General features: G+C 72.1%; 117 protein-coding genes and 1 tRNA gene (2 of these 118 only partly in view). 76 read left to right on the forward strand and 42 right to left on the reverse strand.

Going from position 1 to position 111,877, the window contains the following annotated elements:
- The 7 genes from I8920_RS01445 to I8920_RS01475 form a co-directional block, all read left to right on the forward strand.
- Window positions 1-470 carry the 3' portion of a TetR/AcrR family transcriptional regulator gene (locus I8920_RS01445; protein WP_198657436.1) on the forward strand. Its footprint begins 136 nt before the window's first position, so 470 of the gene's 606 nt are visible here — the last part of the coding sequence; the start codon falls outside the window, past its left edge; the stop codon is at window positions 468-470.
- Window positions 471-669: 199 nt separating this feature from the next.
- Entirely contained in the window at window positions 670-1,860 is a 1,191-nt protein-coding gene (locus tag I8920_RS01450; RefSeq protein ID WP_198657437.1) for a zinc-dependent alcohol dehydrogenase, read from the forward strand.
- Window positions 1,860-2,960 (forward strand): NAD-dependent epimerase/dehydratase family protein, encoded by a 1,101-nt coding sequence (locus I8920_RS01455; protein WP_198657438.1) that lies wholly within the window; start codon window positions 1,860-1,862, stop codon window positions 2,958-2,960. Before I8920_RS01450 ends, I8920_RS01455 begins: the two co-directional genes overlap by 1 nt.
- 105 nt (window positions 2,961-3,065) lie before the next feature.
- The gene (locus I8920_RS01460) at window positions 3,066-3,422 is read left to right on the forward strand and encodes an SHOCT domain-containing protein (protein WP_198657439.1); all 357 of its coding nucleotides are present in this window, start codon (window positions 3,066-3,068) and stop codon (window positions 3,420-3,422) included.
- A 38-nt stretch (window positions 3,423-3,460) separates the two neighbouring features.
- Window positions 3,461-3,868: a hypothetical protein gene (locus tag I8920_RS01465; RefSeq protein ID WP_198657440.1), complete on the forward strand. Its 408-nt coding sequence runs from the start codon at window positions 3,461-3,463 to the stop codon at window positions 3,866-3,868.
- A complete protein-coding gene (locus I8920_RS01470) occupies window positions 3,865-4,287 on the forward strand; it encodes a DUF6314 family protein (protein WP_198657441.1) in 423 nt (140 codons plus the stop codon). The genes I8920_RS01465 and I8920_RS01470 overlap by 4 nt, the downstream gene beginning before the upstream one ends.
- A 66-nt stretch (window positions 4,288-4,353) precedes the next feature.
- Window positions 4,354-5,019 carry a pentapeptide repeat-containing protein gene (locus tag I8920_RS01475; protein WP_198657442.1) on the forward strand — a complete coding sequence of 222 codons (666 nt, stop codon included), beginning with the start codon at window positions 4,354-4,356 and terminating at the stop codon, window positions 5,017-5,019.
- Between the two features lie 60 nt (window positions 5,020-5,079).
- Here I8920_RS01475 and I8920_RS01480 read toward each other — a convergent pair whose 3' ends face one another.
- Complete coding sequence (locus I8920_RS01480; protein ID WP_198657443.1) at window positions 5,080-6,081, reverse strand: NAD(P)/FAD-dependent oxidoreductase; 1,002 nt, start codon at window positions 6,079-6,081, stop codon at window positions 5,080-5,082.
- 66 nt (window positions 6,082-6,147) lie between these two features.
- Here I8920_RS01480 and I8920_RS01485 point away from each other — a divergent pair, with 66 nt between their 5' ends.
- Window positions 6,148-6,771, forward strand: a complete 624-nt coding sequence (locus I8920_RS01485; RefSeq protein WP_198657444.1) for a helix-turn-helix domain-containing protein — start codon at window positions 6,148-6,150, stop codon at window positions 6,769-6,771.
- Between the two features lie 13 nt (window positions 6,772-6,784).
- Here the strand turns inward: I8920_RS01485 and I8920_RS01490 are convergent, their stop codons facing one another.
- Both I8920_RS01490 and I8920_RS01495 read right to left on the reverse strand, forming a co-directional pair.
- Complete coding sequence (locus I8920_RS01490; RefSeq protein ID WP_198657445.1) at window positions 6,785-7,450, reverse strand: hypothetical protein; 666 nt, start codon at window positions 7,448-7,450, stop codon at window positions 6,785-6,787.
- Window positions 7,451-7,582: 132 nt separating this feature from the next.
- Window positions 7,583-8,338 carry a glycosyltransferase family 2 protein gene (locus I8920_RS01495; RefSeq protein WP_198657446.1) on the reverse strand — a complete coding sequence of 252 codons (756 nt, stop codon included), beginning with the start codon at window positions 8,336-8,338 and terminating at the stop codon, window positions 7,583-7,585.
- A 147-nt stretch (window positions 8,339-8,485) separates the two neighbouring features.
- Between I8920_RS01495 and I8920_RS01500 the strand changes: the two genes are divergently transcribed.
- From I8920_RS01500 to I8920_RS01530, 7 genes are all read left to right on the forward strand, one after another.
- A complete protein-coding gene (locus I8920_RS01500) occupies window positions 8,486-9,310 on the forward strand; it encodes a hypothetical protein (RefSeq protein ID WP_198657447.1) in 825 nt (274 codons plus the stop codon).
- Window positions 9,307-9,750 (forward strand): phage holin family protein, encoded by a 444-nt coding sequence (locus I8920_RS01505; RefSeq protein ID WP_198657448.1) that lies wholly within the window; start codon window positions 9,307-9,309, stop codon window positions 9,748-9,750. Before I8920_RS01500 ends, I8920_RS01505 begins: the two co-directional genes overlap by 4 nt.
- Window positions 9,747-10,319 (forward strand): DUF3618 domain-containing protein, encoded by a 573-nt coding sequence (locus tag I8920_RS01510; RefSeq protein ID WP_198657449.1) that lies wholly within the window; start codon window positions 9,747-9,749, stop codon window positions 10,317-10,319. Before I8920_RS01505 ends, I8920_RS01510 begins: the two co-directional genes overlap by 4 nt.
- A 123-nt stretch (window positions 10,320-10,442) precedes the next feature.
- Window positions 10,443-11,132, forward strand: coding sequence for an HAD family hydrolase (locus tag I8920_RS01515; protein ID WP_198657450.1), 690 nt, complete (start codon window positions 10,443-10,445; stop codon window positions 11,130-11,132).
- A gap of 49 nt (window positions 11,133-11,181) precedes the next feature.
- The gene (locus I8920_RS01520; protein ID WP_232832782.1) at window positions 11,182-11,664 is read left to right on the forward strand and encodes a GNAT family N-acetyltransferase; all 483 of its coding nucleotides are present in this window, start codon (window positions 11,182-11,184) and stop codon (window positions 11,662-11,664) included.
- A 50-nt stretch (window positions 11,665-11,714) separates the two neighbouring features.
- Window positions 11,715-12,335: a TetR/AcrR family transcriptional regulator gene (locus I8920_RS01525; RefSeq protein ID WP_198657451.1), complete on the forward strand. Its 621-nt coding sequence runs from the start codon at window positions 11,715-11,717 to the stop codon at window positions 12,333-12,335.
- On the forward strand, window positions 12,332-14,032 hold the full coding sequence (locus I8920_RS01530; RefSeq protein WP_198657452.1) for an MDR family MFS transporter: 1,701 nt from the start codon (window positions 12,332-12,334) through the stop codon (window positions 14,030-14,032). The genes I8920_RS01525 and I8920_RS01530 overlap by 4 nt, the downstream gene beginning before the upstream one ends.
- A gap of 154 nt (window positions 14,033-14,186) precedes the next feature.
- On the opposite strand, the gene I8920_RS01535 is transcribed toward I8920_RS01530, so the two are convergent.
- Window positions 14,187-15,185 (reverse strand): LacI family DNA-binding transcriptional regulator, encoded by a 999-nt coding sequence (locus I8920_RS01535; protein WP_232832783.1) that lies wholly within the window; start codon window positions 15,183-15,185, stop codon window positions 14,187-14,189.
- A 163-nt stretch (window positions 15,186-15,348) separates the two neighbouring features.
- On the opposite strand from I8920_RS01535, the gene uriH reads away from it, so the two are divergent.
- The 4 genes from uriH to I8920_RS01555 are packed head-to-tail and all read left to right on the forward strand — an operon-like array spanning window position 15,349 to window position 19,682.
- Entirely contained in the window at window positions 15,349-16,407 is a 1,059-nt protein-coding gene (uriH, locus tag I8920_RS01540; RefSeq protein ID WP_198657453.1) for a uridine-preferring nucleoside hydrolase UriH, read from the forward strand.
- A 5-nt stretch (window positions 16,408-16,412) separates the two neighbouring features.
- The gene (uriT, locus tag I8920_RS01545; RefSeq protein WP_198657454.1) at window positions 16,413-17,843 is read left to right on the forward strand and encodes a uridine transporter UriT; all 1,431 of its coding nucleotides are present in this window, start codon (window positions 16,413-16,415) and stop codon (window positions 17,841-17,843) included.
- A complete protein-coding gene (locus tag I8920_RS01550; protein ID WP_198657455.1) occupies window positions 17,840-18,700 on the forward strand; it encodes a ribokinase in 861 nt (286 codons plus the stop codon). Before uriT ends, I8920_RS01550 begins: the two co-directional genes overlap by 4 nt.
- A gap of 40 nt (window positions 18,701-18,740) precedes the next feature.
- Complete coding sequence (locus tag I8920_RS01555) at window positions 18,741-19,682, forward strand: Ppx/GppA phosphatase family protein (RefSeq protein ID WP_198657456.1); 942 nt, start codon at window positions 18,741-18,743, stop codon at window positions 19,680-19,682.
- A 21-nt stretch (window positions 19,683-19,703) separates the two neighbouring features.
- Here I8920_RS01555 and I8920_RS01560 read toward each other — a convergent pair whose 3' ends face one another.
- The gene (locus I8920_RS01560; RefSeq protein ID WP_198657457.1) at window positions 19,704-20,333 is read right to left on the reverse strand and encodes an antibiotic biosynthesis monooxygenase; all 630 of its coding nucleotides are present in this window, start codon (window positions 20,331-20,333) and stop codon (window positions 19,704-19,706) included.
- A gap of 81 nt (window positions 20,334-20,414) precedes the next feature.
- Here I8920_RS01560 and I8920_RS01565 point away from each other — a divergent pair, with 81 nt between their 5' ends.
- The gene (locus I8920_RS01565) at window positions 20,415-20,924 is read left to right on the forward strand and encodes a DUF6328 family protein (RefSeq protein WP_198657458.1); all 510 of its coding nucleotides are present in this window, start codon (window positions 20,415-20,417) and stop codon (window positions 20,922-20,924) included.
- 21 nt (window positions 20,925-20,945) lie between these two features.
- Here I8920_RS01565 and ku read toward each other — a convergent pair whose 3' ends face one another.
- Window positions 20,946-21,938 carry a non-homologous end joining protein Ku gene (ku, locus tag I8920_RS01570; RefSeq protein WP_198657459.1) on the reverse strand — a complete coding sequence of 331 codons (993 nt, stop codon included), beginning with the start codon at window positions 21,936-21,938 and terminating at the stop codon, window positions 20,946-20,948.
- Between the two features lie 134 nt (window positions 21,939-22,072).
- Here ku and I8920_RS01575 point away from each other — a divergent pair, with 134 nt between their 5' ends.
- The 3 genes from I8920_RS01575 (at window position 22,073) to I8920_RS01585 (ending at window position 25,857) form a co-directional block, all read left to right on the forward strand.
- Window positions 22,073-22,963: an SDR family oxidoreductase gene (locus tag I8920_RS01575; protein ID WP_198657460.1), complete on the forward strand. Its 891-nt coding sequence runs from the start codon at window positions 22,073-22,075 to the stop codon at window positions 22,961-22,963.
- Window positions 22,960-25,497 carry an ATP-dependent DNA ligase gene (locus I8920_RS01580; protein ID WP_198657461.1) on the forward strand — a complete coding sequence of 846 codons (2,538 nt, stop codon included), beginning with the start codon at window positions 22,960-22,962 and terminating at the stop codon, window positions 25,495-25,497. Before I8920_RS01575 ends, I8920_RS01580 begins: the two co-directional genes overlap by 4 nt.
- A 150-nt stretch (window positions 25,498-25,647) precedes the next feature.
- Window positions 25,648-25,857 (forward strand): hypothetical protein, encoded by a 210-nt coding sequence (locus I8920_RS01585; RefSeq protein WP_198657462.1) that lies wholly within the window; start codon window positions 25,648-25,650, stop codon window positions 25,855-25,857.
- 152 nt (window positions 25,858-26,009) lie between these two features.
- Here I8920_RS01585 and I8920_RS01590 read toward each other — a convergent pair whose 3' ends face one another.
- The 6 genes from I8920_RS01590 to I8920_RS01615 form a co-directional block, all read right to left on the reverse strand.
- Entirely contained in the window at window positions 26,010-26,186 is a 177-nt protein-coding gene (locus tag I8920_RS01590) for a hypothetical protein (protein ID WP_198657463.1), read from the reverse strand.
- 10 nt (window positions 26,187-26,196) lie between these two features.
- Window positions 26,197-27,192: a sugar phosphate isomerase/epimerase family protein gene (locus I8920_RS01595; protein ID WP_198657464.1), complete on the reverse strand. Its 996-nt coding sequence runs from the start codon at window positions 27,190-27,192 to the stop codon at window positions 26,197-26,199.
- A 160-nt stretch (window positions 27,193-27,352) separates the two neighbouring features.
- A complete protein-coding gene (locus tag I8920_RS01600) occupies window positions 27,353-28,036 on the reverse strand; it encodes a fumarylacetoacetate hydrolase family protein (protein WP_198657465.1) in 684 nt (227 codons plus the stop codon).
- 112 nt (window positions 28,037-28,148) lie between these two features.
- On the reverse strand, window positions 28,149-30,605 hold the full coding sequence (locus I8920_RS01605; RefSeq protein WP_198657466.1) for a phosphoketolase family protein: 2,457 nt from the start codon (window positions 30,603-30,605) through the stop codon (window positions 28,149-28,151).
- Between the two features lie 90 nt (window positions 30,606-30,695).
- Entirely contained in the window at window positions 30,696-31,289 is a 594-nt protein-coding gene (locus I8920_RS01610) for a J-domain-containing protein (protein WP_198657467.1), read from the reverse strand.
- A gap of 46 nt (window positions 31,290-31,335) precedes the next feature.
- A complete protein-coding gene (locus I8920_RS01615; protein ID WP_198657468.1) occupies window positions 31,336-33,156 on the reverse strand; it encodes a glycoside hydrolase family 15 protein in 1,821 nt (606 codons plus the stop codon).
- 481 nt (window positions 33,157-33,637) lie between these two features.
- On the opposite strand from I8920_RS01615, the gene I8920_RS01620 reads away from it, so the two are divergent.
- From I8920_RS01620 to I8920_RS01635, 4 genes are all read left to right on the forward strand, one after another.
- On the forward strand, window positions 33,638-34,804 hold the full coding sequence (locus I8920_RS01620) for an RtcB family protein (protein WP_198657469.1): 1,167 nt from the start codon (window positions 33,638-33,640) through the stop codon (window positions 34,802-34,804).
- A gap of 120 nt (window positions 34,805-34,924) precedes the next feature.
- Window positions 34,925-35,758: a DUF1206 domain-containing protein gene (locus I8920_RS01625; protein ID WP_198657470.1), complete on the forward strand. Its 834-nt coding sequence runs from the start codon at window positions 34,925-34,927 to the stop codon at window positions 35,756-35,758.
- Between the two features lie 163 nt (window positions 35,759-35,921).
- Window positions 35,922-36,797, forward strand: a complete 876-nt coding sequence (locus I8920_RS01630; RefSeq protein WP_198657471.1) for an SMP-30/gluconolactonase/LRE family protein — start codon at window positions 35,922-35,924, stop codon at window positions 36,795-36,797.
- 70 nt (window positions 36,798-36,867) lie between these two features.
- Window positions 36,868-37,953 (forward strand): alpha/beta fold hydrolase, encoded by a 1,086-nt coding sequence (locus I8920_RS01635; protein ID WP_198657472.1) that lies wholly within the window; start codon window positions 36,868-36,870, stop codon window positions 37,951-37,953.
- A gap of 58 nt (window positions 37,954-38,011) precedes the next feature.
- On the opposite strand, the gene I8920_RS01640 is transcribed toward I8920_RS01635, so the two are convergent.
- The 5 genes from I8920_RS01640 to I8920_RS01660 form a co-directional block, all read right to left on the reverse strand.
- A complete protein-coding gene (locus I8920_RS01640) occupies window positions 38,012-39,205 on the reverse strand; it encodes an NAD(P)/FAD-dependent oxidoreductase (protein ID WP_198657473.1) in 1,194 nt (397 codons plus the stop codon).
- Window positions 39,206-39,212: 7 nt separating this feature from the next.
- A complete protein-coding gene (locus I8920_RS01645; RefSeq protein ID WP_198657474.1) occupies window positions 39,213-40,013 on the reverse strand; it encodes an SDR family NAD(P)-dependent oxidoreductase in 801 nt (266 codons plus the stop codon).
- A gap of 8 nt (window positions 40,014-40,021) precedes the next feature.
- The gene (locus I8920_RS01650; protein WP_198657475.1) at window positions 40,022-40,528 is read right to left on the reverse strand and encodes a Dps family protein; all 507 of its coding nucleotides are present in this window, start codon (window positions 40,526-40,528) and stop codon (window positions 40,022-40,024) included.
- 96 nt (window positions 40,529-40,624) lie between these two features.
- Window positions 40,625-41,137 (reverse strand): MarR family winged helix-turn-helix transcriptional regulator, encoded by a 513-nt coding sequence (locus I8920_RS01655; RefSeq protein WP_198657476.1) that lies wholly within the window; start codon window positions 41,135-41,137, stop codon window positions 40,625-40,627.
- Window positions 41,138-41,294: 157 nt separating this feature from the next.
- Complete coding sequence (locus I8920_RS01660; RefSeq protein ID WP_198657477.1) at window positions 41,295-41,861, reverse strand: NADPH-dependent FMN reductase; 567 nt, start codon at window positions 41,859-41,861, stop codon at window positions 41,295-41,297.
- A gap of 99 nt (window positions 41,862-41,960) precedes the next feature.
- On the opposite strand from I8920_RS01660, the gene I8920_RS01665 reads away from it, so the two are divergent.
- From I8920_RS01665 to I8920_RS01690, 6 genes are all read left to right on the forward strand, one after another.
- Window positions 41,961-43,607, forward strand: coding sequence for a glycoside hydrolase family 13 protein (locus I8920_RS01665; RefSeq protein ID WP_198657478.1), 1,647 nt, complete (start codon window positions 41,961-41,963; stop codon window positions 43,605-43,607).
- 137 nt (window positions 43,608-43,744) lie between these two features.
- Window positions 43,745-45,670, forward strand: a complete 1,926-nt coding sequence (locus I8920_RS01670) for a lectin-like domain-containing protein (protein WP_198657479.1) — start codon at window positions 43,745-43,747, stop codon at window positions 45,668-45,670.
- Window positions 45,671-45,814: 144 nt separating this feature from the next.
- The gene (locus I8920_RS01675) at window positions 45,815-46,468 is read left to right on the forward strand and encodes a DUF308 domain-containing protein (RefSeq protein ID WP_232832784.1); all 654 of its coding nucleotides are present in this window, start codon (window positions 45,815-45,817) and stop codon (window positions 46,466-46,468) included.
- Window positions 46,465-46,728 carry a hypothetical protein gene (locus I8920_RS01680; RefSeq protein WP_198657481.1) on the forward strand — a complete coding sequence of 88 codons (264 nt, stop codon included), beginning with the start codon at window positions 46,465-46,467 and terminating at the stop codon, window positions 46,726-46,728. The genes I8920_RS01675 and I8920_RS01680 overlap by 4 nt, the downstream gene beginning before the upstream one ends.
- A 113-nt stretch (window positions 46,729-46,841) precedes the next feature.
- Entirely contained in the window at window positions 46,842-47,381 is a 540-nt protein-coding gene (locus tag I8920_RS01685; RefSeq protein ID WP_198657482.1) for an RNA polymerase sigma factor, read from the forward strand.
- Entirely contained in the window at window positions 47,371-48,147 is a 777-nt protein-coding gene (locus I8920_RS01690; protein ID WP_198657483.1) for a hypothetical protein, read from the forward strand. Before I8920_RS01685 ends, I8920_RS01690 begins: the two co-directional genes overlap by 11 nt.
- Before the next feature lie 63 nt (window positions 48,148-48,210).
- Here the strand turns inward: I8920_RS01690 and I8920_RS01695 are convergent, their stop codons facing one another.
- Window positions 48,211-49,089 (reverse strand): LysR family transcriptional regulator, encoded by an 879-nt coding sequence (locus tag I8920_RS01695; protein ID WP_198657484.1) that lies wholly within the window; start codon window positions 49,087-49,089, stop codon window positions 48,211-48,213.
- Window positions 49,090-49,170: 81 nt separating this feature from the next.
- Between I8920_RS01695 and I8920_RS01700 the strand changes: the two genes are divergently transcribed.
- Window positions 49,171-50,460, forward strand: a complete 1,290-nt coding sequence (locus I8920_RS01700) for an MFS transporter (protein WP_198657485.1) — start codon at window positions 49,171-49,173, stop codon at window positions 50,458-50,460.
- 71 nt (window positions 50,461-50,531) lie between these two features.
- Window positions 50,532-51,134 carry a hypothetical protein gene (locus I8920_RS01705; RefSeq protein ID WP_198657486.1) on the forward strand — a complete coding sequence of 201 codons (603 nt, stop codon included), beginning with the start codon at window positions 50,532-50,534 and terminating at the stop codon, window positions 51,132-51,134.
- A 211-nt stretch (window positions 51,135-51,345) separates the two neighbouring features.
- Here I8920_RS01705 and I8920_RS01710 read toward each other — a convergent pair whose 3' ends face one another.
- Window positions 51,346-52,260, reverse strand: a complete 915-nt coding sequence (locus I8920_RS01710) for a cation diffusion facilitator family transporter (protein WP_198657487.1) — start codon at window positions 52,258-52,260, stop codon at window positions 51,346-51,348.
- Between the two features lie 48 nt (window positions 52,261-52,308).
- On the opposite strand from I8920_RS01710, the gene I8920_RS01715 reads away from it, so the two are divergent.
- Together I8920_RS01715 and I8920_RS01720 are read left to right on the forward strand one after the other, a co-directional pair.
- Window positions 52,309-52,986, forward strand: coding sequence for a DUF4166 domain-containing protein (locus tag I8920_RS01715; protein ID WP_198657488.1), 678 nt, complete (start codon window positions 52,309-52,311; stop codon window positions 52,984-52,986).
- Window positions 52,986-53,963 (forward strand): epimerase, encoded by a 978-nt coding sequence (locus tag I8920_RS01720; RefSeq protein WP_198657489.1) that lies wholly within the window; start codon window positions 52,986-52,988, stop codon window positions 53,961-53,963. The genes I8920_RS01715 and I8920_RS01720 overlap by 1 nt, the downstream gene beginning before the upstream one ends.
- On the opposite strand, the gene I8920_RS01725 is transcribed toward I8920_RS01720, so the two are convergent.
- The gene (locus I8920_RS01725; RefSeq protein WP_198657490.1) at window positions 53,932-54,891 is read right to left on the reverse strand and encodes an EamA family transporter; all 960 of its coding nucleotides are present in this window, start codon (window positions 54,889-54,891) and stop codon (window positions 53,932-53,934) included. The genes I8920_RS01720 and I8920_RS01725 overlap by 32 nt on opposite strands.
- Window positions 54,892-54,962: 71 nt before the next feature.
- Here I8920_RS01725 and I8920_RS01730 point away from each other — a divergent pair, with 71 nt between their 5' ends.
- Window positions 54,963-55,877: a LysR family transcriptional regulator gene (locus I8920_RS01730; protein ID WP_198657491.1), complete on the forward strand. Its 915-nt coding sequence runs from the start codon at window positions 54,963-54,965 to the stop codon at window positions 55,875-55,877.
- A gap of 99 nt (window positions 55,878-55,976) precedes the next feature.
- Here the strand turns inward: I8920_RS01730 and I8920_RS01735 are convergent, their stop codons facing one another.
- From I8920_RS01735 to I8920_RS01755, 5 genes are all read right to left on the reverse strand, one after another.
- A complete protein-coding gene (locus I8920_RS01735) occupies window positions 55,977-56,780 on the reverse strand; it encodes a L,D-transpeptidase (protein WP_232832785.1) in 804 nt (267 codons plus the stop codon).
- A gap of 2 nt (window positions 56,781-56,782) precedes the next feature.
- On the reverse strand, window positions 56,783-57,991 hold the full coding sequence (locus I8920_RS01740) for a hypothetical protein (RefSeq protein WP_198657492.1): 1,209 nt from the start codon (window positions 57,989-57,991) through the stop codon (window positions 56,783-56,785).
- Between the two features lie 183 nt (window positions 57,992-58,174).
- Window positions 58,175-59,560: an adenylosuccinate lyase gene (purB, locus tag I8920_RS01745; RefSeq protein WP_198657493.1), complete on the reverse strand. Its 1,386-nt coding sequence runs from the start codon at window positions 59,558-59,560 to the stop codon at window positions 58,175-58,177.
- Window positions 59,557-60,069 carry a low molecular weight protein-tyrosine-phosphatase gene (locus I8920_RS01750; protein ID WP_111110721.1) on the reverse strand — a complete coding sequence of 171 codons (513 nt, stop codon included), beginning with the start codon at window positions 60,067-60,069 and terminating at the stop codon, window positions 59,557-59,559. The genes purB and I8920_RS01750 overlap by 4 nt, the downstream gene beginning before the upstream one ends.
- Before the next feature lie 47 nt (window positions 60,070-60,116).
- Window positions 60,117-60,515 carry a phage holin family protein gene (locus I8920_RS01755; protein WP_198657494.1) on the reverse strand — a complete coding sequence of 133 codons (399 nt, stop codon included), beginning with the start codon at window positions 60,513-60,515 and terminating at the stop codon, window positions 60,117-60,119.
- A gap of 49 nt (window positions 60,516-60,564) precedes the next feature.
- On the opposite strand from I8920_RS01755, the gene I8920_RS01760 reads away from it, so the two are divergent.
- The 6 genes from I8920_RS01760 (at window position 60,565) to I8920_RS01785 (ending at window position 67,068) form a co-directional block, all read left to right on the forward strand.
- On the forward strand, window positions 60,565-61,644 hold the full coding sequence (locus tag I8920_RS01760) for a histidinol-phosphate transaminase (RefSeq protein WP_198657495.1): 1,080 nt from the start codon (window positions 60,565-60,567) through the stop codon (window positions 61,642-61,644).
- Between the two features lie 23 nt (window positions 61,645-61,667).
- Window positions 61,668-62,804 carry a thiamine pyrophosphate-dependent enzyme gene (locus I8920_RS01765; RefSeq protein WP_198657496.1) on the forward strand — a complete coding sequence of 379 codons (1,137 nt, stop codon included), beginning with the start codon at window positions 61,668-61,670 and terminating at the stop codon, window positions 62,802-62,804.
- Between the two features lie 86 nt (window positions 62,805-62,890).
- On the forward strand, window positions 62,891-63,850 hold the full coding sequence (locus I8920_RS01770) for an alpha-ketoacid dehydrogenase subunit beta (RefSeq protein ID WP_225558219.1): 960 nt from the start codon (window positions 62,891-62,893) through the stop codon (window positions 63,848-63,850).
- 31 nt (window positions 63,851-63,881) lie between these two features.
- Window positions 63,882-65,471, forward strand: a complete 1,590-nt coding sequence (locus I8920_RS01775) for a dihydrolipoamide acetyltransferase family protein (RefSeq protein ID WP_198657497.1) — start codon at window positions 63,882-63,884, stop codon at window positions 65,469-65,471.
- A 160-nt stretch (window positions 65,472-65,631) separates the two neighbouring features.
- A complete protein-coding gene (locus I8920_RS01780) occupies window positions 65,632-66,213 on the forward strand; it encodes a GNAT family N-acetyltransferase (RefSeq protein WP_198657498.1) in 582 nt (193 codons plus the stop codon).
- Between the two features lie 81 nt (window positions 66,214-66,294).
- On the forward strand, window positions 66,295-67,068 hold the full coding sequence (locus I8920_RS01785) for a GntR family transcriptional regulator (RefSeq protein WP_232832786.1): 774 nt from the start codon (window positions 66,295-66,297) through the stop codon (window positions 67,066-67,068).
- A gap of 86 nt (window positions 67,069-67,154) precedes the next feature.
- Here I8920_RS01785 and I8920_RS01790 read toward each other — a convergent pair whose 3' ends face one another.
- Window positions 67,155-67,607, reverse strand: a complete 453-nt coding sequence (locus I8920_RS01790; RefSeq protein ID WP_198657499.1) for a PTS sugar transporter subunit IIA — start codon at window positions 67,605-67,607, stop codon at window positions 67,155-67,157.
- The gene (locus I8920_RS01795) at window positions 67,604-67,840 is read right to left on the reverse strand and encodes a PTS transporter subunit EIIB (RefSeq protein WP_071279534.1); all 237 of its coding nucleotides are present in this window, start codon (window positions 67,838-67,840) and stop codon (window positions 67,604-67,606) included. Before I8920_RS01795 ends, I8920_RS01790 begins: the two co-directional genes overlap by 4 nt.
- A 180-nt stretch (window positions 67,841-68,020) precedes the next feature.
- Between I8920_RS01795 and I8920_RS01800 the strand changes: the two genes are divergently transcribed.
- The 12 genes from I8920_RS01800 to I8920_RS01855 all read left to right on the forward strand — a co-directional run bounded on the left by I8920_RS01800 (window position 68,021) and on the right by I8920_RS01855 (window position 78,603).
- On the forward strand, window positions 68,021-69,286 hold the full coding sequence (locus I8920_RS01800; protein WP_198657500.1) for a PTS transporter subunit EIIC: 1,266 nt from the start codon (window positions 68,021-68,023) through the stop codon (window positions 69,284-69,286).
- Window positions 69,287-69,420: 134 nt separating this feature from the next.
- On the forward strand, window positions 69,421-70,326 hold the full coding sequence (locus I8920_RS01805) for a metal ABC transporter solute-binding protein, Zn/Mn family (protein ID WP_198657501.1): 906 nt from the start codon (window positions 69,421-69,423) through the stop codon (window positions 70,324-70,326).
- 47 nt (window positions 70,327-70,373) lie between these two features.
- Entirely contained in the window at window positions 70,374-71,219 is an 846-nt protein-coding gene (locus tag I8920_RS01810) for a metal ABC transporter ATP-binding protein (RefSeq protein ID WP_198658574.1), read from the forward strand.
- Complete coding sequence (locus tag I8920_RS01815; protein ID WP_198657502.1) at window positions 71,219-72,193, forward strand: metal ABC transporter permease; 975 nt, start codon at window positions 71,219-71,221, stop codon at window positions 72,191-72,193. The genes I8920_RS01810 and I8920_RS01815 overlap by 1 nt, the downstream gene beginning before the upstream one ends.
- Entirely contained in the window at window positions 72,190-72,615 is a 426-nt protein-coding gene (locus tag I8920_RS01820; RefSeq protein ID WP_198657503.1) for a Fur family transcriptional regulator, read from the forward strand. The genes I8920_RS01815 and I8920_RS01820 overlap by 4 nt, the downstream gene beginning before the upstream one ends.
- Window positions 72,616-72,624: 9 nt before the next feature.
- On the forward strand, window positions 72,625-73,320 hold the full coding sequence (locus I8920_RS01825; RefSeq protein ID WP_198657504.1) for an alpha/beta fold hydrolase: 696 nt from the start codon (window positions 72,625-72,627) through the stop codon (window positions 73,318-73,320).
- Window positions 73,321-73,784: 464 nt separating this feature from the next.
- On the forward strand, window positions 73,785-74,021 hold the full coding sequence (gene rpmB, locus I8920_RS01830) for a 50S ribosomal protein L28 (protein ID WP_027464952.1): 237 nt from the start codon (window positions 73,785-73,787) through the stop codon (window positions 74,019-74,021).
- Entirely contained in the window at window positions 74,021-74,191 is a 171-nt protein-coding gene (rpmG, locus tag I8920_RS01835) for a 50S ribosomal protein L33 (RefSeq protein WP_017886456.1), read from the forward strand. The genes rpmB and rpmG overlap by 1 nt, the downstream gene beginning before the upstream one ends.
- 2 nt (window positions 74,192-74,193) lie before the next feature.
- Window positions 74,194-74,499 (forward strand): 30S ribosomal protein S14, encoded by a 306-nt coding sequence (gene rpsN, locus I8920_RS01840; protein ID WP_017886455.1) that lies wholly within the window; start codon window positions 74,194-74,196, stop codon window positions 74,497-74,499.
- A gap of 290 nt (window positions 74,500-74,789) precedes the next feature.
- On the forward strand, window positions 74,790-75,077 hold the full coding sequence (locus tag I8920_RS01845) for an HU family DNA-binding protein (RefSeq protein ID WP_017886454.1): 288 nt from the start codon (window positions 74,790-74,792) through the stop codon (window positions 75,075-75,077).
- Between the two features lie 128 nt (window positions 75,078-75,205).
- Window positions 75,206-77,290, forward strand: a complete 2,085-nt coding sequence (locus tag I8920_RS01850) for a cytochrome c oxidase assembly protein (RefSeq protein WP_198657505.1) — start codon at window positions 75,206-75,208, stop codon at window positions 77,288-77,290.
- A complete protein-coding gene (locus I8920_RS01855) occupies window positions 77,287-78,603 on the forward strand; it encodes an ATP-dependent DNA helicase (protein WP_198657506.1) in 1,317 nt (438 codons plus the stop codon). The genes I8920_RS01850 and I8920_RS01855 overlap by 4 nt, the downstream gene beginning before the upstream one ends.
- A gap of 190 nt (window positions 78,604-78,793) precedes the next feature.
- Here the strand turns inward: I8920_RS01855 and I8920_RS01860 are convergent, their stop codons facing one another.
- The gene (locus I8920_RS01860; protein WP_198657507.1) at window positions 78,794-79,240 is read right to left on the reverse strand and encodes a DUF4383 domain-containing protein; all 447 of its coding nucleotides are present in this window, start codon (window positions 79,238-79,240) and stop codon (window positions 78,794-78,796) included.
- 340 nt (window positions 79,241-79,580) lie between these two features.
- On the opposite strand from I8920_RS01860, the gene I8920_RS01865 reads away from it, so the two are divergent.
- A complete protein-coding gene (locus tag I8920_RS01865) occupies window positions 79,581-80,381 on the forward strand; it encodes a phosphatase PAP2 family protein (protein WP_198657508.1) in 801 nt (266 codons plus the stop codon).
- Window positions 80,382-80,589: 208 nt separating this feature from the next.
- Window positions 80,590-81,729, forward strand: a complete 1,140-nt coding sequence (locus I8920_RS01870) for a CE1758 family FMN-dependent luciferase-like monooxygenase (protein ID WP_198657509.1) — start codon at window positions 80,590-80,592, stop codon at window positions 81,727-81,729.
- 73 nt (window positions 81,730-81,802) lie between these two features.
- Here I8920_RS01870 and I8920_RS01875 read toward each other — a convergent pair whose 3' ends face one another.
- Both I8920_RS01875 and I8920_RS01880 read right to left on the reverse strand, forming a co-directional pair.
- Window positions 81,803-82,156: a DMT family transporter gene (locus I8920_RS01875; RefSeq protein WP_198657510.1), complete on the reverse strand. Its 354-nt coding sequence runs from the start codon at window positions 82,154-82,156 to the stop codon at window positions 81,803-81,805.
- 1 nt (window position 82,157) lies between these two features.
- Complete coding sequence (locus tag I8920_RS01880) at window positions 82,158-82,472, reverse strand: DMT family transporter (protein WP_198657511.1); 315 nt, start codon at window positions 82,470-82,472, stop codon at window positions 82,158-82,160.
- Between the two features lie 93 nt (window positions 82,473-82,565).
- Between I8920_RS01880 and I8920_RS01885 the strand changes: the two genes are divergently transcribed.
- The 4 genes from I8920_RS01885 to I8920_RS01900 all read left to right on the forward strand — a co-directional run bounded on the left by I8920_RS01885 (window position 82,566) and on the right by I8920_RS01900 (window position 86,465).
- Entirely contained in the window at window positions 82,566-83,144 is a 579-nt protein-coding gene (locus tag I8920_RS01885) for a TetR/AcrR family transcriptional regulator (protein ID WP_232832787.1), read from the forward strand.
- A 94-nt stretch (window positions 83,145-83,238) separates the two neighbouring features.
- A complete protein-coding gene (locus tag I8920_RS01890) occupies window positions 83,239-84,252 on the forward strand; it encodes a permease (protein WP_198657512.1) in 1,014 nt (337 codons plus the stop codon).
- Window positions 84,239-85,051 carry a TIGR03943 family putative permease subunit gene (locus tag I8920_RS01895; protein ID WP_198657513.1) on the forward strand — a complete coding sequence of 271 codons (813 nt, stop codon included), beginning with the start codon at window positions 84,239-84,241 and terminating at the stop codon, window positions 85,049-85,051. The genes I8920_RS01890 and I8920_RS01895 overlap by 14 nt, the downstream gene beginning before the upstream one ends.
- The gene (locus tag I8920_RS01900; protein ID WP_198657514.1) at window positions 85,041-86,465 is read left to right on the forward strand and encodes a hypothetical protein; all 1,425 of its coding nucleotides are present in this window, start codon (window positions 85,041-85,043) and stop codon (window positions 86,463-86,465) included. The genes I8920_RS01895 and I8920_RS01900 overlap by 11 nt, the downstream gene beginning before the upstream one ends.
- A gap of 82 nt (window positions 86,466-86,547) precedes the next feature.
- Here I8920_RS01900 and I8920_RS01905 read toward each other — a convergent pair whose 3' ends face one another.
- From I8920_RS01905 to I8920_RS01920, 4 genes are all read right to left on the reverse strand, one after another.
- Window positions 86,548-87,594, reverse strand: a complete 1,047-nt coding sequence (locus I8920_RS01905) for an NAD(P)-dependent alcohol dehydrogenase (RefSeq protein WP_198657515.1) — start codon at window positions 87,592-87,594, stop codon at window positions 86,548-86,550.
- Window positions 87,595-87,713: 119 nt separating this feature from the next.
- Window positions 87,714-88,829 (reverse strand): glycerate kinase, encoded by a 1,116-nt coding sequence (locus I8920_RS01910; protein WP_198657516.1) that lies wholly within the window; start codon window positions 88,827-88,829, stop codon window positions 87,714-87,716.
- A 216-nt stretch (window positions 88,830-89,045) separates the two neighbouring features.
- The gene (locus I8920_RS01915; protein ID WP_198657517.1) at window positions 89,046-90,179 is read right to left on the reverse strand and encodes an FAD-dependent oxidoreductase; all 1,134 of its coding nucleotides are present in this window, start codon (window positions 90,177-90,179) and stop codon (window positions 89,046-89,048) included.
- Between the two features lie 23 nt (window positions 90,180-90,202).
- Window positions 90,203-90,273, reverse strand: a tRNA-Gly gene (locus I8920_RS01920).
- A 195-nt stretch (window positions 90,274-90,468) separates the two neighbouring features.
- Here I8920_RS01920 and I8920_RS01925 point away from each other — a divergent pair.
- Both I8920_RS01925 and I8920_RS01930 read left to right on the forward strand, forming a co-directional pair.
- A complete protein-coding gene (locus tag I8920_RS01925) occupies window positions 90,469-91,563 on the forward strand; it encodes a DUF6177 family protein (RefSeq protein WP_198657518.1) in 1,095 nt (364 codons plus the stop codon).
- Complete coding sequence (locus I8920_RS01930; RefSeq protein WP_198657519.1) at window positions 91,553-91,900, forward strand: hypothetical protein; 348 nt, start codon at window positions 91,553-91,555, stop codon at window positions 91,898-91,900. The genes I8920_RS01925 and I8920_RS01930 overlap by 11 nt, the downstream gene beginning before the upstream one ends.
- 31 nt (window positions 91,901-91,931) lie before the next feature.
- Here the strand turns inward: I8920_RS01930 and I8920_RS01935 are convergent, their stop codons facing one another.
- Window positions 91,932-93,977 carry a cytochrome c oxidase assembly protein gene (locus tag I8920_RS01935; protein ID WP_198657520.1) on the reverse strand — a complete coding sequence of 682 codons (2,046 nt, stop codon included), beginning with the start codon at window positions 93,975-93,977 and terminating at the stop codon, window positions 91,932-91,934.
- Between the two features lie 52 nt (window positions 93,978-94,029).
- Window positions 94,030-95,121 (reverse strand): GNAT family N-acetyltransferase, encoded by a 1,092-nt coding sequence (locus tag I8920_RS01940; protein ID WP_198657521.1) that lies wholly within the window; start codon window positions 95,119-95,121, stop codon window positions 94,030-94,032.
- A gap of 85 nt (window positions 95,122-95,206) precedes the next feature.
- Between I8920_RS01940 and dcd the strand changes: the two genes are divergently transcribed.
- Genes dcd through I8920_RS01955 form a run of 3 tightly spaced genes read left to right on the forward strand, consistent with a single transcriptional unit; the run spans window position 95,207 to window position 96,708 of the window.
- Entirely contained in the window at window positions 95,207-95,794 is a 588-nt protein-coding gene (dcd, locus tag I8920_RS01945) for a dCTP deaminase (protein WP_198657522.1), read from the forward strand.
- Between the two features lie 54 nt (window positions 95,795-95,848).
- Complete coding sequence (locus I8920_RS01950; protein ID WP_198657523.1) at window positions 95,849-96,364, forward strand: helix-turn-helix domain-containing protein; 516 nt, start codon at window positions 95,849-95,851, stop codon at window positions 96,362-96,364.
- Window positions 96,361-96,708 (forward strand): HepT-like ribonuclease domain-containing protein, encoded by a 348-nt coding sequence (locus I8920_RS01955; protein WP_198657524.1) that lies wholly within the window; start codon window positions 96,361-96,363, stop codon window positions 96,706-96,708. Before I8920_RS01950 ends, I8920_RS01955 begins: the two co-directional genes overlap by 4 nt.
- 132 nt (window positions 96,709-96,840) lie before the next feature.
- On the opposite strand, the gene I8920_RS01960 is transcribed toward I8920_RS01955, so the two are convergent.
- From I8920_RS01960 to idi, 5 genes are all read right to left on the reverse strand, one after another.
- Window positions 96,841-97,950 carry a substrate-binding domain-containing protein gene (locus tag I8920_RS01960; RefSeq protein WP_198657525.1) on the reverse strand — a complete coding sequence of 370 codons (1,110 nt, stop codon included), beginning with the start codon at window positions 97,948-97,950 and terminating at the stop codon, window positions 96,841-96,843.
- Between the two features lie 58 nt (window positions 97,951-98,008).
- Window positions 98,009-99,301 carry a multiple monosaccharide ABC transporter permease gene (gene mmsB / locus I8920_RS01965; protein ID WP_198657526.1) on the reverse strand — a complete coding sequence of 431 codons (1,293 nt, stop codon included), beginning with the start codon at window positions 99,299-99,301 and terminating at the stop codon, window positions 98,009-98,011.
- Window positions 99,298-100,821, reverse strand: coding sequence for a multiple monosaccharide ABC transporter ATP-binding protein (mmsA, locus tag I8920_RS01970; protein ID WP_198658576.1), 1,524 nt, complete (start codon window positions 100,819-100,821; stop codon window positions 99,298-99,300). The genes mmsB and mmsA overlap by 4 nt, the downstream gene beginning before the upstream one ends.
- A gap of 450 nt (window positions 100,822-101,271) precedes the next feature.
- A complete protein-coding gene (locus tag I8920_RS01975) occupies window positions 101,272-102,291 on the reverse strand; it encodes a LacI family DNA-binding transcriptional regulator (RefSeq protein ID WP_198657527.1) in 1,020 nt (339 codons plus the stop codon).
- Window positions 102,292-102,461: 170 nt separating this feature from the next.
- Complete coding sequence (idi, locus tag I8920_RS01980; protein ID WP_198657528.1) at window positions 102,462-103,004, reverse strand: isopentenyl-diphosphate Delta-isomerase; 543 nt, start codon at window positions 103,002-103,004, stop codon at window positions 102,462-102,464.
- A gap of 21 nt (window positions 103,005-103,025) precedes the next feature.
- On the opposite strand from idi, the gene I8920_RS01985 reads away from it, so the two are divergent.
- From I8920_RS01985 to I8920_RS02015, 7 genes are all read left to right on the forward strand, one after another.
- Window positions 103,026-104,084, forward strand: a complete 1,059-nt coding sequence (locus I8920_RS01985; protein WP_232832788.1) for a polyprenyl synthetase family protein — start codon at window positions 103,026-103,028, stop codon at window positions 104,082-104,084.
- Entirely contained in the window at window positions 104,081-105,019 is a 939-nt protein-coding gene (locus I8920_RS01990; RefSeq protein ID WP_198657529.1) for a phytoene/squalene synthase family protein, read from the forward strand. Before I8920_RS01985 ends, I8920_RS01990 begins: the two co-directional genes overlap by 4 nt.
- On the forward strand, window positions 105,016-106,656 hold the full coding sequence (crtI, locus tag I8920_RS01995) for a phytoene desaturase family protein (RefSeq protein ID WP_198657530.1): 1,641 nt from the start codon (window positions 105,016-105,018) through the stop codon (window positions 106,654-106,656). The genes I8920_RS01990 and crtI overlap by 4 nt, the downstream gene beginning before the upstream one ends.
- Window positions 106,656-106,988, forward strand: a complete 333-nt coding sequence (locus I8920_RS02000) for a lycopene cyclase domain-containing protein (RefSeq protein ID WP_198657531.1) — start codon at window positions 106,656-106,658, stop codon at window positions 106,986-106,988. The genes crtI and I8920_RS02000 overlap by 1 nt, the downstream gene beginning before the upstream one ends.
- The gene (locus tag I8920_RS02005; RefSeq protein WP_198657532.1) at window positions 106,985-107,419 is read left to right on the forward strand and encodes a lycopene cyclase domain-containing protein; all 435 of its coding nucleotides are present in this window, start codon (window positions 106,985-106,987) and stop codon (window positions 107,417-107,419) included. Before I8920_RS02000 ends, I8920_RS02005 begins: the two co-directional genes overlap by 4 nt.
- Window positions 107,416-108,342: a prenyltransferase gene (locus tag I8920_RS02010; RefSeq protein ID WP_198657533.1), complete on the forward strand. Its 927-nt coding sequence runs from the start codon at window positions 107,416-107,418 to the stop codon at window positions 108,340-108,342. Before I8920_RS02005 ends, I8920_RS02010 begins: the two co-directional genes overlap by 4 nt.
- Window positions 108,343-108,571: 229 nt before the next feature.
- Window positions 108,572-109,615, forward strand: a complete 1,044-nt coding sequence (locus I8920_RS02015; RefSeq protein ID WP_198657534.1) for a Gfo/Idh/MocA family protein — start codon at window positions 108,572-108,574, stop codon at window positions 109,613-109,615.
- Window positions 109,616-109,773: 158 nt separating this feature from the next.
- Here I8920_RS02015 and I8920_RS02020 read toward each other — a convergent pair whose 3' ends face one another.
- Window positions 109,774-110,514, reverse strand: a complete 741-nt coding sequence (locus I8920_RS02020) for an MBL fold metallo-hydrolase (RefSeq protein WP_198657535.1) — start codon at window positions 110,512-110,514, stop codon at window positions 109,774-109,776.
- Between the two features lie 63 nt (window positions 110,515-110,577).
- Between I8920_RS02020 and I8920_RS02025 the strand changes: the two genes are divergently transcribed.
- Window positions 110,578-111,087, forward strand: coding sequence for a hypothetical protein (locus I8920_RS02025; RefSeq protein ID WP_198657536.1), 510 nt, complete (start codon window positions 110,578-110,580; stop codon window positions 111,085-111,087).
- Window positions 111,088-111,091: 4 nt separating this feature from the next.
- Window positions 111,092-111,877 carry the 5' portion of a YihY/virulence factor BrkB family protein gene (locus tag I8920_RS02030; RefSeq protein WP_198657537.1) on the forward strand. Its footprint extends 252 nt past the window's final position, so the window shows 786 of its 1,038 coding nt (coding positions 1-786); its start codon is at window positions 111,092-111,094; its stop codon lies beyond the right edge, outside the window.

Below are 111,877 nucleotides of genomic sequence, written 5' to 3' on the forward strand. Positions count from 1 at the left end.
GCGTGAGCGTCGCCGAGATCGCGTCGGACGCCGGCGTCTCGAAGAGCGGGTTGCTGCACCACTTCCCGTCGAAGGACGAACTCCTGCTCGCGGTCGTCGAGCACGGACTGGCCGCGTTCACCGACGAGGTCCTGCGCCACGTGGACCTCGCCGAGAACCGTCCGGGCAAGGTCCTGCGCGCCTACGTCCGGACGCTCTGCGGCGGCAGTGAACAGGCGATGGAGCTGTTCGCCCCCTCGTCGCACTGGACCGGGCTGATGAGCGTCCCCGGGATCGCTGCGGTCGTCGCCGAGGACGCCGAGCACTGGCGGACGCTGTTCGCCCGCGACGGCCTGCCCGAGGACCGCACGCTCGTGGTCCGGCACGCGGCCGAGGGGCTCGCTGCCGCGGCCGGCATGCCGCCCTACCTGGACGAGCGGGAACTCGCGGTGGCGCGGGACGCGCTGCTCGCGCTGGCAGAACCCGCCTGACCCGACGGCCGGGAGGCCCGGTGCGCGTCCGTCCCGCGCCGCACGCCCGTCAGGGGGCCGTTCCGTCCCGGCGGGCGCGCGGATCCGCGCGCGAGGGGAGCCCGGGGCTGGGAGCGTCCACGGGACGGGCGCGTACCGAGGAGGGGAACGCGAGTCGTGCCTCCAGGCCGGCTCGAATCGACCACGAGAGGAACGCGACGTGCGCGCACTGACCTGGCAGGGCACCGAGAAGGTGTCCGTCGAGACCGTCCCCGACCCGACCATCCAGGAGCCGACCGACGCGATCGTGCGGATCACCTCCACGGCGATCTGCGGCTCCGACCTGCACCTGTACCGGGTGCTCGGCCCGTACATCGACCGCGGTGACGTGCTCGGCCACGAGCCGATGGGCATCGTGGAAGAGGTCGGGTCCGCCGTCACGAACCTGAAGGTCGGCGACCGCGTCGTCGTGCCGTTCAACATCTCCTGCGGCCACTGCTGGATGTGCCAGCACGGTTTCCAGTCGCAGTGCGAGACCACCCAGGTGAAGGAGTACGGCACCGGCGCCTCGCTCTTCGGGTACACGAAGATGTACGGCCAGGTCCCCGGCGGCCAGGCCGAGTACCTCCGCGTGCCGCACGCCGACTACGGGCCCATCAAGGTGCCGGACACCGGCGCGGACGACCAGTGGCTGTTCATGAGCGACATCATCCCGACCGCGTGGCAGGCCGTGCAGTACGCCGAGGTGCCGGAGGGCGGCACGCTCGCGGTGCTCGGTCTCGGCCCGGTCGGGCAGTTCGCCGCCCGCATCGGCAAGCACCTCGGGTACCGGGTGCTCGCCGTCGACCCCGAGCAGGTCCGCCGTGACCTGGGCGCGAAGCACGGCATCGAGGTGTTCGACCTCGACGACGACATGGTGTCGAAGCTCGTCGACCTGACCGACGGCCGCGGACCCGACGGCGTCGTCGACGCGGTCGGCATGGAGGCGCACGGCAACGCCGTCGCCGGGTTCGCCCAGCGCGCTGCCGGGCTGCTGCCCGACAAGCTCGCGCAGAAGGCCATCGAGACCGCCGGCGTCGACCGACTGGCCGCCGTGCACGCGGCGATCGACCTCGTGCGCCGTGGCGGCACCGTCTCGCTGAGCGGTGTCTACGGCGGCATGGCCGACCCGATGCCCATGATGACGCTGTTCGACAAGCAGATCACGATCCGCGAGGGACAGTGCAACGTCCGTCGCTGGGTCGACGACCTCATGCCGCTCGTGTCCGACCCCTCGGACCCGCTCGGCACGCTCGACCTGACCACGCACCGGGTCTCCCTGGAGGACGCCCCGCACATGTACTCCGTCTTCCAGAAGAAGGAGGACGGCTGCATCAAGGTCGTGCTCGACCCCGCGATGGCCTCGGCCTGATGCGCGTCGTCGTCGTCGGCGCGACCGGCAACGTCGGGACGGCGGTGCTCCGTCGGCTCGCGACCGCACGCGCCGGCGGCGACGGTGAGCACGTGGCGGACACGGCCGGCGGCGGAGCACAGGGGGCGGTCGCGGCCGGCGTCGGCGGGGTCGAGATCGTCGGCGTCGCCCGTCGGCTGCCCGACCTGCGGGCCGAGCCGTACGCCGCCGCCCTGTGGCACGCCGTCGACATCGGTGCGCCCGACGCGGTCGGGCAGCTCGCCGCGGTGTTCCAGGGCGCGGACGCCGTGATCCACCTGGCGTGGGCACTGCAACCGACGCACGACATCCCCGCGCAGCGCCGGACGAACGTCACGGGCACGGCGAACGTGCTCGACGCGGTGGCGCGGGCCGGCGTGCCCCAGGTCGTCATCGCGTCGTCCGTCGGTGCCTACCGCGGCGTGGACGTCGACGGCAAGCGGACCCCGGTCGACGAGAGCTGGCCGGCCGACGGCATCCCGACCGCCACCTACTCGATCCACAAGGCCGAGAACGAGGCCGCGCTCGACCGGTTCGAGGCCGAGCACCCCGACGTCGTCGTGACCCGCCTGCGCCCCGGGCTCATCTTCCAGCGGGAGGCCGCCGCCGAGATCCGCGGGCTGTTCCTCGGACACCTCGTCCCCATGTCGATCGTCCGGTGGGTGCGGTGGCTCGTGCTGCCCCTGCCCCTGCCGTTCGTGTTCCAGGCGGTGCACGCCGACGACGTCGCCGACGCCTTCTGGCGCACGGTCGACCGACGTGCCGGTGGCGCCTTCAACATCGCGGCGTCGCCGGTGCTCAACCCGCCCCGGCTGGCCAGGGCGTTCGGCATGCTCGGCGCGGTCCGCATCCCGTTGCGGCTGCTGCGCGGGATCGTGACGCTGACGTGGCGGCTGCGCCTGCAGCCGACGGACGCCGGCTGGATCGACATCGCGGCGGGCGTCCCGATCATGCGGACGGACCGTGCCCGGTCCGTGCTCGGTTGGGAGGCCCGGCACACCTCCGAAGACTCCCTGCGTGCGCTGGTGGCCGGGTTCGCAGACGGTGCGAACGTGCCGGGATCGGGGCCGCTGCGCGGCTGACGCACGGCCGCAGCCGTCCCCCTCGCGCTACGCTCGGCTCGTCAGAGTGGGTTCGGCGGCGTGGATTCGTCGGAGCGGGTCCGTCGGAGCGGGAAGGGGACTGCCGTGGTGCTCGGTGGACTGGCGTTCGGTGAGATCGAGGGGCCGGAGGGGTCGGAGGCGTCCGACCTGTTCAGCGGGTGGTTCGGCGTGGCCTTCGGTGTCGTCGCCGCCCTGATGCTCCTGACCACCCTGACGATCGTCCTGGTGACGCTCTACCGGGGCAAGCGCATGGCCGACCGGGGGCAGAACCCGTTGACCGTGCAGGAGGACCTGGCGCACCGAGCGATGCAGAGCCGGACGCTCGCGCCGGACACGCCCCTGGAACAGCGGCTCGCCGAGCTCGACGACCTGCACGCCCGCGGGGTGATCTCCGACGAGGAGCACCGCAGGGCACGGGCCGAGGCGTTGCGCGGACGATGACGGGACCGGGACCGGGACCGGGCAGTGCGGGTCGTGGCGTGGGAGGCACGAGCATCCCGGACTTCGACGTCGAACCCGCCGTCGGACCGCGCTTCTTGCCGCGCGTCCTCGGCGTCGTCTCCGCCGTGACCGGTGCGCTCGCCGTCATCGGCTGGCCGGTGCCCGTCGTCTCGCGGCACGCCCGCTCGGAGCACGCGTGGGAGCGGACCGTGCAGGGCGTCCAGGACTGGCTCGCGCACGACGGTTGGCGCGCCTCCGGTTCGTCCTGGCTGTACGGAGCGGCGTCGGTCGCAGCGCTGGCGGGCGCGATCACCCTGCTGCACCCCGGTTGGACGGATGCCCGGAAACTAGCCGTCGTCGTGGGGACGGCCGGCGTCCTGCTCGTGGTCGGCCTCGCGGTGCAGTGGGCGCTCGGTCTGCCGTGGTCGAACTACGGTCAGGCGTGATCGCGGTGCTGCCGACCGACCTGCTCGGAGCGTGGGACCTCCACCGCACGGTGCACGACCACCGTGCCGGGGCTTGGGGCGTCGTGACCGGGGCCACCACGCTGGCCGCTGTCACGGCCGACGAGGTGCGCTGGGACGAATCCGGCGTCATGACGTTCGACGGCCGCACGACGCCGGTGTCGCGGACCCTGCTGGTGCGGCGGTCGAGCGCGGGGTCCGACAGCTGGACCGTGCACTTCGCCGACGGTCGGGTGTTCCACGACTGGGTGTGGGGCACGAGTGTCGCCCACGCCTGCGCCCCCGACGACTACACCGGCGCCCTCGACGGCGACCAGCACCGCTGGACCGTGCGGTGGGAGGCGCTCGGGCCGGCGAAGGACTACCGACTGGACAGCGTCCTCACCCGACCCCGGGGATGACCAGCGCCGATGACCCGCGGTGCGCCCGGGTGCCGGTCCGTCGGGGGTCACGGCCAGACTGGGGGCATGGCACGCTCCTCGGGCACCGACGCCCCGCGCATCACCCTGACCGAACCCCCGGACCTGCAGGACTGGGTCCCCGCTCCCGGTGACGTCCTGACCGGCGACCGGATCGAGGGCAAGCGCATCGACGTCCTCGACCTGGCCGGTGGACGGCTGCCCGACCTGGAGATCGAGGAGTGCGTCATCGACACGCTCCGGGCCGACGACGCCGACCTGCGGGGCCTGCGGGTCCGTGACTCGCTCGTCGACGTGCTCGACGCCCCGATCCTCCGGGCGTCGAGCAGCTCGTGGCGCGAGGTCCGGGTCTCCGGCGGACGGGTCGGCTCGGCGGAGCTGTACGACGCCGGGCTGAACGGCGTCGAGTTCGTCGGCATGAAGTTCGGGTTCGTGAACCTGCGCGGGTCGACGATCACCGACGTGGTGTTCCGCGACTGCGTCATCGACGAGCTCGACATCGCCGACGCGAAGCTGCTGCGGGTGTCGTTCGACGGCAGCAGCATCCGCGCCGCCGAGGGGTCGAACACCCGCATCGACCACGTGGACCTGCGGGGTGCGGACCTGGACCGGGTCGAGCGGCTCGAGGGCTTCCGCGGGGCGACGATCGGCGCCGACCAGCTGTACACGCTCGCGCCGCTGCTGGCCGCGCAGGCCGGTTACCGCGTCGACTGACCGGCGCCGGGTCCCGCGCTCACCGACACTCCACGCCCGCCGGGGCCCGCGAACTGTCGCTCAACGCGAAACAGCGCCCGCGCCCGCGCCGGTGCCGACGCCAGCCCCGGCCAGTGCCGCTGCCAGGTCGGCCTGCACCAGGTCGCCGTGCACGGCCGCGCCCGTCTGGGAGCCCGCGGCCGCCGATGCGACCACCGTCGCCATCGGGTTCGTCACGTTGCCGGCCGCGTACACGCCGCGCACCGGCGTCTGCCCGACGGCGTCGACGGTCAGTGCCGTCGCGTACGAGAAGTCGCCCATGAACTGCTCGGTCGCCGTCAGGCCCAGGCCGGACAGGAAGTCCACCCGTGCCTCGGGTCGGCTGGCCGTGGCGAGGGCGTCGAGCTCGACCGAGGAACCGGAGACGAGTGCGACCCCGGTGAGCCGGTCGCCCTCCGAGACCACCGCGGTGACGGGGTCGGTGACGACGGGGACACCGCGTGCGGCCAGACCGGCGCGGTCGGTGTCGTCCAGCAGCGCCGGATCGGTCACGAACGCGGTCACCCGGTCGCTCAGCGCGCGGAACATCAGCACGTGGTGTGCCCCGTTCGGCGTGGTGACGAGCACCCCGATGCGCTGGTCGCGGATCTCCCACCCGTGGCAGAACGGGCAGTGCACGACGCCGCGTCCCCACTGCTCGGCCAGCCCCGGGACCTGCGGCAGGACGTCCACGGCGCCGGAGGCGACGACCAGTCGGCGGGCCGTCACGACCGCGCCGGAGTCCAGCGTGACCGAGAACCCGACCGGGTCGGCGGCGTCGCCGGTCGTGGCGGACGCGGCCACGACCCTCCCGGCCGTGACCCGGACGCCGTAGGCGGCGACCTCGTCGCGACCGATGCGGGTCAGCTCGGCCGGCGCGACGCCCTCGCGCCCGAGGTAGTTGTGGGCACCGGCCGCCGGTGCGTTGCGCGGTTCACCGGAATCGACGACCAGCACCGAACGGCGCGAGCGCCCGAGGATGAGGGCGGCGGACAGGCCGGCGGCCGAGCCGCCGATGACGATGACGTCGTGGTGATCAGACATGCGCCGATCATGCGGGCTCCCGTCGCCGACTGGCAACGAACGTTGCCGAGGTGGCAACATGGCGCCATGAGCAGCACATCGCACGATCGTGGCCGGGAGGAACGGCTCACCCCGCGCACGACGGCGCAGGTCGTCGACGGGGTCGGCCCTCGACTGCGCGCCCTGCGCGCCCGACGCGACGTCACGCTCGCCGCGCTGTCCGAGCAGACCGGCGTCTCGGTGAGCACCCTGTCGCGCCTGGAGTCCGGACAGCGCAAGCCGACGCTGGAGCTGCTGCTCCCGCTCGCCCGCGCGTACCAGGTGCCCCTCGACGACCTGGTCGGCGCACCGCGGACCGGGGATCCACGCGTGCACATGAAGCCGGAGGTGCTCGGTGGCCGCGTGGTCGTGCCGCTGACCGAACGGACCGGCGGCGTGCGGTCCTTCAAGCAGCTCTTCCCGCCGCACACGCCGGGTGGTGAACCGTCGCTCAAGACGCACGAGGGGTACGAGTGGATCTACGTGCTGTCCGGCCGCCTGCGGCTGTTGCTCGGCGAGCAGGACATCGACCTCGGGCCGGGTGAGGTCGTCGAGTTCGACACCCACACGCCGCACTGGGTCGGCAACGTGACCGACGCCGTCACCGAGGTGCTGTGCCTGTTCGGACCGCAGGGCGAGCGGGCGCACGTACGGTCGCGGCCGGTGCGCTGAGGGCGCTCGAGCGTCAGAACACGTGCGTCATGACGTCCTCGAGCAGCCCGGACGTCTCGATGTTCGACTGGTGGATGTGGATCCCGATGTCGCCCCGGGTGAAGTACGTGTCACCGTCGGTGACGGGGTACTGCGAGTTCTTCGAGACCTTCTGGCAGCGCAGACCCTCGGCCTCGTTGTCGCACTCGTAGCCCCGCGCCGTGAGCTTCTCGAGCTCGGCGCTCGCGGTGGCCGAGTCGACGACGTCGACCGCGATGGACAGGTACGAGATGTCGGCCTGCGGCTCACGCCACACGCAGTACAGCCGCTTGCCGTCCGGCTGCAGCACCGGCGTGAAGGAGCTCTTCGGGATCGCGATCGGGTCGCCGACGACGGACGGGTCGTTGAGGGGAGCGGACGCGAAGGCGTCGTCCCACTTGCCGGGGGTGATCAGGTCGGTGCAGCTGTCGGGCACGGTGCCGGCGTCGAAGTCCACCCCGGGGACCTGGGTGACGGTGGACGTCGGGCGCGGGCTGCTGCTCGCGGTGGAGCTCGGCGCGGACGCAGCCTCGGTCGACGGGCCCGGACCGACGCTCGCCGGGCCGGCCGGACCGGCCTGCGCACACCCGGTCAGGGCGAGCCCCGCCGCCAGCAGGGTCGTCAGCGTGATGGTGGTGCCGGTCCGCGTCGTGTGGCGCATGGTTCCCCCTCGTTCGGTCACGTCGGGTCGTGACCCGCTCTCACGAACGTACCGAACGACGGCGGCGCCAGTCCTGACCGTCACCGTCCCGTGGCCTGGCGCTGGCGCGGTCGCCGGTGCCCGGGTCGGCGCTCAGTGGGTGCGCCGCCACCGCCGGACCCGCGACTCCGCTCGCAGGCGTCGTGCCCACCGCCGAACCGGGTTCGCCCGCCGCCCGTTCACGTGGAAGGTGTGGAACGCGCGTCGCGTCCGGAGCCAGGCGGACCCGAGGCCCGAGAAGGGTCGCGCGGACACCAGCACCGTGAGCGAGGGGGCGGCCAGGACCCGCCAGGCCGGGTCGAGCTGCATGCTCAGGTCGACGTCGTCGTGCACCTCGGGGTCGTCGACGTGGGCTCGCCTGCGGACGGCGGCCCACGTCGACCGGCGCATCGCCATCGCCGAGCCGAACAGCGGTGGGCGTGCGAGCGCGCCCCGCATGAGCACGAAGTACGGCCCCATGTAGACCGCGTCCCAGGTCCACCGCAGCAGGCGTCCGCCGTCGTACGGCCGTCCGGGTCCGGTCACCGCGACCACCTCGGGGGCGTCGAGCAGCCGGACGGCCTCGGCGATCCAGCCGGGTGGCGGGACGGAGTCGGCGTCGAGTCGCACGATGACGTCGCCGGACGCTCGGTCGTACCCGCGGGCGGAGGCCCGGGCGATGCCGCGGACGGGTTCGGACAGCACGACCGCGCCGGCCGACCTGGCGACGGCGGCGCTGTCGTCACTGCTGCCGTTGTCGACCACGACGACCTCGTCGGCGCGGACGGTCTGCACGGCCAGGGCGTCGAGGCACCTGCGCAGGTGCACGGCGTCGTCCCGCACGGGGATGACGACCGAGACACGCAACACCCTCCGATCCAACCGGCTCGTCGCTGTGTGGACGATCGGACCGCGTTCTGCGACGTTCCTGTGTCCCGACCCAGAGGTCGGCGCGCACGTTCGGTGAGGACACGCCCCCGGTGCACGCCGGGGACGACGACAACCGGAAGGCCGACCATGACCACGAACCCACCCGGGAACGACTCCGGGACCCCCATCCACGACCGCACCGCGGCGACCGAGGGACACGAGGTCGCGCCGGGCGTGACCGTGCCGTCCTACGCGAGTGGCACCCCCGCCGCCCGCCCCTCGGACCCCGACGCGTCGCAGACCTACGACCCGTACGGCGACGCCGCAGGTGTGCCCTTCGACGCGCCCCTCGACGCCGTCCCCGCCGACGAGCAGCTGCCGGCAGCCCCGACCACGCCCCTGTCCGGCGGCGCGACCACGGGCGGCACGAGCGGGAGCGGTTCCGACTCCAGCGGTGGCTCCGGCAAGGCCGACGCGGCCAAGGGCGCCGCCCAGGACGTCGCCGGCGACGCCAAGGAGAAGGCCGCGAACGTCGCGGGCACCGCGAAGGAGCAGGCCTCGAACGTCGCCTCCGAGGCGACCGACCACGCCAAGCAGCTCTACGCGCAGGCGAGCAGCACGCTGAAGGACCAGGCTGCCGACCAGCAGCAGCGCGCCGCCGGTGGGCTCCGCAGCATCGGTGAGCAGCTCGGCCGCATGGCCGAGAACGACGACGAGCAGGGTGTGGCGTCGAAGGTCGTCCGTGACCTGTCCGGCCGCGCGACGTCGGCCGCCGGGTTCCTCGAGAACCGTGACCCGGGCTCGCTGCTCGACGAGGTGAAGTCCTTCGCCGCGAAGCGTCCGGGCACCTTCATCGCGATCGCCGCCGGTGCGGGTCTGCTCGCCGGCCGTCTCACCAAGGCGCTCGCGACCGAGATCAAGCACGAGAAGGAGGCCGGCGACGGCACCACCGGGACGGGGAGCGGCGTATGAGCCAGTCCGTCCCCGGCGCGGCACCCCTCGGTGAGCCGACGCCCGAGGAACGCGCCGCGACCACGCCGCTCGGCGAGCTGTTGTCCGACGTGTCCCGCGACCTGTCGACCCTGTTCCGGCAGGAGGTCGCGCTCGCCAAGGCCGAGCTGACCGACTCCGCGAAGAAGGCCGGCAAGGCGGGCGGCATGTTCGGCGGCGCCGGGCTCACCGCGCTGTTCGCCCTGCTGTTCCTGTCGATCGCCGCGTGGTGGGGCCTCGGCTACCTCATCGGCAACGCCTGGTCCGCCCTGATCATCGCGGTGGTCTACGCCGTCGTCGCCGCGATCCTCGCCGTCCGCGGACGCAAGGAGATCAAGGAGATCACGGGCGCCCCGCAGACGGTCGAGACCGCCAAGGAAGTCCCCGAGACACTGAAGCCCAACACCGGGAGGAAGCCATGAGCACCCCAGACGAGATCCGCGCCGACATCGAGCGCACCCGAGGCGAACTCGGCTCCGACGTCGACGCGCTCGCCGACAAGGTCAGCCCGTCGTCGATCGCCCACCGCCAGAGCGAGAAGGTGAAGAGCCGCTTCCAGGACGTCCGCGAGTCCGTCATGGGCGCAGCGCAGTCGGCTCGTTCGAGTGCCTCCGGTTCCGCCTCGGACGCGACCGACCAGGCCAAGGACGCCGCGCACAAGGGTGTCGAGAAGGCCAAGGGCAACCCCCTCGCCGTCGGTCTCATCGCCTTCGGTGCCGGCTGGCTCGTGTCGTCGCTCATCCCGACGACCGACAAGGAAGAGGAGCTCGCCGGCGAGCTGAAGGACAAGGCCGCCCCGCTCGTCGACGACGTCAAGGAGCAGGCCAAGGACCTCGGTTCGCAGCTCGGCGACGCCGCCAAGGAGCACGCGCAGGACCTCAAGGGCACCGCGCAGGAGGCCGCGCAGACGGTCAAGGGCGAGGCGCAGGGCGCCGCGTCCGACGTGAAGGACACCGCGCAGGGCGCTGCGGACGACGTCCGCAACGGCTGACGCGAGCAGCTGAGCCGGCGCGCCGACCGCGTCGACGACGGGAGGCCCGTGGCGACACCGCCACGGGCCTCCCGTCGTCCTGCGGCTGGGAGGCGATCCGGGCCTCCCGAGCAGCATGGACGGATGGCCGACACACGCACGACAGCAGTCCTCTTCGACATCGACGGCACCCTGGTCGACTCGAACTACGCGCACATCGACGCGTGGTGGCGGGCGTTCCTGGCGGTCGGTGAGTCGGTCGACGCCTGGCGGATCCACCGCGCGATCGGGATGGACTCGGCGAAGCTGCTCGAGACGCTGCTGCCCGACGCCTCGGACGACACCCGTGCCACCGCGAAGCAGTTCCACACCGCGTACTACACCGAGCAGGTGCCGCGACTGCGATTGCTGCCGGGTGCACGGGAACTGTTGCGGGCGGTCGCCGAGGCCGGGCACGCGGTGGTGCTCGCCACGAGCGCTCCCGAGCACGAACTCGCCCCGATGCGCGAGCTGCTCGACGCCGGCGAGTGGGTCGCCGCCGAGACCAGCTCCGAGGACGTCGAGCAGGCGAAGCCGGATCCGGGCATCATCCGGGTGGCGCTCGACCGGGCCGGGGTGTCCGCGGACGCCGCGGTGATGGTGGGCGACGCGATGTGGGACGTCGAGTCGGCAGGCCGGGTCGGGGTGACGAGCGTCGGGGTGATGACCGGCGGCATCGGCGGCGACGAGCTCCGCGGTGCCGGGGCGGCCGAGGTCTACGACGACGCCGCGGCGGTGCTCGCGGCGTTCCGTGCGGGCGAGGGGCCGATCGCCGCGCTGGGCACGCCCGCCTGAGCGCACCGGGTTTCCGGGGCGACGGTCGTCCGTGTCAGGATCGTCGATCGTGATCACGATCGAACGCGTTTCCTGGGACGACCCCCGCAGCGTGGAGCTCCGCGCGCGCATGGACGACGAGATGCACGAACGCTACGGGGCGTCGAACGCCGGCGAGGACCCCGCCGTCACGGCCGAACGGAGCCGTGCGCTCGCGGTCGACCCCGCGACCGTGGTGACGTCGCTGCTCGCCGTCGACGAGGCCGGTGCGCCGGTCGGGCACATCGCGATCCGCCGGCTCGGCGACGAGATCGAGCTGAAGCGGCTCATCGTGACCGCCGCGGCGCGGGGCAAGGGCGCGGCGACGGCCCTGCTCGACGAGTGCGAACGCGTCGGCCGTGAGCTCGGTGCCGCCCGGCTCATCCTGCAGACCGGGGACAAGCAGCCCGACGCGGTGGCGCTGTACCGGAAGACCGGCTGGCACCAGATCGACGTCTACGAGCCGTACGTCGCGACGATGCCCTGGTCGTTCTGCTTCGAGAAGGCCCTCTGAGCCGACCCACTCTGGTTGCACTATCAGCGCGGTAGTGCAATCCTCGTTCGGTGAGCACCACCGAACGCACCCGCGCGCTGCGCCGACGCATGATCGTCGAGGCACGCCGGGCGACCATCGCGCACGGGCTGCACGGCTTCACGATCGAGCAGCTCTGCGACACCGTCGGGGTGTCCCGGCGCACGTTCTTCAACCACTTCGCGTCGAAGGACGACGCCGTGCTCGGCATCGAGATCAACGCCGACGTCCAGGCGATCGACGCCTACGCTGCCGGCGGTGTCGTGCCGGCCGACCTCGAACCGCTCGACTCCATCGTGGCGCTGGCCATCGACCAGCTGCACCGGGTGGGGATCGACCGCGCCGACGAGGTGCTCGTCCGAGGCGTCTTCGAACGGGAACCGGCGCTCGTCGCCCGGTTCCTGTCGGCGACCGACGTGCAACTCGGTCGCATCACCCGGGCGGTCCAGCAGCGCTTCGGCTGGGACGACCCGGCGGACCGGCGTGCCCGCCTGGTGACCGAAGCGGCTGCCGCGCTGGCGAAGGTGACCGCGGAGACGTACTTCGACGACGCGTTCGACGAGGCGACCGGACCCGGGTTCGACGAGCTGCTCACCCAGAACCTCCGCCTGCTCAGGGCGGCCATCACGACCGGACAGGACCCCACCGCATGAGCGCCACCGCGTCGGGCACGACCAAGCGTGCCCGCCCAGGCTCCGACGGACCGCTGCTCCTCACGCAGCGCCGGATCTGGATCATCTTCTCCGCACTGATCGCGGGGATGCTGCTCTCCAGCCTCGACCAGACCATCGTCTCGACGGCGATGCCCACCATCGTCGGTGAGCTCGGCGGTGTCGCGCACCAGGCCTGGATCACCACCGGGTACCTGCTCGCCTCGACCATCGTGATGCCGATCTACGGCAAGTTCGGTGACGTCATCGGGCGCCGCAACCTGTTCCTCGTCGCGATCGCGCTGTTCACCCTGGCGTCCCTCGGGTGCGCCCTGTCGACCGACTTCTGGCAGTTCGTGGTGTTCCGCGCCCTGCAGGGCCTGGGCGGCGGCGGCCTGATGATCCTGTCGCAGGCGATCATCGCGGACATCGTGCCGGCGTCGGAGCGTGGCAAGTACCTCGGCCCGCTCGGCGCGATCTTCGGCCTGTCGGCGGTCGGCGGCCCGCTGCTCGGCGGCTTCTTCGTCGACCACATGACGTGGAACTGGGCGTTCTGGATCAACATCCCCGTCGGCATCGCCGCCTTCCTGGTCGCGTGGTTCGCCCTGACGCTGCCGAGCAAGAAGGCCTCGAAGCGGATCGACGTGCTCGGTGTCGCGCTCCTGTCGGCGACGACCGCCTGCCTGGTGTTCTTCACCGAGTTCGGTGGCAACCGCGCGCACGGCTGGGACGCCCCGGAGACCTGGGCGTGGGGTGCCGGCTTCCTGGTCGCCGCCGCGCTGTTCGTCTTCGTCGAGTCCCGCGCGCAGGACCCGATCATCCCGCTGTCGTTCTTCCGCAACCGCACCTTCGTGCTCGCGACGGGCATCGGCTTCGTGCTCGGCATCGGCATGTTCGCGGCGATCGCGTTCGTGCCGACGTTCCTGCAGATGGCGTCCGGCACCTCGGCCGCGGTCTCCGGGCTGCTGATGCTGCCGATGATGGCGGGCCTGATGGGCACCTCGATCACGTCGGGTGTGCTCATCAGCCGGACCGGCAAGTACCGGATGTACCCGGTCGCCGGCACCGTGGTGGTCGGACTGGCGATGCTCGGCATGACGACCCTGGCCGCGACGACGCCGATCTGGCTGATCTGCGTGTACCTGTTCGTGTTCGGCGCGGGCCTCGGGCTCATCATGCAGGTCGTGGTGCTCGTCGCGCAGAACGCGGTCCCCGCGCAGCAGGTCGGGACCGCCACCTCGACGAACAACTACTTCCGCGAGGTCGGGGCCAGCCTGGGCGTCGCCGTCTTCGGGGCGCTGTTCACGTCGCGGCTGACGGACTCGCTCAACGGGGTCTTCACCGACGCGGGCATCCCGGCGTCGCAGGCGGCCTCGAGCAGCGCGAGCATCGACCCGAACGCGCTGGCGAAGCTCCCCGAGGCCCTGCAGGACGGCATCGTGAACGCCTACGCCGACTCGCTGGCACCGGTGTTCTGGTACCTGCTGCCGTTCATCGCCGCCGCGCTCGTGCTCGCGCTGTTCCTGCCGCAGATGCAGCTGGCGGACGTCGCCGGCATGGTCGCCCGTGGTGAGGCCGTCGGTGGCGCCGAGGCCGACGAGCTCGACCGCGCCCAGCGTGCGGCCCGCGCGGAGCACACCCCGGCGGAGGTGTCCGCGGGAGGCGGTACGCCGGCGTCTCGCCGAGACGCCTCGGACTGACGGACAGGAGGCGCGGTGCCAGCTGGCACCGGGCCTCCCGTCCGTCAGCCGGTCGCGCGCACTGCCGCGGCCGACGTTCCGTAGTGAGCGACACCTCACGCGTTCCGGCGCGCGTGAGGTGTCGCTCAGCGCGTGCGGTCGCGGCGGCCCCGCGCTACGCGCCGGTGCTCGCCCGGGGGACCAGGCGCGTCGGCAGGGCCGCGGGCTCGGCAGCCGTGCCGTCGAGCGTCGCGAGCAGGCGCAGCGCCGCGGTGCGCCCGAGGTCCGCGCCGGGCAGGGCCACGCTGGTCAGGGCCGGCGCGGTGACCGACGACGACGGCAGGTCGTCGAACCCGGCGACGGCCAGTTCGCCCGGGACGGCGATGCCGATCGCCCCCGCGACCCGCAGCACCCCGTACGCCAGGGTGTCGGCGGCCGCGACGACGGCGGTGACGTCGTCGTCCTGCCAGGCCTCGATGACGTGCTCGGTGGCCGAGGCCGCGGCGTCCACGGTGAGGTCGGCGCGGGCGGTGACCTCGGACACGGTGATCCCGGCGTCGGCGCAGGCGCGTTCGAACAGCTCGCGGCGGACGCCGAACGTGGTGGCGCGCGAGGTGCCGTCGAGGTACCCCACGCGCCGGTGTCCCTGCGCGTGCAGGTGCGTCACGAGGTCGTGTACGCCGGTCGACAGGTCGTAGTTGACGGCCTCGGCGCCGCCCGGGGCGTCGAGCAGCACCACGGGCACGCTCGCGGCCATGGGCTCGCCGGCTGCGGGGGCGTCGACGAGGATCCCGGCGGGCCGCAGCCGCTCGAAGCGCCGGACGTCGGCCGCCACGGGCTGGGCACCGCGCTCGGTGACCGACAGCACGAGTTGGAACCGGTCGCCCAGGGTGTCCCGGACGCCGCGGATGACCTCGGCGAAGAACGGGTTCGACAGGTCCGGGGCGATGAACACGACCAGGTCGCCGCTGCCCCGCGCCAGTGAGCTCGCGGCGTGGTCGACGACGTAGCCGAGGTCGTCCACGGCGTCGCGCACCCGAGCGGCGATCGGAGCGGAGACCCGGCCGTGGTCCTTGCCGTTCACCACGAGGGAGACCGTGGCGATGCTCGTGCCCGCCCGCTCGGCCACCATCGCGGCGGTCACGCGACGGCTCGGGGCGGCGGGGGAGGGCACCCCTCGATGCTAGCGAGCACGGTCGGCGAACTTGACGTCAAACGTTTGACGTGTTTCGATGTCAAACGCTTGACGCGCCCCGGTGTCGACGTTCTGTCGGCGCTGCGGATCCCCACCACGTCGAGCACTCACCTCGATTCCCCGAAGAAGTGGAGCGCCCAGCGTGCCCGATGCGACCCAGACCGCCGCGACCCCGTCCGCTGCCACCGAGCCGGCGAAGATCATCCTGGACTGCGACCCCGGCCACGACGACGCCGTCGCGCTCCTGCTCGCCCACGGCAGCCCGGCGATCGACCTGCTCGCCGTCACCACCGTCGTCGGCAACCAGACCCTGCCGAAGGTCACCCGCAACGCCCTGGCCGTCGCCCGCATCGCCGGCATCACCGGGGTGCCCTTCGCCGCCGGTGCCGCCCGCCCGCTGCTCCGCCAGGTCGAGGTCGCCCCGGACATCCACGGCGAGAGCGGCCTCGACGGCCCGATGCTGCCCGAGCCCGCGTTCGACCTGGACGAGCGGCACGCGGTCGACCTGATCATCGACACCGTGATGGCGCACGAGCCCGGCACCGTCACCCTGGTGCCGACCGGCGGTCTGACGAACATCGCCCTCGCGGCCCGCAAGGAGCCCCGCATCGTCGAGCGCGTCAAGCAGGTCGTGCTCATGGGCGGCGGCGTGCACGTCGGCAACTGGAGCCCGGTCGCCGAGTTCAACATCGTCATCGACCCCGAGGCCGCGGCCATCGTGTTCGAGGCCGGCTGGGACGTCGTGATGGTCGGCCTCGACCTGACGCACCAGGCCCTCGCCACCCCGGAGGTCGCCGAGCGCATCGCGGCCGTCGGCACCTCCCCCGCCGCCTTCGTCGGCGAGCTGCTCGACTTCTTCGGCCAGACCTACAAGGACGCGCAGGGCTTCGACGCCCCGCCGGTCCACGACCCCTGCGCGGTCGCGTACGTCATCGACCCCACGATCGTCCGCGCCGTGAAGGTCCCGATCCGCGTCGAGACCCAGGGCACCCTGACCCTCGGCATGACCGTCGCCGACTTCCGCGCACCCGCGCCCGAGGACTGCCGCACGAGCGCCGCGATGGAGCTCGACCACGACCGGTTCTGGGACCTCGTCGTCGACGCCCTCGAGCGCATCGGCGAGACGGCCGACACCGACTGGACCCCACGTGCCGCCGCTGACGCCGTCGAAGCCGGCATCACCACGACCCCGGAGATCTGAACCCCATGACCACCACATCGACGAAGAAGTCGATCGGCGCCCTCACCGCCGCGCTCCTCGCCGCCTGTGTCGCGTTCCAGTTGAACGCGAGCATGCTCAGCCCCGCCCTCGTCACGATGGCCCGCGAGCTCCGCACCGACGACGCCACGATCGGCCTGTCACAGACCCTGTACTTCACGCTCGCGGCACTGTTCTCGCTGTTCCTGCCGCGCCTGTCCGACATCGTCGGCCGCAAGCGCGTGCTGATCGGCATGCTCGCCGTGATGCTCGTCGGCAGCATCGTCGCCGCGCTCGCGGTGAACGTGCCGATGCTGTTCGCGGGTCGCATCATCCAGGGCGTCACCGGCCCGGTCGTCCCGATCTGCCTGCTCGTGCTCCGCAACGAGATCAGCGACCCCAAGCGCTACGGCGCCGCCCTCGGTCTGCTCACCGCCGTGAACGGAGGCATCGCCGGCGTCGACGCCCTGGCCGGCGGGTGGATCGCGACCAACTTCGGGTTCCGCGGCATCTTCTGGGTCATCGCGGTCGTCACCGTGGTCGCCCTGCTCCTGGTCGCCGTCTGGGGTGTCGAGTCGAAGCCCTCCGCCGGCACCCGGATGGACTGGATCGGCGTCGTCCCGCTCGTCATCAGCGTCGGGGCCCTGCTCACGGCGTTCAACGAGGCCGGCAAGCTCGGCGCGGCGAACCCGGTGCTCGTGGTCGGCGGCGTGGTCGTCGCGCTCGTCGCCTTCGCGGTGTTCTGGGCCGTCGAGTCGCGGGTGCGGGAACCCCTGGTCGAGACCCGGTTCCTGAAGCGTCGTGCCACCTGGGCGCTGCTGGCGACGACGTTCCTGACCATGACCGGCGTCTTCGCCGTGGTCAACGGACTCGTCACGAGCCTCGCGCAGAACGGCGACGCCGGCTTCGGGATGGAGGCCGACCTCGCCTCGCTCGTGTTCCTCACCCCGTACGCGCTGGTCGGCTGGGTCGTCGGACCCTTCGCCGGGCGCCTCGCCCCGACGATCGGGTACCGTGCGGTCCTGCGCTTCGGCCTGGTCGGCAGCATCGTCTCGACCGTCCTGATGGCGATCGTCGGCGTGCACTCGCTGCCCGTCCTGGTCACCGCGACCGTGCTGATCGGCATCACCTACGCCGGCATCGCGAACATCATTCTGAACGGCCTGGGCATCGTGCTGTCGCCGGAGTCGAACCCCGGCTTCCTGCCCGGTCTCAACGCCGGTGCGTTCAACCTCGGCGCCGGGGTCAGCTTCGCCGTCCTGCCTGCGCTGCAGATCGCGCTCGGGGTCGGCGGGTCCGCGGGCACCGCCGGGTACTCCGGTGGCATGCTGCTCGGGGCCGCGATCACGACCGTCGCACTCGCCATCTCGTTCCTCATCCCCCGTCCGGAGAGCGCCGAGACCACGTCCGTCGCACCGCAGAAGGAGACCGTCCGGTGACCGAGACCATCGTGATCGTCGGGTCGCTCAACGCGGACCTGGTGGTCCGCACGGCGCGTTTCCCCCAGCCCGGAGAGACCCTGCAGGGCTCCGACCTCGCGATCCTGCCCGGGGGCAAGTCCGCCAACCAGGCGGTGGCTGCCGGGAGGCTCGGGGGCGCGGTCCGCATGATCGGTGCGGTCGGCGACGACGGGAACGGTGCGCTGCTCCGCGACTCCGTCGCGGCCGCGGGTGTCGACACCACGCACGTCGCCGTCCGCGAGGGCGTCGCCACCGGCACCGCCGTCATCACGGTCGACGGCGCAGGGGAGAACACCATCGTGATCTCCGCCGGGGCGAACGGCACGCTGTCGCCGGAGGACGTGCCGGCCGACGTCTTCTCGGGAGCCGCGGTGCTCGGGCTCTGCCTCGAGGTCTCGATCGACGTCGTCCTCGCCGCCGCCCGGGCAGCGCACACCGCCGGGGTGACGGTGCTGACGAACCTGTCGCCGTTCGGCGCCGTCCCGCAGGAGCTGCTCGACCTCACCGACGTCCTGCTCGTCAACGAGCACGAGGCCGCCGAGCTCGGCGACCACGGCGTCGCCCGGTCCGTCGTCACCCGCGGTGGCGCCGGCTGCGTGGTGCACGACGGTGCTGCCGAGCCGGTGTCGATCAACGCCGTCCGCGTCGAGCCCGTGGACACGACGGGCTGCGGCGACGCCTTCATGGGCGCGGTGGCGCTGCGCCTGGCGGCGGGGGACACCCTCGTCGACGCGGCGCGCTTCGCCGTCGGGGTCGGGGCGTACGCCGCGACCGGGGCGGGCGCGCAGGCCTCGTACCCGACCACCGCGCAGCTGGAGGCGTTCCTGCGGGCGTAGGACGGGCCTCCCGGGTCTCACCGCCCGCTAGCGTGGTGCCATGCGCGTGGGAGTCCTCGACATCGGGTCCAACACCGGCCACCTGCTCGTGGTGGACGCCCACGGCGGCGCCGCGCCGCTGCCGGCGTCCTCGTTCAAGCAGCCGCTGCGGCTGGCCGAGCACCTGGACGCCTCCGGCGCGGTGACACGGCAGGGGATCGACGCCCTGACCACGTTCGTGGCCGACGCGGTCCGCGTCGCCGAGGACCGCGGGTGCGAGGACATGCTCGCCTTCGCCACCTCGGCGGTCCGCGACGCCGGCAACTCGGACGCGGTCCTGGCCCACGTCGAGGCGTCCACGGGGGTCGAACTCGCCGTCCTGTCCGGCTCGGACGAGGCGCGGCTGACGTTCCTGGCCGTGCGCCGGTGGTTCGGCTGGTCCGCCGGGCGCCTGGCGGTCTTCGACATCGGCGGCGGCTCGCTCGAGATCGCCGGCGGCGCCGACGAGGCACCGGACGTCGCGTGGTCGATGCCGATCGGTGCAGCGCGGCTCGCGCGCTCCTACTTCGGCGCCGGCACCCCGACCGAGGACGACGTCCGCCGCATCCGCCACGAGATCCGCGTCGCGATCGCCCGCGACGCCGGCCTGCTGCTCCGTTCGGGCCGGCCTGACCGCGCCGTGGCGACGTCGAAGACCTTCCGCTCGATCGCCCGGATCTGCGGGGCGGCGCCGTCGGCAGCGGGTCCGCTCGTGCCGCGCTCCCTCGACGGAGCCGTCCTGCGCGAGCGCCTGCCCGAGCTGCTCACCATGTCGGTGGACGAGCTCGCCACGCTGCCGGGCGTCTCGCCGAGCCGCGCCCACCAGGTGGTGCCGGGAGCGCTCGTCGCCGAGGCGTGCCTGGACATCTTCGACCTGCCGGCGCTCGAGATCTGCCCGTGGGCGCTCCGCGAGGGCGTCATCCTGGAGCGGCTCGACCAGCTGTCGGTGCTCGGGACGCCGTAGTCGGCCCAGGCGTCGGTCCGGCTACCGGCGCGGTTCCGGGCGCTGGCGGCGCTGCTTCGGCGGTGCCAGGAGCCAGGGCCGGATCAGGGTCGTCACGAACGGCAGCACCCAGAACGTCATGATCGGCGTGAGCACGAGCGTCGTGATGAGCACCCGGGGCAGGATCGCGACGTGCCCGAACGCGGGGACGAGCCAGGCCATCAGGTACGTGAACGCCAGGTTCACCGGGAAGAACCCGAGCCAGATGCTCACCGCCTGCTTCCACCGCGGGGGAGCGCTCGACGCCGGGGCGTCCTGCGGCACGTCGAACCAGCCCTCGATGCCCGTGCGCTTCTCGACGCGGGACTCCACCACCAGGTCGCGACCGAGGTCGAGCCACCGCAGCCGGTCGTCGGAGTTCTCCCACGTGGCCAGGGAGTCGTGGTCGGCGAACCGGTAGAGCATGTGCCACTCGCGGGACTGCGCGCGCGAACGCACCCACCCCGAGCCGAGGAAGCCGGGGTAGCGGTTCGCCAGGTTCACGCCGGACTGCACCCAGGCGGTGGCGTCGGCGATGCGGTCGGATTCGACCAAACGGGTGATGGAGACGGTGACGGGCGGGCCTGCGGTCACGGGTGGCGAGTGCAGGCTCCCTGGCTCTTGTGGAGTCATGCCACCAGTTTCCCCGATCGGTGTTTCCGGCTCGTGTCGCAGCTCGACGACCGCCGACGAACCGATGGGTAGGTTCGCGGTGTGAGCGAGACCGAGCGCGGTCGGCACGAGACGCCGACGGAACGATGGGACCGGAACTGGGCCGACATCCAGCAGCAGCTCCGGATCGTGCAGACCGGGACGCAGATCCTCGCCGGGTTCCTGCTGACCCTGCCGTTCCAGCAGCGCTTCACCGACCTGTCCGACCGGCAGGAGACGGTGTACCTCGTGCTCGTCGTCCTGGCGGTCGTGGTGACCGTGGTGGCGCTGTCGGCAGTCGCGACGCACCGGCTGGTGTTCCGGCAACGTCAGAAGCACGACCTGGTCCGTGCGGGCAACGGCATCCTGCTCGCCGCGCTCATCGCGAGCGCACTGCTCTTCGCGGGGACGGTCTCGTTCGTCTTCGACGTGGTGCTCGGCGGCACGGGAGGCGTGATCAGTGGGGTGGCGGTCTTCGTGGGGACGGCGGCGCTGTGGACCGCGGTGCCCTTCGGCCTGCGCCGGACCGAGCGCGACGTCGACCCGGAGCGCGAGCGTTCGTCGGACGGCTGAACGCTCGCCGCGGCGGTGGGGTCAGCTCGCCTGCTTCTTCGCCGCGGGCTTCTTCGCGGGACTCTTCTTGGCGGCGGGCTTCTTCGCGGGAGTCTTCTTGGCGGGAGCCTCCTTCGGCGCGGCATCGTCCGCCGCCTTCTTCGCCGGGGCCTTCCGACCGGACCCGGACGAGCCGGACCCGGACGACGATCGTGAGCTCGACGACGAACGCGACCCCGTGCCTCCCGACCGCTTCTTGTCGACGGACGCGCGCAGCGCGGCCATCAGGTCGAGCACGTCACCGCCCGCGTCGTCGTCCTCGTCGTCCTGCTCGCCGAACGTCTTCTCGGTGTCGATGTCGTCGCCCGCCTCGAGCTTGGCGTCGATGAGCTGCTGCAGTTCCTCCTGGTAGGAGTCGGTGTAGCGGTCGGGGTCGAAGTCGGTCGACATGCTCTCGACGAGCGACGACGACATCTTCAGCTCGTTGGCGCTGACCTTGACCGAGGTGTCGAGGGCCGGGAACTCCGCCGCGCGGACCTCGTCGCCCCAGAGCAGCCCCTGCAGCAGGATGACCTCGTCGTGCACGCGGAGCACCCCGAGCCGGGTCTTCTGCCGCAGCGTGAACTGCACGATCGCCAGTCGGTCGGTCTTCGCCAGCGTCTCGCGCAGCAGCACGTAGGCCTTCGGCGAGCGCGAGTCGGGCTCGAGGTAGTACGTCTTCTCGAACATCATCGGGTCGACCTGCTCGACGGGCACGAACTCCAGGACCTCGACCTCGTGCGACTGCTCCTCGGGGAGCTGCTTGAAGTCGTCGGCGGTGAGCACGACCGTCTTCTCGCCGTCGTCGTAGGCGCGCTGGATGTCGGCGTACTCGACCTCGTGGCCGAACTCGCACACGCGCTTGTAGCGGATGCGGCCCTTGTCCTCGTCGTGGACCTGGTGCAGGGACACGTCGTGGGTCTCGGTGGCCGCGTACACCTTGATGGGCACGTTGACGAGCCCGAACGCGATGGAGCCCTTCCAGATCGACCTCATGGGCACATGATGCCCGTGCCAGCGCGTGAGCGCCCGCGGCAGACGGTTCCTCCACAGGTGGGTGCGCCGCCGGTGGATCCACGGACCACCGACCAGCTGGAACGTCGCGATGCCGGCACGAGCACGATGGGCCCATGAGCCAGCTCGACAAGCAGGACCCCCGCGATCAGTTCCCCCGTCCGCCGTTCCCCGCGCAGACGCAGCAGGGGTCGGGACTCGCGAGTGCGATGGACCCGGCACCCGACCACGGCGAGACGAGCTACGTCGGGACCGGACGGATGCGCGGACACCGGGTCCTGGTGACCGGGGCCGACTCGGGCATCGGGCGAGCGGCGGCGATCGCGATGGCGAAGGAGGGCGCCGACGTCGCCCTGAACGCCCTGCCCGAAGAACGCGAGGACCTCGAGCAGGTCCGCGACGTCATCGGTGACCTCGGTCGCAAGGCGGTGCTGCTGCCCGGTGACCTGACGGACGAAGCCTTCTGCGACGTGCTCGTGCAGGACGCCGTCAGCGAGCTCGGCGGACTCGACGCCCTGGTGCTCGTCGCCGGCCACCAGCAGGTGCACGAGGACGTCACCCAGCAGTCCACCGACGACTTCGACCGCACGATGAAGGTCAACCTGTACTCGCTGTTCTGGCTCGTCCGCGCTGCCGTCCCGCACATGGCGCCGGGCAGCTCGATCGTCACGACGAGCTCGGTGTCCGCGTACCAGCCGCAGGACCGCATGATCGACTACGCCGCGACGAAGGCCGGCATCATCACGTACACGAACGGCCTCGCCCGTCAGCTCGCCGCGAAGGGCATCCGGGCGAACACGGTGGTCCCCGGTCCGGTGTGGACGCCCCTGCAGCCGATCAGCTACCCGGGCGACGAGATCGCCGCCTACGGCCAGGACACCCCCTTCGGCCGTCCCGCGCAGCCCGTCGAGCTCGGCAGCGCCTACGTCTACCTGGCCGGACCCGAGTCGTCGTACACGTCCGGCACGACCCTGACCGTGGCGGGAGCGACCGGGGTCGCGCTGTGAGCCCCGCCTCGCGCAGGACCGTCGTCCTGGTCGGGGACCGTCGGCTCGCCCTGACGAACACCGACAAGGTGCTCTACCCCGCGACGGGCACGACCAAGGGGCGGGTGATCGAGTACTACGAGCGGGTCGCGCCGTGGATGATCCCGCACGTCAAGGACCGGCCGGTCACCCGCAAGCGCTGGGCGAACGGTGTCGAGGGGAAGGTCTTCTTCGAGAAGAACCTGCCCGACTCCGCGCCCGACTGGGTCCGGCACCACACGATCCACCACTCGGAACACGACAACGAGTACCCGATCGTCGACGACCTGCCGACGCTGGTGTGGATGGCACAGCAGGCCGCACTCGAACTCCACGTGCCGCAGTGGCGCTTCGGGCCCCGTGGGGCGCAGCAGAACCCGGACCGGCTCGTGCTCGACCTGGACCCCGGCGAGGGCGTCGGCCTGCCCGAGTGCGTCGAGGTGGCGGTCGCCGCACGCGAGGTCCTGCACGGCATGGGCCTCGATCCGCACCCGGTGACGTCCGGGTCGAAGGGCATCCACCTGTACGCCGCCCTGGACGGGAAGGCGACGACGGCGCAGGTCTCCGACGTGGCGCACGAGCTCGCCAAGGCGCTGGAGGCCGACATGCCCGACCTCGTGCTGTCGTCGATGAGCCGTGCGGAGCGGACCGGCAAGGTGTTCGTCGACTGGTCCCAGAACAACGGCAACAAGACCACGATCGCGCCGTACTCCCTGCGTGGGCGGGACCACCCGACGGTGGCGGCGCCCCGGACGTGGCAGGAACTCGAGGAGCGCGGCCTCGCGCAGCTCACCCTGGACGAGGTCCTCGAACGCCTGGAGGCCCGTGGGGACTTCCTGCACCCGGTCGCGTCCGCCTCGCTGGCGGTCGGCAGGGCCGACCACGGGCACTGGGACAGCGACCGCACCGAGCAGGCGAACGCCGCCGAACAGCCGGCGCGCGACCGACTGGCCGAGTACCGCGCGAAGCGGGACGCCTCGAAGACCCCGGAGCCCGTGCCCGAGGGAGCGCCGACGGTGCGGAAGGACGGCACGCCCACCTTCGTCATCCAGGAACACCACGCCACGCGCGACCACTACGACTTCCGGCTCGAGCACGACGGCGTGTTGGTGAGCTGGGCCCTGCCGAAGGGCGAACCGAGCGACCCGGGGAAGAACCACCTGGCGGTGCAGACCGAGGACCACCCGCTCGAGTACGGCTCGTTCGAGGGGACGATCCCGAAGGACGAGTACGGCGGGGGGACCGTCACGATCTGGGACGACGGCACCTACGAGCTCGAGAAGTGGCGGGAGGGCAAGGAGGTCATCGTCACGCTGCACGGGCGGGCGGGTGGCGCTCGCCGCCTCGCGCTCCTGCACACCCGCGGACGCGGTGGCGGCGACGAGAAGAACTGGCTCATCCACCGCACCAAGGAGCAACCCGAGCGGCTCGCCGACGGCGCGGGCGGGTCCGGAACGGGCCGCGTCTCCCGGTCGGCGGACGCGCACCGGGACGGACACCAGGACGGTCGGCGCGACGGGCGGCGGCGCATCACCGGAGCGGCGACCGCCGAGACCCCGCCGTCGGAGCGCCGCACGATGCAGGCGACCCTGGCCGAGGGCGAGCCCCGGCTCGACCCGTCCGACTGGGCGTTCGAGATGAAGTGGGACGGCGTGCGGGCGCTGGCGACCGTCCGGGACGGCGCGGTGACGCTGCGGAGCCGGAACGACAACGACCTGACCCCGCAGTACCCCGAGTTGCAGGAACTCGCCGACCGCGCCGGGGTGGACGGCGTGTTCGACGGTGAGATCGTGGCGCTCGACGACCGCGGCCGTCCGAGCTTCCAGCTGCTGCAGAACCGGATGGGCGTGACGAGACCGCGCGAGGTCCGGGCCGCGCAGCAGGCGACCCCGGTGCGGTTCCTGGTGTTCGACGTGCTCGAGGCGGACGGACACGAACTCACGCGCCTGGGGTACGACGCCCGCCGCCAGGCGCTCGAGACCGTCGTCGAACCCGGTGGTGCGATCGACGTCCCGCCGGCGGCGCAGGGCGACCTCGAGGCGGTGCTGGCCGAGTCCCGGCACCAGGGGTTGGAGGGCGTCGTCGCGAAGAAGCGGTCGTCCCGCTACGCCGAGGGGCGCCGGTCCGAGGCCTGGTTGAAGCTCAAGCACCACGCGACGCAGGAGGTCGTGGTCGGCGGGTGGAAGCCGGGCAACGGTCGGCGCGCCGGCGGGATCGGCTCCCTGCTGCTCGGCGTGCCCGGACCGGACGGGCTGGAGTACGTCGGCAAGGTCGGCACGGGGTTCCGTGACCGGGACCTCGACGAGATCGCCGCCGCGCTCCGACCGCTCGAACGGAAGACGTCGCCGTTCGTCGACGTCCCGCGGGTCGACGCTCGCGATGCGCACTGGGTGACGCCGAAGCGCGTCGGCGAGGTCGAGTTCGCCGAGTGGACGGGCGACCGGCGTCTGCGGCAGCCGTCGTGGCGCGGGTGGCGCAGCGACAAGGACCCGACGGACGTCGTGCGCGAGGACTGAGCCCGCGGCGGGCTGCCGATGCATCCGCATGGGGTCCGCCCGTGGCGAACTTCCGTCCCCCGTGGGCGGTCCCCGCGGGGGACGTTCCTGCCGCGACGGCCACCGGGCCGCGCACGACTGTTACGGTCGCCGGGACGAAGGGGGCCGCAGATGAGCTCGAGCAAGTACCTGCCGCCGCTGACCCCGGCGGAGCGCGGGGCCGCCGCGGCGGCGGACGGAACGCTGCAGACCGGCCTGCTCGGCACGACGGGCGACGAGCCGGACGGGACCGCGGACGAGGTCCGGTACGCCGACTTCCTCGTGGACGAGGACGACGAGGACGACGAGGACGACGACCCCGCGGTCGATCGGATCGGCTGACCGTACCGGGGGACGGACGGCCCGCACGCCGGATCAGGGGACGCACGGGCCGCCGTCACTCATGAGACGTCGCGACGACCCGGATCGTCACACCCGATCGAAGAATCTTCCGGGGCAGCGCCGGCCGTGCGGTCGGACGCTCCCCGCCGCGATCAGGCCGCGGGCGCCGGCCCGTCCGTCGGCTCGGTGCGTCCGGCCACCGGAGCGTCCTCGTCGATGAGGGTCTCCTCCTCGGGCTCGGACACCTCGGCCGCCGCGGCCTTGGCCTCGTCGATGGACTCCTGGGAACGGCGGAGCAGGTCGTCGTCGTGTGCTGCCTGATCGGTCATGCCGAGCAGGTTACGCGGGCGTCCCTGTGTCGGCGTCGCGTCGGCGGTGGCCGTCCGTCCGACTGCCGTCCACACGGCCGACGTCGGCACGGCCGCGGTGGAACGGCTCGTAGTCGACGGCCGACGTCGGCGCCGGCGTGGAGGGCATGGCCGGTGCCGCGGGAGCACCGAAGGCGTCGGCCGCGTCGAGCACCGCCCGCGTCGCGGCAGCCGCCGTGCGCAGGGCATCACCGATCGGCATCGCGCGGTGCGCGGGCGTCCGCACCTCGACGCCCCAGGGCTCGTCGAACCCGAGCTCGCGGACGGTCCGGACGAAGCCGGGCAGGTCCCACGCCCCGGCGCCGGGCAGGTGTCGTGCCACCCGCGACTCCTCGGCGAGCGTCATGCCGCTCGGCGTGTGCAGCAGCCCGTCGCTCAGCTCCACCGCCGCCAGGGTCCCCGGCGCGACCCCCTGGCGGATCGACGCCAGGGTCGAGCCGCCGCGCAACGCGTGCATCGCGTCGACCAGGAGTCCGCCGTTCGGGTGGCCGGCGGCTGCGACGAACCGGCTCGCGCGTTCCACGGTCGGCAGGTTCGACCACGGTTCGGGTTCGAGCACGAGCTGCGCACCCACCGCCTCCGCCTGGTCGGCGAGGACGGTCCAGTCGTCCGCCATCGCTCCGGGCGAGGCCCCGGGCAGCGTCGTGTCGGCCCGCGCGACCACCTGCCACGCCCGCAGGGTCGCGGCGGCCTCGAGCACCACGCCGCGGTCGGCGTCGTCGTCCGGCGCCCGGTCGGCACACGTCCACCACCGGTCGAGCGGGCCGAGCTGGACCCAGACGATGCCGGCGCCGTCGAGCATCCGACGCAGCTCGGCCAGGCCGATGGTCGCGCGGACCTCGTGCAGGTCGTCCAGCGAGAGCGACAGACCGGCGAACCCGGCGGCCCCGACGGCGTGCACGCGCTCCCGGACGTCCTCGTCGCCCGCCCACGTCCACGACGTCGCGAGCAGATCGTGTTCCAGCACGGCCCTACCTCCGTTGTCCCGAGGTGTCCGCCGTCGCCCCGTCGCGATGCGCTGCCCCGTGTCCGCCGCGGCCCCACCCGTGGCGTGGACTCAGGGGTACCCCGTCAGTCTGCGAGCGCTCCCAGTTCCGCCGTGCACGGGCGCACGGACGACACCGCCCTCAGACGATCCGCGTGCGGACCGACCCGACCCCGGCGATCGTGCCGACGACCTCGGCACCGCGGGCGAGCACGCCGACGCCGTCGGGTGTGCCGGTCATGAGCAGGTCGCCGGGCGCGAGGGCGACGGACCGGGAGAGCGCCGCGATCGTCTCGGCGACGGACCAGATCTGGTCGGCCAGGTCACCCGACTGCCGGAGCTCGCCGTCGACGGTCAGGGTGATCGCGCCGGTCGCCGGGTCGGCACCCGCAGCCGGCCGGATCGCCCCGATCGGAGCGGACGCGTCGAAGCCCTTCGCGGTGTCCCAGGGTCGCCCCAGTCGCTTCGCCTCGGCCTGCAGGTCGCGGCGCGTGAGGTCGATGCCGACGGCGTAGCCCCACACGTGGGCGAGGGCGTCCTCGACGGCGATGTCCGTGCCGCCGGTCCCGATCGCGACGACGAGCTCGACTTCGTGCTCGAGCTGCTGCGTCAGCGGCGGGTACGGGGTGTCGGCGTCGTCCGCCACGACGGTGTCGGCCGGCTTGGTGAAGAAGAACGGCGGTTCACGGTCGGGGTCGTGGCCCATCTCGCGGGCGTGCGCCGCGTAGTTGCGGCCGACGCAGATCACGCGGCGGACGGGGAAGCGCCCACCGGTCGTGGTCGGGACGGTCGGGAGGCTCGGGGCCGGGACGACGAGGTCGGTCACGTCCCCAGCGTGGCAGGCTGCAGGGCCCCGGTCCACAGGACCCGGCACGTCGGTGCCGTGCCGGGTCCTGTGGAGGGTGATCCGGGCCTCCCGGCCGGTGGAGGCGCGCGCCTCAGTTGCCCGGTGCGGCAGCCTCGGTCTCGCCGGCGCCCGGGTCGCCCCCGGTGCCGCCGGTGGCGGGCTCGTCCTGCGGCCACCCCGCGAACTCCCAGCCCGCGAGCGCCGGGTGGTCCTCGCCCTTCGTGTACGCGTGGGTCCGGGCGGCGTCACGCGCCTCCGTCAGCTTCGCGAGCAGGTCGGCGTGGGCCTCGGCGTCGACGCGCGTCAGGGCGTCGTGGGCGAGCGCGAAGCGGTCCATCTCGTTCCGCATGAGCATGTCGAACGGCGAGGTCGTCGTGCCCTGTTCGAGGAACCCGTGCACGTGCAGGTCGTCGTGTCCGTTCCGCCGGTAGGTGAGCTGGTGCACGAGCGTCGGGTACCCGTGGAACGCGAACACCGTGGGCGTGCCGGGCAGGAACAGCGCGTCGTACTGCTCGTCCGGGATCGGGTGCTCGTGCTTGCGCGGGTCGCCGAGCGCGAGCAGGTCGACGACGTTGAGCACGCGCACGCCGACGCCCGGGGCGTGCCGCCGGATGATGTCCGCGGCGGCGATCGCCTCGACGGTCGGGACGTCACCGGCACAGGCCAGGACGACGTCCGCGCGGCCGACCTCCTGCTCCGTGCCGGCCCAGTCCCAGACGCCGAGTCCGGCCGCGGCGTGCGCGACCGCGTCGTCGAGGGACAGGAACACCGGCTCCGGGTGCTTGCCGGCGACGATCACCTCGATGCGGTCCGTGGTCTCCATGGCGTGCGCCGCGACCGCGAGCAGGGTGTTCGCGTCGGCGGGCAGCTTGATGCGGACCAGGTCCTGCTGCTTCGACGCGACGACGTCGAGGAACCCGGGGTCCTGGTGCGAGAACCCGTTGTGGTCCTGTCGCCACACGTGCGACGAGAGCAGGATCGACAGGTTCGACACCGGGACGCGCCAGTCGATGTCGGTCGACGACTCGAGCCACTTCGCGTACTGACCGACCATCGAGTCGATGATGTGGGCGAACGCCTCGTAGGTGTTGAGGATGCCGTGCCGGCCGGTGAGCACGTAGCCCTCGAGCATGCCCTCGAGCAGGTGCTCCGACAGCACCTCGGTGACGCGGCCACGTGCGGAGAGGTGCTCGTCACCGGCTGCGCGACGAGCTCGCCAGACGCGGGAGGTGACGTCGAACACCGCGTCGAGCTTGTTCGAGATCGTCTCGTCGGGGCCGAACAGGCGGAAGGTCGAGGCGTTGCGTTCGATGAGCGCCGCGAGCCACGGCCCGAGGGTCCCGGTGGCGGACGCCGTGGAGCCGGCCTCGACGCCGTACGGCTCGAGCGGCGGCCGGTCGAGCGCGGTCCGCAGCCGACCGCCGTTGCCGTGCGGGGTGGCGCTCATCCGTGCGTCGCCGCTCGGCCGGATCCCGGTCATGATGCCGACGGGGTGCCCGTCCGCGTCGAAGAGCTCCTCCGGGCGGTACGAGCGCATCCACTCCTCGAGCTGTGCGCGGTGCCCCTCGTCCTCGCGCACCGCGGGGAGCGGCACCTGGTGGGCTCGGAAGGTCCCCTCGACCTGCTCGCCGTCGACCTCCTTCGGGCCGGTCCAGCCCTTCGGGGTGCGCAGGACGATCATCGGCCAGCGCGGTCGCAGCGCTGCGGCGCCCGCGGGCTGCCCGGCGGCGGCGCGTTCGGCCTGTGCACGCGCGGCGGCCTGGATGTCGTCGATCGCCGCGAGGGCCCGGCGGAGCGCACCGTCGAACAGGGCGTGCACCGCGTACGGGTCGTCGTCGACCCGACGGGAGTCGACCACGATCGGGTCGTACCCGAGTCCGCGGAAGTAGGCGGTGAGGTCCTCGTCGGGGATGCGGGCCAGCACGGTGGGGTTCGCGATCTTCCACCCGTTCAGGTTGAGGATCGGCAGCACGGCCCCGTCGGACACCGGGTCGAGGAAGGTGTGCGCCTGCCACGAACCGGACAGCGGACCGGTCTCGGCCTCGCCGTCGCCGACCACGCACGCGACCACCAAGTCGGGGTTGTCCAGGGCGGCGCCGTACGCGTGGGACAGCGAGTACCCGAGCTCACCGCCCTCGTTGATCGAGCCGGGGGTCTCCGGGGCCGCGTGCGAGGGGATGCCGCCGGGGAACGAGAACTGCCGGAAGAACTGCTGCAGGTCGACGTCCTGGTACAGCTCGTTCCACGTGCCCTCGAGCCAGGCGTTCGCGTTCATCGCCGGGCCGCCGTGCCCCGGGCCGCACACGTACAGGAACTCGCGGCCGGTCTCCGCGATCAGGGCGTTGCAGTGGGCGTAGACCAGGTTGAGCGCGGGCGACGTGCCCCAGTGTCCGAGGAGCCGGGGCTTGACGTCGTCGGGCTCGATGGGCCGCGTGAGCAGGGGGTTGTCCAGCAGGTAGATCTGCCCGACCGTCAGGTAGTTGGCGGCGCGCCACCAGGCGTCGACCGCCCGGAGCCGGTCGGTGGTGGGGAGGTGTCCAGGGGCCATGGGACCACGGTACGAAACGGAAGGCCGTCGGACCTCAGGAAACTCCCCGCGTCCGGGCGCGCCCGGCCCACTCGCGTCGGTCCGTTCCGGTCAGCGCCGCCGCCACCACCGTCGCGGGCGTGCGTCCAGCTGCGCCTGCTCGGCGGCCCGGGCGGCGGACGCCATGCGGGCTTCCCGCCGCTCCCGCCACGCCTCGACCTCGGCGTCGACCTCGCGCAGCGGCGTCACCACGGGCGGTCCGCCGAGCAGCTGCCGACGGGCCTCCTTGACGCGGGCGTTGAAGTCGACCAGCACGTCACGCACGTCGGACTCCACCGACAGGGCGTCGAGGGCGTCGTCGAGCTCGGCGTCCTCGGTGCGCAGCGCCAGCGCGGGCGGGGCGATGCCGCGGATGTCCTCGCGCTCGATCTTCGACTTGATCCACCAGTCGGGGTCGTGCTGCCCGTCGTTCCCGGGCAGGGGCTTGCCGTGGTACGGGTTGCCCTCGAACACCCCGCGGCGCTCGGCCTCCTCGATCCGGGCACGGGCGTTCGCAGCGACGTCGGCGGCCCGGAGCTGGCGGCGTTCCTCGCGCACCTCGTCGGGGTCCAGCGAGCCGCGCTCGATCTCGCTGTCGACGAGCTGCTGGTAGCGGTAGCGAGCGGCCCTCCGGAGCCGGTCCATCCGTGCATCGACGTCGTTCATCGTGCGACCATGATGCCCCCGACCCCCGACGGCGTGTCCAGCCCGCTCAGGAGTCCTTCGAGACCTCTTCGATGGTCAGTGCCGCCTGGATGAGCGCCAGGTGCGACAGGCCCTGGGGGATGTTCCCCATGAAGTCCCCGTCCACGGCGCTGAGCATCTCGCTGAACAGGCCGACGTCGTTCGCCTGGTCGACCATCGCGTCCATCAGCTGCTGTGCATCGTCGATCCGCCCGACGCACGCCAGTGCTGCGGCGAGCCAGAACGAGCACGCGACGAACGGCGACTCCTCGTCCTCCATGCCGGAGTACCGGTAGACCAGCGGCCCGTGCTGCAGCTGCTCCTCGATGGCCCGGATCGTCGACTCCATCCGCGGCCCGCGGTCGAACGCCGACATCGCGTGCAGCAGGATCGAGCAGTCGAGGGCATCGGTGCCCGGGTACATGACGTAGTGGCCGAGCTCCTCGTTCCACCCGTGCTCGGCGACCCAGTCCTCGATGAGCTCGCGGTTCTCGATCCACTTCTCACGTGGGCCGTCGATCATCCCGGCGTCGTGCAGCTCCACCGCGGCGTCGAGCGCCTGCCAGCAGCCGATCTTGCTCGTCGTGTAGTGCTGCGTGTCCTGCAGCTCCCACATGCCGGAGTCGGGCTCCTCCCAGCGGTGGCAGGCGTCGTCGGCCAGCTCCTGCAGCACGGCCGCGGTGCTGCGGTCGAGCACGTTGCCGGCCCGCACGTACTGGCGCATGATCTCGAAGACGTCGCCCCAGACGCCGAGCTGCAGCTGGTCACCGGCGCGGTTGCCCACCGTGACCGGCCCGATCCCGTTCCAGCCGGGCACGTCGCGCTCCTCGACGTCGTCGGTCTTCGATCCGTCCAGTCCGTAGAAGATCGGCATGGTCTCGTCGTGCTCGGCGATGGTGCGCATCATCCAGGACACGGCGGCGTGGGTCTCCTCGCGCAGGCCGAAGCGGGTGAGCGCGTGCACCGTGTACGCGAGGTCGCGCACCCAGGCGAAGCGGTAGTCCCAGTTCTTGCCGCCCGTGCGGTCCTCGGGCAGGCTCGTGGTCGGCGCCGCGGCGATCGCGCCGGTCGGCGAGAAGATGAGGAGCTTGAGCGCCAGGGCGCTCCGCTGCACCGCCTCGGACCACGGCCCGTCGTAGTTGAACTCCTTCGACCAGGTCGCCCAGTTGTCGATGGTGCGGTCGACTCCTTCGAGGGAGCGTTCCGGGTCGGGTAGGAAGATCGGCTCGTCGTGGGTGCCGACGATGGTCAGGATCGACTTCGACCCCTCCGTCGTCGTGAACCGGCCGGAGAACCGCGGGCCGTCGTCGTGCACCGGCTCGAAGCCGCGCTCGACGATGGCGATGGTCACCCCGTCGATGCCGATCACGGTGCCGTTCGCGGTGTCGAGGCGGCGGGGCTCCGCGGTGTTGAGGATGGTCCCGGGGACGACCGCCCACTCCATCTCGACGGATCCCTCGACGCCCTGCACGCACCGGCCGATCTCCGCCCAGGGCAGGCGTCCCGCGACGCCGGTGACCATGGCGTCGGTCACGGTGGCCCGGCCGGTGGGGGTCGTCCACGTCGTCACCAGGACGTTGGTGCCGGGCAGGTACTCGCGCGAGACCTGCGCGTCGCCGTCGGCGGGCCGCAGTGCGACGTGTCCGCCGTGCTCGGCGTCGAGGATGCTCGCGAAGACCGGCGGCGAGTCCATCGACGGGATCGGCAGCCAGTCGATCCGACCGTCGAGGGCGATGAGCGCGACGGTCCGACCATCGCCGATCGCACCGTACGAGCGCAGCGGGACGTACCCGTCCGTGCGCTCCTCGTTGTCGGTCGCGTCGGGGGTGTCTCGCGTGCGCTCGGTCATGCGTCCAGCCTGCCCCGGCGGTGGCCGCGACCATCAGGCGGACGTACCCCTCGTGGAGGACGGACGCCGGGCCTCCAGGCTGTGGAGGACCGCGCGCGGACCGCTCGCGGATGCCGGGAGCACGGCCGACACGCCAGCGCGACTTGCGCACCCCGGGCGTGTCGCACTAGCGTCGTGCTCCTGCCGATCGGCAGACCGCCCGTCCCGGGCACACCGGAAGGACTGCGCATGCGCGCCGTGCAGCACAACCAGGAACGCGTCGAGCTCCAGCTCGACGCGACCGCCGTGCTGTCCGAGCAGCAGTGGTCCCTCAGCTATCCCGCGTAGGCACGCGACGTCCCACGACGCCCCGTGCCCACCCGGCCCGGGGCGTTCGTCATCTCCGCCTCCTCCCGTCCGCCACGACCGGCGACGACCAGGAGGCCCGGCGTACGACCGTCTCGGACCGTCACCTCGACCGTCACGAAAGCGAGACGACTCCATGAAGAAGATCAACGACCGATTGCTCAGCTGGGCCTCGATGCTCGAGGACACCACCGAGCAGCAGGCCCGCACGACCGCGCGCATGCCGTTCGTGTTCCCGCACCTGGCCCTCATGCCCGACGCGCACCTGGGCCTCGGGGCCACCGTCGGGTCCGTCATCCCGACCCTCGGCGCGATCATGCCGGCGGCCGTCGGCGTGGACATCGGCTGCGGCATGATCGCGGTCCGGACGCAGTTCACCGCGAGCGACCTGCCCGCCGACCTGCAGGGGCTGCGCGAGCAGATCGAGCGCGCGATCCCGCTGTCGGCCGGAGCGTCGAACCGGAAGATCGTCGCGACCGCCGCACCGCGCATCGCGGAGCTCGAGGCGATGGCCGAGACCGCCGGCTTCGACCCGGACGGCGTGCACGGCGGCTGGCGCAACCAGCTCGGCACGCTCGGGTCCGGCAACCACTTCATCGAGGTCTCCCTCGACGAGCAGGACCGGGTCTGGCTCTTCCTGCACTCCGGGTCGCGGGGCGTCGGCAACAAGATCGCGCAGCGCCACATCGCCGTCGCCAAGAAGGCCGTGCAGCGGTGGTGGATCGAGCTGGCGGACCCCGACCTGGCCTACCTGGTCGAGGGCACCCCGGAGTTCGACCGGTACATCGCCGAGCTGCGGTGGGCCCAGCACTTCGCGCTGCTCAACCGCGAGGAGATGATGGACCGCGTCGTCCGGCAGCTGTCCGAGGCCGTCGGGACGCCCGTCGACGAGCGCGAGCGGATCAACTGCCACCACAACTTCACCCAGCGCGAGACGCACTGGGGCAAGTCCGTGTGGGTCTCGCGGAAGGGCGCGATCCAGGCGAAGGCGGGGCAGCCCGGGCTGATCCCGGGGTCGATGGGCACGGCGTCGTACGTGGTCGAGGGCCTCGGCAACAAGCCGTCGCTCGAGTCCTCGCCGCACGGTGCCGGACGGCTGTTCTCGCGGAGCGCGGCCCGGCGGACCTTCACCCACGAGCAGCTGCGCGAGGCGATGGCCGGCATCGAGTACCGCGACACCGACGCGTTCCTCGACGAGATCCCGGCGGCGTACAAGCCGATCGACCAGGTGATGGCCGACGCGTCGGACCTGGTGTCCATCCGGCACACGCTGCGGCAGGTCGTCAACGTGAAGGGCGACTGAGCCGCGTCCACCGACGGGAGGCCCGTGGCCGCGCGCCACGGGCCTCCCGTCCGTCGCGGGGCGGCACCACGGCCCGGCGCGGCCCGGACAGGACGGCTCGCGTCGGGCACGCTTGACGGGATGAGCGACACGGCGGAGCACGCAGCACGGGAGACCGGACGACAGGTCCGGCGAGCGGCCGACAGCCGGTGGTTCGAGGTCACGGCACGCGCCGGGTTCGTCGGCAGCGGCATCGTCCACCTGCTGATCGGGTACCTGGCGATCCTGCTCGGCATCGGCAACGCGTCCTCGGGCGGTGAGACGGACCAGTCCGGCGCGCTGCAGCAGATCGCCGCGGTGCCCGGTGGGGTGTTCCTGCTGTGGCTGATCGCCGTCGGTACCGCGGCGCTCACGGTGCGCCTGGTCGTCGAGGCGATCGTCGGCGGCCGCTCCGACACCACCCGGGGCTGGCTCGCCCGGCTCAAGGACGTCGCGAAGGCCGTGGTCTACGGCGTGATCGCGTACTCGGCGGCCTCGTACGCGCTCGGTGCCGGGTCGAGCTCCAGCAGCTCGTCGCAGAGTGCTGCGGCGAAGACCCTGGCGACGCCGGGCGGGGTGTTCGTGCTGCTGCTCGCCGGGGCGATCGCGGTCGCGGTCGGCATCGGACTCGTCGTCATCGGCTGCCGCCGGTCCTTCCGCAAGCACATCACCCGGGCCCCGGGCCAGCTCGACCGTGCGGTCACCGTGCTCGGTGTCGTCGGCTACGTCGGCAAGGGCATCGCCGTGGTCGTCGTGGGCGTGCTCATCGCCGTCGCCGGGCTGCAGAGCGACCCCGACCAGGCCACCGGCCTCGACGCCGCGTTCGAGGCCGTCCGGAGGATGCCGGGCGGGGTGGTCCTCCTCGTGGCGATCGGCATCGGGTTCGTGGCCTTCGGCGTCTACAGCTTCTTCCGCGCGCGGTACGCCCGCCTCTGACCCGCGGACGCCGCCACAGCCGCACCGGCTCGGACGTTCGCGCTGTGCGACACCTCACGGGCGCGAGCGGGCGTGAGGTGTCGCTGAGCCCGTGGACTCGCCGCCGCCGCGCGCGCACCCACGCCTGAGCGAGCACGGACCGGCGGCGTTGTAGACGGGGTCGATGAGCACCGACGCCGCCACCGGACCCGCGACCGTCTTCTCCGACGCCCGGGCGGTGTTGGCCGAGAGCATCGTCTGGGACCCCGCAGCGCAGCTGCTGCGGTGGACCGACATCACCCTCGGCACGCTGAACACCGCACGGGCCGACGGCACGGTGGTGTCGAGCGTGCCGCTGCCGCCCCCGCTCGCCAGCTTCCAACCCCGGGCGTCGGGCGGGTTCGTCGCGGCCCTCGGGGACACCGTCGTCCTGACCGACGAGCACGGCACGATCGAGCGGGAGATCGCGCGCGTCTCGCACGCCACCTCGGGCAACCGGTTCAACGAGGGCAAGTGCGACCCGTTCGGCCGGTTCCTGGTCGGCAGCATGAACGTCACGACGGGGGAGCCCGACGGAGCGCTGTACTCCGTCGAGCCGGACGGCACGACGCGGGTGCTCCGCGGCGGCTTCGGTGTGACGAACGGCATGGAGTGGTCGGACGACGGCAGCACCATGTACGTCACGGACACGAGCGCGTCGACGATCTACCGCGGGTCCTACGGCCCGGACGGCGAGCTCGGCGAGCTCGAACCCTTCGTGGTCGGCCAGGCACACGACGGCCTGGTCCGCGACGACGAGGGGTGCTGGTGGACCGCGATCTACGGCGGCGGCCGGGTCGAGCGGTACGCCCCCGACGGGTCGCACCTGGAGACCGTCACGCTGCCGGTGGCGAACCCGACGTCGGTGGCGTTCGGCGGACCGGACACGTCGACACTGTTCGTCGCCACGGCCCGCGAGAACCTGACCGAGGAGGACCTCGAGCAGGCGCCGCGCTCGGGCGCCGTGTTCGCGGTGCCGACGCGCGTGCACGGGTTCCCCGCGAACACCTTCGCCGGCTGACCGCACGGCCACGCTCCCCGCACCCGGCGGACGGGTATCCTGGGCGACCGCCCGACCCGAGGAGACCCACGTGGACGACGAACGCCCGGCAGCCGCGCCGGACCCGGCGGGCGAACTCGCACAGGCCGAGGACGCCGACGTCACGGTACGGATCGACCGGGTCGCCGTCGACGGGACCTACGTCCGGGTGAGCTCGATCGGCCACCCCGGCTCCCGAGCGTTCGTGCTGGTCGCGGGGCTCGGCATCGCTTCGACGTACTACGAACGGCTCGCCCCGCACCTCAACGAGAACGGCCCCGTGCACGCGCTCGACCTGCCGGGCTTCGCCGGGGTCCCGCCGTTCCGCGGGCGGGTGTCGATCGAGCGCTACGCCGACGCGGTCGAACGCGTCATCGACGACCTGCGCCTCGAGGACCCGGTGCTCGTCGGCCACTCGATGGGCACGCAGGTCGTGACCGAGGTGGCCGCCCGCCGCCCCGACGTCTCCGACCTCGTGCTGATCAGCCCGGTCGTCGACTCGCACGCGCGGACCGTCCGGCAGTCGGCGTTCCGGTTCCTGCGGTCGGCGCTGCACGAACCCGCTGCCGTGCGCTGGCACGCGGTCACCGCGTACGCGCTGTGCGGCTGGCACTGGTTCCACAAGGTGCTGCCGCGGATGATCGCGTTCCCGATCGAGGAGCGCGCGGCGCACGTGCGGGCGCGCACCCTGATCGTGCGCGGCGAGCACGACGCGATGGTCCCGCGTGACTGGGTGCGTCGGCTCGCGCGGGTGTTCCCGTACGCGGTGCTCCGCGAGGTCGTCGACGGCGCCCACTCCGTCATGCACGCGCAGGCAGACGCGGTCGCCCGGCTCGCGGTGGCGCACGTCGACCGCCGGTTGCCCGACCGCGGGGTGTCCTCGCTGCAGCGGGTGCGCGACGACTCCACCGCGTCCGACCTGGCCCGACTCGGACCGGGCGACGCCTGGCTGCTCGTCAAGTCCCGGTTCATCGAGCTGTTCGGCATGGCGCGCAACGACGACGAGACGCTCGAGGCGGCCAAGTCCGCGCACGCCGTCGCGATGGCGGACGGCGACGACGTCCCCGTCGACCCGGCGGACCGCCGCGCGGTGGTCGACGCGGTCGCGCCGGAGACGGACCGGCGGCAGGAGCCGTGACGCACCGGAGGCCCGGTGCCGGTCCGCCGGACCGGCACCGGGCCTCCAGACGGCCGGGTCAGGGCGTGATGCGCCCCCGCAGCATGTCGGGCGTCAGGGAGTTCGCCTCGGCGAGGACCTGCCGGGCCGCGTCGGTCTGGTCCGGCACGTTCCAGAGCAGGACGCCCCGGACCGTCCCGTCGTCGTCGAGGTAGTAGACGACGCCGGTGGTCAGCGGATCCTGCCAGTCCTCAAGGGTGTCCAGCTCCGTGGAGACCCGTCCGACGGCCTCGTAACCCATGTCGAAGACGTTCGAGTAGAACATCGGCGTGTGGTCGTAGGTCTCGTCGGCGTCGGCCAGGTTGCGACCGGCCTGCCGACCCTGCTGCTTCGCGTTGTCGACGTGCTCGACCCGGCGGGTCCCGAGGATCCGGTCCGGGTACTCGGCGACGTCACCGGCGGCGAACACCGAGTCGTCGTCCGTCAGCAGGGTGGACGACACCACGATGCCGTCGCGCACGGTCAGACCGGCGTCGGCGGCGAGCGCGGTCTGCGGTTCGATGCCGAGCCCGGCGACGACCGCGTCGGCCTCGATGACGGAGCCGTCGTCCAGCGTCAGCACGACGCCGCCGTCGGTCTCCTCGCCCTGTTCCACCCGGCGCCCCGTGCGGAGCTCGACGCCGTGGTCGACGAAGCGCTGCTGGAACGCGCGTGCCAGGTCGTCGGGGAACATGTGACCGCCGAGCACCTCGTCCGGGGTGACGAGCGTGACGCGGGCGCCGTTCTGCACGATGCCGGCGGCGATCTCGGTGCCGATGTAGCTGCCCCCGACCACCGCGACGTGCGCCCTGGCATCGGCGAGCTCGCGCAGCCGGCGGTAGTCGGCCGCGCTGCGGTAGTCGAGCACCCGGTCGGACGGAGCGAGCCCCGGCAGGCTGCGCGGCTTCCCGCCGGTCGCGATGAGCAGCCGCTCGTACCCGTGGGTCGACCCGTCCGCCGTCGTGACGGTCTTCGCGGCACGGTCGATCGCGGTCACCGCGGTGCCGAGCACGAACTGCGCGCCCGTCTCCTCGGTGTGCAGGTCGACCTTCTCGTCCCAGCTGAAGTCGGGGTCGGTCCAGAGCTTCTTCGAGAGCGCCGGCCGGGCGTAGGGCCGGTCGACGTCCTCGCTCACGATGCCGATCGAGCCGTCGGCGTCGAGTTCGCGGACGCCGCGGGCAGCGGCGTCCGCGACCATCCCGCCGCCGACGATGAGGTAGCGGAAGTCGGTCATGGCACTCCTAGATCGTGGCGACCGAGCCGGAGTCGACCCGGTAGTTCGAACCGTTGACGAAGCTCGCCAGGTCGGAGCACAGGAACGCCACGACGTTCGCGACCTCCTCGGGCTCCCCACGACGGTCGAGCTCCATGTACGGACGCTCCTCGTCGAGGAACGACGTGATCGCGTCGTCGAAGCTCTGGCCCGTCTGCTCGGCCCGCTTCTTCATCATCGCGTCGGTCATCGGCGTGTGGATGAACGCCGGCGAGACGGTGTTCACGAGCAGGCCCTCGCTCGCGTAGGACCGCGACAGGCCCTTCGCGAACGACAGCACCCCGGCCTTGGCGGCGCAGTAGGGCAGCTCGTCGTCGTACGGCTGGGTGGCGTCCTCGGACACCAGGTACACGATCCGACCCCAGCCGCCCTGGCGCAGGTCGCCGATGAACTCGCGCGTGATCCGCACGGGGCCCATCAGGTCGATGTCGATCGTCTCGGCCCAGCCGGCCTCGTCGATCTCGTGGAACATGCCCTGCGCGCCGGTGACGCCCGAGGACTGCACGAGGATGTCGATCTCGCCGACCGCCTCGCGCACCTCGTCGTGCAGCGCGGCGAGGCTCTCGGCGCTCCGGACGTCGGCCGCGAAGGCGTGCAGCTTGCCGAGCGGCGCCTCGAGCTGGTCCGCGCTCGTGTCCAGGCGGCTCTGGTCGATGTCGGACACGACCACGGTCGCACCCTCCGCCAGGAGGATGCGAGCCGTGTTCCAGCCGATGCCGGAGTCGCCGCCGAAGACGAGGGCGGTCTTGCCCTGGATGCCGAGGTCCACCCGACCCCCTACGCGTGCGCCGACGCGTCGGCGACGGCGGGCGTGGTGGCCGAGGCCAGCGGGGTGCTCGGGGCGCGGTTCTCGGCGGAGACCATCCACGCGAGCTGCTCGAGGCGCTCGATGAAGCCGTGGAGCAGGTCCGCGGTCGTCGGGTCCTCGTCGTCGACCTCGTCGTGCACGTCGCGCATGGTGCCGGTGGCCTGGTACAGGCGCAGCGTGATCTGGTCGATGGCGTCGTGCGTGGCGATCTCGCCGTCGGGGAAGGCGTCGAGGTGGCTGCCCGCGGAGACGGTCGCCGAGCGGCCGTCCGGCACGAGGTAGAGCGCACGCATGCGCTCGGCGGTGTCGTCGGCGAACTCACGGGCCGCGTCGACGATCTCGTCGAGCTGCAGGTGCAGGTCGCGGAAGTTGGTGCCGAGGATGTTCCAGTGCGCCTGCTTGCCCTGGAGGTGCAGGTCGATGAGGTCCACGAGGACCGCCTGGAGGTTCTTGCCCATCTTGTCCGAAGCGTGCATGGTTGCGACTCCTTTTGCGTCAGTGACCGTTCCGGTCTACGCGGTGTCGCAGTGACCGCTCCCAGTGCGCTCGGAGGCGGCGTCCCCCGGGGGTGCTCAGTGCGCGGGTGCGGGGTCGACCTGGTCGACGGCCTCGCGCATCTGCTCGAGGAACCCGGCCACGATCCGTGCCTCGGACGCGGGGAGGCCCTCGGCGATCGACATCATCCGTCGGTGCATCACGCCGAGCGTGGCGCGGACCTCGTCGTCGGTGTCGGTCGTCGGCGTGATCACGAGCGCCCGACGGTCGGTGGGGTGCGGGTCGCGTCGCACGTGGTTCGACTTCACCAGGCGGTCGATGAGGATCGTGGTCGACGCCGACGAGATCTTCAGGTAGGCGGCGAGGTCCTTCGGGCTGACCATCCGGCCGGCGCGTTGCGCCTGCAGCAGGAAGCGCACCGCGAGCAGGTCGGTCTCACCCATCCCCATCGAGTCGCGGGTGCGTCGCCGCATCGCGGTCTCCGCGGCCCGGTAGCGCCGGAGTGCGTTGAGGACCGCGACCCCGCGCTGGGTCGCGTCGTCGTCCGGGAACCAGTACCCGGACGCCTCGGTGATCTCCTGCGTCGACATGGGGTTCAGGGTAACCCGTCTCCTTACTAGGCGTCCTAGCGAACCTCGGCGCCCTGGCGAACGTCCCCGTCCACCGTCCCGCCCCTGCGGACGCACCCGACGGACGGGAGGCCCGTGGCGGGGTCGCCACGGGCCTCCCGTCCGTCTCCTGGTCGCGTCAGGCAGCGGCCGGTTCGTCCGTGGCGGCCGCGGCCTCGGCGAGCGCGGTGAGCGCGCCCTGCACGAGCGTCGTGACCTCGGCGTCCTCACGCGGGTGGGTCTCCGCGAAGCGGACGACCGACTGCGGGATGGCGACCTTGACGTCCTCGAGCACCTTCGCGCCGGCGATGCCGGCGGCCTTGCGGGCGTCGTCGTGCGCCCAGACGCCGCCGTACTGACCGAAGGCGGAGCCGATCACGGCGAGGGGCTTGCCGGACAGCGGCGATGCGCCGAACGGCCGCGAGCCCCAGTCCAGGGCGTTCTTCAGGACGGCGGGGATCGTGCCGTTGTACTCGGGGGTGATCAGCAGCACGCCGTCCGCGGCGGCGACGGCGTCACGGAAGGCGACGGCCGGTGCCGGCGGGGTGTCGCCGTCGATGTCCTCGTTGTAGAAGGGCAGGTCGACGATGCCGTCGAAGGTCTGCAGCTCGATGCCCTCCGGCGCGTGGTGCGCGGCGGCCTCGGCGAGCTTGCGGTTGATGGAGTCGGCGCGCAGGCTGCCGACGAGGACGAGGACGTTCGTCATGGGGATCCCTCTGGTTCTGTTCTGGGTCGGAAAGGTGTCTGCGACAACCAATCCGATCGTACGGGTCCGCATTCCCGGACGCCTGGGTACGGTGGCGGCGTGAGCACCCTTCGGACCCCGGCCAGCACGCCCCGCACGCCCGACCCGGACTGGTGGCGGGACGCCGTCGTCTACCAGGTCTACCCGCGCAGCTTCGCCGACACGGACGGCGACGGACTCGGCGACGTCGCGGGCATCACGAGCCGCGTGCCGTACCTGGCCTCGCTCGGGGTCGATGCGCTCTGGCTCTCCCCGTTCTTCCCGTCGCCGCTCGCCGACGGCGGCTACGACGTCGCCGACTACCGGGCGGTGGACCCGCGGCTCGGGTCCCTCGCGGACCTCGACGCCCTGGTCCGGGCGGCGCACGAGCACGACCTCAAGGTCATCGTCGACGTCGTGCCGAACCACACCTCGGACCAGCACGAGTGGTTCCGCGCGGCGCTGGCGTCCCCGCCCGGGTCGGCGGAACGGGCACGGTACGTGTTCCGCGAGGGCACCGGTGCGTCCGGCGAGCTCCCGCCGAGCGACTGGGTCTCGAACTTCGGCGGCAGCGCCTGGACCCGGGTGCCCGACGGGCAGTGGTACCTGCACCTGTTCGCCCCCGAGCAGCCCGACCTGGACTGGTCGAACCCCGAGGTCCGCGCCGACTTCGAGGACACCCTGCGCTTCTGGTCCGACCGCGGCGTCGACGGGTTCCGGGTCGACGTGGCGCACGGGCTGGCGAAGGACCTGTCGACGCCGTACCGGCCCTCGAACGAGCACGCGCTGCCGCTCGACGGCTCGGACCCGCTGTACGACCGTGACGAGGTGCACGAGATCTTCGCGGGGTGGCGTCGCGTGCTCGACGAGTACGACCCGCCCCGTGCCGCTGTGGCAGAAGCCTGGGCGCCGGCACCCCGTCGGGTCCTCTACGCGCGTCCGACCGAGCTCGGGCAGGCGTTCAACTTCGACCTGCTCGAGTCGCCGTTCGCCCCCGACGCCTTCCGGGAGATCATCGAGCGCAACCTGGCCGCCTCCGAGCAGTCCGGCGCGTCGAGCACGTGGGTGCTGTCGAACCACGACGTCGTCCGCCACGCCACCCGCTACGGTCTGCCGGAGGGCACCGACACCGACGCCTGGCTGCTGACCGACGGCACGGCGCCGGCGCTCGACCGGGCACGGGGGCTCCGCCGGGCACGGGCGGCGACGCTGCTGATGCTCGCGCTGCCCGGGTCGTCGTACGTGTACCAGGGTGAGGAGCTCGGCCTGCACGAGGCCGCCGCGATCCCCCGCGACCAGCTGCAGGACCCGAAGTGGCTGCGCTCCGGCCACACCGTGAAGGGCCGGGACGGCTGCCGCGTGCCGATCCCGTGGACCACGACCGGACCGTCCTTCGGCTTCGGCGAGGTCGCACCGCTCCTGCCGCAGCCGGCCGACTTCGGGGCGTCCTCGGTGGAGGCGCTCGACGGCGACCCGACGTCGACGCTGTCGCTCTACCGGGACGCGCTGGCTGCCCGTCGCCGGCTGCAACGGGGCGAGGAGCTCGCCTGGCTGGACGCCGGCCCCGACGTCGTCGCGTTCGCGCGGCACGACGGATGGCGGTCGGTCACGAACTTCGGGACCACCCCGGTGCCGTTGCCGGACGGCACGGTCGTCGTCGCGTCGGCGCCGCTCGACGGGGTCGCCCCCGGCGTCCTGCCCGGTGAGACGACGGTGTGGTTGGCCTGATCGGTCGCGTTCTCCCTGCACAGCCGGGAGGCGCGTGACGGCGTTCCACAGATCGTCTCGCCACCGCGTGCGGTCGGTGTCGCGATCGCGAGCATCGGGACATGACAGATCCCACTGCTTAAACAATGGCCCCACGCGTGCTCCGGTCACGGGTCGCGCGTCGTCTCGCCGCGGCGTGCACCGCGCTGACGGCACTCGTCGTGCTCGCGGCGCCCGCCGTCCACCCGAGCGGGTCGAGCGCCGCGGCGCTCGACTTCCCCTACGTCAACCAGTTCTCCAGCGCGTCCGGCGGTGCCCTGCACGGTGACGCGTCGGTCTCGGGCGGTCGGCTCCGGCTGACCGACGACGTCCGGAACCAGGCCGGGGCGTGGTCGACGAACGACACGTTCCCGTCCGACACCGGGCTCGAGATCGAGTTCACGTACGCGATGTACACCGCCAAGGACGACCCCGGCGCCGACGGGCTGCTGCTCTACCTGGCCGACGGTGCGGCGGCGCAGGGCGTCGGGTCCTTCGGCGCCGGCCTCGGGTACGCCTGCCGGAAGGAAGCGACCGAGGGCGGTGGGCGCGCGTGCGACCTCCCGGGCGTGCCCGGGGGCTTCGCCGCCGTGGCGATCGACCACTACGGCAACTTCTCGTCACGCATCAACGGGTCCGGCCCCGGAGCGGAGCCCGACCACGTCGTGGTCCGTGGTTCGGGCAACGGGACCGAGGGGTACCGCTACGTCGCCGGCGTGCAGGCGCCCGGCGGCACCGTGACCGCGGGGTCCACGCCCCGGAAGGTGCGGGTCACGCTGGTGCCGGACGACGACGGCGGGCTCGCCGTCACGGTGCGGCTGCAGGCGGGCTCGACCATGCGGACCGTGCTCGACCGGGTCCCGCTGCACGGTGACGGCCAGGCGCCGCTGCCGAGCACGCTCCGGCTCGGCTTCGCGGGTGCCACCGGCAGTCACGTGGACAAGCACGAGGTCGACGCGCTGCGGGTGTGGAAGCCGGCCGACCTGTCCGTCGAGCACGACCTGCCCGCGACCGCGACGGCCGGCGAGCCGCTCCGGTACACCGTGACGGCGCGGAACCCCGGCCCGAACCCCACCGACCCGAGCCCGCTCGTGGTCGACGTGCCGGACGGCGTCGAGGACGTCACCTGGACGTGCGCGGCCACGGACGGCTCCGCCTGTGCAACGGCGTCCGGGTCGGGTGACGTGTCGACCGACCTGTCCCTGCCCCGTGGGGGCTCCGCCGTCGTCACGGTCGAGGGGCGGATCGCCGACGGTGCCGAGGGCGCGCTCGAGAGCGTCGCGACCATCGCACCACCGCCGTCGCTGTCCGACACGAACGAGGCGGACAACGCATCGCGGGCGAGCACGACCGTCTCCGCCGCACCCGTCGACGCCCACGTCGAGACGGGCAAGTCGGTGTCGCCGTCGACCGTCCGGCCCGGGGACGAGGTCGAGTACCTGGTGACCGCCCGGAACCGTGGGCCGGCGGTGGCGCAGCAGGTCGGCGCCGTCGACGAGCTGCCCGCCGCGATGCGCTTCGCCGGGTCCGACGACGGCTGCACGGCCGAGGGGCAGCGGGTGACCTGCCGCTCCGAGGTCGCGCTCAAGGCGGGGGAGACCCTGGACTTCCGGATCCGCGCCGTGCTCGACCCGGGCTACCAGGGTGACGGTTCCGACGTCGAGAACGTGGCGACCGCGACGTCGCCGAGCGACCCGGACGGCGGCGACCCCTCGACCGGTGTCGTGGTGGTCGTGGTGCCGGACGACCAGGACCCGCAGCCGAGCCCGACGCCGACGGGGTCCGCGCCCGCGGACCGGCCGGACGCCGACGACGGTGGCGCCGCCGTCGACGCTCCGCACGATGACGAGCACCAGCCGGGCGCACCGGTGGCCGACCGTGGCCCGAGCGAGCCGGCGGGGGCGCTCGCCTACACCGGCGCCGAGGGGCTGGGGCTGCTCGCCGCGATCGCCGCCGTGCTCGCAGCGGTCGGTGCCACGAGCTGGTGGGCCGTCCGGCGACGCGCCCGCCGAGCGGCCTCGCCAGGGGACTCGCAGCAGCCGTGAACCGGCCCGGGCGGTGCCGGGGAACCGGTGCCGCCCGGGGCTGGCGGCCACGGCCCCGCCGGCTCCGAGCCCCGGCGCCGGTCGGGTGCCCACCACACCGGCGGTAGGATCGACTCCACGATCCGCATGCCCGAAAGAGGTCTCGTGTCCGACACCGTGGACGACGCCACCACCGTGAACGATGCGACCCAGCGCGCGCGGTACTGGCCGGTCCCGATCCTCCGGGCCGTGCCCGCAGCGGTCGTCGCGCTCGTGATCACGTTCTCGACGAACCACGCGGCCGGCTACGGGTTGCTGCTCTTCGGCGCCTTCGCCCTGGTCGAGGGGCTCGTGCTGCTGTTCGGCGGGATCGCCCGCCTGCCGCTCGACGGACGCTCGCGCCGCACCACCCTGCTGCAGGCGGTCATCACCCTGCTGGCCGCGGTCGCCGGCATCGCCCTGAACGGCCTCGGCCTCCCGGCCTTCATCACGGTCGTCGTCGCGTTCGCGGTGCTGACCGGAGCGCTCGAGCTGTCCCAGGGCCTCCGAGCACGGCGCCGATCGCCCTTCGCGCGTGACTGGACGACCATGGGGGCGATCACCCTGCTGCTCGCGGTCGCCTTCCTCGTCACCCCGCCGGACTACTCCCGGCAGCTCGGCGGCGTGGAACAGGTCACCGGGACCCTCGACGCCTCCATCGTGCTCGTCGGCCTGCTCGGCGCGTACCTCGCCATCACGGCGGTCTTCCACGTGATCGCCGGCCTCTCGCACAAGTGGGGCACGGCCACACCGGCCCCGGACGGAGCACCACTCGCATGACCACCCCCAGCCGTCGTGACCGCCTGCGCCCGGTCGAGCTCCTCGGGATCTCCGGGATCATCGCGGTCTTCACGGGCCTCGTCGTGCTGTTCTCGACGCGGGAGCTGCAGCTGTCCGTGATCTTCCTCGGCATCGCGTTCATCGTGGTGGTCGTCGTGCTCGCGATGCTGCAGCTGGCGTCGTCGAGCGAGCAGGACGACAACGACATGCTCGGCGGGCACAAGACCCCGGGCGAGAGCGACGGCGACGACTTCCACTGACGACGCCTGACGCCTGGCCGCTGCCGACACGCCCGAGGTCACGAATCCGGAACGGTCCTGTCAGGATCGCGCGTCCTGCCGACACCTCTGGGTGAAGGAGGTGGGATGTGGACGTGACGACCGGCACCGACACGGACGGAGCGCTCGTCCGCGCGATGGCGCAGGGCGACACCGCTGCCCTGTCGCGGGCGTTCGACCGGTACGCCGCCACGCTCACCCGGTACGCCTGGGCGCTGGTGGACGACCGGTCCGACGTCGAGGAGATCGTGCAGGACGCCTTCCTGACGCTCTGGCAGCGCGCGGCGACCCTCGAGCTGCCCGCCGACACCGTGTTGCCGTGGCTGCTCGTGGTGTGCCGCAACCACGCCTTCAACACCGGGCGCAAGCAGGCCCGGCGACGCGCGGACGAACTCCCCGAGCACCTCGCCTCGCCCGCCGACCACGACGAGGCCCGCGAGACCCTCCGCTGGGTCCGGGCCGAGATCGCCGCACTGCCCGACCTCGACCGTCGCATCTGCGAGCTGTGCCTGCTCGAGGGCCACTCGTACGCCGAGGCCGCCGAGCTCCTCGGGCTGACGGTCGGCGCGGTCACCCAGCGGGTGTCCCGCAACCGTCGACGACTCAAGAAGGTGGTGATGCACGATGAACACTGAGCCTCCCGAGGGAGACGACCTGCAGCGCATGCTCGTCTCGATGAAGCAGAACGTCCTCGAACGTGCCACCCCGCGTCCGAAGCGTCGTCGTGTCCGCCCCGGCATCGCGCTCGGCATCGTCGGACTGCTGGCCGTCGGCACCGCGACGGGCGCGGTCGCCCTGACGCTCTCGCAGCAGCAGGAGCAGCCCGTGGCCGCACCCACGCAGACGCAGCAGCCGGAGCCCGCCCCGACCGCGACGACCCCGTCCTCGGCGCCGATCACCGGTGCGCCGACCCCGAAGCCCACACCGACCCCGACCCCGCCGAGCACGGTGGCGACCATCCCGACCGACTGCCGGGCGCTGGTCTCGGCAGCCGACTACGACCGCTTCTTCGGCTCGACACCGTTGACCCAGCAGGATCCGCCGTCCGGAACCGATCGTGTCCCCGACGGCCAGGACCCGGAGGGCACCGAGTCGAAGGTGTCCTGCTCGTGGCGTGACCCGAGGGCGGACATCTCGGGGATCGAGGTCCGTGCCGGCACCGCCACCCAGGCCACCATCCAGCAGGAGATCGAGGAGTTCCCCGCGTTCGACGGCGGGGGGACGTGCACCGAGCGTGACGGCGGCACCTTCTGCCAGTCTCGCGGGATCGTCGAGCCCTACGGCGTCGAGAAGGCGTACACGTACTTCACGCGTGGCGACACCTGGATCACCATCGAACAGACCAACGTCCCGACCGACGGACTCCTGTCCGCGCTCATCGGGACGTTCTGGGGGGACTGACGGCCGGGAGGCATGTGGCGGACCCGCGCCGCGCCTCCCGTCCGCCGGTGGGCGACCCCCGCGTCACCCCACCCGCGCCGCGACGATGTCCCGCGCCAGCGTCCGGACCGCGCGGCTCGGCTCCGGGGACGAGCGCACCGCCAGCCCGATCCGGAGCGGGTCGACCGGGTCCTGCAGGTCGAGCACCGCGCCGTCGTACCGCACCCCCGAGTCCGGCACGACCCCGACGCCGAGTCCGGCCGAGGCGAAGCGGACCACCGCCGGCATGTCGTTCATCTCCGCGACGATCCGCCGCCGGATGCCGAGCCGCTCGAGCGCGCCGTCCAGGATGATCCGGTTGCCGAACCCGTGCGCCGTGTCGACGAACGGTTCCTCGGCGAGTTCGGCGAGCGACACCGAGGTGCGGCCGGCCAGCGGGTGGTCCGACGCGGTGAACACCCGGAACGGCATCTCCCGCAGCGGCTCGACGACCACCCCGGCGGGCACGGAGGGCAACCCCGTGTAGGCGATGTCGAGCCGCCCGGCGACCAGGTCCTGCACGAGCCCGGTGGTGCCCGACGGCGAGGTCATCAGCTCCACCGCGACCAGCGGGTGCCGCCGTCGGAACCGCCCCAGCACGCCCGTCAGGTCGACGATGTCCATGCTCGTGAAGATCCCGAGCCGCACCCGGCCCCGCAGGTCGGCGTCGTCCACGGTCGCCAGGTCGCGCATGCGGTCCAGCGACTCGAGCACGGCGCGGGCGTGCGGGAGCAGGTCCTCGCCGGCGGGGGTCAGGACGAGCTGTCGGCCGGTGCGGTCGAAGAGCCGGACCCCGAAGCTCCGTTCGAGCGAGGCGATCCCCGCCGAGACCGTCGACTGCGCCGCCCAGAGGCGTTCGGCCGCCCGCGTGACACTGCCCTCGGCGGCGACGGCGGCGAACTGCTCGAGCAGACGGGTCTCCATCGTCCGAGTATCGACCCGCTCGATGGCGCACATCAACCAGGTCCGTTGGACTCGATGCTCGGCGATCGCGATCATCGGAGCATGACCACCGTGACCGAACCCCCGACGGGCACCGTCCCCGCCACCTCCGCCGTTCTCGCGTCCTCGGGCGAGCGGGTCGCCGCACCCCGCGGACGTCGAGCCCACACCCGCCGGCGCCACGGCATCGGCTTCTGGGCGGTCGCCTTCGCGTTCCTCGCGGTGATGGCGTTCGCCACCGTCCCCGCGCCGCTCTACGTGATCTACCAGGCGCGTGACGGGTTCCCGACCTTCACGACGACGGTGATCTTCGCGGCGTACGGGGTCGGGGTCGTCGGGTCGCTCTACCTGGCCGGGCACCTCAGCGACGTGCACGGACGGCGCCCGCTCATCCTGGTGTCCGTCGCCCTCGAGCTCGTCGCCGCCGTGCTGTTCCTGCTCTGGAACGACGTCACCGGGCTCATCGTCGCCCGACTCGTGACCGGCCTCGGCGTCGGGACGCTCACCGCGACCGCGACGGCACACCTCGGCGAGCTCCGGGTGCGGGCGACCGGTTCGTCCGACTCGGCGAAGGGCGCGAGTGTCGCCGCCGGCGCCGTGAACCTGGGCGGCCTGTCGCTCGGTGCACTCGTCGGCGGAGCGCTCGCCGAGTTCGTCGGGCAGCCGCTCATGGTCCCCTACGTCGTGTTCGTCGTCGCGCTGGCGATCGCGTTCGTGCTGGTGCTCGCCGCACCGGAGACGGTCGACCGGCCCGAGGCTCCCGTCGCCTACCGCCCGCAGCGCATGCAGGCTCCCGAGGGGCAGGGCGCCGCGTTCTGGGCCGCCGGCGCCGCGGCGTTCGCAGCGCTCGCCGTCCAGGGGCTCTTCACCTCGGTCGCACCGAGCTTCCTCGGCACCACGTTCCACGTCACCGACCGCCTCGCCGCCGGGGCCACGACGTTCGGGGTCTTCGCCGCGAGCGCGCTGTCGCAGATCGTGTTCGCCCGGCTGTCGCAGCGTGCGCAGATCCGGCTCGGCATGGTGCTGCTGGTCGTCGGGCTGGTCGTGCTGGCGGTCGCGGCCGTCGTGCTGCAGGTCGCGGGGTTCATCGGCGGCGGGGTCGTCGCGGGAGCCGGGGTCGGCCTGCTGTTCCGTGCCGCGATCGGCAGCGCCGGTGCCCTGGTCGGCCCGGAGCGTCGGGGCGGCGTGCTCGCGGCCGTCTTCCTCATCGCCTACGCCGGGCTCACGGTGCCGGTCGTGGCCGTCGGGGCGGCCCTGCTGGTGGTGCCGACCCTGCCCGTCCTGATCGGGTACGTGGTGGTCGTCGCCGTCCTGGCCGTCATCGCCGGCACCCGACTGGCCGCGCGCGCCTGACGCGCACCGGGCCTCCCGTCCGGCGCGCGCACCGGCCTGGAGGCTCGTCCCACCTCCGGCATACTGGGCCGGTGGCCCAGCAGAAGCGTTCCGTCATCACCGGCGTCGCGGCGGTACTGGCCGCCGGGCTCCTGGCCGGCGGCCTGTTCCTGACCGCCGAGCGGGGCGCCGAGGACCCGACGATCGTCGGGGGACAGTCGCCCGGGTCGACGCAGTCGTCGTCCGGTGCCGCTGGTGACGGCACCGTCACGATCACCCGGACCGGACCGGACATGCCCGGCAGCAGCGCGCTCGGCCGGTGCGACGCGACGACCCAGGCGGCCGTCGCGCAGTACGAGACCGAGGCCCTCGGCCGCGTGACCCTGCAGTGCGGCACCGCTGCCCAGGGCTACGAGCACATCCGGGTCCGGCACACCGCGGACTGGCAGGACGTCGTCACGGGCCACGGCTCGCGGGACTGGGACGACGCGATGCTCACGGCGGTGCAGACCGCGCTGGAGGACCCGCGCCCCGGGTTCCCGGTCGACGCCGGCGACGGCAAGGTCTGCTACGCCGCGCCCGTGCGGTTCGACGACGGTTCCCGCCCCGACGACGAGCCGTTCGTCAAGGTGATCGTCTCGGCCACCACCGACCGCGTGATCACGGCGTACCCCACCCGCACCGACGACTGCTGACGCGCGGGCGCTGCGCCGGGTGCCGCGACGCCGATCCGCGCGCGTTGCCGGTGCGACGATGCCGTTGTCGTACGACGTCGACCGTGTCGTTCCGGTGCCCGGTGCCCGGCGTCCGGTCCCCGCCGATGACCCGCGCGCGCTCGTTGCGACGATGTCGTCGTCGTACGACGTCGGCCCTGTCGTTCCGAGTCGGCACCCACACGCACCCGCCCTACGCGTGCACCTCGTGCTCGTGCCGCCGGTGCGACACCGGCTCCAACTGGAACGTCGAGTGCGCCACCGGCACGTCGAAGTGCTCCGCCACGCACTGCTGCAGCTCGTCGAGGATCGCCGGGGCGTGCGCCGTCGAGAAGCAGTGGTCGTCCACCACGACGTGCGCCGTCAGGTTCGGCACCCCGGTCGCCACGAGCGTCGCGTGCAGGTCGTGCACCGCGATCACGTGGTCGAGCTCGAGGATGTGCCCCCGCACCGCGTCGAGGTCGAGCCCCGGAGGTGTCGACTCGAGCAGAACGTTCGCGGTCTCGCGCAGCAGCCGGACCGCGCGCGGCAGGATGAGCAGCCCGATCAGGATCGCGGCGATCGAGTCGGCGCGTTCCCACCCGGTCAGCATCAGGACGATCGCGGCGACGATGACGGCGACCGAGCCGAGCGTGTCGTTGAGCACCTCGAGCCGCGCGGCCCGCGACGTGAACCCCTCGCCCGAGGCCCGCAGCAGCACGGCGTACGCCACCACGTTGCCGACGAGTCCGACGATGCCGAACACCAGCAGCGGTCCGGAGTGCACCTCGGCCGGCACGAACAGTCGCTGCACCGCCGAGATGATCACGTAGACCCCGACCGCCAGCAGGATCGCGGCCTGCGCGGTGGCGCCGAGGACCTCCGCGCGCTGGAACCCCCAGGTGCGCTGGGACGTGGGGACCCGACGGGCGAGTCGCGTCGCCACGAGCCCGATCCCCAGGCCGCCGGTGTCGACCACCATGTGCCCGGCGTCGACGAGCAGGGCGAGCGAGCCGGTGAGCACGGCACCCACGACCTCGGCGAGCAGGATCCCCGCCGAGATGCAGAACGCGATGAGCAGCGCGCGCTCCGAGGCGTGCCCGACGCCGTGCCCGTGGTCGTGTCCCATGTGCGACATCGTAGGGAACCGTGCCGACGGCGTGCCAGGATCGGGACCGTGACCCGGTCGCCCTACGAGCTGACGACACCGCCCGAGGTGCTGGCCCGGCTGCACCCGCGGCTCCGGACGTACTTCGGTGCGGTCCCGCCGGGTCACGTGGGCCGCGGCGAGGGGGTCTTCGCCGTCGTCGGCACGCCCCGCCGGTGGCTCTGGCCGCTGCTCGCGCTGTTCGCCCGCGATGCGGTGATGTTCCCGGTCTGGGAGCGGCAGGTCCCCTTCACGGTCGAGAACCGCGCGGCTCGCGTCCGCCGCGGGCCCGGCACCGGCCGGGAGGCCCGTCCCGCGGTCCGCGCGCACCGCACCTTCCACTTCCGCTCCGGCACCCGCACGATGGTGGACGCCATCACCGCCGGACCGGACGGGCTGGTCGACAACCTCGGTCGCCGTGGGCGCGTCAGCGCCCTGCTCCGGGCCGAGGTCGACGCCACCGGTCCGGACGCCGGTGCCCTGCGCCTGGTCTCCACGCGCGTGACGTTCCGTGCGCTGGGACGCGATCGGCGCCTCCCGGCCGTCGTCTCGCCGCGCGTGACGCTCGTGGAACGATTCGATGACGAAGCCGACCGGCAGCGCGTGTCCCTGGTGCTCTCGGCGCCGGTGCTCGGCACGCTGTACCGGTACGAGGGGGCGTTCCGGTACGAGATCGTGCCCGATGCCGGTCCGAGGAGGGGACGTTGATGGTCGAGCAGCAGCCGAAGGTCGTGATCGCGGGAGCGAGCGGGTTCGTGGGGCGGTACCTGCAGCGGGCGTTCGCCGACGAGGGCTACCGGGTCGTGACGATCGGGCGCACCGGCGACGCCGTGTGGGGCAACACGATGCGGATCCGCGACCTCGTCGACGGCGCCGCGATGGTCGTGAACATGGCGGGCAAGAGCGTCAACTGCCGCTACGGCCGCCGGAACCGTGCGGAGATCATGCGCTCCCGGGTGGACACCACGCTCGAGCTCGCCGAGGCCATCCGGACCTCGGAGCACCCGACCCCGCTGTGGGTGAACGCCTCGACGGCGACGATCTACCGGCACGCCGACGACCGCCCGCAGGACGAAGCGACGGGTGAGCTCGGCGAGGGCTTCTCGGTGTCCGTGGCACGGGCATGGGAGGGCGCGTTCTTCGGCGCCGACCTGCCCGCGACCCGGCGTGTGGCGCTTCGGATGGCCATCGTGTTCGGCGACGGCAGCGCGCTGGTCCCGCTGCTCCGGCTGGCGCAGGCGGGCCTCGGCGGACCGCAGTACGACGGGCCGTGGGTGCCGACGCGATCCCGGCTGCGCCACGGCACCTACCACCACCACCGGCACACGCACGGGCGGCAGCGCTTCAGCTGGGTGCACATCGAGGACGTGCTCGGCTCGGTCCGGTTCGTCCGCGACCACCCCGAGATCGACGGGCCGATCAACGTCTCGAGCCCGAACCCGTCGGACAACCGCACCGTGATGGCGACCCTGCGCGACGCCGTCGGGCGGCGGTTCGGCCTGCCGACGTGGCGGTGGATGCTCGAGCTCGGGTCGTTCGCGATCCGCACCGAGACCGAACTCGTGCTGAAGAGCCGGTGGGTGGTGCCGACGCGCCTGGTCGAGGCGGGCTACGAGTTCCGGTACCCGCACCTGCGCGGGGCGCTCGCCGGGATCATCGCCGAGCGTCGCCAGCACCGGGGCTGAGCGCCGGCTCCGGAACCGGCTCCGGCGTCGGTCTCGGGGCCGAGCCCCGCCGCGGCCCGCGGTCGCGCGCCGGTCGCGACGACCACAGCACGGCGGCGACGACGACCGCCCCGGCGAGCACCTCGACCAGGTCGGGCACCTCGCCGAAGGCTGCCCACGACGCGAGCACCCCGACGACGGGGACGAGCATCGAGAACGGTGCGACGGTGCTCGACGGGTAGGTCGCCAGCAGTCGCGACCAGATGCCGTAGCCCAGCAGTGTCGCGACGACCACGATGTACAGCAGGCCGAGGTCCGCGGGGAGCGCCCGTGCCGTGAACGCGGTGCCGAGCGCTGCACCGATGCGTTCCGGCCCCTCGACCACGAGCGACAGCACGGCCATCGGGACCGGCGGCACGACCGACCACCACAGGGTCAGGTGCAGCGGGTTCGCGGCCCCCGCCCGCCGCGTCGCGACGTTGCCGATCGCCCACCCGAGCGCCCCGCACAGCGCGAGCACGACGGGCAGCAGCGCGGCGGTCTGCGAACGGTGCAGGGCGATGAGCCCGAGGGCGGCGACGGCGACCGTCACGCCGACGACCTGCCGCCCGGTCAGCCGCTCGCGCAGGAACACCCCGGCGAGCACGACCGTGAGCGGCGCGGAGGCCTGCAGCACGAGCGAAGCCAGCCCCGACGGCATCCCGGACGCCATGCTGAGGTACAGGAACGAGAACTGCAGCACGCCGAGCCCGGTGCCGACGAGCAGCAGCCGCCCGAACGGGATCCGCGGCCGCGGCACGAACAGCAGCGTCGGGACCGCCAGGATCGTGAACCGCAGCGCCGCGAGCAGGAACGGCGGGAAGTGCTCGAGCGCCAGTGCCGTCGCCGGGAAGTTCAGCCCCCAGACCACGGCCACGACGACGGCGAGCAGGCGGTCACGAGCGGTCATGGTCCGATCGTCGCCGCTCGGACGTCGTAGGTCCATCGACAGCTTCCTCAGCGACGATGTAGGGTCCCTGGATGGTGGACTTCGACGCGCGGCTGCTCGCGGTCCTGCGCGAGCTCGCCGAACGCGGCAGTGTCACGGCCGTCGCCGAGGCCACCCACCGCACGCCGAGCGCTGTGTCCCAGCAGCTGCAGACCCTGCAACGGCAGGTCGGGGTGCCGTTGGTCGAGCGTGTCGGTCGCGGGGTGCGGCTGACCCCGGACGGCCGGGCCTTGGCAGCTCTGGCGTCCGGGGTCGCGACCGCCATCGCGCGGGTGGACGCCGCCTGGCAGGAGCACCTGGGCGGTAGGACCGGACCGGTGTCCCTGGCGATCTTCCCGTCGGCGGCGGAACTGCTGCTGCCCGGCGTGCTCACCCGGATGCAGGCGCACCCGGGCATCGCGCTGACCCTGGTCGACGTGGACGTGAGCGAGGGGGAGTTCGCCCCGCTCGCCGCAGACCACGACGTGGTCGTCGGGCACCGTTCGGACGGTGTCAGCCCGGCCGACCAGTGTGCTGTGGAGACCGTACCGCTGCTCCGGGAGCCCCTCGACGTGGCGGTGCCGCGCGGGCACACCCTGGCCGACCGAGCACGCGTGGGCATCGACGAGGTCGTCGGCGAGCGGTGGATCGGCGTGCCCGAGGGGTACCCCATCGACCGGGTCCTCACCGCGATGGCCGCGGCGACGGACACCCCGCCGAACGTCGCGTTCCGCACGATCCACCTGCCGGTGATCGAGAACCTGGTGGCGGCCGGACACGGCATCGCGCTCGTCCCGCGGTACACGTCGGGCACGCGGGCCGCCGGTCGCTTCCACCTGGCGGAGCTCGCCGACGTCCGCGCAGGCCGCCGCATCGAGGCACTCGTCCGGCCGGACCGTGCCGTCCGCCCCGTGGTGCGCACCGTCCTGGAGGCGCTGGTCGCCGTGGCCCTGGACGTCACCACCTGAGACGGTCGCGCCCACTGCCGGGCGCGGGCCGCGCCTCCAGGCCGCGCGTCAGCGCACCTGGAACGTCAGCGCCCCTGGGACGTCAGCGCCCCTGGAACGTCAGCGCACCTGGAACGGGGTGCCGAGCGGCAGACGCTCGGCCAGGGCAGTGATGTCGTCGTTGTGCATGCGGATGCAGCCGTGCGACGCCGCGGTCCCGATGCTGGACGTGTCGTCGGTGCCGTGCAGGCCGATCTGGCCCGGACCGCCACCGAACGAGTTGAGGACGTCCGAGAACGCCGTCGTGCCGTACGCGTACGGGCCGTAGCCGCTGTTCGTCGGCGCGAGCAGCTCGGTCAGGGCGTACCGGCCCGTCGGCGTCGGCGTGCCACCCGTGCCGGTCGCGACGGGGTAGGACTCGACGACCTTGCCGTCCCGGTACAGGTCGAGGGTGTTCGTCGAGCGCGTGACGACGATCGCGTACGGGTCCTCGGACAGGGCGACGGCGCTCGTCCGCACCCAGCCGGTGCTGCCGTTCGGGCGCTGCGCGAGCTGGACCTCGACCCAGCCCGCACGCTCGTCCACCACCCGGAGCACCAGGGGAGCACCCGATGCCTGCGGGTTGGACAGGGTCTGGGTGGTCGCGCCGCCGGGCTCCGCGCTGACCGGTACCTCGGCGCCGGTCGCGGCGGCGACGGTCGTGCTCGCCGGGGCATCCACGGCGTCGACGGGTGCGGCGGTCCGTGTCGCCTGCGGGGTGGGGCTCGGGGTCGGGGTGGCGGCGACGGACCGGGTGGGTGTCGGTGTCGGGGCTGCGGAGAGGGGGCCGAACGCGACGAACGCGACGGCCCCCGCGCAGACGAGGGCCACGGCGGCCGCGATCAGTGTCGCGCGCCGCCGTGGCTCGGTCGGGAGGATCGGCAAGATCAGCCCGTGAAGGTCGCCGTTCCGGGCACCGGCACGGCGACCGGCGCGGTGCCACCGGCAGCGTCGGCCGTCACGACGAGCGTCACCGTGGCGGTCTGTGCCGAGGACAGGCCGACGAGGCCCAGCACGTAGGTGCCGGCCGAGTTGACGAGGTCGGCGGGCAGCACGATCGTGCCGGAGACGTTGCCGTCGGCGTCGGCGCGGAACTGCACGCCGGGGATGGCGACGGCGTCGGCGGCGTCACCGATGGCGGCGGTGACGACCTCGTTGGGGGCGAAGCCCGAGCCCTGCACGCGGACACCGGTGGTGGTGGCCTCGGTCAGGCTCGCGGTCTCGGTGACCAGGCGCGCTGCGGCGGTGGGCTGCGGCGTGAAGTACGTCGTGGTGTCGTCGATGCGCAGGGCCGAGATCGAGCCGCTGGCGTCGGCGGCGAGGGGCTCGGCGTTGGAACCGAGCGGCGAGGACAGGCTCTCCAGCTCGCCACCGGGGACGGTCTCGACCGGCTCGCTCGGCGTGGGCGTGCCCTCGGTCGGGGCCGTGGTCGGCTCGTCGGTCGGGGCGGGGGTCTCGGTCGGCTCCTCCGTGGCGGGCGGCGGCGTGGTGATCTCGCCGGCGATGTCGATGCCGACGTAGACGACGTACCCGACGACCGTGGCGTCGGCGTCCTGCAGGTCGGCGGCCAACTCCGAGGTGGACTCGACCTCGCCGGTGGACGGGTCGATCCAGTTGTTGCGGCCTTCGTGGACACCCTCGTTGTTCGGAGCGTCCGTCGCGAAGACCACGGTCTCGGCGCTGGAGTCGCCGCCCTCGCGGATCGCGAGGCCGAAGGTGGTGGCCCCGGTGGTCGTGGCGCTGATCCCGGCGGCGAGCGCACCGAGGTTGCTCGGGGCGACCGGCTTGCTCAGACCGCGGACCAGGCCGACGGCCTCGCCCTCGGAGACGGACAGGCCGTCCTCGTCGAGCGTGGCGTGGTCGGTGATCTTCCCGCTGTTGCTCGGGTCGGACAACGACGCCCAGTACCACTCGTCGGTCAGCGGCACGGTGCCCTCGGGGGCTGCCGTGAAGTCGGACGCCGAGTCGGCCCAGGTGACGATGCGCGACGCGGCGGTGGCCTGCACGTCTGCGTTCGAGACGGCGGGGACGAGGGCGGCGGTGAGGCCGAGCACGCTGGCGCCGACGGCGGCCGCGGTGATGCGAGAACGAAGCACGGTGTGGAGATCCATCCGGTCGGTGGACAGGGTGCATCCACTGCGACGCCCCCCGTACTGAGATGTACTCAGTACGTCGAACCTACTCAGTTCCTCAGCATTCCGCGACCCCCCGTTTCCCGCGGCGGCCCGGACCAGGCGGCGGCGTACCGGGCGGGCTCGGCGCCGCCCGGTCCGCGCTGCTCAGACGTCCAGGTGGTCGACCAGCTCGTCCGCCAGACCGGTGTACGTCGCGGGCGTGAGGTTCGTCAGCCGGGCCTTCGCGCCGTCGGAGATGTCCAGGCGGTTCACGAACGCGACGAGGTCCTGCTGGCTCACCCGCTTGCCGCGGGTGAGCTCCTTGAGCATCGCGTAGGGGTCCTCGATGTTCGACTGCCCGGCGGTGACCTCGGCGCGGATGACGGTCTGGATGGCCTCGGCGAGCACCTCCCAGTTGTGGTCGAGGTCGTCGGCCAGACGTGCCTCGTTCACGGCGATCTCACCGAGCCCGCGGCGCAGGTTGTCGAGCGCGAGCAGCGAGTGTCCGAACGCGACGCCGATGTTCCGCTGCGTCGTGGAGTCGGTCAGGTCGCGCTGCAGGCGGCTCGTCACGAGGGTCTCGGACAGCGTCGAGAACAGTGCCGACGAGATCTCGAGGTTCGCCTCGGCGTTCTCGAACTTGATCGGGTTGATCTTGTGCGGCATCGTCGACGACCCGGTGGCGCCGGCGACCGGGATCTGCGTGAAGTACCCCATCGAGATGTAGGTCCACACGTCGGTCGCCAGGTTGTGCAGGATCCGGTTGGCGTGCCGTACCCGGTCGTACAGCTCGGCCTGCCAGTCGTGCGACTCGATCTGCGTGGTGAGCGGGTTCCACGTCAGGCCGAGGCCCTCGACGAACTCGCGGGACAGCGCGGGCCAGTCGGCCTCGGGGTCCGCGGCGAGGTGCGCCGAGAACGTGCCGGTCGCGCCGGAGAACTTGCCGAGGTACTCGCCGCCCTCGATCTGCGCCAGGACCCGCTCGAGCCGGTAGACGACGACCGCGAGCTCCTTGCCGAGCGTGGTCGGGGTCGCCGGCTGGCCGTGCGTGTGGGACAGCATCGGCACGCTCTTCAGCTCGACGGCGAGCGTGCGCAGCTTCTCGAGCACGGCTCGGAAGGCGGGCAGCCAGACCTGCTCCACGGTGTCCCGCACGGTGAGCGCGTAGGACAGGTTGTTGACGTCCTCGCTGGTGGCGGCGAAGTGGGTGAGCTCCGCGATCGCGTCGAGCCCGAGCTCGGACAGGCGACGGCGCACGAAGTACTCGACGGCCTTCACGTCGTGCCGCGTCGTCGCCTCGATCTCGGCGAGCTCCGCGATCTGGTCCTGGCCGAAGGTCTCGGCGATGCGGCGCAGCGCGGCCTTGTCGTCGACGCTGAGCGGTGAGGTGGTGAACATCGCGTGGTCGGTCAGGAAGACGAGCCACTCGACCTCGACCACGATGCGAGCACGGTTGAGCCCGGCCTCGGACAGGTGCTCGCCCACCGTGTGCACGATCGGGTAGTACCGCCCGTCGAGCGGGCTGATCGGCTGCGGGGGAAGGGGGGTCATGGGGCTCCCTGACGGACTGCCGGCTCGAGCTGGTGGAAGAGCGCCCGGCAGGCCCGTTCGACGGTCGAGAGCACTCGGTCGAACTCGTGTCGGTCCGCGTAGTACGGATCCGGCACGTCGGTCTGCTGGGGCCAGGCGGCGTCGTACCGCAACAGGAGCGTCACCTTGGCGGAGTCGTCCATGGTCGGGGCCCACGAACGCAGGATGCGCTCGTGGGAGCGGTCGAGTGCGACCACCAGGTCGAGGTCCGGGAACCGGTCCGGGTCGAACTGACGGGCGCGATGCCTGCTGCCATCGTATCCGCGCGCTGCCAGGGCGGCGATCGTCCGCTCGTCGGCCGGTTCACCGACGTGCCAGTCCCCGGTGCCGGCCGACTCCACCTGGAACCGGTCGGCGAGACCCGCGTCGGCGGCGATCTGTGCGAACACGACGCCGGCCATCGGGGAGCGGCAGATGTTGCCGCTGCAGACGAACGAGACGCGGAACGGGGCGTCGACGTCCTGGGTCATGAGCACATCATGACGCAGGGCGGTGTCCTCCGCGAGGTCCGCCCGGGTCACGCCCGCTGGCGGTTGAGCACCGGGCGCGCGACGAGCCCGATCAGCCACGCGAAGACCGCGAGCACGAAGGCGCCGACGATGCCCCACCCGAACGAGTCGACCTCGAGCCCGAAGCCGAACGCCTCGGAGATGCCCGCGACGATGAGCAGCAGCACGGCGTTCACCACGAACGAGATGAGGCCGAGGGTCAGGATGTAGATCGGGAACGCGACGATGCGGATGATCGTGCCGATGACCGCGTTCACGAGCCCGAACACGAACGCCACGAGCAGGAAGGTGAGGACGGTCGCGGTGGTGTCACCGTCGCCGAACGGGGTGACGGAGACCCCGCTGACGATGAGCGTGGTGAGCCAGAGCGCGACGGCGTTGACGACGAGGCGGACGAGGAATCGCATGCACTCATGATGCCCTCGTTCCCCGCACGCGTGCCGGTAGCCTGGGCCGGTGAGCGAGCAGCGTGTGCACATCCGCCCGGAGGTCGCGGTCCTCCCCGCCTACAAGCAGGGACGACAGGCGGCCGCGTCCGCGTTCAAGCTGTCGAGCAACGAGAACCCGTTCCCGCCGCTCCCCGGCGTGGTCGAGGCCGTGCAGGCGCAGACCGCGTACAACCGCTACCCCGATGCCACCGCCCTGGCCGTGCGCGCCGTCCTCGCCGAGCGCTTCGGTGTCACGGCGGACCAGGTGCACGTCGCCCCGGGCAGCGTGGCGATCCTGCACGAGCTCGCCCGCGCGACCTCCGGCCCGGGTGACGAGGTCGTGTACGCGTGGCGCTCGTTCGAGGCGTACCCCGGTGTCGTGACGGTCGCGGGGGCGACGAGCGTGCCGGTGCCGAACCGTGCCGACGGCGGCCACGACCTCGACGCCATGGCCGCCGCGGTGACCGACCGCACGCGCATGGTGATCGTCTGCTCGCCGAACAACCCGACCGGGCCGGTCGTGACCGCCGACGAGTTCGACGCGTTCATGGCCGCGGTGCCGCGATCGGTGCTGGTCGTGCTCGACGAGGCATACGCCGAGTTCGTGACCGACGAGTCCGCCGTGCACGGGCACCCGTTGCTCGCCGCGCACCCGAACCTCGTGGTCCTCCGCACCTTCTCGAAGGCGTACGGCCTCGCCGGCCTGCGCGTCGGGTACGCACTCGGCCCGCAGTACGTGCTCGACGCCGTCCGCGCCTGCGCCATCCCGCTCTCGGTGACCGCCCAGGGCCAGGCCGCCGCACTCGCCAGCCTGGAACGCGAGGACGAACTGCTCGCCCGCGTCGCCGAGCTGGCGACCCTGCGGGACCGGCTGGTCGGCGAGCTCCGCGCCCAGGGCTGGGCCGTGCCCGACGCCCAGGGCAACTTCCTGTGGCTGCCGACGGGGGAGCGGACCGCCGCAGCGGCCGCCGCGTTCGAGGAGGCCGGCATCATCGTCCGGGCCTTCCCACCGGAGGGCGTCCGCATCTCCATCGGGGAGCACGAGGCTGTGGAAACGCTCCTCGAAACCGCACGCTCGCTTGTGGGGGACCTCCAGGTGGCCGACTGATGGCTGGCGCTACGCTGGCCCGCATGTCATTCCGCGCCGCGGCTCCCGCGACGACCACCGTCCGGCTCCTCGATCCCGAGGGTCGGTTCGTGGAGACCGACGAGAACGCCGAGTTCGCCGCAGCAGCGCGTGCGATCCCGGACGAGACCCTGCTGGCGATGCACCGCCGCATGGTCCTCACCCGTCGGTTCGACCACGCCGGCCACAACCTGCAGCGCACCGGCCAGCTCGGCCTGTGGGTGCCCAGCCACGGGCAGGAGGCCGCCCAGACCGGTTCCGCCTTCGCCCTCCGCGCCCAGGACCACGTGTTCCCGTCGTACCGCGAGCACGCCGTCACGATGCACCGCGGCGTCGAGCCGATGGAGATCATCGCGATGTACCGCGGTCAGACCCACGGCGGGTGGGACCCGGACCAGCGCGGCAACACCCACATCTCCACCCTGGTGATCGGCTCGCAGACGCTGCACGCCACCGGGTACGCGCTCGGCCAGAAGCTCGACGGCGACGTCGGCACGGGCGACCCCGACCGCGACGCCTGCTCGATCGTCTACTTCGGTGACGGTGCGACCAGCCAGGGCGACGTGAACGAGGCCTTCGTGTTCTCGGCGTCGACGCAGGCCCCCGTCGTCTTCTTCCTGCAGAACAACCACTGGGCCATCTCGGTGCCGGTGTCGGTGCAGTCGCCGACGCCGCTCGTCGACCGCCCGCGCGGCTTCGGGATCCCGAGCGTCCTCATCGACGGCAACGACATCCTGGCGTCGTACACGGCCTCGGTCGTCGCGACCGACCACGCCCGCAGCGGTCAGGGCCCGGCCTTCATCGAGGCCGACACCTACCGGATCGGTGCGCACACCAGCTCCGACGACCCGAGCCGGTACCGCGGCGAGGACGAGCTGAACGCCTGGGTCGAGCGCGACCCGATCGTCCGCTCGGCCGCGTACCTGCGCAGCAAGGGCGTCACGGACGAGCAGTTCGCCGCGTTCGACGAGGAGGGCGAGGACATCGCCGCCGACGTCCGCCGCCGGACCGTCGCCCTCACCGCCCCCTCCACGGACGTCATGTTCGACAGCGTCTACCGCGAGCCGCACCCGCTGGTCGCCGAGCAGAAGGCCTGGCTCGAACAGTACGAGGCCGGCTTCGAAGGAGGCGCCCACGCATGAGCACCACCGAGCAGCTCTTCGACTACACCCTGCGCTCGCACCCGGGCGCCGGCGAGGTCCCGAGCGACCCCACCCCGACCCTGCCGATGGCCAAGGCGCTCAACGCCGGGCTCGCCGCGGCCATGGAAGCGGACGACAAGGTCCTGCTCATGGGCGAGGACATCGGCGCACTCGGCGGTGTCTTCCGCATCACCGAGGGCCTGCAGGACCGCTTCGGCCCCGAGCGCGTGCGGGACACCCCGCTCGCCGAGGCCGGGATCATCGGCACCGCGATCGGTCTCGCCCTGCGCGGGTACCGTCCCGTCGTCGAGATCCAGTTCGACGGCTTCGTCTGGCCGGGCTTCGACCAGATCACCTCGCAGCTCGCGAAGATGCAGAACCGCCTGCCGGCGCACATGTCGTTGCCGGTCGTCATCCGCATCCCCTACGGCGGCCACATCGGCGCCGTCGAGCACCACCAGGAGTCCCCGGAGGCGTACTTCGCGCACACCCCCGGTCTCCGCGTGGTCAGCCCGAGCACCCCGAACGACGCCTACTGGATGATCCAGGAGGCGATCGCGTCGAAGGACCCGGTGGTCTTCCTCGAGCCGAAGTCGCGCTACTGGCCGAAGGGCCAGGTCGACCTGGTCGACGGCCACGTCCCGATGCACACCACCCGCGTCGCCCGCACCGGCACCGAGGTCACCCTCGTCGGTCACGGCGCGATGGTCGCCACCCTGATGCAGGCGGCGGAGCTCGCCGAGGCCGAGGGCACGAGCTGCGAGGTCATCGACCTGCGCTCGATCTCGCCGATCGACTGGGAGCCGCTGCTCGCCTCGGTGCGCAAGACCGGTCGCCTGGTCATCGCGCAGGAGGCCTCCGGCTTCGTCAGCGTCGGCAGCGAGATCGCCGCCACCGTCGCCGAGAAGGCGTTCTACACGATGCAGGCGCCGCCGCTTCGGGTGTCCGGCTTCGACGTGCCGTTCCCGGTGTCGAAGCTCGAACACCTGCACCTGCCGGACGCCGACCGTGTCCTCGAGGCCGTCGACCGCGCCCTCGCCTACTGACCAACCCGACCGAGATCGCGAAGGAGCCGTAGTGGCCGCCGCCGAATTCCCCCTGCCCGACGTGGGCGAAGGCCTCACCGAGGCCGAGATCGTGCAGTGGCGCGTCGCGATCGGGGACGAGATCGCCGTCGACCAGGTGCTCGTCGAGATCGAGACCGCGAAGTCGCTCGTCGAGCTGCCCTCGCCGTTCGCCGGCACCGTCACGGGTCTGCTCGTGTCCGAGGGGGACACGGTCGAGGTCGGCAAGCCGATCATCCGCGTCGACTCCGACGCGTCGGTCGCGTCCGGCGCGGCCGTCACGCCCCCCGCAGAGCAGTCGGGAGGCCCGGCACCCGTCGCCCCGGCCACCCCGGCCGCACCCGTGGCCGCGTCCACCCCGCCTGCTCCCGCCGCGACGCCGGCCCCGGTCGCGCAGACCCCGCCGGCCGCCGCTGCCGCCCCGGCACCCGCCGCGACGGCTGCACCGGTCGCCACCCCGTCCCCCGCGACGCCGGCCCCGTCGGTGGCCGCCGACGCCACCGTCCAGGCTGCGGACGAGTCCTCCGGCGCCGTCCTCGTCGGCTACGGCTCGGCCACCTCGTCGCCGTCCCGTCGCAAGCCGGGTGCGCGGCGGGCCGCAGCGCTCGCGGCCGAGGCGAGCCGTGCCTCCAGTGCGGACCCGATCGCTGCCGAACTGGCCGCGACCGACCCCGGTGAGGAGGCGACGGCCGAAGCCGTCGCGGCGCAGGGCACGAGCCTGGCGCGCAAGCAGTCGCCCGCCGCGAACGTGCTCGCGAAGCCGCCGATCCGCAAGCTCGCGAAGGACCTGGGCGTCGAGCTGACCGAGATCGTCGCGACCGGACTCGCCGGCGAGGTCACGCGCGACGACGTCATCCGCCACGCCAAGCAGGCCAGCGTCTTCCGCAACATCGAGACGCCCGAGTGGGGCGACGTCCGCCGCGAGACCATCCCGGTGAAGGGCGTCCGCAAGGCGATCGCGACGGCGATGACCACCTCGGCGTTCACGGCGCCGCACGTGTCGCTGTTCGTCGACGTCGACGCGACCCGCACCATGGAGTTCGTCAAGCGGCTCAAGGCCTCGCCGACGTTCGCCGGGGTCAAGGTCTCGCCGCTGCTCATCGTCGCGAAGGCCGTCATCTGGGCGGTCCGCCGCAACCGCTCGGTGAACTCGACCTGGACCGACAGCGAGATCATCGTCCACCACTTCGTGAACCTCGGCATCGCCGCGGCCACCCCGCGCGGGCTGATCGTGCCGAACATCAAGGACGCGCAGGACATGTCCCTGTTCGAGCTCGCCCAGGCGCTGGAGGAGCTCACGCTGACCGCCCGCGACGGCAAGACCACCCCGAAGCAGATGGCGAACGGCACGGTGTCGATCACCAACATCGGTGTCTTCGGCATGGACACCGGGACCCCGATCCTCAACCCGGGCGAGGTCGCGATCGTCGCCATGGGCACGATCAAGCCGAAGCCGTGGGTCGTCGACGGCGAGGTCCGTTCGCGCATGGTGACGACCATCGGCGCCTCGTTCGACCACCGGGTCGTCGACGGCGACGTGGCCTCGCGCTTCGTGCACGACGTGGCGTCGGTGCTCGAGGAGCCCGCGCTCCTGCTCGACTAGGGCTCCGCGCAGGGGCAGTCTCGGCGGTCGTTCCGCTTCGTGAGCAGGAATGGTCGGGTTGCTCCGAGCCACTCGACCATTCCTGCTCACGATGCGCCGGCTCGCGGACTCGTCGCGTGGTGTTCACGTCGATGTCGGTGGTCGGCGGCATGATCGGTGCATGGTCCACCAGCTCCTGACCCCTTCGCAGGAGATCCGAACGGATCGCCTCCTGCTCACGCCGCTGTCACCGGCCGACATCGACGACGTCCACGCGCTGTTCTCCGACGCCCGGACGTGGCAGCACCTGCCGAGCGGTCGACACGTCGCGCGGAGCTCGAGCGTCGACATGGTGCAGCGCAAGATCGGCGGCCGAGCGCGGTACGGGTTGGGCTCGTGGGCCGTCCGGACCGCGTCCGACCACGGCTTCGTCGGGGTCGGTGGTGTCGACATGACCGCCGTCAGGGTCTGGAACCTCGGGTACCGCCTGGCGCCCGACGCCTGGGGCCAGGGCTACGCGTCCGAGATCGCCGGTGCCGCCGTCCGGGCCGCCGCCGAGACCGATGCCGGGGTGCCGGTCACCGGCCGGGTGCTCACGAACAACCCCGCGTCCGCCGCAGTGCTCCGTCGCGCCGGGCTCTCGCTCGTGTGGCAGGGGGCTCCCGGGGTGCAGACGCAGGCCGCTGCCGGGGTCGAGGGGCAGGTCTGGACGGACCGCGCGCTCTCCGACGAGCAGTTCGCCTGGCTCGTGCGCAACGCCTGAGCGCGCCAGCCGCCGTCGGGCGCTCACGTTGGTCTTCCGAGATCGACTCGCTACTGTGATGGGGACTGGTCATGTCCGCACATGACCACCGAGCAGATCAGCGATGGAGCCGAGGAGCCGATGACGAGCCGCATCACCGAGGGCGCCGAACCCAAGCACCAGCAGCTGCGGCGCATCCTGCTCGACCTCGTCACCACCCGACTGGCTCCCGGGGCGGCGATCCCGTCCGAACGGCAGCTCATCGCCGAGTACGGGGTCTCCCGGATCACCGTGCGCGAAGCCCTCGGGCAGCTCGTCAACGAGGGCTACCTGGAACGCGTCCGCGGCAAGGGCACCTTCGTGGCGCACCGCCCGGTGCAGTCGACGCTCCACCTGGCGTCGTTCACCGAGGAGATGCGGGCGATGGGGCACGAGCCGACGACGGTCGTGCTCGTCCGCGAGGAGTGCGTCCCGCCGAGCGACACGGCCGCCGCGCTCCGGATCGACGCGGACGTGCCGGCCTTCCACGTGAAGCGGCTCCGCATGGCCGACGGGGCACCGGTGTCGGTCGACGACGCCTGGCTCGTCGCCGACGCGTTCCCGGGCCTGCTCGACCACGACCTGTCCGGGTCGGTCTACTCGATCATCGCGACGGAGTACGGCACCCCGATCGACCGCGCGCAGCAGACCGTCGCCGCGAACCCCGCCGCCGACGACGTCGCGACCCTGCTCGGCACGCGCACCGGTGCGCCGCTGCTCGAGTTCGACCGGGTGTCGTACGCCGCCGACCGCCCGGTGGAGCACACCAGGAGCTGGTACCGCTCGGACCGCTACCGGGTGCAGATGGAGGTCACCGCCACCCGCGTCTTCGCCTAGCCGCGGCGCCGGGCCCCCGGGATGCGAGAGCGACCGTGTCCCGCGCACGTTCCGCGGGACACAGTCGCTCTGGTGGGGGAGACCCCCTAGACCTCGAAGAGGGTGTCGCCGTCCAGCACCGTGGTGCCGACGGTGCCCTGGTCGACCGAGTCCGGCGTCGAGCCGAGCACGACGACGGGGCACACCGGCGAGTAGCCGGCGGCCGAGATGACCGAGGGGGTGAACCGGACGACCGGGTCGCCGGCGGTGACGGCGGCGCCCTCGGCGACGAGGAGCTCGAAGCCCTCACCCGACAGCTTCACGGTGTCGATGCCGACGTGCACCAGGACGTCGGTGCCCGCGGTGCCCTGCAGCGCGAACGCGTGCGGGTGCAGCTTGACGATCGTGCCGTCGACCGGGGCCACCGCGGTGACCGCACCCTCGACGCCCGTCGGGTCGACCGCGACACCGGCGCCGACGAGCTGCCCGGCGAACACCGGGTCGGGCACGTCGGCGAGTGCGACGACCGGGCCGCCGAACGGGGTGCGGACGGCGGTCACAGCTCGTCCTGGATGTCCTGCGCGAGGTTGTCGGCGATCGGACCGACGATGACCTGCCAGCCGGTGCCGCCACCGACCACAGCCTGGGCCCCGGCGGTCTTCAGGGCGTCCTTGTCGACCAGGTCGCCGTCCTCGACCTCGACGCGGAGGCGCGTGATGCAGCCCTCGACCTCTTCGATGTTGTCGGCACCGCCGAGCGCGGCGATGATGTCGGCTGCCTTGATGTCGGCCATCGTTTCCTCCTCGTTAAGGGTTCTCGTACCAGGTTGACACCGGACTCCGAGCGGTTCAGACTACGGAACTGGTCATGACCGGACAGGACCGGGCCTGGGCGACTCCGCCCGAGGTTACCTGCGCCGGCTGCACGACTCAACTCACCCCGACAGCTCCACCCGATGACGAGAGGAACGCCGATGAGCACCGCTGCTGCAACGGACGTGCCGGAGAAGAAGAAGCCGAAGAAGCAGTCGAAGCTGTTCGCGCAAGCCCAGCGCCTCGGCCGCAGTCTGCTGCTGCCGATCGCGGTGATGCCGGCCGCCGGTATCCTCAACCGCCTCGGTCAGGCGGACATGCTCGGCGCGATCCCCGGCTTCGAGCAGGGGGCGTCGGTCATCGGCGCCGCCGGCAACGCGATCTTCACCTGGCTGCCGCTCCTCTTCGCCGTCGGCATCGCCATCGGCTGGGCCAAGAAGTCCGACGGCACCACGGCGCTCGCCGCGGTCGTCGGCTACATGGTCATGTACGAGGTGTGGAAGGTCATGTCGCCGATCGTCCTGGCCGGTGTCGAGGACGCCAACGGCGAGCAGAAGATGATCAACTACGGCGTCCTCGGCGGCATCGTGATGGGTCTCGTGTCCGCGACGATGTGGCAGCGGTTCCACCGCACGAAGATGCCCGACTTCCTCGGGTTCTTCTCGGGTCGTCGACTCGTGCCGATCCTGACCGCGGCCGCCGGCCTGGTCATCGCCGTGCTGATGTCCTTCGTGTACCGCTACTTCGACATCGCCCTGACCGCTGCCGGCGAGGCCGTCTCGGACAACGCCGTGATCGGTGGTGGCATCTTCGGGTTCGCGAACCGCATGCTCATCCCGATCGGTCTGCACCAGCTGCTCAACTTCTTCCCGTGGTTCCAGCTCGGCAGCTTCAGCAGCGGCGGCATGACGTACCACGGCGACATCCAGCGCTTCCTCGCCGGTGACCCGACGGCCGGCATCTTCCAGACCGGGTTCTTCCCGATCATGATGTTCGCCCTGCCCGCCGGTGCCCTGGCGATCTGGCGCAACGCCAAGCCGCAGAACCGCAAGCTCGTCGGCGGCATCATGCTCTCGGCCGCGCTCACCTCGTTCGTGACCGGCATCACCGAGCCGCTCGAGTACTCGTTCATGTTCGTGGCGTTCCCGCTCTACGTGATCCACGCCGTGCTCACGGGGACCTCGCTCGCCCTGGTGAACGCCCTGGGCATCCGCGACGGGTTCTCGTTCTCGGCCGGGGCGATCGACTTCGTGCTCAACCTCGGCAAGTCCGAGGGCGGCCTCTGGCTCATCCCGATCGGACTCGGGTACGCGGTCGTCTACTACTTCCTGTTCAGTTTCGTGATCAAGAAGTGGAACCTCCGCACCCCGGGGCGTGAGGACGACACGATCGCCGACAACACGATCGACGCGGCCACCAAGCCGTAGACGTCACCCTGTGACGGACGGGAGGCGCGGTGCCGGCTGGCACCGCGCCTCCCGTCCGTCGTCCCGGGGCGACACGTGCCCGACCGATGAGAGCGGTTTTGACAATCGTTATCAGCAAGCGGTACCGTCGGCACATGCGCAACCGCTTCCTCGCCCTCCCGCTCGTCGCCGGTGCCGCTGCGCTCGCCCTGACCGGGTGCGCGACCTCGTCCGCCTCGGGCGACGCCAGCAGCGACGGCACGATCAAGGTCGTGGCCTCCACGAACGTCTACGGCTCGATCGTGCAGAGCATCGGCGGTGACGCCGTCTCGGTCACGAGCATCCTGGACGACCCGTCGCAGGACCCGCACTCGTTCGAGTCGAGCGCCCGGACGCAGCTCGCCGTGTCGAAGGCCGACCTCATCATCGAGAACGGTGGCGGGTACGACGACTTCATGACGACGCTGGCCGACGCCTCGGACACGGAGGCCGACACGATCAACGTGGTCGAGCTGTCGGGCCTGGACCAGGGCGGCGACTTCAACGAGCACGTCTTCTACAGCTACCCGACGATGGTGAAGCTGGTCGACCAGGTCGCGAAGGACCTCAGTGCGCTCGACGCGGGCCGCGAGGACACGTTCCAGCAGAACGCCGACGCACTCACGAAGGAGCTCGAGGACCTCGAGTCGCAGACGGCCGAGGTCGAGCAGCAGGACGGCGGCGAGGAGGTCGCCTACACCGAGCCGGTGCCCGGGTACCTCTTCGACGCGATGGGGCTCGAGAACGAGACCCCCGAGGCCTTCGCCGAGGCGATCGAGGAGGACGACGACGTGCCGCCGGCCGCCCTCAAGGACACGCTCGCACTCTTCACCAGCGGGTCCGTCCGACTCCTGGCCTACAACGACCAGACCTCGAGCCCCGAGACCGAGCAGGTCGAGCAGGCCGCGAAGGACAACGACGTCCCGGTGGTGGGTGTGACGGAGACGCTCCCGAAGGGGGAGGATTACGTCTCGTGGCAGCAGGCGAACATCGACGCGGTGAAGGCGGCACTCCAGAAGTGACGACCTCGACCGCTCCGGCGGCGACCTCCGGCCCGGCGTCCACCTCGGTGGGCGACCGGGCTGCGGCTCGTCCGGTCCTCGCGCTGCGCGACGCCGGACTGTCGTACGGCGCCCGGACGCTGTGGACGGGGCTCGACCTGGACCTCGCGCCGGGGGAGTTCGTCGCGGTGCTCGGCCCGAACGGCGCCGGCAAGACCTCGCTCCTGAAGACCGTCCTGGGTCAGCAGCGTCTGACGAGCGGCACGATGTCCTTCCTGGGTCAGCCCGTGCACCGCGGGCACCGGAAGATCGGGTACATCCCGCAGCAGCGGTTGATGGAGGCCGGCACCCCGCTCCGGGCGCGGGACATGGTCGCGCAGGGCGTCACCGGGCACCGGTGGGGCATCCGGCCGACCTCGCGCGCGGACCGCGCGCGCGTCGACCGGGTCCTCGACGAGGTCGGCGCGACGGCGTTCGCCGACGCACCCGTCGCCGACCTGTCCGGCGGCGAGCAGCAGCGCACCCGCGTGGGGCAGGCCATCGCCGCCGACCCGGCCCTGCTGCTCTGCGACGAGCCCCTCATCTCGCTCGACCTGCGGCACCAGCGCGGGGTCACCGAGCTGATCGACCGCCAGCGCCGGCAGCACGACGCGGCCGTGCTGTTCGTGACGCACGACGTGAACCCGATCCTCGACGTCGTCGACCGGGTGCTCTACATCGCCGGTGGGCGGTTCCGGATCGGCGCACCGGACGAGGTCCTGCGTGCCGACGTGCTCAGCGAGCTGTACGGCACCCCCGTCGACGTCGTCCGGACCATGGGGCGCATCGTGATCGTCGGGGCGAACGAGGCGCACGACCACCACGCGGGCGAGGTCGACCCGCACGCCGTCGCGCCCGACGAGGGGCGGATCTGATGGACCTGCTGTCGTCCGTCTTCTCGTTCCAGGACTACGGCGAACTCCTGGTGCTCGTCCGGAACTCGATCTGGGCCGGCGCGGTGCTCGGCATCGTCGGCGGCCTGATCGGCCCGTTCGTCGTCGCGCGCAACATGCCCTTCGCGGTGCACGGCATCTCGGAGCTCTCGTTCGCCGGGGCCAGCGCGTCGCTGCTGCTCGGGGTCAACGTCGTCACGGGATCACTCGTGGGATCGATCATCGCGGCGCTGCTCATCGGCGTGCTCGGCTCGCGGGCCCGGGAGCGCAACTCGATCATCGCCGTGCTCATGCCGTTCGGGCTCGGGTTGGGGATCCTCTGCCTCGCGCTCTACAAGGGCCGGGCGGCGAACAAGTTCGGGCTGCTCACCGGCCAGATCGTCTCGGTCGACAACCCGCAGCTGACCTTCCTGATCGTGATCGCGGTCATCGTCGTGGCGACGCTGCTCGTCATCTGGCGGCCGCTCATGTTCGCCTCGGTCGACCCCGACGTGGCCGCGGCCGCCGGCATCCCCGTGCGGACGCTCGCGATCGTCTTCATGCTCGTGCTCGGACTGGCGACCGCGGTGTCGGTGCAGATCGTGGGCGCGCTCCTCGTGCTCTCCCTGCTCGTCACCCCGGCGGCCGCGGCGCTGCGGCTGTCGTCGCACCCGGTCCTGGTGCCCGTGCTGTCGACGGTCTTCGCCGTGGTGTCGGTCGTCGGTGGGATCCTGCTCGCGCTCGGCGGCGGTCTGCCGATCAGCCCGTACGTGACGACGATCTCGTTCGCCATCTGGGTGGTCTGCCGGATCATCGGGTCGCGGCGGGACCGCCGTGGGCGCGACCGGGTCGCCCGCCGCGACGGGCGGGGCGGTGGCGCACCGGGCCTCCAGGCCGGGACGACCGGGACGACCGGAACGGCCGGGACGACCGGGACCGCAGGATCAGCCGAGACGAAGGTGGGTGCCCCAGCATGAACGCCGTGCAGAAGAACAAGCGGAACACGTGGCAGCGCGAAGCCGTCCGCGGCGCGCTCGACTCCACCGAGGGCTTCGTCAGCGCGCAGGCGCTGCACCAGCACCTGCGCGACGAGGGCTCGACGATCGGGCTCGCCACCGTGTACCGCGCGCTCGCCGACCTGGCGACCGAGGGCGACGCCGACTCGCTGCAGCAGGACGGTGAGTCGCTGTACCGAGCGTGCACGACCGACTCGCACCACCACCACCTGATCTGCCGGAACTGCGGTCGGACCGTCGAGATCGAGGCCGACCCCGTCGAGCAGTGGGCGCAGGACGTCGCCGCCGCCAACGGCTTCACGAACGCCAGCCACGTGGTCGACATCTTCGGCGAATGCGCCGCCTGCACCGCGGCACGGACGTCGGGCACGGCCGCCGAGTAGCCTCCGAGCATGCACGTCATCCTGGTCCCCGGGTTCTGGCTCGACGCGAGCGCGTGGGACGACGTCGCGCCGCTGCTCCGCGCAGCCGGCCACTCGGTGCAGGCCGTCACCCGTGACGGCGACACCCTCGACGAACAGGTCGACGCGCTGGTCGCGATCCTGGACGACGTCGCCTCGCCCGACGAGCCGGTGGTGCTGGCCGGGCACTCCGGCGCGGGGCCGATCGCGTACATGGCCGCCGACCAGCGGCCCTCGCTCGTGGCCCACCTGCTCTACGTCGACACGTTCCCCGGGCCCGAGGGCGGGTGCGTCAACGACGAGCTGCCCGTGGTCGACGGGGCGGTGCCGCTGCCGTCGTGGGACGTCTGGGAACCCGCGACCGTGCGCGGCATGACGCCGGAGGTGCGACAGGACGTCGAACGCCGGGCGATCCCCGAGCCGGCCTCGGTGCCGTCCGACCGGTTCCACTACACCGACGCTGCGCGGCACACCATCCCGGCGACGATCATCACGTGCGAGATCCCCGCGGCCGAGCTGCTGGCGATGGTGGCCGACCACCAGGCCTGGGCGGCGGAGCTCGTCGCCACCGAGGACCTGTCGATCGTCGGACTCGAGACGGGGCACTGGCCGATGTTCACGGCGCCCGAGCAGCTCGGCGAGCTCATGGTGCAGGCCCTGGCCCCGAGGCCCACGCAGGGCCCGTAGCGCGGGCGCGGCGCCTGCCGCGCCCCGGGTCGCCCGCGCCGTCCGCGCGCACCGCGCCGCGCCGCCCGCCCCGTCGAGTGAGCAGGAGACGTCGGGGGCGTGTGCGGTACCCGACGTCTTCTGCTCACTCGGGGCGGTGATCGGGACCACACGGCCACGCGACCGGTCGCGCCCGGCCGCACCGGGCCTCCCGACCTGGAGGCGCGGCTTGCGACACGCCCGGTCCTCGCGTAACGTGGACCCCTGGTTCTCCGCGTCCGCGCGGCGAGCCCAGTTGTTCCAAGCCCTCCGACCGTCGCGAACGCCGCGGTCGCGCGGTGTCCACATCCTCTTCGACAGAGGTTGCGGGCCTGGGCGGTCCGTACAACCCCCTCGCACGCTCCACTCCGGTGGTCGTGCGCGTGCGGACCAGGCAAGTGAACTTGGGTGCGGCCGTCCGGTCGCACGGTACTCAGGAGGAAACCATGGCAGCAGTGTGCCAGGTGACCGGCGCCGTTCCCGGCTTCGGTCACAACATCTCGCACTCGCACCGCCGGACGAAGCGCCGCTTCGACCCGAACGTGCAGAAGAAGACGTACTACGTGCCCTCGCTTCGTCGTAACGTCACGCTCACGCTCAGCGCGAAGGGCATCAAGGTGATCGACGCACGCGGCATCGAGTCCGTCGTCAAGGATCTCCTCGCCCGTGGGGAGAAGATCTGATGGCGAAAAAGGGTCAGGACATCCGTCCGATCATCAAGCTCCGCTCGACGGCGGGCACCGGGTTCACGTACGTGACCAAGAAGAACCGTCGGAACAACCCCGACCGACTCGTGCTCAAGAAGTACGACCCGGTGATCCGCAAGCACGTCGACTTCCGTGAGGAGCGCTAAGCATGGCGAAGAAGAGCAAGATCGCGAAGAACAACCAGCGTGCCGTCATCATCGCGCGCTACGCCGAGCGTCGTCTCGAGCTGAAGAAGGCCCTCGTGGACCCGAACGGCACCGACGAGTCGCGTGAGGCCGCCCGCGTGGGCCTGCAGAAGCTGCCCCGCGACGCATCGCCCATCCGCTACCGCAACCGCGACGCCATCGACGGCCGCCCCCGTGGCCACCTCGGTGAGTTCGGCATCAGCCGTGTCCGCTTCCGCGACATGGCCCACCGCGGCGAGCTCCCCGGCATCACGAAGAGCTCCTGGTAAGCACCCGCAGCACCCGACGCCCCGTCACCTCCTGGTGGCGGGGCGTTCGCTGTGTCCGGGGTACATCGGACCGTTCATTCGTCACATCTGCCCCTCCAGTACCCCCTCGGAGCCCCGACAACCCCGGAAATCCGGGCGAGTCGGCTGTTTTCACCCTGGGTGGCTGGTAGGTTCAACTCCGGTTCCGCCGGGCCCTCGGCCCACTGGCACCGTGGCACGGGGCAACCGCTCCGGGCGCCGGACGACACGTGCGTCCGACCGATACTGCAAGAAGTCCGAGGAGGACATCCATGGCTGACAAGTCACTGAACCGCACCGAGCTCGTCGCTGCCGTCGCCGCTGAGTCCGGCCAGAGCCAGGCCACCGTCAACGGCGTCGTCGACGCGCTCTTCAGCGTCGTCTCGTCGTCCGTCGCCGACGGCACGAAGGTCACGATCCCCGGTTGGATCGCCTTCGAGAAGACGCACCGCGCCGCCCGCACCGGCCGCAACCCGCAGACGGGTGACGCCATCGAGATCGCCGCGAGCGACTCGGTCAAGGTCAGCGCCGGCTCGAAGCTCAAGGCTGCGGTCAAGTAAGACTGTTCCGCGCACCGGGAGGGACGGCTTCGGCCGTCCCTTCCGTCGTTCCCGGGAGGCCCGTCCCGGCTTCCACAGATCGGCCCGCCGGGTTCGGTGGCCGGGTGGCCACCACCTAGGCTTGACGGGTGAACCGGATCGCCCGCACCGCCGGTCCCGCCGTGCTCCTGCTCGTCGGGTTCGTCGCGCTGCTCACGGCGCTCGTCGTCGGCGGTGGGGCCGACCCCGCGCAGATCGCCGACCCCGGTCCCGCCGTCCGGTTCGGCCTCCCCATCGCGCGGCTCGTCGTCGACCTGTCCGCGGCCACCGCGATCGGCGCTCTCGCCCTCGCCGCCGTCGGGCTCTCCCGCTCCGGCCCCGAGTGGAACCGCGCCATCGACGTCGCCGCAGGTGCGAGCGGCATCTGGACGGTGTCCTCGGCCGTCGCCACCTTCTGCACCTTCCTCAGCGTCGCCGGCTCGCGGGTCAGCCTCGACGAGCAGTTCGGGCAGTCGATGGGCGTGTTCCTCACCGGCACCGACCTCGGGCTCGCCTGGCTGGTCACGGTGCTCGTCGCGGCGGCCGTCACGGTGCTCTGCTTCGCCGTCCGGTCGCGGGGCATGGTCGCCCTGACCGCCGGTGTGTCGATGATCGGCCTCATCCCGCTCGCACAGCAGGGGCACGCCGCGGGGACGGCCAGCCACGACGCCGCCGTCACCGCCCTGGGGCTGCACCTGGTGGGCGCAGCGCTGTGGGTCGGCGGGCTCGTGCTCCTCGTGCTCCTGCAGGGGGTGCTGACCGGTGACCGGCTCGCCGCCGTGGTCGCGCGGTACTCGAGCATCGCCCTCGGTTGCTTCGTGCTCGTCGCCGTCTCGGGCATCGCCTCCGCGCAGATCCGCGTCGGGGCGCTGTCGAACCTGGCGACGCCGTACGGCACGCTCGTGCTGGTCAAGATCGGCGCCATCGTCGCGATGGGCGTCCTCGGCGCGCTGCAGCGCCGTCGGGCCATCCGCGCGCTGACGGCCGCACCGGACCGCCGCGGACCGTTCTGGGTGCTGGTCGTCGTCGAACTCGCGGTGATGGGCGTCGCGTCGGGCGTCGCCGCTGCGCTCGCGCGGACGGCCACCCCGGTCGACCGGGTCGCACCGAGCCGGACGGCGACCCCGACCCCGGCCGAGCTGCTGACCGACGACCCGCTGCCGTCGGCCCCGGGGGCCTGGGGCTGGCTGACGCAGTGGAACATCGACCTGTTCTGGCTCATGGTCGCCGTCCTGCTCGCGACGACGTACGCCGCCGGGGTGCTGCGTCTCCGCCGGGCCGGTGTGCGCTGGCCGGCACGACGTCCGGTGGCCGCGGCGATGGCCCTCCTCGCGCTCGTGGTCGCCACTTCCGGGTCGCTGCACCAGTACGACCGCTTCCTGCTCTCGGCCAACGTCGGGGCCCACGTGGTGATCGGTCTCGTCGTGCCGGCGCTGGCATGGGCTGCGGCACCGGTCGCGCTCGTCCGTGCCGCCGTGCACCCACGGACCGACGACAGCACCGGCGTGCGGGAGTGGACCAGGATCATCGTCGACCACCCCGCGGTGCGGTACCTGGCGCAGCCGTTCCCGGCCTTCGTGCTCGCTGGCGCGGTGTGGTGGGCGTTCTTCGCCACCGAGGCGCTGCGGTGGTCGGTGAGCGACCCGATCGGTCGGACCGTCGTCGACGTCGTCTTCCTCGTCGTGGGGCTGCTGGCCCTGCCGACGCTGTTCACGCCGGTCGGGGTCGGGCAGCGCCGCCCCTCCGTGCCCGCGGCGCTCGTCCGGGTCGTCGGGGCACTCGTGGTCGCCGCTGGGCTCGTGTCGCTCGGTGTCGCCCTGCGCGGACCCCTCGGGCTGGTCCAGGCGTCGTGGTTCGGTGGGATGGGGCGGACCTGGGGTCCGGACCCGCTCGTCGACCAGGCGCGTGCCGGGATCGTGCTCGTGGCCGCGGGCGTGCTGCTCCTGCTGGTCGTCGGCGCGGTGGTGGCCGTGCGGCTCCGGCGTGACGGCGGAGCGGTCGACCCGGTGCGTGCGGCAGGGGCCGAGGCCTCCGTGGCGGAGTCGGAGGCGGGGCCCGCGACCGCCCCGCTCGTCGACGGTGCGTCCGGGGTCTCCGGGGCGTCCGGCCGTGACGGTCGCGGCAGCCGCGAGGAGCTCGACTTCGACGACGCCAGTGACGACCTGGACCGTGCCCCGGAGGCCGACGCCCGATGAGCATCGAGCTGAGCGACGAGCAGCGCGCGGTCTTCGAGTACATCGAGCACACCCGCGACCACGTCTTCATCACCGGGCGTGCCGGCACCGGCAAGTCGACGCTGCTCAACCACCTGTCGTGGAACACCGAGAAGCAGGTCGTCATCTGCGCCCCGACCGGCGTCGCCGCGCTCAACGTCGGCGGACAGACGATCCACTCGCTGTTCCGGTTGCCGATCGGCCTCATCGCCGACGCCGAACTCCGTCAGGGCCCCGACACCCGGAAGCTCCTCAACACGATCGACACCCTGGTGATCGACGAGGTCTCCATGGTGAACGCCGACCTGCTCGACGGCATGGACCGCTCGCTGCGCAAGGCCCGCGGGCGGCAGTTCGAGGCGTTCGGCGGCGTGCAGGTCGTGATGTTCGGCGACCCGTACCAGCTGCCGCCGGTGCCGGGCGACGCCGACGAACGGGCCTACTTCACCGACCACTACCGCTCGATGTGGTTCTTCGACGCGAAGGTCTGGCTCGAGACCGAGCTCAACATCATCGAGCTCGCCACCGTGCACCGGCAGCGTGACGACGCCTTCGCCGCGATGCTCACCGCGGTCCGGCACGGCCGGGTCACCGCGGACATCGCCGGGCAGTTGAACGCCGCCGGCGCCCGTCCGGCACCGGACGACGCCATCACCCTGGCGACCCGCAACGACACGGTGGCGCGGATCAACAAGGCGGCGCTCGAGCGGTTGCCGGGCAAGGTGAAGACCGCCCGCGCCGACGTGAACGGCGACTTCGGCGGACGGAACTTCCCCGCCGACGAGGCCCTCGAGCTCAAGCCCGGCGCCCACGTGATGTTCCTGCGCAACGACGCCGACCAGCGGTGGGTGAACGGGACCCTCGGCGTCGTGACGGCGATCCGCGACACCGTGTGGGTGGACGTCGACGGGGAGTCGTTCGAGGTGCAGCCGTCGGTGTGGGAGAAGTTCAAGTACTCGTACGACGCCGACAAGAAGGAACTCAAGAAGGACACCGTCGGGGAGTTCCAGCAGTTCCCGCTCCGGCTCGCCTGGGCGGTGACGATCCACAAGTCGCAGGGCAGCACGTACGACCGGGCCGTGGTCGACCTGGGCAACCGGGTGTTCAGTGCTGGGCAGACCTACGTGGCGCTGTCGCGGTTGACCTCGCTCGAGGGGCTGTACCTGACCCGACCGCTCCGTCCGCAGGACATCATCGTCGACCTGGACGTCCGTCGCTTCATGTCCGAGGCGCCGCGCATCGTCGCGACCGAGCTCGAGGCGTCGGCACCCGGTACCCAGCCCGACGCCGACTGACGCCCGGGGTCCCCGCCGCCGTCCGAGGGCGCTGGTCGCCGGTGAGGTCGCACTCCGGCCGGCATCGCCGGCCCCGAACCGGGGCGGAGTGCGACCTCACCGGACCGCCGCGCCGCACCGCCGCGTCGCGCACACGCACGACGCCCGCCTGCCGGAGGGGTAGGCGGGCGTCGGGGAGTCGAGCGGAGCGTCAGGCGCGCGCGGCACGCAGCGCGCGGAGGTTCTCCTTGTCGGCACCGACCGCGGTGAGCAGCAGCAGCACACCGACGATCGCGTGGAACACGTTGTCGGTGGTGTTCAGCGCGAAGACGTTGGCCGAGGTGTCGACGAAGACGAAGCCGTAGACCGCGAACACGACGAGCAGGGCGCCCACGAGCAGGTTGCCGTTGCGCGAGCCGAGCGTGTTGCCGAGGCCGGTGATGAGCAGCACGACCGAGAGCAGCACCCACACCAGGCAGAGCGCCGGGTTGACCCCGAACGCGTTCCAGAGCATGCCACCCTGACGGCTGAAGAAGCCCGGGTCGCCGTCGGCGGCGAAGAAGAACCCCATGGCGCCCCAGAGGGCCAACAGGCTGCCGGCCGTGAGCGCGAGGCCCCGGTTCGGGGACGCGGTGATGCCCGGTTCCTTGATGGCCACTTCGGTCTCCTCCTCGTACACTGCCGACGCGACGTGCGTCGGTCCCGCGTGGTGCGCCGGTGCGGTGACGCCCGCGAGACCGGTCGTCCCGGCGCGGAGCGCTCGAGCGATCGGGGTGCGGTTCCCAGCCTCCGGCGAGTGCTCCAACGGTATCGTGTCGGACCCCGACCGACCGAATCGCAGCGCCGCCGCCAACCGTGCGACGAGCCCGACGACGACCACCCCGAGGAGGACCAGCCCGGTGACCTTCACACCCGAGCGCACTGCACCCGAGCCACGTGGACCGTGGGTCTCGCGGCGGTTGCGGTGGGCTGCACTGGCGGCTGTGGGGTTCGTGATCGTGCCTCTCGTCTACGCGGTCGCGGTGCTGACGCCGATGGGGCAGCGAGCGGAGGACGCCGCGCTCGGCGGGGTCCGGGAGTCCGACCTGTTCGGTTCGGACACCGCGCTCAACGTCATCTCGGTGCCGGTGATCCTGTTGCTCGTCGTCGTGATCGTCGCCGTGGCGTTCGCCAGGCGACGGTTGTCGGTGGGCCTCGGCGCGGGCGTCGTGGTGCTCGCGTCGGCGGCCACCTCGACGCTGGTCAAGGGTATCGCCGTGCGCCCGGAGATCGCCCAGTCGACGACCCCGAACTCGTTCCCCTCCGGGCACGCGACGATCGCGCTCGCGGCGCTGTTCGCGGTCCTCATGGTCACGCCGCGGCGGTTCCGCCCCCTGGTGACGGTGCTCGGCGCCGCGTACGCGGTGTTCGTGGCGAACCAGACCGTCGTGTACGGCTGGCACCGGGTCAGCGACATCATCGGCGCCTGCGCGATCGCGGTCTTCTGGCTCGGTGCCGTCCGTGCCGCCGGTCCGCGGGTGGACCGAGGGCTGCGGGGCGACCGGGACGGACGACGGGGCCCGCGACGGGTGGTGAGTGTCGTCCTGCTCGTGGCGACCGGCGTGACGCTGGCCGTGGGGGTCGCGGCGCTCGTGCTCGGCGTGACCGGCGACGGCGTGCACGACCACGCGGCGGTCCTGGTGGCGGGGCGGATGGCGTCGAGTGCGAGCGTGCTCGCGGTCGTCACGGTGGTGTGGTTCCTGGACGGGATGCACCACGCCGCGCGCACCGACCCGGCCACCCTGCCGACCCGACCCTGACCGGGCGGGGCCGAGCCGGGCCTCCAGGCCGACGGGCCGACGGGCTGACGCACCGGACGCACCGGACGCATTGGACGCATCGGACGGACTCGTCCGCGCCGCACCGCGGCTGGCGGGAATGCCACGCCCTGCGCTACGTTGTACTCAGCAAGTCGATGCAAACGCATCGAAATGCTCGACACGACAGCTAGCCAGGAGGCGGCGCATCATGCAGTTCGGCATCTTCACGGTCAGTGACGTCACGACCGACCCCACGACCGGCACCACGCCGGACGACACCACCCGCGTCCGGGACATCACGACGATCGCCGAGCACGCCGACCAGGCCGGCCTCGACGTCTTCGCCACGGGGGAGCACCACAATCCGCCGTTCGTCGCCTCCAGCCCGACGACCATGCTCGCGTACCTCGCTGCCCGCACCAAGGACATCACCCTGTCGACGAGCACGACGCTCATCACCACGAACGACCCGGTGCGCATCGCCGAGGAGTACGCGATGCTCCAGGTCCTGTCCGACGGCCGGATGGACCTGATGATGGGCCGCGGCAACACCGGCCCGGTGTACCCGTGGTTCGGCCAGGACATCCGGCAGGGCGTCAACCTGGCGATCGAGAACTACGCGCTGGTCCGCCAGCTGTGGGAGAACGAGGTCGTCAACTGGCAGGGCAAGTTCCGCACGCCGCTGCAGGGCTTCACCTCGACGCCCCGCCCCCTCGACGGCGTCGCGCCGTTCGTGTGGCACGGCTCGATCCGCACGCCCGAGATCGCCGAGCAGGCCGCTTACTACGGCGACGGCTTCTTCCACAACAACATCTTCTGGCCCATCCAGCACACCGAGCAGATGGTCGGCCTGTACCGCCAGCGCTTCGAGCACTACGGGCACGGCCGCGCCGACCAGGCGATCGTCGGCCTGGGCGGGCAGTTCTTCGCGCGCAAGAACTCGCAGGACGCCGTCGACGAGTTCCGGCCGTACTTCGACAACGCCCCGGTCTACGGCCACGGGCCCTCGATGGAGGACTTCGCCGCCCAGACCCCGCTCACCGTCGGGTCGCCGCAGCAGGTCATCGACCGGTACGCGGCCATGAAGGACCACGTCGGGCACTACCAGCGCCAGCTGTTCCTCATCGACCACGCCGGGCTGCCGCTCAAGACGGTGCTCGAGCAGATCGACATCCTCGCCGAGGACATCGTGCCGGAGCTGCGCAAGCTGAACGACGAGGGGCGCCCGGCCGACGTGCCGTCGGACCCGCCGTCGCACGCCTCGCGCGTGGCCGCGGCGATGGCCGCCGGCACGGTCGGCAGCGACCACGTCGCCGCCGAGGACGAGTGGACGGGCGCGTCCGTCTGACGCCTGCGCCATTCCCGGCCGACGTCACGGGCTCAGCGACACCTCACGGGATCGCTGGCGCGTGAGCTGTCGATCAGTGCGTGCGTTCGGCGGCGGGCTCCGCAACCGGGCGGGCCGGCACGAGCTTGAGGCCGACGACGCACCCGACGATCCCGGCGATGAACAGCACCCGCAGCACGGTGACGGGCTCGGCGCCGGTCGCCATGCCCCACAGCACGGTCAGTGCCGCGCCGGTACCCGTCCACACCGCGTACGCCGTGCTGATCGGGATGTGCTTGAGGACGTAGCCGAACGCCACCAGGCTGAGGACGATCGTGATCGCGAACACCAGCGTCGGGCCGGGCTCGGTGAAGCCGTCGCTCGCCCCGAGTGCGGTGGCCCACACGGTCTCGAGCGCGGCGCTGACGAACAGGACGACCCACGCCACGTCAGCTCACCACCTTGAGGCCGACGACGCACGCCACCAGGCCGAACACCAGGGCGAGGCGGGCGAACGACACGGCCTCCTGGCGACGGAGGACCGCGACGACGACGGTCAGCGACGCCCCGATCCCGACCCAGACGGCGTAGGCGGTGCCGACCGGGATGCTCTTCATCGCGAACGCGAGCCCGACCATGCTCAGCGCCATCCCGGCGACGAACACGATCGTCGGGACGACCTTCTTGAAGCCGTCCGACGCGCTCAGTGCCGTCGCCCAGACGGCCTCGAGCACGCCGCTCAGCACGAGGACGAGCCATGCCATGGAGTGGATCCTTCCGGTCGCCGTAGTCGCACGACTGTGCGACAACGGCGTCGACGCTAGCACGATTTGGTACGACTGTGCGAGTATGTCGCCGTGGCCAGGAGCATGGACGTCGACGAACGGCGCCGCACCGTGTCCGAGGCGGCCTGCCGGGTCCTCGCCCGCGACGGCATCGGCGCGCTGAGCGTGCGGAACGTCGCCGCCGAGGCCGGGCTGCCGCCGAGCACCGTCCGCTACACGTTCCCCACGCAGGCGAGCGTCCGGTCGCACGCGCTCGAGCTGGTCTTCGACGCGACCGCCGACCGTGTCGACGCGATCCCGGCCGACCTGCACGGCACCGCCTACGCCCGGGCCGTCCTGCTCGAGCTGCTGCCCCTCGACCAGGAGCGCCGCGTCGAGCTCGACGTCTACCTCGCCCTCGGCACCGCGGCCCTGACCGACGCCGAGCTGCGCCCGATGCACGACCGGGTCGTCGACGAGATGCGGGAGTGGTGCGGCCGGATCCTGCGCGCCGTGGGGGTGCCCGCCGCCGACGTGCCGTACGAGACGCGACGGCTGCACGCCCTGGTCGACGGGCTCGCGATGCACATCGTGCGGCTCGACCCCGGTGGGGACGCCTCGTGGGCGATCGACACGCTCGACCGGCACGTGGCGGGCATCGCGCGGGTGTGACCCGCGCGGCACGGTCGCGTCGCCGGGACGGTCGCGGTCGCGCTGCCGGGCGCGGGCGCAGGCTCGCACGACACGGGTCGCCTATCCTGTCCCGGTGACGACGACCACGCCGCCGCCGCAGCGCACCCGGAGCCTGACCGGCCCGGGCCTCGTGCTGCTCGCCGTCGTCGTCCTGCTGGGCATCCGGCTGTTCTCCCCGAGCATCGGGACCGCGGGGCTGCCGGACGTCGTGCAGGACTTCCTGACCCTGGCGATCAGCGTCGTCGTCGAGTCGCTGCCGTTCGTGGTGCTCGGCATCGTGCTCTCGATCATCGTCGAGGTGTGGGTGCCGGTCGGCGCGCTCGAGAAGGTCCTGCCGCAGAACGCGTTCGGGCGCCGGGCCGTCATCTCCCTGATCGGCATGCTGTTCCCGGTGTGCGAGTGCGGCAACGTGCCGCTCGCCCGCGGCCTGATGATGCGCGGCTTCACCCCGGCCGAGGCGGTCACGTTCCTGGTGGCCGCGCCGATCCTCAACCCGCTCGTCATCATCAGCACCGCGCAGGCGTTCGGCTGGTCCGGGTGGATCCTGCCGGTCCGGATCGTGGGCGGCTTCGTCGTCGCGAACCTGGTCGGCTGGATCGTCGCCGCGCACCGCCGTCCCGCCGACCTGCTGCTCCCCGCCTTCGAGGCCCGCTGCCGTGCCGCCGTGGGAGCGCCCCGCGGGCTGCACCGCTGGCGGCAGAGCGCTGCGCAGTTCGGCGGCGAGAGCGCGACGATGATGCCGGCGCTGTTCGTCGGTGCCGGCCTCGCCGCCGCCATCCAGGTCGCCGTGCCCCGCTCCACCCTGGTGGCGATCGGCTCGAACCCGGTGCTGTCCGTCGCCGCGATGATCCTGCTCGCCATGACGATCTCGCTGTGTTCGAACGTCGATGCCTTCTTCGCGCTGTCCTTCGCGTCCACGTTCCTGCCCGGGTCGATCACGGCCTTCCTGATCATCGGGCCGATCATCGACGTCAAGATGCTCGCTTTGCTGCGCACGACCTTCCGGGTCCGGTTCCTGGTGCTGCTGTCCGTCGTGTGCGTCCTGTTCGCCGGAGCCGTCGGGTTGGTGATGAATGTCCTCGTCTGATGCACGCAGCAACGCGCCCGCGTACCTGGGCCTCGGGTCGGTGCTGGCCGTGGCGCTCTGCACGCTGTGGCTCGCACTGGTCGGGCACCTCGACCTGTACATCAACCCGCGCTACTCGGTGTTCACGGTCGTGCTCGCCGCCGTCGGGGTGCCCGCGTCGATCGCCGGCCTGGTCGTGATCGCCCGGGGCCACGGTCACACCCACGGCGACGAGGCGGACGAGCACGACCACGGAGCGCACGCGCCGGCACGCGGTCGCGGCGTCCGACTCGCCCTCGGCGGTGCCGCGGCGGTCGTCACGGTCGGTGTCACCGTGGCGATGCTCGTGCTGCCACCGACGACGCTGTCCGCGCGGACCGCACAGCAGCGCAGCGTCGACTCGGCCACGCTGTCGAACGCCACCGGCTCCGAGGCGGCGGTCGCGCTGCTCGGCAGCGAGGGTGTCGACACCTCGGAGTACGGCGTCAAGGACTGGGCCGCGCTCATCCGGCAGACCACGGACACCACGGCGCTCGTCGGCAAGCAGGTCGAGCTCACCGGCTTCGTCGTCCCGGGACCGCAGGGCTCGTTCACGCTGACGCGGTTCGTCATCAGCTGCTGCGCCGTCGATGCCCAACCGGTCGGGATCGGGGTCGTCGGCGACGGCAAGGGCGGCGACGCCGTGCCGGACGAGGGGCAGTGGGTCACCGTCCGCGGGGCCCTGGCGGCGAACCCGGACCAGTCCGCCGACGCCCGCATCGTGATCCGGGCCGCGACGGTCACCGAGATCGCGCAGCCGGAGGACCCGTATGAGTATTGAGGCCCCGGGCCGCGGGGACCACCGCGCGCGCCGACCGGTCGCGCACCGGTTCCACCGCCGGTACCTCGCGGTGGTGCTCGTGCTCGCCGTGGTCGCCGCGCTCGCCGCGGTCGTCGGGTCGCAGCAGGGGCCGCGGCTGCGCGACGTGTCGTACGACGCCGGCGACCTGGTGTCCCGGCCGGCACAGCGCGTCATCCTCACCGCGAACCAAGCACTGCAGCGGGTGGCGCCCGACGACGTCCGGGTCAGCCCGGCGGCGGCGCACACGGTGACGTCGAGCGGCAACACCATCGCGGTCGAGTTCGACGGACCCCTGGCCTACGACAGCGACTACACGGTGACCGTCACGGACGTCCGGGCTCCCGGGCAGCGGGCGACCTCGGACCTGACGGCCGCCGTCCGGACCGGCAGCACGGACGTGCTCGCACTCGTCCCCGGGGCGCCGGGGGCGCAGGACCGCATCGTGCGCCGCTCGCTCGACGCCGGTGGCGCGACCACGGTGTACCAGGGGACCGCGATCTCGGAGTACGCCCGCCTGGGGCGCTCGCTGGTGGTGGTGAGCGGCACGGACGCGCGCTCCTCGGTCGACATCGTGCCGCTCAGCGGCGGGGTGCAGGACGAGGACGCCCCGGTCGAGCACCTCACCCTGCCGACCTCGGCGGGCCGGGTCACGGCGCTGCACGCGGCGGACGACGGCGCCTCGTTCGGCTTCGAGTACGCCGACACCTCGACCGGGCAGTCCCGCAACACCGGGCTGTACGTGGTCGACATGACCGGCACGCACCTGCCGACGGCGATCGCCGAGGACGGCACGCCCCGGACCGGCGCCGTGCCCATGACGGTCGGCCAGTGGGCCTACGTGCCCCGGACCGAGAGCGCGTTGGTCCGCACCGGCAGTGACGACCTGGTGCTCGTCGACATGAGCGGCCGCGCCGACCCCGTGCGGCTCGGCAGCGCCACGTACCTGCACGGCTTCGTCGGCACCGGCACGACGGCGGTGGTGGAGACCGGCACCGGCATCGTGCGCCTGGACCTGACCGACGGTGCGGAGCGTGCGCTGCAGGCGCCCGCGGCCAGTACCGCCGCGGCCGTCCTCGGCCGGATCGCCCAGCTGACGGACGACACGTACCTGCGTGTGCTGGGGGACGTGCGGTCGGACGGCACCATCGCGGCACGGGTCGTGCGTGTGGACGGGGACCGGGCCTCCCGGCTGCCGGTGACCATCCCGGACGACGCGAGCGTCACGGCGGTCTGCCCGTCGCCGAACAGTCAGTTCGTCGCGGTGGCGACGAAGTCGGCCAGCGGCGAGCTGGTGAGCATCGTGGACGCGACCTCCGGCGCGCTCGAGGCGAGTGTCGACGCCGGTTCCGTCGATTGGTGCGGTGCGCTGCCGTCCGGTGACGAGGTCGGCTGACGGTCCGACGGACAAGCAGGCAGAACGACGGGAGGCCCGGTACCAGCTGGTACCGGGCCTCCCGTCTCACAAGTGGTGACGACTACGCCAGCGTGGCCGCGTCGATCACGAAGCGGTAGCGGACGTCCGACGACAGGACGCGCTCGTAGGCCTCGTTGATCTGGTCGGCGCTGATGAGCTCGGTCTCCGGCAGGATGTCGTGCTCGGCGCAGAAGTCGAGCATCTCCTGCGTCTCGCGGATGCCGCCGATGGCCGATCCGGCCCAGCTGAGCCGGCGCGGGATCAGGGCGAAGGCCGGGACCTCGAGCGGCTCCGACGGGGCACCGACGTTGACGAGCGTGCCGTCCACCTTGAGCAGGCCGAGGTAGGCGCCCATCGGGATCTTCGCCGAGACGGTGTTGATGATGAGCTCGAAGGAGTTCGCGAGCTGCTCGAACGTCTCCGGGTCCTTCGTCGCGTAGTGGGCCGTCGCGCCGTAGCGGAGCGAGTCCTCCTGCTTCGAGGTGGTCTGCGACAGCACCGTGACCTCGGCACCCATCGCGACGGCGATCTTGACGGCCATGTGACCGAGGCCACCCATGCCGACGACCGCGACCTTCGTGCCGGGGCCGGCCTTCCAGTGGTGCAGCGGCGAGTAGGTGGTGATGCCGGCGCAGAGCAGCGGCGCGACCTTCTCGATGTCGAGCGACTCGGGGACGCGGAGCACGAAGTCCTCGTTCACCACGACGGCCTGCGAGTAGCCGCCCTGGGTGATGCTGCCGTCGGCCGGGTCGACGCCCGCGTAGGTCTGGATGTTGCCCTTGAGGCAGTACTGCTCCTCGCCGGCGAGGCAGTTCTCGCACTCGCCGCACGAGTTGACCATGCAGCCCACGCCGACGCGGTCGCCGACCTGGTGCTTGGTGACGTTCTCGCCGACGGCGGTGACGTGGCCGACGATCTCGTGGCCGACGACCTGCGGGTACTGGATGGGACCCCACTCACCGCGGACGGTGTGGATGTCCGAGTGGCAGATGCCGGCGTAGGCGATGTCGATCTCGACGTCGTTCGCGCCGACGTCACGACGGGTGATGGTGGTCTTGACGAGCGGCTCGGTGGCGGACGGTGCCGCGTAGGCGTTGACGGTACGCAATGGTCTCCTCGTGGGGGTGGAGTGTCCGGGCCGGGTGCGGCCCGCATCCAGTCTCGTGGAGCGCGCCATCGGGTGGGAGGTACAACCAGGACACCCCTGTGCGGACCGACAGTCGCGGGTCAGACCAGCCGGGCGAGTCGCTGTCCGGCGATCCGGGCGAAGCGCAGCGGGTCGGTCAGGGCGTCGTCGGGTTCGCCCGTCGTCTGCGTCGCGAGCACCGTCAGCGAGGCCGCGGCGTCGAAGTCGTCGAGCGGGGCGTCGATGTCCCCGGCGACGAGCATCGCGCGGGCACCGGGCGCGTGCGCCGCCGCCGACGCCCGCACGGCGCTCGGGACCTTGCCGACGGCGGACTGCGCGTCGTACCGACCCTCGCCCGTGACCACCACGTCGGCACCGTCGAGCAGAGCCGGCAGGCCCAGGACGTCAGCGATGCCCTGGGCCCCGCCGACCAGCGTCGCGCCCCACGCGAGCATCCCGAAGCCGACGCCACCGGCCGCACCGGCGCCGGGCGTCGACGGGTCCACCTCGGGGAAGCAGCGCGCCCAGTCGGCCAACCGGGCGTCGAACGCCGCGACACGGTCGGGTGTGATGCCCTTCTGCGCGCCGAAGACCGCGGCCGCGCCGTCTGGTCCGAGCAGGGGCGAGGCCACGTCGGTGAGCACGACGGCACCCGGCGCAGGTGGGCGGCGCAGGTGCGTCGTGTCGACGGACGTGACGTCGTCCAGCAGTTCCGCTCCCTGACGCCACCTCGGCGGGTGCTCGGGGACCGCGGGGTCGACGTGGACGAGTGCGCCGAGCCCGATGAGTGCGTCGACGCCGCCGTCGGTCGAGGCGCTGCCGCCGATGCCGAGCACGAGTCCGGTCGCCCCGGCGTCGAGCGCGGCGGCGATCGCCTCACCGAACCCGCGGCTCGTCGCGGTGTCGGGCAGCGGCTCGTCGAGCAGGAGCAGGCCGCTCGTCGCCGCGAGCTCGACCACGGCACGACCGTCGGGCAGCTGGAGCCAGTGGGCGTCGACCGGGGTGCCGGCCGGCCCGGTGACGGTGACGGGGACCCGGACGGCCCCGGGTGTCGCGGCCGCGAAGGCGTCGAGCGTGCCCTCGCCGCCGTCGGCCATCGGGACGAGGACGACGTCGTCGTCGGGGCGTTCGGTCAGCCAGCCGTCGCGGATGGCCGAAGCGATCGCGGCTGCCGTCGCGGTGCCCTTGAACGAGTCCGGAGCCACGATGATGCGCACGGGTCCACCGTAGTGGCCGGTCGCGGGGCGCCGGCGTGTGCGCGGGACGCCGGCGTGTGGGCGGGGCGCCGGCGTGTGCGTGGGACGCCGGCGTGTGCGCGGGACGCCGTCTTCTGCGCGAGACGCCTCCGATCCCGGCGGCGTCTCGGCGGCATGGGGGCGTCGAGCGGAGACGCCGGTGTGTTGCAGAGGAACGCGTCGAGCGGGGACGCAGCGTCAGCGGGCCAGCGACGCCGCGGACTCCGGCGCCGGCAGCGCGAACCGTGGGTGCGGCGCACCGCCCGTCGCGAGGTCCGCGAGCATCTCCCCCAGCAGCGGCGCGAACTTGAAGCCGTGCCCCGAGAACCCCGTCGCGACGGTCAGCGGCCCCACCCGGTCGATCACGAAGTCCTCGTCGGGGGACGTGTCGTACAGGCAGCTGATGAAGGTCGGCCGCGTCGCGTCGACCCCCGGCACCCACCGCGCCACGTACGCCTGCAGCCGCTCGGACTCCGCCGCCACGGGCACGAAGTCGCGCTGGTCCGGGTCGACGACGGGACCGGTGCCGTGGAACCCGACCTTGACGCCCTCGCCCGGCGTCAGCAGCCCGTACACGTCGTCGCCGTCGGCCCAGTGCACGAAGCTCGGCCACGCCGCGTCCGGCAGGTGGCTGGGGAAGTGCGCGGGCTGCTCCTGGGTGACGCGGATGGCCGGGAGGCCCGCCCCGCGTCCGGCGAGCAGGTCGCGGACCAGCGTGGGAGCCCAGGAGCCCACGGCGGCGACCACGGACGCGGTGCGGACCGCGGTGCCGTCGGACAGGGTCACGGTGACGTCGTCGCCGTGGTCGTCGAGCCCGGTGACCCGGGTGTCGAACCGCAGCTCGGCGAGCCCGGTCCGCTCGGCCAGGGTGAGCAGGATCTCGATGGTGCGCTCGGAGCGGATGCGCCCGGCGGTCGCGTGGGTCAGCACGTGCCCCTCGAACGCGATGCCCGGCCAGCGCGCGGCGGCGGCCTCCGGCGTCAGGGACTCGTGCGGGATACCGGCGGCGGCGAGGGCGGCGGCGATCGCGTCGACGACCTCTGGCCGACCGTGGTCGACCGCCCCCGTGCGGACGACGAGCTCCTCGCCGACGATGCCCTCGAGCTGCTCCCACAGGCGGAGCGCACGGGTCGTGAGCGCGACGTACTCGGCGTCGGCGTAGCCCTGCCGGAAGATCCGGGTCGCGCCGTGGGACGAGCCGAGGTGGTGCCCGCGGGCGTGCTGCTCGACCAGGAGCACGCGTTCGCCCCGGGCGGTGAGTGCGTACGCGGCCGCGGCACCGACGACGCCGGCGCCGATGACCACGGTGCGGGGAGTGGGGGAGGAGGCCATGCGGCGAGCGTACGACCTGACGGAGCGAGTGACGGGAATCGAACCCGCGCTACCAGCTTGGGAAGCTGGAGTTCTACCATTGAACTACACTCGCGCGCCCCGGTGGACGGGACGCAGCAAGCCTAGCGGATTCTCGCCTGGACGCCAGCCGACCGCTCACCGGACGCCGCGCGCCGGAGCCGTGTCGGGCCTCCCGAGTCTCCGCTGTGAGCCCGCCTGCCTGACGGACAGGTGTCGCGCCCGTGTGTACCGTCCAGGGAGTCCCAGCCCCCGACCGAGGAGGACCCGGATGGTCAGGCATCCCCTCATCGACGACGTGGTCGGTCGTGCCCTCGTGGTCGAGTCCGCCGCTCCCGTCGTGTGGTTGACGGACGCCCTCGCGTCCCTGCTCCGACGTGCGTCGGACGCGGGACGCACGGTGGTCCTGCGCACCGGACGGGGATCCGCGATCACCCCGGCCCTCCGGCACGCCCTCGGTGCGTACGGCGCCGCGTGGGCGGTCGCCGACTTCGACGGCACCCTGCGCGACGGGCGCACCGGCGTCGCGGCCTCGGACATCGAGGACTTCGTGCACCGCGGCCCCGAGCTCCTGGGCACCCCCTCGCCCGAGCACCCGGTCGCCGCCGACTCCGTGCGGCAGATCAGCATCGACCTGACCCTCCGCCACCACCCCGGCCGCGCCGTCGACATGGGCTCGGCGATCGAGGCGCTGTGCCACACGGTCGGCACCTGCCCGACCCGGTGGGGCACCGCCGAGCCCCTCACCGTGCCGTGGGACCGCTGGGTCGTCACGCAGTACGCCAAGCACGAGGCACCGGGCATCTCGACCTCGTACGCCGTCGGCGAGGGCTTCTCGGCCACGATGACCGCGCACCTGGTCGCGGGGGTCGTCGTCGAGACGATGTCGGCCGTGCTCACCGTGCCCGAGGAGAACACCGACCCCGACCTGGCGAACCGCATGTTCGACGCCGTGCAGCACGTCGCCGACCAGGTCGTCCCGGTGTTCGGCGTCGTGATGCAGCGTCGCGGGGACGCCGACCACCTGGTGCGTGCCGTCTCGCACGGTGAGCCGTCGCCGCTCGCCGTCGTGGTCGGGCCCGAGGCCGCCGGCTTCCTGGACCGCGACGGGGTGTGGCCGCCGCCGCGCACCACGACCGCCACGTTCGGCACGGGGGCACGCAGCGACGACCCGGATGCCGACGCCGGGATGATCGTCCGCTTCGAGGACGGCTGGGAAGCCCTGGAGTCCTTCCTCGACCGCATCGACGAGGACCGCTTCCTCCAGCTCGTCGGTGGTGCGCCGCTCGACCCCGCCCACGACGAGGGCACGCTCGACGGACACCTCCGGGACGGCCGTGTGGCGGGCGGTCAGGGTGCCGCGTGACGTCACGATCCTGAGTCGTCGCGCGATCGAGACCCGCGAGGTCGCCGAGGCGTTGCTGCTGCACGACGAGACGTGGGGTGTCCGCGCCCTCGACGAGGGGCCGATGCTGCAGGTCTGCCGTGACGCCACCCACCCGGTGATCACGGTGCTCGGCGTGCGGCGGGTGGACTCGTCGGACGAGGTCGAGCGGATCCTGCCGGACGCCCCGACCCTGACGACCCCGCTGTGGTGGGTGGACACCGTGACCCCGACCGGACCGGACGGCGAGGACGGCATCGCGGCCGCGCTCGACGCGGCCATGGAGCTCGACGCGGTCTGCATCGTCCACGGCGACTGAGCGGGTCGGACCGGGTCCGTGCCCCGAGCGGTCAGTCCCGCTTGCTCATCGCGGCGAGGCGCTCGTTGTAGGCCTTGAGGTCGGCGTCGCCGTCGCGGTCGGCCTTGCGGTCCAGGCGCTTGGCGTCGCGCTTGTCGGAACGCATCCAGTTCCGCACCACGAGCAGCGCCACGAACACCATGGGTAGCTCCGAGGCGCCCCAGGCGATGCCGCCGCCGGTGTGCTGGTCGTCGAGCAGGGCGGCGTCGTTCGTCTGCCCGAGCGCGTGGAACCAGTCGATCGCGAACACCGACTGCGACGTCATCACGGCGACGCCGAAGAAGGCGTGGAAGGCCAGGGTGGCGAGGAGCGTGATGATGAGCATCGGGTACGGCGGACGCTTCGGGCCCGGGTCGACGCCCACGAAGACCCAGAAGAACAGGTAGCCGCTGAGCACGAAGTGGACGATCATCGCGACGTGCCACTCGTGCGACTGCATCGCGGCCTGGTAGGCGGGCGTGAAGTAGAACACCACGAGCGACCCGGCGAAGATCACGCCCGCGACGGCGGGCTTGCCGAGGAACTGCAACCACCGCGAGTGCACGAACAGCATGAGCCACTCGCGCGCCCCGCGGGAGCCATCCGTCCGCACCGGCAGCGTCCGGAGCGCGAGCAGCACGGGGCCGCCGAGCACGAGCGGCAGCGGCACGAACATCATGAGCAGCATGTGCTGGAGCATGTGCGACGAGAAGTGGATCATGCCGTAGACGGCGGGGCCGGCCGAGGTGGTCCAGGCGAAGAGCGCGCACCCGATCAGCCACGCGATGGTGCGTCCGACCGGCCAGGCGTCGCCCCGCTGCCGGAGCTTGCGCACGGCGAGCAGGTACCAGACGGCGCCGACCACGGCGAGGCCGAGCCAGACCCAGTCGATGTGCCAGTGGGTCAGGTAGGTCTGCACGGTCTGGGCCGGCGGGAACGGGAAGCCGATGAGCCCGGAGCGGGTGTCCTCGCCCGTCTCCGGGGTCTGCGGGATCGGCGGCTGCGACCGGGACACCGCGACCGAGACGCCGATGGCGACCGCCATGAACACGATCTCGGCGAGGGCGAAGCGGGTGAACCGACCGCGGTCGAGCGGGGCGCGGAGCAGGCCCGGCACGAGCCGACGCCGCTGGACGACCCCGGCGACACCGAGCAGCACGAGGATGAGCGCCTTGACCGTGATGAGCCAGCCGTAGCTCGTCGTGACGAGGTCGAGCGGCCCGGTCAGGCGCAGCGAGGCGTTGACGACGCCCGAGAACGCGACGGCGCCGAAGGACCAGCCGGCGAGCGTCGAGTACCGGGCGACCACGCGGCCGGTGGCACCCTTCGTGCGCGTGCGCAGGACCAGCACGGCGACCAGCCCGCCCGCCCACACGCACACCCCGACCAGGTGGACTGCCAGGGAGTTGACCGCGTTCGCGTGCTCGAGCGAGCCGGCCGCGTGGCCGGACAGCGCGAGGGGGAGCAGTGCGAACAGGCTCGCCACGGTGCCGAACGCCAGGGTGGTGACGCGGGTGGCGAACGCGGCGATCACGGTCGCCACGAGGATCGCGACCGCGGAGACCACCAGCGCCTGGCCGATCTCGACCTGGAACGCGAACAGGGCGAAGTTGCGGGCGAAGACCGGGTCGGTCAGCGGGACGCCGAGCGTGTTCGCCCCGGTCAGGACGATGCTGACGGCCGCCGCCAGGAACCAGACGGCACCGGTCGCCGCAGCCCAGCGGGTCGCCCGGTGCTGCACGCTCGACAGGGCGCCGTGGTCCTTCTTCTGCGCCGGCAGGGCGAAGGCCGCCACGATGAGGAGTCCGACGGTGAGCGCCGCCATCGTGTCGTGCACGACCCGGGCGATCGGCAGCCCGTAGTCGACGACGTCGCCGGCCGAGACGAGCTGCTGATCGGCACCGAAGGCACCCGTGAACGTCAGGCCCAGGATCGAGCAGGCGACGGCGAGCGGGACCGCGATGACGAGGACCGTCGCGACGGTGGACGAGCGACCGGGCGAGGGGGCTGCGTCCGGTGCTGACCCGGTGGGCTGGGTTTCGGGTGACGTGACGGTCATGACCGTCCAATGGTAGGCGCGCCGGCTGGCAAGCAGCCCCTCGGGTGCGCGTTCAGACGCGGTGTTCCCAGATGCCCTCGGAGCCGACGCCGACGAACCCGACGGACTCATTCACGTCGAGCATGTGACGGTTCTCCTCGGCGTTGAACGTGATGATCGAGGGACGCCCGGGGAACCGCTGCACGAGCTCCTGGATCCCGACGACCTTGAGCAGCCAGCCGAGGCGGTGGCCGCGGTGCTCGCGGAGCACCAGGGTGTCCCACTGCTGCGCGGGCCGAGCGGGGTCGTCCGGCACGGACAGCTGCGTGAAACCCGCCAAGGTGGTGGTCGGGACGTGCTCGACGGCCACCGTGAGCAGGGTCCGCGGCGCCCGTGCGAGCTCGTCCTCGTGCTCGCGGAGCCGTTCGGCGGTCCAGACGTCCTCGGGCTCCGCCATGTCGCCGGCGGGCGCGTCGGTGCTCATGCGGGTCTCCAGCAACGCGATGCCGTCGAGCCACTGCTCCGGTGTGCGCCCGGTCCAGGCGTGCACGCGGTACTGCTCGCCGGCGGCGGCCGTCGCCCGCTCGTGCACACTCCGCACCACGGTCGTGTCCGCCGGCAGCGTCAGCCGGCTGATGCGGTTCACCTGGCCGAAGTGCCAACCACGGGCGGTCAGGAACCGCACGCCGGCCTCGTCCTCCGGGACGGCGCCGAACCCCGTAGGGGCCTGCACGTACCCGGGTCCGGACGCGGGACCGACCTGCCGTGAGACGGCGTACGTCTTCCACTGCGTGCGGCCGTCGGCGCGGGCCATCGACTCCAGGTGGTCGGCGAGCAGCGTCCCGACACCGCGACGCTGGTGCTCGGGCGCGACGCCGATGGACAGCCAGCAGTTGGTGGTGCCGGGCTCCTGCTTCGTGTCGTACGAGCCCGCTCCGACCACGGTGCCGCGGTGGTCGCGGGCGACGACGAGGCGACTCGGGGCGCCCGGCTCGCGGCACAGCGGCAGGTACTCCTCCGGTGTCCACGCCAGCTCGTGCAACCCGTGCACGGCGGCTTCGGCGCCGTCGGACACGGCGCGCCAGGCGGCGAAGGTCGCGACGGTCGCCGGGTCGTCGTCCATGCTGGCGGGCACCGGGATCTCGTCGACGGTGTACGTGGTCATCGTGCTCTCCGAACGCCGCCTGTCGGGGTGGTGGGCAGCCTGTCAGTATACCGGCGCGCCGCCCGCTGCCGCTAGGCTTCTGCGCGTGCTGCTCTCCGACCGCGACATCACCGCCCAGCTGGCCGCAGGCCGCATCGGTCTCGACCCGTACGACGCGTCGCTCGTCCAGCCGTCGAGCATCGACGTCCGGCTCGACAAGTTCTTCCGGCTCTTCGACAACCACAAGTACCCGCACATCGACCCGGCGGTGGACCAGCCCGACCTGACCCGGTTGGTCGAGACGGACCCCGACGAGGCGTTCGTGCTGCACCCCGGTGAGTTCGTCCTGGGGTCCACGTTCGAGGTCGTGACCCTGCCGGACGACATCGCCGCGCGGCTCGAGGGCAAGAGCTCGCTCGGTCGCCTCGGCCTGCTGACGCACTCGACCGCCGGGTTCATCGACCCGGGCTTCTCGGGGCACGTCACGCTCGAGCTGTCGAACGTCGCGACACTGCCGATCAAGCTCTGGCCCGGCATGAAGATCGGGCAGCTCTGCTTCTTCCAGCTGTCGAGCCCGGCGGACAAGCCCTACGGCTCGGCCGAGTACCAGTCGCGCTACCAGGGGCAGCGCGGCCCGACGCCCTCGCGTTCGGCGCTGAACTTCCACCGGGCGGACGTGTCGGGGGAGCGCTGACGCCCGGAACCCGCAGACCGAACTGAAATGTTCAATGCTGTGTATCGTTGCAGCATGTCCGCGGTTCCTCCACGACCTGCACCGCCACTGTCGGCGGCAGCGCTCATCCGTGACGCGCGCGAGCGCGCCGAGCTGACCCAGGTCCAGCTCGCGCGCCGCGCCGGGGTCACGCAGAGCGTCATCAGCACGTACGAGAACGGTCGACGGGAGCCCTCGCTCGCCGCGTTGCAGCGGATGCTCCGGGCGGCGGGGTTCACGACCACGATCGACCTGCAACCGGTCGAGGAGCCCCCGCCGCTCCGCGAGCGCGTCGCCGCAGCGCGCGACGACCTCATCGCCGTCGTCGAGCGGTTCGGCGGCAGGAACCCCCGCCTGTTCGGCAGCGTCGCCCGCGGCCAGGACGGCCCGGACAGCGACGTCGACCTGATGATCGACGTCGACGCCGGGCTCGGCATCTTCGCGCTCATGCGCATCCAGGACGCCGCCGAACGGCTGCTCGGGGTGCGCGTCGACGTGGTGGACGCCGCGGGGATGCACCCCGAGGTCGTCCGCAGCGCGGTGCCCCTGTGACGCCGGAGGACGGGTCGCGTCGGGCCGTCGGTGACCGCCTCGACGACGTCATCCGTGCCTGCGAGGCCATCCGCCGCTACGTCGACGACCCGCGGCTGCCGGAGGACCTGGTGCACGACGCGGTGCGGATGCGGTTGGTCGAGATCGGTGAGGCGGTCCGGGTGCTGCCCGCCGCCGTCACGGCCGGTGAGCCGGACATCCCGTGGGCGCGGGTCTCGGACCTCGGGGAACGGCTCACCCGCCGGTACTTCGACACCACGCGGGCCGTGGTGTCCGGGACGGCGCGCACCGACGTCCCGCACCTGGCTGCCGCCGCGGCGCGGCTGCGCGCCGCGCACGGGTGACCCCACGCCGGACGGGAGGCACGGATCACGCCGTGCGCCGCGCCTCCCGTCCGCAGTGTGGCCGGCTCCGGACGACGCAGGACGGCCCCGTCTCGCCGAGGCGAGACGGGGCCGTCCGTGGTGCGGGGGAGATCAGCCCTTCTTGGCGAGCTCCTCGAGGGTGTCGTTGCCCTCGTAGGCCTCGACCGCGTTGTCCTTGGTGACGAGGACCGGGGTGAGCTCGATCGCGGGGACCGTCTTCACGCCGTTGTAGTTGTTCGTCTTGTCCATCTTGGTGTCGGGCTTGTCGCCCTTCGACAGGGTGGAGACGAGGTCGACGGCCGCCTGGGCCTCTTCCGTGGTGTTCTTGTAGATCGTCGAGTACTGCGTGCCCTGCATGATGAGCGGGATCGACGCGGTCTCCGAGTCCTGCCCGGTCACGACGGGGGTGTCCTTGCCGGCGGCCTTGGTCGCGGTGAGGATCGCACGGGCGAGCGTGTCGTTCGGCGAGAGGACGCCGTCGAGCTCGGTGTCACCCGTGTAGTACTGCGCGAGCAGGTCGGTCATGCGCGACTGGGCCTTCTGCGCGAGCCAGCCCTGCGTGACGACCTTCTGGAAGGTGGTCTGACCGGAGACGACCTTGATCGTGCCGTCGTCGATCTTCGGCTGCAGGACGTCCATCGCACCGTTGAAGAACACGGTGGCGTTGGCGTCGTCCGGCGAACCGGCGAAGAGCTCGACGTTGTACGGCTTGTCGCCCTTCTTCTCCTCGAGGCCCTTGAGCAGCGCCTCGGCCTGGAGCTGGCCGACCTTGAAGTTGTTGAACGCCACGTAGTAGTCGACGTTCTTCGTGTTCAGGATGTTGCGGTCCCAGGCGATGACGACGGCGCCGCGGTCCTTGGCGGACTTGACCTGCGCGGTCAGCTGCGAACCGTCGGCGGCACCGATGATGACGGCCTTCGCGCCCTTGGTGATCATGCCCGAGATCTGCGACTGCTGGTCCGGGACCGGGTTGCCGGCGTTGGCGTACTGGATGTCGGCCTTGAAGCCGGCTTCCTCGATCGACTTCTCGAACGCGGCGCCCGCGAGGACCCAGTTCTGCGAGGTCTTGGCGGGGAGCGCGACGCCGATGAGGTCGCCCTTCTTGATGGTGCTGCCGCCATCGCTGCCGGAGTCACCGGAGGTGCCACGAGCCGAGCAGCCGCTGAGGGCCAGGCCCGCGATGAGCGCCAGGCTGAGGCCGGCGACGATCTTCTTGCGCATGTGATTGCTTTCTCTTCGTTGAGGAGTTGGGGCCGGAGCCCCGGTGTGGAGTGTGGGACTAGGGGAGGGTGATCTTGTCCGGTTGGTCCTCGATGGACCGCGGCTGCTGGGCGGCCACCGTGTTGTCCTCGGTGTCCTTCCGCTGGAACTGCCGCAGCATCCCACCGATCAGGGACGGACGACCCTGCGACTTCGAGTAGACGTCGAAGGCGACGGCGACGAGCAGGACCAGGCCGCGGATGATCTGCACCTGGTTCGACTCGAGGCCCATGAGCTGCAGGCCGTTCGACAGCAGCGCCATCACGAGGCCACCGATGATCGAGCCGGAGATCGTGCCGACACCACCGGCGACGGCTGCACCACCGACGAACACGGCGGCGATCGCGTCGAGCTCCCAGCCGGTGCCGTCCGCGGGGCCGGAGGCACCCGAGTAGGCGACGAACACCATGCCGGCGATGGCGGCGAGGACGGACATGTTCATCATGACGAAGAAGTTGACCTTCTTCGCGGAGACACCGGACAGGACGGCGGCGTTCGCGTTGCCACCGACGGCGTAGACCTGGCGACCGAAGATGGTGTTCTTCGTGACGAAGCCGTAGACGATGGTCAGCACACCGAGGATGATCGCGACGATCGGGACCGAGGTGCCGATGGGGCCGGCGGCGAACAGGTAGGTCGCGACGAGGGTGACGGCGACCAGGATGCCGGTGCGGACGATCGAGACCCACAGCGGCGGGACCTCGGCCTGCATCTTCTTGCGGCGGGCACGGCCCCGGGCCTCGATGATGATGAGGGCGAGGATCGTGACGAGCCCGATGAGCAGGGTGCCGTTGCTGAAGCCGAAGTCCGGGCCGAAGTCACCGAGGAAGCCGGCGCCGATCGGGATGAAGTCGTTCGGGACGGGGACCGACGTCGAGTTGCCGATGATCTGGTTCACACCGCGGAAGATGAGCTGGCCGGCCAGGGTCACGATGAAGGCCGGGACCTTCACGAACGCCACCCAGAAGCCCTGCCAGGCACCGATCGCGGCGCCGCAGGCGAGACCCAGCAGGATCGCTGCCCACACCGGGAAGTCCCACACGGCCATCGACTGCGCGACGACGATGCCGACGACCGCTGCGACCGAACCGACCGACAGGTCGATGTGCCCCGCGATGATCACCATGACCATGCCGAGCGCCAGGATCAGGATGTAGGAGTACTGCAGGAACAGGTTGATGACGTTGGTCGGCTCGAGGATGAGCCCGTTCGTCGTGATCGAGAAGAAGATCAGGATCGCGATGAGCGCGATGACCATGCCGTACTGGCCGATGCTGTTGCCCTTGCCGAAGAGCAGTTTCAGGTTGTTCATGAGGCGGTGGCGCCCTTCCGCGCGGAGGTCATGCTGCGCATGAGCGATTCGGGATCGGCCTTGTCGGCCGGGAGGTCAGCGGTGATCTGGCCCTCGAAGATGGTGTAGATGCGGTCGGACAGGCCGAGCAGTTCGGGGAGCTCCGACGAGATGAGGATGATGCCCTTCCCCTCGGCCGCGAGCTGCTGGATGATCCCGTAGATCTCGAACTTGGCGCCGACGTCGATGCCGCGGGTCGGCTCGTCGAGGATCAGGATGTCCGGGTCGGTGAACATCCACTTCGACAGGACGACCTTCTGCTGGTTGCCGCCGGACAGCTTGCCGACGTTGTCCTCGACGCTCGGCACCTTGGTGCGCAGCATCTTCCGGTACTTCTCGGCGACCGAGTACTCCTCGAGCGAGTCGACGACACCGGCCTTCGAGATCTTCGGCAGGTCGGCGGCGACGGTCGAGCGCTTCACGGTGTCGAGCAGGTTGAGCCCGAGCGCCTTGCGGTCCTCGGAGACGTAGCCGAGGCCGTTGTCGATGGCCTGCTGGACGTTCGTGACCTTGATCTCGCGGCCGTCCTTGATGATCTGGCCGTCGAGCCACGTGCCGTACGAGCGGCCGAACAGGCTCATCGCGAGCTCGGTGCGCCCGGCACCCATGAGCCCGGCGAAGCCGACGATCTCGCCGCGGCGGACGTGGAAGTTCGAGCCCTTGCAGACCAGCCGCGACGAGTCGAGCGGGTGCTGCACGGTCCAGTTGCGGACCTCGAAGAAGGTCTCGCCGATCTTCGGGGTGCGGTCGGGGAACCGCGACTCGAGCGAGCGACCGACCATGCCGCGGATGATGCGGTCCTCGTTGACGCCGTCCGCCTTGACGTTGAGCGTCTCGATGGCCTTGCCGTCACGGATGATCGTGATCTCGTCGGCGATCTGCTCGATCTCGTTGAGCTTGTGGCTGATGATGATGCTCGCGATGCCCTTGGCCTTCAGCCCGACGATCAGGTCGAGCAGGTGCTGCGAGTCGTTCTCGTTGAGCGCGGCGGTCGGCTCGTCGAGGATCAGGAGCTTGACGTCCTTGTGCAGGGCCTTCGCGATCTCGACGAGCTGCTGCTTGCCGACACCGATGTTCTTGATCTGCGTGTCCGGGTCGTCGGCCAGGCCGACGCGGGCGAGCAGGTCCTGCGCACGCAGCTGCGCGGCGGTCCAGTTGATGACGCCACCGCGGCTCGGCTCGTTGCCCAGGAACAGGTTCTCGGTGATCGAGAGCTCCGGGACGAGCGCCAGCTCCTGGTGGATGATGACGATGCCGGCCTGCTCGGACTGCTTGATGTTCGAGAAGCGGACCTCTTCGCCCTCGTAGACGATCTCACCGCTGTACGTGCCGTAGGGGTAGACGCCGGACAGGACCTTCATCAGGGTCGACTTGCCCGCGCCGTTCTCGCCGCAGATCGCGTGGATCTCGCCGGCGCGGACGCTGAGCGAGACGTCGGACAGCGCCTTGACACCAGGGAACTCCTTGGTGATCGAGCGCATCTCGAGGATCGTCTCGGGTGCGGTGATCGACCGGGTCTCGAGGCCGGTGTCGATCGGGGTTGACGCCACAGTGCATCTCCTTCTGCCGCTTCGACGCGGCAGTGTGTTCGGTGGTTCTGCTGCGGCAGCGAGTGCACAGGCGGGCCTGTGTGGACTTCGTTGTCGCGTCCGGATCCGGCTCGGTGTGACGCTCATGTGAACGGTCACATCGGCAGGACGGAGGCAATTTACGCACAGCCTCGGTGCGGCTGTCAATTCGGATTGGTCGCGTTTTCGTAACGGCCTGCGCGATCCGGCGGGAACGTCCCCCGGCCTGGGGGCAGGGCGGCGCGCAGCTGCCGTCCGTTGCGTGGTTCCGCGCGTCGGACGGGAGGCCCGTGGCGGGCCCGCCACGCGCCTCCCGTCCGACGCTCGGCGGCTGCCGGACCGCTCAGTGCCGGTCGGACCCGCTCAGCGGCTGCGGGGCGCGGCCGACGAGGCGCGCACGACGAGCTGGGGGACGATGTCGATCGGCCGGAGCAGGTCGCCGTCGCCCGGCAGCAGCAGGTCGACGCAGCGGCGGCCGAGCTCGGCGAAGTCGACCTGCACGGTGGTGAGCGGGGGCCAGAAGTGCTTCGCCTCGGGGATGTCGTCGTACCCGACCACCGACAGGTCGCCGGGCACGTCGAGCCCGTAGGAGCGCGCGGCGTGCATCACCCCGAGCGCCATCTGGTCGTTCGAGCAGAAGATCGCGGTGCAGTCCCGCCACCGGAGCAGCTCGCGACCGGCGTGGTAGCCGAAGTCGGCGGTCCAGTCGCCCAGGATCGGCGGCACGACGGTCATGTCGCGGTCGGACATCTCGCGCAGGAACCCCTGCATGCGGGCGTCCGCCTCGATCCAGTCCCGCGGCCCCGCGATGTGCCGGACGTACTCGTGCCCCAGGTCGAGCAGGTGCGCCGTGGCGAGCCGGGCGCCCTCCATCTGGTCGACCCACAGGGCGGTCGGGTCCTCGCCGACGCTGGCGCGCATCGTGACGTACGGCGTCTTGATGCCGAGTTCGGCGATCAGGTCGAACACCCGTTGCTGCGGGGCGATCACCACGATGCCCTCGACGTCCAGGTCGAGCAGGTGTCCGAGTCCTTCGCGCACCGCCGTGTCGGTCGCCTCGGCGATGTTCGCCGTGGTGACCGAGTAGCCGCGGAGCATCGCCGCGTCCTCGATGGCCTGCAGGGCGACGGCGGGCCCGTAGTGGGCACGGCGTGCCGTCAGCACGCCGATGGTGTGCGTGCGGCTCGTCACCAGCGCCCGCGCGGCGCGGTTCGGCCGGTACTGCAGCTGCTCCATCGCCGCGACGACCTTGTCGCGCGTCTCCGCCCGGATCGCGTCCGAGTTGTTCAGCACGCGCGAAACGGTCTGGTGGGAGACCCCCGCCACCCGCGCGACGTCACGGATGCTGGGCGAACGCGGTTGCTGTGTCCGCGGTGACGCCATTGCTGCTCGTTTCCGCCCGGGGCCGTGGCACGTCGATGTGCACGTTCACATTCCGGGCCAGATCATTATGCACGTCCGGCGCACGGACGCCAGCTGTGCGTCGATCGACCGGACGCTCGGCACCGGTCGCGCCCACGGCGGTCGGGCGCGACCGTCGAGCGCGGCGGGGGTCAGCGGGTGACGTGCAACCCGGCGGTCTCGAGCTCGGCGAGCTGCCACCCGAGCCACGGGCTCCAGGCGAACGGCGCGCCGGCGACGGCGGACCTGAGAGCATCCTCCGACACCCACGCCCACTCGGCGACCTCGTCGTCGGCGGGCGCCGGGGTGTCGTCGGTCACCGCGCGGAAGACCGGGCAGACCTCGTTCTCGACGATGCCGGAGGCGTCGACCGCGCGGTACCGGAACTCCGGCAGCACGACCTCGACGTCGCGCACGGTGATGCCCAGCTCACGCTCGGCACGGCGGGCGATGGCGTCCTCGAAGGACTCGTCCGGGCCGGGGTGGCCGCAGAAGGTGTTCGTCCAGACACCGGGCCAGGTCTTCTTCGACAGTGCGCGCCGGGTGACGAGGACGTCCCCGTCGACGTTGCGCACGTGGCAGGAGAACGCCAGGTGGAGTGGCGTGTGGTCGGTGTGCACCGTGAACTTGTCCGCCGTGCCGATCGGGGTACGGTCGTCGGCCAGCAGCACCACGGATTCAGGGAAAGAAGTCATCTGTGTCGATAGATTAGGCCAATGAGCGAGGAAGCGACCACTGTGCCGCACATCGACCTCGCGCTCGTCGATGACTGCCTCGAGCGCTTCTTCGCCGTGTCGTCGGCCCGCGCCGAGCGGTACGGCCGACCCTCCGAGGAACTCTGGCGGGTGCTCCGCAAGGCGAGCATGGGCGGCAAGCGCTTCCGACCGCGCATGGTCCTGACGGCCTACGCCGGCATGGGCGGCTCCGACGTGCACGCCGCGGCGAACGTCGCTGCTGCCTACGAGCTGCTGCACACGGCGCTCGTGGTGCACGACGACGTCATCGACCGCGACTGGTCACGGCGGGGACAGCCGAACGTCGCCGGGTCCTTCCGTGACACCGGGACGACCGGCGGGCTCCCGCTGCCCACCGCCGAGCACCGCGGGATGAGCGCGGCCGTGATCGCCGGCGACCTCGCGCTCGCCGGTGCCCCGCGCTTCATCGAGGCGTCCGGCGTCGACGGCGACCGACGGCAGCGGCTGCTCGAACTGCTCGACGAGGCCGTGTTCGCCAGTGCCGCCGGCGAGATGACCGACGTCGACCTGGCCCTCGGGGTCATGCCGACGGTCGACGAGGTCCTGGCGATGGAGCGGGCGAAGACGAGCGTGTACTCGTTCGAGGCGCCGCTGCAGTCCGGTGCCGTGCTCGCGGGCGCCGACGAGGACGTCGTCGCCGCGCTCGGTGCCTTCGGCCGCGAGATCGGCATCGCGTACCAGATCGTCGACGACCTGCTCGGGGTGTTCGGCGACGAGACGATGACCGGCAAGAGCGTCCTCGGCGACCTCCGCGAGGGCAAGCGCACCATGCTCATCGCCTACGCGGCGACCACCGACTGCTGGCCCGACCTCGAGCCGTACCTGGGCGACCCGGACCTGACCGAGGCCCGGGCCGACGAGGTCCGTGCGACCCTGGTGACCTGCGGTGCCCGCGCAGCAGCCGAAGCGCGGGTCGCCGAGCACACCGCCCTGGCCCGGGCCGAACTCGCCCGGCTGCCGTACCACCTCGCCGACCACCTGGAGGCCCTCGTGACCGAACTCGTGGAGCGCGCTCGGTGACCCACAGCACCACCACGGCGCCCGGGTCCCGCCCGGGGCGCCTGCAGCTCTACGACGCCACGGCCGAGGCTGCTTCCGGCGTCGTCATCGACCGCTACTCCACCTCGTTCGGGCTCGCGAGCCGCCTGCTCACGCGCGACACCCGCGAGCACATCCGGAACGTGTACGCCCTGGTCCGGGTGGCGGACGAGGTCGTCGACGGTCCCGCCACCGAGGCCGGTCTCGACCGCGAGCTCGCCCGCACCGTGCTCGACGAACTCGAGGCCGACACCGAGCGGGCGATCGCGCTCGGCTTCTCGGTGAACCCGGTCGTGCACGCCTTCGCCCGCAGCGCCCGCGTCACCGGCTTCGGTCCGGAGCTCACGCGGCCGTTCTTCGCCTCGATGCGGATGGACCTGGAGCGGACGGAGCACGACGACGCCTCGTTCGACGCGTACGTGTACGGCTCGGCCGAGGTCGTCGGGCTCATGTGCCTGCGCGCCTTCGTGTACCGCGCCGGCCGGCCGACGTTCGACCAGGCCGAACTCGTCGCCGGGGCGCGCGCGCTCGGTGCGGCCTTCCAGAAGGTGAACTTCCTGCGCGACCTGCACGCCGACTTCGAGGTGCTCGGTCGCTCGTACTTCCCGGGCGTCGACATCCGCTCGTTCGACGAGGCCACGAAGGACCGCCTGGTCGCCGACGTGCAGGCCGACCTCGACCACGCGGCGCGGACGATCCGGCTCCTGCCGGCCGACGCCCGCAACGCGGTCGGTCTCGCCCACGCCCTGTTCCAGGAACTCAACGACCGGCTCGCGCGCACACCGGCGAGCCGCCTGGTGACGACGCGCGTGCGCGTCCCCAACACCGTGAAGGCCCGCCTCGCTGCGCAGGTCCTCGCCGGACGCGCACCGCTCCGGTCGCGCGCCACCACCCACCGGCCGGGAGGCCCGTCATGACCCCGCCCCGCGCCTCCCGACCCGAGACGGTCGCCCCCACCACCCGGCGCGCGGTCCCCGCGCGCCGTGCCGTCGTCATCGGCGGCGGCATCAGCGGCCTCGCCGCCGCCGCGCTGCTCGCGCGCGACGGCTTCTCGGTGACCGTGCTCGAGCAGCGCACCCAGCTCGGCGGCCGCGCCGGCTCCTGGGAGCGCGACGGGTTCCGGTTCGACACCGGCCCCTCGTGGTACCTCATGCCCGAGGTCTTCGACCACTTCTTCCAGCTGCTCGGCACCTCCGCCGACGCCGAGCTCGACCTGGTCCGGCTCGACCCGGGCTACCGCGTCTACAGCGAGGGCCACGACGAGCCCATCGACCTGCGGGCCGACCGCGAGGCCAACATCGCCCTGTTCGAGTCCGTCGAGCCCGGCGCCGGTGCCCGGATGCGGACATACCTCGCCTCGGCCGAGGACACCTACGCGATGGCCATCCGCCGGTTCCTGTACACGACGTTCCAGGACCTCACGAAGCTCGCCGCCCCGGACGTGCTCCGACGCCTGCCCAAGCTCGCACGGCTCCTGCTGCAGCCGCTGTCCTCGCGTGCCGCGTCGGCGGTGCGGGACCGTCGCCTGTGGCAGGTCCTCGGGTACCCGGCGGTCTTCCTCGGCACGAGCCCGTACGCCGCGCCGAGCATGTACCACCTGATGAGCCACCTGGACCTGGCCGACGGGGTGCTCTACCCCAAGGGCGGCCTGACCGAGGTGATCTCCGCCGTCGAGCGGGTGGCACGTGCCGAGGGCGTGACGATCACCTCGGGTGCGACGGTCGAGCGGATCCTCGTCGAGGACGGCGTCGCCACGGGCGTCGTGCACCGCGACCGCGACGGGGTGCAGCACACCGTGCCGGCCGACCTCGTCGTGAGCGCCGCCGACCTGCAGCACACCGAGATGCAGCTCCTGGCGCCCGAGCACCGCACGCACGGCGCCGACCACTGGAAGCGGCGCGACCCGGGGCCGAGCGCCGTGCTCGTGTACCTCGGCATCGACGGTCCGACGCCCGGGCTGCTGCACCACACGTTGGTCTTCACCGCCGACTGGAAGGCGAACTTCGGCGCGATCTTCGGCAAGGACCGGCACGTGCCGGACCCCGCCTCGATCTACGTGTGCGCCCCCTCGGAGACCGACCCGACCGTCGCGCCCGAGGGGTCGAGCAACCTGTTCGTCCTGGTGCCCCTGCCCGCCGACCTGTCGATCGGCAAGGGCGGCATCGACGGTGCCGGCGACGCACTGGTCGAGCAGATCGCCGACCGTGCCATCGACGTCGTCGCGGAGCGGGCCGGTGTGCCGGACCTGCGCGACCGGATCCGTGTGCGCCGGACCATCGGACCCCGGGACTTCGCCGACGACCTCAACGCCTGGAACGGCTCCATGCTCGGGCCGGCGCACACCCTGCGGCAGAGCGCGTTCTTCCGCGAGAAGAACGCGTCGAAGAAGGTCGAGGGGCTGTACTACGTCGGTGCCTCGACGATCCCCGGCATCGGACTGCCCATGTGCCTGATCAGTGCCGAGGTCCTGCTCAAGCGGATCCACGGCGACACCAGCACCGAACCGCTGCCGACGCCGCTGCGTGCTCCGCGGGACCGGGCCGAGCAGGCCTGATGCCCGGGCTCTACCTCGCCGGCCTCGTGGTGTCGCTGGTCGGCATGACCGTGCTCGACGCGCGCTTCCGGCTGTTCTTCTGGCGGGCACCGTGGCGGGCCGCGGCCGTGACGGTGGTCGGCGTCGCGTTCTTCCTGGTGTGGGACGTCGCCGGGGTGGCCGCCGGGATCTTCTTCATCGGGCCGCAGAACCTGCTGACCGGCGTGCTGCTCGCGCCGGAGGTCCCGCTCGAGGAACTCTTCTTCCTGCTGCTGCTCTGCTACTCGACGATGGACCTGGTCGGGTTCGTGCGGCCCCTCGTCGCGCGCTCGGCCGGACGGCGGCGGTCGTGAACGGCTCCGGCGCCTACGCGCTCCTCGCCGTGCCGTTCTTCGCTGTCACCGCGGTCGTCGCGGTCGTCGCCGGGATCGTCGCGGCCCGGCGGGCACGCGCGGCCGGGCGGGCACCGGCGAACGGGCGTCGCGTCGCGGTGCTGACGTCGGTGATCGCCGGCGTCGCGCTCCTGCTGATGACGGTCGTGTTCGACAACGTCATCGTCACGCTGCGCATCGTCGCCTACGACCCCGCACTCATCAGCGGTGCGAAGATCGGGGCGATCCCGGTCGAGGACCTCGCCTACGCGGTGTCCGCCATCGTGCTGCTGCCCAGCCTCTGGGTCCTGTTCGACCGGACCGGCGGACACGGCCGGACGGGCGCACGCGACCGGTCCGGCGCGCGCCCCGCGCCCGACCCGACCACAGCACCAGCGGAGGACCCGAAGTGAACGCCAGCACCGCCTCCAGGCCGTCGACCGCGCGCGCCCTGTTCGTGTCGTCGCGACCGATCAGCTGGGTGAACACCGCGTACCCGTTCGGTGCCGCGTACCTGCTCGGCAGCGGGGTGGGGGTCGACGGCGGTGGTGAGTTCTCGCTCGTCGCGTTCCTGGTCGGCGTCGTGTACTTCCTGGTGCCCTACAACCTGGCGATGTACGGCATCAACGACGTCTTCGACTACGAGTCCGACCTGCGGAACCCGCGCAAGGGCGGGGTCGAGGGAGCGCTGCTCGACAAGAGCGTGCACCGCACGACGCTGTGGGCCGTCGTCGTCACGAACGTGCCGTTCCTCGTCGCCCTCGTGGTGCTCGGGGCGGTGTCCGGCAACGGTCCGTGGTCGTGGCTCGTCCTGGCGATCAGCGTCTTCGCGGTCATCGCGTACTCGGCGCCGGGGCTGCGCTTCAAGGAGAAGCCGTTCCTCGACTCGCTGACCTCGTCGACGCACTTCGTCTCGCCCGCGGTCTACGGGCTGGCGCTGGCCGGACCGCACTGGACGGGTCAGCTCGTCGCGGTGTGCGTCGCGTTCTTCCTATGGGGCGTGGCCTCGCACGCGTTCGGCGCGGTGCAGGACGTCCTGGCCGACCGGGCCGGGGGCATCGGCTCGGTCGCCACCGTGATCGGTGCGCGCGCCACGGTGCGCCTGGCCTTCGTCGCGTACCTGGTCGCCGGGGTCGCGCTGCTGTTCTCGGCGTTCCCGGGGCCGATCGCCGCGGTCGTCGTGGTGCCGTACGCGCTCAACGTGCTGCCGTGGTGGAACGTGACCGACGACGGTGCCGAGGCCGCGAACGCCGGGTGGAAGCGGTTCCTCTGGATCAACTACCTGGCGGGGTTCATCGTGACGATGGCCCTCATCACGTACACCTTCACGCACTGAGGCGGGAGGCGTCGCGGCGCCGGTCGCGTGACTCGCGGCATGCGCCGTCCGCGCCCCGCGGCGGGCATCGCGCCCCGACTCTCCGGGGCGCGATGCCCGTGGCCGGGCGCGAACGCCCGGGGCGCGATGGGGCGCGTGCCGTCCGCGCCCCGCACCGCCCCCGCCTGACAGACTGGACGGACGCACCGCGGCGCCCGTGGTGCGACACCAGCCACGAAGGAGTGCACGCATGACGGTCCGGATCATCCACGTCGGTCTCGGAGGGTGGGGCGGCAACTGGGCCCGCACCGCCATCCCAGAGGTCTCCGAAGTGGAGGTGGTCGGGCTCGTCGACCCGGTCCCGGCGACGCTGGAGGCCGTCCGGAAGGACCTCGACCTGCCCGGGTCTGCCGCGTTCTCGTCGCTGACCGAGGCCCTCGCCGGGGTCGAGGCCGACGCCGTCGTCATCACCGCCCCCGCCGTCACGCACGTGCCGCTCGCGCTCGAGGCCCTGGACGCCGGCAAGCACGTGCTGGTCGAGAAGCCGTTCGCGAACACCACGGACGAGGCCGTCACCGCGGTCCGCCGTGCCGAGGAACTCGGCCTCGTGCTGCAGGTCAGTCAGAACTACCGCTGGTACCCGGCGCCCCGGGTCGTGCAGGACCTGCTGGCATCGGGCACGGTCGGCGAGCTCTCCGCGATCACCGTCGACTTCCGGCAGTGGGACAACGACCAGCCCGCCGAGACGTACCCGCACTACCGGTTCCCGCACGCGATGATCAACGACATGGCGATCCACCACTTCGACCTGCTGCGGATGATCACCGGGCAGGAGGCCGTCCGGGTCTTCGCCAAGGCCAGCTACCCCGCCCACAGCAAGTACCAGGACGAAGCGGTCGCGTCGATGATCATCGAACTCGACGGCGGCACCGTGGTGAGCTACCGCGGCAGCTGGCTGAGCCGCGCCCCGCGCACGGCCTGGGCCGGCGAGTGGAGCATCCAGGGCGAGGACGGCGAGGTCTGGTTCACGAGCCGCAGCGGTGCGCCGAACGCGGTCGAGGGCGACCGGGTCACCGTGCGCAGCACGCAGGACGACGACGCCGTGCCGGTCGAGCTGCCCGTGCTCGAGCACACCGACCGGCAGGGCGGGCTGCAGGCGTTCGCGCGTTCCGTCGAGGGCGGCCCGGCCCCGGCGACGAGCGGCCGCGACAACCTGCGGAGCCTCGCGCTCATGGAGGCGGCCACCCGCTCGGCCGCGTCCGGTCTGCCCGAGGACGTCGTCGTCCCGTCCTGACCGCGGCCTGGAGGCGCGGGGCGGGCCCGCACCGCGCCTCCCGGCCGTCGGTGGTCGCGCCCACTGCGCCGGTGACGGTTCGCGCTCACCGACAGCCCACGCGTCGGAGCGCCCGTGAGGTGTCGCCGAGCCCGTGGACCCGCGAGCAGGTCGCTGCGTCAGGCGGCTCCGGCCGCCCGACGCGCCTGCGCGACGGCCCGCCGCGCGCCGAGCGACCACGCCGGGCCGTGGCCCGGCAGCACGTGCTCGGCCTCGGTGTCCGCCAGCCGGTCGAGCGACGCGACCGCGGTGTCGACGTCGGCGGTCGCGGCAGGGGCCACGATGCGCGGTCCCATGCCGCCCGTGTACGGGTCGAAGGTGACGAGCGCGTCGCCCGCGATCACGGCGTCGCGGTCGGCGAAGTGCAGCGCAACGTGCCCGTCGGTGTGTCCCGGTGTCTCGATGATCCACGGGGAGCCCGGGACCTCTGCTCGGGACTCGAGCGGCTGCGTGTCGGCGATGCCCTCGACGGTGGCGGCACCGGCCAGCAGCATGCGGCCGAGCGGCCCGAGGCCGCCGGGGTGCAGCGTCACGAAGCCGAACCGGTTCGTCTGCGGCCGGTACGAGTACGGGTGCTCGGCGAGGTGCCGGTCGCCCGGGTGCACGTACACCGGGGTGCCCCACTCCCGGTGCATCCGCGCCGCGGTGCCGACGTGGTCGAAGTGCCCGTGGGTGAGCAGGAGCCCCTCGACCCGGTCGGGTGTGTACCCGAGGTCGTGCACGGCGAGCAGCAGGTGCGGCCAGACGGCGGGCAACCCTGCGTCGACCACGAGCAGGCGGTCGCCCGTCTCGACGAGGTAGGTGTTGGTGTGTGCGATCTCGAGGCGGTGGATCCCCTCGGCGACGTCCCGGAAGAGCATGACGCGCACGCTAGCCGCGACTGGCTGAGCACCCCCGCGGCCCCGGACTGGTAGGCAGAGAGCATGCCGATGGACAGCATCCCCGAGCTCGAACTCGCGAACGTGCGCACGCGCGAACGCCTGACGGACAGCGTCTCCGAGATCCGACGCCGCTCGGACGTGCCCGCCCGCACCCGGCTCGCCGTCGCGAAGGCACGCCAGCGGTGGCACCGCGACCCGACGCCCCTCGTTGCGATGGGCGTGACGGCCGCGACCGGCCTGGCCGCGATCATCCTCGGCGCGCGCATCGGCCGGAGCCCGGCGGGACACCTGGCCCAGCCGCCGGCATCGTCGGCGTTCACCGCCCTGCTGCCGTTCGGCGCACGTGGTGGACTCGACCTCGACCAGACCCGCTCGGACCGGAAGGGTCGGAAGGCTCGGAGCAAGGCGGCCGAGGAGGCGCTCGAAGGCGACCCCGCGCACAAGCTGCGCAACAAGCAGCGAATCGGCATCGCCGCGGTGCAGCGCCAGGCGACGAAGAACCGCAAGAAGGCAGCGAAGCGCGCCAAGGCGGCCGCGAGGGTGAAGGGCTAGACCGATGGCACGCGACGCGCAGAAGCCCGCACCCGACGACCCCCGCAAGCCGGACAGCCCGACCGACCTGACGAAGCCGTCGTTCACGTACACGCTCAAGAAGACGCTGCGCGAGTTCACCGGTGACCAGTGCACCGACCTCGCCGCGAGCCTGACGTACTACACCGTCCTCGCGCTCTTCCCCGGGCTGCTGGCGGTCGTCTCGATCCTCGGCCTGGTGTCGAACCCGAAGGACACCATCGACACCCTGCTCGACGTCGTGACGAACGTCGGTGGCGGGCAGGTGGCCGACCTCCTGCGCGACCCGGTCGAGCGGCTCGTCCGCTCGCCGGCCGCCCCGATCACGTTCATCGTCGGTGTGCTCGGTGCCCTCTGGTCGGCCTCCGGATACGTCGGCGCCTTCGGCCGCGCGATGAACCGCATCTACAACGTCCGCGAGGGTCGTCCGATCTGGAAGCTCCGCCCGACCATGCTCGGCGTCACCGTCGCGACCGTCGTGCTGCTCGTCCTCGGGCTGCTCGTGCTCGTCTCCGGCCCACTGGCGCGGAGCTTCGGCGACGTGATCGGACTCGGCGACGCCGCGGCCCTGGTCGTGTCCATCGTGCAGTGGCCGATCCTGCTCGTCGTCATGATCGCCGTCGTCGCGATCCTGTACTACTGGTCGCCGAACGTGCGGCAGTCGAAGTTCAAGTGGGTCAGCGGCGGCGCGGTCCTGGCGATCGTCATCTGGATCGTCGCGAGCGTCGGGTTCGGGTTCTACGTCGGCAACTTCTCGAACTACAACGCGACG

The organism is Curtobacterium sp. YC1 (genome assembly GCF_016267665.1).
Taxonomy (GTDB): Bacteria; Actinomycetota; Actinomycetes; order Actinomycetales; family Microbacteriaceae; genus Curtobacterium.

Coding starts and splice junctions, on each gene's coding strand:
- I8920_RS01770 (WP_225558219.1), top strand. CDS start 62,891: ATGGCCAAGGCGCTCAACGCCGGGCTCGCCGCGGCCATGGAAGCGGAC.
- crtI (WP_198657530.1), top strand. CDS start 105,016: ATGACCCCGCCCCGCGCCTCCCGACCCGAGACGGTCGCCCCCACCACC.
- I8920_RS01585 (WP_198657462.1), top strand. CDS start 25,648: ATGAGCTCGAGCAAGTACCTGCCGCCGCTGACCCCGGCGGAGCGCGGG.
- I8920_RS01750 (WP_111110721.1), bottom strand. CDS start 60,069: ATGACCCAGGACGTCGACGCCCCGTTCCGCGTCTCGTTCGTCTGCAGC.
- I8920_RS01820 (WP_198657503.1), top strand. CDS start 72,190: ATGAACGCCGTGCAGAAGAACAAGCGGAACACGTGGCAGCGCGAAGCC.
- I8920_RS01630 (WP_198657471.1), top strand. CDS start 35,922: ATGAGCACCGACGCCGCCACCGGACCCGCGACCGTCTTCTCCGACGCC.
- I8920_RS01575 (WP_198657460.1), top strand. CDS start 22,073: ATGAGCCAGCTCGACAAGCAGGACCCCCGCGATCAGTTCCCCCGTCCG.
- I8920_RS01475 (WP_198657442.1), top strand. CDS start 4,354: ATGGCACGCTCCTCGGGCACCGACGCCCCGCGCATCACCCTGACCGAA.
- I8920_RS01855 (WP_198657506.1), top strand. CDS start 77,287: ATGAGCATCGAGCTGAGCGACGAGCAGCGCGCGGTCTTCGAGTACATC.
- I8920_RS01515 (WP_198657450.1), top strand. CDS start 10,443: ATGGCCGACACACGCACGACAGCAGTCCTCTTCGACATCGACGGCACC.
- I8920_RS01915 (WP_198657517.1), bottom strand. CDS start 90,179: ATGGCCTCCTCCCCCACTCCCCGCACCGTGGTCATCGGCGCCGGCGTC.
- I8920_RS01615 (WP_198657468.1), bottom strand. CDS start 33,156: ATGACCGAGCGCACGCGAGACACCCCCGACGCGACCGACAACGAGGAG.
- I8920_RS01680 (WP_198657481.1), top strand. CDS start 46,465: ATGACCACCCCCAGCCGTCGTGACCGCCTGCGCCCGGTCGAGCTCCTC.
- I8920_RS01845 (WP_017886454.1), top strand. CDS start 74,790: ATGGCTGACAAGTCACTGAACCGCACCGAGCTCGTCGCTGCCGTCGCC.
- I8920_RS01755 (WP_198657494.1), bottom strand. CDS start 60,515: ATGCGATTCCTCGTCCGCCTCGTCGTCAACGCCGTCGCGCTCTGGCTC.
- purB (WP_198657493.1), bottom strand. CDS start 59,560: ATGACCCCCCTTCCCCCGCAGCCGATCAGCCCGCTCGACGGGCGGTAC.
- I8920_RS01590 (WP_198657463.1), bottom strand. CDS start 26,186: ATGACCGATCAGGCAGCACACGACGACGACCTGCTCCGCCGTTCCCAG.
- I8920_RS01780 (WP_198657498.1), top strand. CDS start 65,632: ATGGTCCACCAGCTCCTGACCCCTTCGCAGGAGATCCGAACGGATCGC.
- I8920_RS01785 (WP_232832786.1), top strand. CDS start 66,295: ATGACCACCGAGCAGATCAGCGATGGAGCCGAGGAGCCGATGACGAGC.
- idi (WP_198657528.1), bottom strand. CDS start 103,004: ATGACTTCTTTCCCTGAATCCGTGGTGCTGCTGGCCGACGACCGTACC.
- I8920_RS01660 (WP_198657477.1), bottom strand. CDS start 41,861: ATGACGAACGTCCTCGTCCTCGTCGGCAGCCTGCGCGCCGACTCCATC.
- I8920_RS01480 (WP_198657443.1), bottom strand. CDS start 6,081: ATGTCTGATCACCACGACGTCATCGTCATCGGCGGCTCGGCCGCCGGC.
- I8920_RS01795 (WP_071279534.1), bottom strand. CDS start 67,840: ATGGCCGACATCAAGGCAGCCGACATCATCGCCGCGCTCGGCGGTGCC.
- I8920_RS01870 (WP_198657509.1), top strand. CDS start 80,590: ATGCAGTTCGGCATCTTCACGGTCAGTGACGTCACGACCGACCCCACG.
- I8920_RS01650 (WP_198657475.1), bottom strand. CDS start 40,528: ATGCACGCTTCGGACAAGATGGGCAAGAACCTCCAGGCGGTCCTCGTG.
- I8920_RS01700 (WP_198657485.1), top strand. CDS start 49,171: ATGACCACCGTGACCGAACCCCCGACGGGCACCGTCCCCGCCACCTCC.
- I8920_RS01605 (WP_198657466.1), bottom strand. CDS start 30,605: ATGGCCCCTGGACACCTCCCCACCACCGACCGGCTCCGGGCGGTCGAC.
- I8920_RS01825 (WP_198657504.1), top strand. CDS start 72,625: ATGCACGTCATCCTGGTCCCCGGGTTCTGGCTCGACGCGAGCGCGTGG.
- I8920_RS01950 (WP_198657523.1), top strand. CDS start 95,849: ATGTCCGCGGTTCCTCCACGACCTGCACCGCCACTGTCGGCGGCAGCG.
- I8920_RS01455 (WP_198657438.1), top strand. CDS start 1,860: ATGCGCGTCGTCGTCGTCGGCGCGACCGGCAACGTCGGGACGGCGGTG.
- I8920_RS01935 (WP_198657520.1), bottom strand. CDS start 93,977: ATGACCGTCACGTCACCCGAAACCCAGCCCACCGGGTCAGCACCGGAC.
- rpmG (WP_017886456.1), top strand. CDS start 74,021: ATGGCGAAAAAGGGTCAGGACATCCGTCCGATCATCAAGCTCCGCTCG.
- I8920_RS01610 (WP_198657467.1), bottom strand. CDS start 31,289: ATGAACGACGTCGATGCACGGATGGACCGGCTCCGGAGGGCCGCTCGC.
- I8920_RS01530 (WP_198657452.1), top strand. CDS start 12,332: ATGAGCGCCACCGCGTCGGGCACGACCAAGCGTGCCCGCCCAGGCTCC.
- I8920_RS01800 (WP_198657500.1), top strand. CDS start 68,021: ATGAGCACCGCTGCTGCAACGGACGTGCCGGAGAAGAAGAAGCCGAAG.
- ku (WP_198657459.1), bottom strand. CDS start 21,938: ATGAGGTCGATCTGGAAGGGCTCCATCGCGTTCGGGCTCGTCAACGTG.
- I8920_RS01560 (WP_198657457.1), bottom strand. CDS start 20,333: ATGACTCCACAAGAGCCAGGGAGCCTGCACTCGCCACCCGTGACCGCA.
- I8920_RS01985 (WP_232832788.1), top strand. CDS start 103,026: ATGAGCGAGGAAGCGACCACTGTGCCGCACATCGACCTCGCGCTCGTC.
- I8920_RS01925 (WP_198657518.1), top strand. CDS start 90,469: ATGGTCAGGCATCCCCTCATCGACGACGTGGTCGGTCGTGCCCTCGTG.
- I8920_RS01485 (WP_198657444.1), top strand. CDS start 6,148: ATGAGCAGCACATCGCACGATCGTGGCCGGGAGGAACGGCTCACCCCG.
- uriT (WP_198657454.1), top strand. CDS start 16,413: ATGACCACCACATCGACGAAGAAGTCGATCGGCGCCCTCACCGCCGCG.
- I8920_RS01900 (WP_198657514.1), top strand. CDS start 85,041: ATGAGTATTGAGGCCCCGGGCCGCGGGGACCACCGCGCGCGCCGACCG.
- I8920_RS02015 (WP_198657534.1), top strand. CDS start 108,572: ATGACGGTCCGGATCATCCACGTCGGTCTCGGAGGGTGGGGCGGCAAC.
- I8920_RS01695 (WP_198657484.1), bottom strand. CDS start 49,089: ATGGAGACCCGTCTGCTCGAGCAGTTCGCCGCCGTCGCCGCCGAGGGC.
- rpsN (WP_017886455.1), top strand. CDS start 74,194: ATGGCGAAGAAGAGCAAGATCGCGAAGAACAACCAGCGTGCCGTCATC.
- I8920_RS01805 (WP_198657501.1), top strand. CDS start 69,421: ATGCGCAACCGCTTCCTCGCCCTCCCGCTCGTCGCCGGTGCCGCTGCG.
- I8920_RS01730 (WP_198657491.1), top strand. CDS start 54,963: ATGGTGGACTTCGACGCGCGGCTGCTCGCGGTCCTGCGCGAGCTCGCC.
- I8920_RS01720 (WP_198657489.1), top strand. CDS start 52,986: ATGGTCGAGCAGCAGCCGAAGGTCGTGATCGCGGGAGCGAGCGGGTTC.
- I8920_RS01555 (WP_198657456.1), top strand. CDS start 18,741: ATGCGCGTGGGAGTCCTCGACATCGGGTCCAACACCGGCCACCTGCTC.
- rpmB (WP_027464952.1), top strand. CDS start 73,785: ATGGCAGCAGTGTGCCAGGTGACCGGCGCCGTTCCCGGCTTCGGTCAC.
- I8920_RS01690 (WP_198657483.1), top strand. CDS start 47,371: ATGAACACTGAGCCTCCCGAGGGAGACGACCTGCAGCGCATGCTCGTC.
- I8920_RS01505 (WP_198657448.1), top strand. CDS start 9,307: ATGAGCCAGTCCGTCCCCGGCGCGGCACCCCTCGGTGAGCCGACGCCC.
- I8920_RS01510 (WP_198657449.1), top strand. CDS start 9,747: ATGAGCACCCCAGACGAGATCCGCGCCGACATCGAGCGCACCCGAGGC.
- I8920_RS01710 (WP_198657487.1), bottom strand. CDS start 52,260: ATGGGACACGACCACGGGCACGGCGTCGGGCACGCCTCGGAGCGCGCG.
- I8920_RS01500 (WP_198657447.1), top strand. CDS start 8,486: ATGACCACGAACCCACCCGGGAACGACTCCGGGACCCCCATCCACGAC.
- I8920_RS01815 (WP_198657502.1), top strand. CDS start 71,219: ATGGACCTGCTGTCGTCCGTCTTCTCGTTCCAGGACTACGGCGAACTC.
- I8920_RS02020 (WP_198657535.1), bottom strand. CDS start 110,514: ATGCTCTTCCGGGACGTCGCCGAGGGGATCCACCGCCTCGAGATCGCA.
- I8920_RS01620 (WP_198657469.1), top strand. CDS start 33,638: ATGAAGAAGATCAACGACCGATTGCTCAGCTGGGCCTCGATGCTCGAG.
- I8920_RS01725 (WP_198657490.1), bottom strand. CDS start 54,891: ATGACCGCTCGTGACCGCCTGCTCGCCGTCGTCGTGGCCGTGGTCTGG.
- mmsA (WP_198658576.1), bottom strand. CDS start 100,821: ATGCGCTCGATCACCAAGGAGTTCCCTGGTGTCAAGGCGCTGTCCGAC.
- I8920_RS01765 (WP_198657496.1), top strand. CDS start 61,668: ATGTCATTCCGCGCCGCGGCTCCCGCGACGACCACCGTCCGGCTCCTC.
- I8920_RS02025 (WP_198657536.1), top strand. CDS start 110,578: ATGCCGATGGACAGCATCCCCGAGCTCGAACTCGCGAACGTGCGCACG.
- I8920_RS01960 (WP_198657525.1), bottom strand. CDS start 97,950: ATGCGCAAGAAGATCGTCGCCGGCCTCAGCCTGGCGCTCATCGCGGGC.
- mmsB (WP_198657526.1), bottom strand. CDS start 99,301: ATGAACAACCTGAAACTGCTCTTCGGCAAGGGCAACAGCATCGGCCAG.
- I8920_RS01895 (WP_198657513.1), top strand. CDS start 84,239: ATGTCCTCGTCTGATGCACGCAGCAACGCGCCCGCGTACCTGGGCCTC.
- I8920_RS01490 (WP_198657445.1), bottom strand. CDS start 7,450: ATGCGCCACACGACGCGGACCGGCACCACCATCACGCTGACGACCCTG.
- I8920_RS01655 (WP_198657476.1), bottom strand. CDS start 41,137: ATGTCGACGCAGGAGATCACCGAGGCGTCCGGGTACTGGTTCCCGGAC.
- I8920_RS01625 (WP_198657470.1), top strand. CDS start 34,925: ATGAGCGACACGGCGGAGCACGCAGCACGGGAGACCGGACGACAGGTC.
- I8920_RS01880 (WP_198657511.1), bottom strand. CDS start 82,472: ATGGCATGGCTCGTCCTCGTGCTGAGCGGCGTGCTCGAGGCCGTCTGG.
- I8920_RS01975 (WP_198657527.1), bottom strand. CDS start 102,291: ATGGCGTCACCGCGGACACAGCAACCGCGTTCGCCCAGCATCCGTGAC.
- I8920_RS02000 (WP_198657531.1), top strand. CDS start 106,656: ATGCCCGGGCTCTACCTCGCCGGCCTCGTGGTGTCGCTGGTCGGCATG.
- I8920_RS01640 (WP_198657473.1), bottom strand. CDS start 39,205: ATGACCGACTTCCGCTACCTCATCGTCGGCGGCGGGATGGTCGCGGAC.
- I8920_RS01940 (WP_198657521.1), bottom strand. CDS start 95,121: ATGACCACGTACACCGTCGACGAGATCCCGGTGCCCGCCAGCATGGAC.